This is a genomic window from Rhizobium sp. P1_E1, assembly GCF_056406015.1.
In genome coordinates this window covers 1-104,884 of sequence record NZ_JBFUAY010000009.1, presented here as the reverse complement: position 1 = coordinate 104,884, position 104,884 = coordinate 1, and the positions used below count along the sequence as shown (strand labels likewise).

General features: G+C 62.2%; 93 protein-coding genes. 56 read left to right on the top strand and 37 right to left on the bottom strand.

Translation table 11 applies throughout. The features are described 5' to 3' along the window. The first annotated feature begins 137 nt into the window (after positions 1–137). On the top strand, positions 138–1,187 hold the full coding sequence (locus AC1D1Z_RS06250) for an aldo/keto reductase (protein WP_065277835.1): 1,050 nt from the start codon (positions 138–140) through the stop codon (positions 1,185–1,187). A gap of 66 nt (positions 1,188–1,253) precedes the next feature. On the opposite strand, the gene copM is transcribed toward AC1D1Z_RS06250, so the two are convergent. The 3 genes from copM to AC1D1Z_RS06235 form a co-directional block, all read right to left on the bottom strand. After that, entirely contained in the window at positions 1,254–1,613 is a 360-nt protein-coding gene (gene copM / locus AC1D1Z_RS06245; protein ID WP_018244961.1) for a CopM family metallochaperone, read from the bottom strand. A 75-nt stretch (positions 1,614–1,688) separates the two neighbouring features. Next, a complete protein-coding gene (locus AC1D1Z_RS06240; protein ID WP_018449389.1) occupies positions 1,689–2,057 on the bottom strand; it encodes a hypothetical protein in 369 nt (122 codons plus the stop codon). A gap of 103 nt (positions 2,058–2,160) precedes the next feature. Beyond that, entirely contained in the window at positions 2,161–2,919 is a 759-nt protein-coding gene (locus AC1D1Z_RS06235; RefSeq protein ID WP_028734931.1) for a hypothetical protein, read from the bottom strand. A 130-nt stretch (positions 2,920–3,049) separates the two neighbouring features. On the opposite strand from AC1D1Z_RS06235, the gene hisS reads away from it, so the two are divergent. The 3 genes from hisS to hisG are packed head-to-tail and all read left to right on the top strand — an operon-like array spanning position 3,050 to position 6,429. Beyond that, the gene (gene hisS, locus AC1D1Z_RS06230) at positions 3,050–4,573 is read left to right on the top strand and encodes a histidine--tRNA ligase (RefSeq protein WP_047621931.1); all 1,524 of its coding nucleotides are present in this window, start codon (positions 3,050–3,052) and stop codon (positions 4,571–4,573) included. A 42-nt stretch (positions 4,574–4,615) separates the two neighbouring features. Then, complete coding sequence (locus tag AC1D1Z_RS06225) at positions 4,616–5,737, top strand: ATP phosphoribosyltransferase regulatory subunit (protein ID WP_018244965.1); 1,122 nt, start codon at positions 4,616–4,618, stop codon at positions 5,735–5,737. After that, positions 5,734–6,429, top strand: a complete 696-nt coding sequence (gene hisG, locus AC1D1Z_RS06220) for an ATP phosphoribosyltransferase (RefSeq protein WP_018244966.1) — start codon at positions 5,734–5,736, stop codon at positions 6,427–6,429. The genes AC1D1Z_RS06225 and hisG overlap by 4 nt, the downstream gene beginning before the upstream one ends. Positions 6,430–6,511: 82 nt before the next feature. On the opposite strand, the gene AC1D1Z_RS06215 is transcribed toward hisG, so the two are convergent. Beyond that, positions 6,512–6,925, bottom strand: coding sequence for a DoxX family protein (locus AC1D1Z_RS06215; protein ID WP_018449385.1), 414 nt, complete (start codon positions 6,923–6,925; stop codon positions 6,512–6,514). Between the two features lie 208 nt (positions 6,926–7,133). Here AC1D1Z_RS06215 and AC1D1Z_RS06210 point away from each other — a divergent pair, with 208 nt between their 5' ends. Further along, on the top strand, positions 7,134–7,844 hold the full coding sequence (locus AC1D1Z_RS06210) for a glutathione binding-like protein (protein WP_047621933.1): 711 nt from the start codon (positions 7,134–7,136) through the stop codon (positions 7,842–7,844). Between the two features lie 123 nt (positions 7,845–7,967). Here AC1D1Z_RS06210 and AC1D1Z_RS06205 read toward each other — a convergent pair whose 3' ends face one another. From AC1D1Z_RS06205 to groES, 3 genes are all read right to left on the bottom strand, one after another. Beyond that, positions 7,968–8,444, bottom strand: coding sequence for a hypothetical protein (locus AC1D1Z_RS06205; protein WP_047621934.1), 477 nt, complete (start codon positions 8,442–8,444; stop codon positions 7,968–7,970). Positions 8,445–9,176: 732 nt separating this feature from the next. Continuing rightward, positions 9,177–10,817, bottom strand: a complete 1,641-nt coding sequence (groL, locus tag AC1D1Z_RS06200) for a chaperonin GroEL (RefSeq protein ID WP_018244970.1) — start codon at positions 10,815–10,817, stop codon at positions 9,177–9,179. A gap of 72 nt (positions 10,818–10,889) precedes the next feature. Further along, a complete protein-coding gene (groES, locus tag AC1D1Z_RS06195) occupies positions 10,890–11,186 on the bottom strand; it encodes a co-chaperone GroES (RefSeq protein WP_003545797.1) in 297 nt (98 codons plus the stop codon). A gap of 364 nt (positions 11,187–11,550) precedes the next feature. Here groES and AC1D1Z_RS06190 point away from each other — a divergent pair, with 364 nt between their 5' ends. The 4 genes from AC1D1Z_RS06190 (at position 11,551) to AC1D1Z_RS06175 (ending at position 17,337) form a co-directional block, all read left to right on the top strand. Then, positions 11,551–12,399 (top strand): TIGR01459 family HAD-type hydrolase, encoded by an 849-nt coding sequence (locus AC1D1Z_RS06190; protein ID WP_047621936.1) that lies wholly within the window; start codon positions 11,551–11,553, stop codon positions 12,397–12,399. Positions 12,400–12,413: 14 nt separating this feature from the next. Continuing rightward, positions 12,414–13,397: a bifunctional riboflavin kinase/FAD synthetase gene (locus tag AC1D1Z_RS06185; RefSeq protein ID WP_026188634.1), complete on the top strand. Its 984-nt coding sequence runs from the start codon at positions 12,414–12,416 to the stop codon at positions 13,395–13,397. Positions 13,398–13,682: 285 nt separating this feature from the next. Then, positions 13,683–16,574 (top strand): isoleucine--tRNA ligase, encoded by a 2,892-nt coding sequence (ileS, locus tag AC1D1Z_RS06180; RefSeq protein WP_047622117.1) that lies wholly within the window; start codon positions 13,683–13,685, stop codon positions 16,572–16,574. Between the two features lie 133 nt (positions 16,575–16,707). Beyond that, entirely contained in the window at positions 16,708–17,337 is a 630-nt protein-coding gene (locus tag AC1D1Z_RS06175; protein ID WP_026231134.1) for a hypothetical protein, read from the top strand. Positions 17,338–17,386: 49 nt separating this feature from the next. On the opposite strand, the gene AC1D1Z_RS06170 is transcribed toward AC1D1Z_RS06175, so the two are convergent. Next, complete coding sequence (locus AC1D1Z_RS06170) at positions 17,387–17,824, bottom strand: nucleoside deaminase (RefSeq protein WP_047621938.1); 438 nt, start codon at positions 17,822–17,824, stop codon at positions 17,387–17,389. Between the two features lie 90 nt (positions 17,825–17,914). On the opposite strand from AC1D1Z_RS06170, the gene AC1D1Z_RS06165 reads away from it, so the two are divergent. From AC1D1Z_RS06165 to AC1D1Z_RS06155, 3 genes are read left to right on the top strand one after another with little or no spacing between them, the layout of a single operon-like run. Beyond that, positions 17,915–20,026 carry a pseudouridine synthase gene (locus tag AC1D1Z_RS06165; RefSeq protein ID WP_477849846.1) on the top strand — a complete coding sequence of 704 codons (2,112 nt, stop codon included), beginning with the start codon at positions 17,915–17,917 and terminating at the stop codon, positions 20,024–20,026. Next, entirely contained in the window at positions 20,007–20,567 is a 561-nt protein-coding gene (gene rsmD / locus AC1D1Z_RS06160) for a 16S rRNA (guanine(966)-N(2))-methyltransferase RsmD (protein ID WP_017959156.1), read from the top strand. Before AC1D1Z_RS06165 ends, rsmD begins: the two co-directional genes overlap by 20 nt. Positions 20,568–20,579: 12 nt before the next feature. Continuing rightward, on the top strand, positions 20,580–21,461 hold the full coding sequence (locus AC1D1Z_RS06155; RefSeq protein WP_477849843.1) for a patatin-like phospholipase family protein: 882 nt from the start codon (positions 20,580–20,582) through the stop codon (positions 21,459–21,461). Between the two features lie 140 nt (positions 21,462–21,601). On the opposite strand, the gene AC1D1Z_RS06150 is transcribed toward AC1D1Z_RS06155, so the two are convergent. The 3 genes from AC1D1Z_RS06150 to AC1D1Z_RS06140 all read right to left on the bottom strand — a co-directional run bounded on the left by AC1D1Z_RS06150 (position 21,602) and on the right by AC1D1Z_RS06140 (position 24,454). Continuing rightward, entirely contained in the window at positions 21,602–22,150 is a 549-nt protein-coding gene (locus AC1D1Z_RS06150; protein ID WP_477849841.1) for an EVE domain-containing protein, read from the bottom strand. 3 nt (positions 22,151–22,153) lie between these two features. Further along, complete coding sequence (locus AC1D1Z_RS06145; RefSeq protein WP_477849839.1) at positions 22,154–22,519, bottom strand: VOC family protein; 366 nt, start codon at positions 22,517–22,519, stop codon at positions 22,154–22,156. Positions 22,520–22,639: 120 nt separating this feature from the next. Further along, positions 22,640–24,454 (bottom strand): monovalent cation:proton antiporter-2 (CPA2) family protein, encoded by a 1,815-nt coding sequence (locus AC1D1Z_RS06140; protein ID WP_115157036.1) that lies wholly within the window; start codon positions 24,452–24,454, stop codon positions 22,640–22,642. 119 nt (positions 24,455–24,573) lie between these two features. Between AC1D1Z_RS06140 and AC1D1Z_RS06135 the strand changes: the two genes are divergently transcribed. From AC1D1Z_RS06135 to lpxK, 6 genes are all read left to right on the top strand, one after another. Beyond that, positions 24,574–25,920 (top strand): TldD/PmbA family protein, encoded by a 1,347-nt coding sequence (locus tag AC1D1Z_RS06135; RefSeq protein WP_018244982.1) that lies wholly within the window; start codon positions 24,574–24,576, stop codon positions 25,918–25,920. Positions 25,921–25,996: 76 nt separating this feature from the next. Next, the gene (locus AC1D1Z_RS06130; RefSeq protein ID WP_446965535.1) at positions 25,997–26,806 is read left to right on the top strand and encodes a 3'(2'),5'-bisphosphate nucleotidase CysQ; all 810 of its coding nucleotides are present in this window, start codon (positions 25,997–25,999) and stop codon (positions 26,804–26,806) included. Between the two features lie 61 nt (positions 26,807–26,867). Then, on the top strand, positions 26,868–27,116 hold the full coding sequence (locus AC1D1Z_RS06125; protein ID WP_018244984.1) for a DUF4170 domain-containing protein: 249 nt from the start codon (positions 26,868–26,870) through the stop codon (positions 27,114–27,116). 170 nt (positions 27,117–27,286) lie between these two features. Continuing rightward, positions 27,287–28,606, top strand: a complete 1,320-nt coding sequence (gene waaA / locus AC1D1Z_RS06120; protein WP_028734924.1) for a lipid IV(A) 3-deoxy-D-manno-octulosonic acid transferase — start codon at positions 27,287–27,289, stop codon at positions 28,604–28,606. A gap of 9 nt (positions 28,607–28,615) precedes the next feature. Then, entirely contained in the window at positions 28,616–29,338 is a 723-nt protein-coding gene (locus AC1D1Z_RS06115; protein WP_446947592.1) for an HAD family hydrolase, read from the top strand. Positions 29,339–29,620: 282 nt separating this feature from the next. Further along, positions 29,621–30,679, top strand: coding sequence for a tetraacyldisaccharide 4'-kinase (lpxK, locus tag AC1D1Z_RS06110; RefSeq protein ID WP_018449370.1), 1,059 nt, complete (start codon positions 29,621–29,623; stop codon positions 30,677–30,679). A 98-nt stretch (positions 30,680–30,777) separates the two neighbouring features. On the opposite strand, the gene AC1D1Z_RS06105 is transcribed toward lpxK, so the two are convergent. Both AC1D1Z_RS06105 and mutL read right to left on the bottom strand, forming a co-directional pair. Continuing rightward, positions 30,778–31,008 carry a DUF2093 domain-containing protein gene (locus tag AC1D1Z_RS06105; protein ID WP_003588271.1) on the bottom strand — a complete coding sequence of 77 codons (231 nt, stop codon included), beginning with the start codon at positions 31,006–31,008 and terminating at the stop codon, positions 30,778–30,780. A gap of 171 nt (positions 31,009–31,179) precedes the next feature. Then, positions 31,180–32,982, bottom strand: a complete 1,803-nt coding sequence (mutL, locus tag AC1D1Z_RS06100) for a DNA mismatch repair endonuclease MutL (protein ID WP_446994026.1) — start codon at positions 32,980–32,982, stop codon at positions 31,180–31,182. A gap of 183 nt (positions 32,983–33,165) precedes the next feature. Here mutL and AC1D1Z_RS06095 point away from each other — a divergent pair, with 183 nt between their 5' ends. After that, a complete protein-coding gene (locus AC1D1Z_RS06095) occupies positions 33,166–34,887 on the top strand; it encodes a response regulator (protein WP_112906032.1) in 1,722 nt (573 codons plus the stop codon). Between the two features lie 126 nt (positions 34,888–35,013). Then, positions 35,014–36,378 carry a putative bifunctional diguanylate cyclase/phosphodiesterase gene (locus tag AC1D1Z_RS06090; protein WP_018244994.1) on the top strand — a complete coding sequence of 455 codons (1,365 nt, stop codon included), beginning with the start codon at positions 35,014–35,016 and terminating at the stop codon, positions 36,376–36,378. A 53-nt stretch (positions 36,379–36,431) separates the two neighbouring features. Here the strand turns inward: AC1D1Z_RS06090 and AC1D1Z_RS06085 are convergent, their stop codons facing one another. From AC1D1Z_RS06085 to AC1D1Z_RS06065, 5 genes are all read right to left on the bottom strand, one after another. After that, positions 36,432–37,037 carry a PRC-barrel domain-containing protein gene (locus AC1D1Z_RS06085; RefSeq protein ID WP_018244995.1) on the bottom strand — a complete coding sequence of 202 codons (606 nt, stop codon included), beginning with the start codon at positions 37,035–37,037 and terminating at the stop codon, positions 36,432–36,434. 233 nt (positions 37,038–37,270) lie between these two features. Continuing rightward, on the bottom strand, positions 37,271–38,158 hold the full coding sequence (locus tag AC1D1Z_RS06080; RefSeq protein WP_130651799.1) for an SMP-30/gluconolactonase/LRE family protein: 888 nt from the start codon (positions 38,156–38,158) through the stop codon (positions 37,271–37,273). Beyond that, positions 38,155–38,796 (bottom strand): 2-dehydro-3-deoxy-6-phosphogalactonate aldolase, encoded by a 642-nt coding sequence (locus tag AC1D1Z_RS06075; RefSeq protein WP_018244997.1) that lies wholly within the window; start codon positions 38,794–38,796, stop codon positions 38,155–38,157. The genes AC1D1Z_RS06080 and AC1D1Z_RS06075 overlap by 4 nt, the downstream gene beginning before the upstream one ends. Positions 38,797–38,809: 13 nt before the next feature. Then, on the bottom strand, positions 38,810–39,727 hold the full coding sequence (locus tag AC1D1Z_RS06070; RefSeq protein WP_112906034.1) for a 2-dehydro-3-deoxygalactonokinase: 918 nt from the start codon (positions 39,725–39,727) through the stop codon (positions 38,810–38,812). After that, on the bottom strand, positions 39,727–40,494 hold the full coding sequence (locus tag AC1D1Z_RS06065; RefSeq protein WP_197729112.1) for an SDR family NAD(P)-dependent oxidoreductase: 768 nt from the start codon (positions 40,492–40,494) through the stop codon (positions 39,727–39,729). The genes AC1D1Z_RS06070 and AC1D1Z_RS06065 overlap by 1 nt, the downstream gene beginning before the upstream one ends. A gap of 108 nt (positions 40,495–40,602) precedes the next feature. Between AC1D1Z_RS06065 and AC1D1Z_RS06060 the strand changes: the two genes are divergently transcribed. The 11 genes from AC1D1Z_RS06060 (at position 40,603) to AC1D1Z_RS06010 (ending at position 51,698) form a co-directional block, all read left to right on the top strand. Further along, positions 40,603–41,400 carry an IclR family transcriptional regulator gene (locus tag AC1D1Z_RS06060; RefSeq protein WP_166480531.1) on the top strand — a complete coding sequence of 266 codons (798 nt, stop codon included), beginning with the start codon at positions 40,603–40,605 and terminating at the stop codon, positions 41,398–41,400. A 254-nt stretch (positions 41,401–41,654) separates the two neighbouring features. Continuing rightward, positions 41,655–42,389, top strand: a complete 735-nt coding sequence (locus tag AC1D1Z_RS06055; protein ID WP_018449364.1) for a LuxR family transcriptional regulator — start codon at positions 41,655–41,657, stop codon at positions 42,387–42,389. A gap of 636 nt (positions 42,390–43,025) precedes the next feature. Beyond that, positions 43,026–44,186: an Mrp/NBP35 family ATP-binding protein gene (locus AC1D1Z_RS06050; RefSeq protein ID WP_028734918.1), complete on the top strand. Its 1,161-nt coding sequence runs from the start codon at positions 43,026–43,028 to the stop codon at positions 44,184–44,186. A gap of 336 nt (positions 44,187–44,522) precedes the next feature. Next, positions 44,523–45,500: a magnesium transporter CorA family protein gene (locus AC1D1Z_RS06045; protein WP_018449361.1), complete on the top strand. Its 978-nt coding sequence runs from the start codon at positions 44,523–44,525 to the stop codon at positions 45,498–45,500. A gap of 18 nt (positions 45,501–45,518) precedes the next feature. Beyond that, the gene (locus AC1D1Z_RS06040) at positions 45,519–47,417 is read left to right on the top strand and encodes a potassium transporter Kup (RefSeq protein ID WP_018449360.1); all 1,899 of its coding nucleotides are present in this window, start codon (positions 45,519–45,521) and stop codon (positions 47,415–47,417) included. 153 nt (positions 47,418–47,570) lie between these two features. Further along, the gene (locus AC1D1Z_RS06035; protein WP_028734917.1) at positions 47,571–48,782 is read left to right on the top strand and encodes a cell wall hydrolase; all 1,212 of its coding nucleotides are present in this window, start codon (positions 47,571–47,573) and stop codon (positions 48,780–48,782) included. A 271-nt stretch (positions 48,783–49,053) separates the two neighbouring features. Beyond that, positions 49,054–49,392 carry an AtpZ/AtpI family protein gene (locus tag AC1D1Z_RS06030; RefSeq protein ID WP_012756239.1) on the top strand — a complete coding sequence of 113 codons (339 nt, stop codon included), beginning with the start codon at positions 49,054–49,056 and terminating at the stop codon, positions 49,390–49,392. A 62-nt stretch (positions 49,393–49,454) separates the two neighbouring features. Then, complete coding sequence (locus tag AC1D1Z_RS06025; protein ID WP_018245007.1) at positions 49,455–50,207, top strand: F0F1 ATP synthase subunit A; 753 nt, start codon at positions 49,455–49,457, stop codon at positions 50,205–50,207. A gap of 67 nt (positions 50,208–50,274) precedes the next feature. Then, entirely contained in the window at positions 50,275–50,502 is a 228-nt protein-coding gene (locus AC1D1Z_RS06020; protein WP_003545854.1) for a F0F1 ATP synthase subunit C, read from the top strand. A 77-nt stretch (positions 50,503–50,579) separates the two neighbouring features. Further along, positions 50,580–51,203 (top strand): F0F1 ATP synthase subunit B, encoded by a 624-nt coding sequence (locus AC1D1Z_RS06015; RefSeq protein ID WP_018245008.1) that lies wholly within the window; start codon positions 50,580–50,582, stop codon positions 51,201–51,203. Positions 51,204–51,206: 3 nt separating this feature from the next. Then, positions 51,207–51,698 carry a F0F1 ATP synthase subunit B gene (locus AC1D1Z_RS06010; RefSeq protein WP_018245009.1) on the top strand — a complete coding sequence of 164 codons (492 nt, stop codon included), beginning with the start codon at positions 51,207–51,209 and terminating at the stop codon, positions 51,696–51,698. 92 nt (positions 51,699–51,790) lie between these two features. Here AC1D1Z_RS06010 and AC1D1Z_RS06005 read toward each other — a convergent pair whose 3' ends face one another. Both AC1D1Z_RS06005 and AC1D1Z_RS06000 read right to left on the bottom strand, forming a co-directional pair. Continuing rightward, positions 51,791–52,480 carry a ribonuclease HII gene (locus AC1D1Z_RS06005; RefSeq protein WP_018449358.1) on the bottom strand — a complete coding sequence of 230 codons (690 nt, stop codon included), beginning with the start codon at positions 52,478–52,480 and terminating at the stop codon, positions 51,791–51,793. A gap of 277 nt (positions 52,481–52,757) precedes the next feature. Next, positions 52,758–53,915 (bottom strand): PA0069 family radical SAM protein, encoded by a 1,158-nt coding sequence (locus AC1D1Z_RS06000; RefSeq protein WP_477849826.1) that lies wholly within the window; start codon positions 53,913–53,915, stop codon positions 52,758–52,760. Between the two features lie 139 nt (positions 53,916–54,054). Here AC1D1Z_RS06000 and AC1D1Z_RS05995 point away from each other — a divergent pair, with 139 nt between their 5' ends. Beyond that, positions 54,055–54,573 (top strand): glycosyltransferase family 2 protein, encoded by a 519-nt coding sequence (locus AC1D1Z_RS05995; RefSeq protein ID WP_018245012.1) that lies wholly within the window; start codon positions 54,055–54,057, stop codon positions 54,571–54,573. A 182-nt stretch (positions 54,574–54,755) separates the two neighbouring features. Beyond that, positions 54,756–55,070: a hypothetical protein gene (locus AC1D1Z_RS05990; protein ID WP_026231129.1), complete on the top strand. Its 315-nt coding sequence runs from the start codon at positions 54,756–54,758 to the stop codon at positions 55,068–55,070. Positions 55,071–55,104: 34 nt separating this feature from the next. Here the strand turns inward: AC1D1Z_RS05990 and moaB are convergent, their stop codons facing one another. The 4 genes from moaB to AC1D1Z_RS05970 all read right to left on the bottom strand — a co-directional run bounded on the left by moaB (position 55,105) and on the right by AC1D1Z_RS05970 (position 59,599). Beyond that, positions 55,105–55,656 (bottom strand): molybdenum cofactor biosynthesis protein B, encoded by a 552-nt coding sequence (moaB, locus tag AC1D1Z_RS05985; protein WP_018516570.1) that lies wholly within the window; start codon positions 55,654–55,656, stop codon positions 55,105–55,107. Continuing rightward, positions 55,656–56,567, bottom strand: coding sequence for a 4-(cytidine 5'-diphospho)-2-C-methyl-D-erythritol kinase (locus AC1D1Z_RS05980; RefSeq protein ID WP_182563909.1), 912 nt, complete (start codon positions 56,565–56,567; stop codon positions 55,656–55,658). The genes moaB and AC1D1Z_RS05980 overlap by 1 nt, the downstream gene beginning before the upstream one ends. Before the next feature lie 49 nt (positions 56,568–56,616). Beyond that, on the bottom strand, positions 56,617–58,449 hold the full coding sequence (locus AC1D1Z_RS05975) for a tetratricopeptide repeat protein (protein WP_018245016.1): 1,833 nt from the start codon (positions 58,447–58,449) through the stop codon (positions 56,617–56,619). Between the two features lie 133 nt (positions 58,450–58,582). Beyond that, a complete protein-coding gene (locus tag AC1D1Z_RS05970) occupies positions 58,583–59,599 on the bottom strand; it encodes a polyprenyl synthetase family protein (protein ID WP_018245017.1) in 1,017 nt (338 codons plus the stop codon). A 108-nt stretch (positions 59,600–59,707) separates the two neighbouring features. Between AC1D1Z_RS05970 and AC1D1Z_RS05965 the strand changes: the two genes are divergently transcribed. Beyond that, on the top strand, positions 59,708–59,935 hold the full coding sequence (locus tag AC1D1Z_RS05965) for a putative signal transducing protein (protein WP_003545870.1): 228 nt from the start codon (positions 59,708–59,710) through the stop codon (positions 59,933–59,935). Positions 59,936–59,941: 6 nt separating this feature from the next. Continuing rightward, positions 59,942–60,718, top strand: a complete 777-nt coding sequence (locus AC1D1Z_RS05960) for a tRNA1(Val) (adenine(37)-N6)-methyltransferase (RefSeq protein WP_446945289.1) — start codon at positions 59,942–59,944, stop codon at positions 60,716–60,718. 17 nt (positions 60,719–60,735) lie between these two features. Here AC1D1Z_RS05960 and AC1D1Z_RS05955 read toward each other — a convergent pair whose 3' ends face one another. Continuing rightward, positions 60,736–62,076: an Nramp family divalent metal transporter gene (locus tag AC1D1Z_RS05955; protein ID WP_018245019.1), complete on the bottom strand. Its 1,341-nt coding sequence runs from the start codon at positions 62,074–62,076 to the stop codon at positions 60,736–60,738. A 184-nt stretch (positions 62,077–62,260) separates the two neighbouring features. Between AC1D1Z_RS05955 and AC1D1Z_RS05950 the strand changes: the two genes are divergently transcribed. The 9 genes from AC1D1Z_RS05950 (at position 62,261) to AC1D1Z_RS05910 (ending at position 72,598) form a co-directional block, all read left to right on the top strand. Next, positions 62,261–63,121 carry a S49 family peptidase gene (locus tag AC1D1Z_RS05950; RefSeq protein ID WP_477849820.1) on the top strand — a complete coding sequence of 287 codons (861 nt, stop codon included), beginning with the start codon at positions 62,261–62,263 and terminating at the stop codon, positions 63,119–63,121. 18 nt (positions 63,122–63,139) lie between these two features. Continuing rightward, entirely contained in the window at positions 63,140–63,331 is a 192-nt protein-coding gene (locus AC1D1Z_RS05945) for a hypothetical protein (protein ID WP_446947600.1), read from the top strand. Positions 63,332–63,500: 169 nt separating this feature from the next. Further along, positions 63,501–64,457 (top strand): glycine--tRNA ligase subunit alpha, encoded by a 957-nt coding sequence (locus AC1D1Z_RS05940; RefSeq protein ID WP_018245021.1) that lies wholly within the window; start codon positions 63,501–63,503, stop codon positions 64,455–64,457. A 140-nt stretch (positions 64,458–64,597) separates the two neighbouring features. Then, positions 64,598–65,149, top strand: a complete 552-nt coding sequence (locus tag AC1D1Z_RS05935; RefSeq protein WP_018245022.1) for a LemA family protein — start codon at positions 64,598–64,600, stop codon at positions 65,147–65,149. 108 nt (positions 65,150–65,257) lie between these two features. Next, positions 65,258–66,520: a 3-phosphoshikimate 1-carboxyvinyltransferase gene (locus AC1D1Z_RS05930; protein ID WP_446947601.1), complete on the top strand. Its 1,263-nt coding sequence runs from the start codon at positions 65,258–65,260 to the stop codon at positions 66,518–66,520. A gap of 37 nt (positions 66,521–66,557) precedes the next feature. Beyond that, positions 66,558–68,492 (top strand): DUF2207 domain-containing protein, encoded by a 1,935-nt coding sequence (locus AC1D1Z_RS05925; RefSeq protein ID WP_446947602.1) that lies wholly within the window; start codon positions 66,558–66,560, stop codon positions 68,490–68,492. 65 nt (positions 68,493–68,557) lie between these two features. Beyond that, positions 68,558–69,835, top strand: coding sequence for a phosphoribosylamine--glycine ligase (gene purD, locus AC1D1Z_RS05920; RefSeq protein WP_446947603.1), 1,278 nt, complete (start codon positions 68,558–68,560; stop codon positions 69,833–69,835). A 99-nt stretch (positions 69,836–69,934) separates the two neighbouring features. Further along, positions 69,935–70,396, top strand: coding sequence for a plant virulence effector HPE1-like domain-containing protein (locus tag AC1D1Z_RS05915; RefSeq protein WP_026188638.1), 462 nt, complete (start codon positions 69,935–69,937; stop codon positions 70,394–70,396). A 378-nt stretch (positions 70,397–70,774) separates the two neighbouring features. Next, positions 70,775–72,598: a methyl-accepting chemotaxis protein gene (locus AC1D1Z_RS05910; protein WP_130751039.1), complete on the top strand. Its 1,824-nt coding sequence runs from the start codon at positions 70,775–70,777 to the stop codon at positions 72,596–72,598. 78 nt (positions 72,599–72,676) lie between these two features. Here the strand turns inward: AC1D1Z_RS05910 and AC1D1Z_RS05905 are convergent, their stop codons facing one another. Together AC1D1Z_RS05905 and glyS are read right to left on the bottom strand one after the other, a co-directional pair. Further along, positions 72,677–73,165 carry a 2-thiouracil desulfurase family protein gene (locus AC1D1Z_RS05905; RefSeq protein ID WP_130715717.1) on the bottom strand — a complete coding sequence of 163 codons (489 nt, stop codon included), beginning with the start codon at positions 73,163–73,165 and terminating at the stop codon, positions 72,677–72,679. Between the two features lie 57 nt (positions 73,166–73,222). Then, a complete protein-coding gene (gene glyS / locus AC1D1Z_RS05900) occupies positions 73,223–75,337 on the bottom strand; it encodes a glycine--tRNA ligase subunit beta (protein WP_477849814.1) in 2,115 nt (704 codons plus the stop codon). 219 nt (positions 75,338–75,556) lie between these two features. Here glyS and AC1D1Z_RS05895 point away from each other — a divergent pair, with 219 nt between their 5' ends. From AC1D1Z_RS05895 to ubiA, 5 genes are all read left to right on the top strand, one after another. Further along, on the top strand, positions 75,557–77,866 hold the full coding sequence (locus AC1D1Z_RS05895) for a Tex family protein (RefSeq protein ID WP_477849812.1): 2,310 nt from the start codon (positions 75,557–75,559) through the stop codon (positions 77,864–77,866). Positions 77,867–77,999: 133 nt separating this feature from the next. Next, positions 78,000–79,259, top strand: a complete 1,260-nt coding sequence (locus tag AC1D1Z_RS05890; RefSeq protein ID WP_446984254.1) for a class I SAM-dependent methyltransferase — start codon at positions 78,000–78,002, stop codon at positions 79,257–79,259. Positions 79,260–79,327: 68 nt separating this feature from the next. Further along, a complete protein-coding gene (locus tag AC1D1Z_RS05885) occupies positions 79,328–79,909 on the top strand; it encodes a histidine phosphatase family protein (protein WP_446947606.1) in 582 nt (193 codons plus the stop codon). A gap of 111 nt (positions 79,910–80,020) precedes the next feature. Continuing rightward, positions 80,021–80,833, top strand: coding sequence for a MipA/OmpV family protein (locus tag AC1D1Z_RS05880; RefSeq protein ID WP_446947607.1), 813 nt, complete (start codon positions 80,021–80,023; stop codon positions 80,831–80,833). 161 nt (positions 80,834–80,994) lie between these two features. Next, complete coding sequence (gene ubiA, locus AC1D1Z_RS05875) at positions 80,995–81,954, top strand: 4-hydroxybenzoate octaprenyltransferase (protein WP_020493423.1); 960 nt, start codon at positions 80,995–80,997, stop codon at positions 81,952–81,954. A 95-nt stretch (positions 81,955–82,049) separates the two neighbouring features. Here the strand turns inward: ubiA and AC1D1Z_RS05870 are convergent, their stop codons facing one another. Beyond that, positions 82,050–82,616 carry a DUF6101 family protein gene (locus tag AC1D1Z_RS05870; RefSeq protein ID WP_017990459.1) on the bottom strand — a complete coding sequence of 189 codons (567 nt, stop codon included), beginning with the start codon at positions 82,614–82,616 and terminating at the stop codon, positions 82,050–82,052. Between the two features lie 300 nt (positions 82,617–82,916). Between AC1D1Z_RS05870 and AC1D1Z_RS05865 the strand changes: the two genes are divergently transcribed. Then, positions 82,917–86,252 (top strand): DUF1217 domain-containing protein, encoded by a 3,336-nt coding sequence (locus AC1D1Z_RS05865; protein ID WP_477849809.1) that lies wholly within the window; start codon positions 82,917–82,919, stop codon positions 86,250–86,252. Positions 86,253–86,302: 50 nt separating this feature from the next. Here the strand turns inward: AC1D1Z_RS05865 and AC1D1Z_RS05860 are convergent, their stop codons facing one another. From AC1D1Z_RS05860 to AC1D1Z_RS05850, 3 genes are all read right to left on the bottom strand, one after another. Continuing rightward, positions 86,303–87,739, bottom strand: a complete 1,437-nt coding sequence (locus AC1D1Z_RS05860; protein ID WP_446982204.1) for an FAD-binding oxidoreductase — start codon at positions 87,737–87,739, stop codon at positions 86,303–86,305. A 35-nt stretch (positions 87,740–87,774) separates the two neighbouring features. Then, positions 87,775–88,749, bottom strand: coding sequence for an L-threonylcarbamoyladenylate synthase (locus tag AC1D1Z_RS05855; protein ID WP_446982205.1), 975 nt, complete (start codon positions 88,747–88,749; stop codon positions 87,775–87,777). A 109-nt stretch (positions 88,750–88,858) separates the two neighbouring features. Then, on the bottom strand, positions 88,859–89,467 hold the full coding sequence (locus AC1D1Z_RS05850) for a DUF6656 family protein (protein ID WP_018245042.1): 609 nt from the start codon (positions 89,465–89,467) through the stop codon (positions 88,859–88,861). A gap of 418 nt (positions 89,468–89,885) precedes the next feature. Between AC1D1Z_RS05850 and AC1D1Z_RS05845 the strand changes: the two genes are divergently transcribed. Next, on the top strand, positions 89,886–91,130 hold the full coding sequence (locus AC1D1Z_RS05845) for an aromatic ring-hydroxylating oxygenase subunit alpha (RefSeq protein WP_047622120.1): 1,245 nt from the start codon (positions 89,886–89,888) through the stop codon (positions 91,128–91,130). 145 nt (positions 91,131–91,275) lie between these two features. After that, positions 91,276–91,761 carry a BA14K family protein gene (locus tag AC1D1Z_RS05840; protein WP_018245044.1) on the top strand — a complete coding sequence of 162 codons (486 nt, stop codon included), beginning with the start codon at positions 91,276–91,278 and terminating at the stop codon, positions 91,759–91,761. Positions 91,762–91,852: 91 nt separating this feature from the next. Here the strand turns inward: AC1D1Z_RS05840 and AC1D1Z_RS05835 are convergent, their stop codons facing one another. Beyond that, positions 91,853–92,848 carry a transporter gene (locus tag AC1D1Z_RS05835; protein ID WP_003556974.1) on the bottom strand — a complete coding sequence of 332 codons (996 nt, stop codon included), beginning with the start codon at positions 92,846–92,848 and terminating at the stop codon, positions 91,853–91,855. Positions 92,849–93,056: 208 nt separating this feature from the next. Between AC1D1Z_RS05835 and AC1D1Z_RS05830 the strand changes: the two genes are divergently transcribed. Both AC1D1Z_RS05830 and AC1D1Z_RS05825 read left to right on the top strand, forming a co-directional pair. Then, positions 93,057–94,835, top strand: coding sequence for an acyl-CoA dehydrogenase (locus AC1D1Z_RS05830; protein ID WP_477849804.1), 1,779 nt, complete (start codon positions 93,057–93,059; stop codon positions 94,833–94,835). A gap of 9 nt (positions 94,836–94,844) precedes the next feature. Continuing rightward, a complete protein-coding gene (locus AC1D1Z_RS05825) occupies positions 94,845–95,600 on the top strand; it encodes a crotonase/enoyl-CoA hydratase family protein (protein WP_446962885.1) in 756 nt (251 codons plus the stop codon). Between the two features lie 80 nt (positions 95,601–95,680). Here AC1D1Z_RS05825 and AC1D1Z_RS05820 read toward each other — a convergent pair whose 3' ends face one another. Genes AC1D1Z_RS05820 through AC1D1Z_RS05810 form a run of 3 tightly spaced genes read right to left on the bottom strand, consistent with a single transcriptional unit; the run spans position 95,681 to position 98,726 of the window. Next, positions 95,681–96,691 carry an MBL fold metallo-hydrolase gene (locus tag AC1D1Z_RS05820; RefSeq protein ID WP_477849802.1) on the bottom strand — a complete coding sequence of 337 codons (1,011 nt, stop codon included), beginning with the start codon at positions 96,689–96,691 and terminating at the stop codon, positions 95,681–95,683. 2 nt (positions 96,692–96,693) lie between these two features. Further along, positions 96,694–97,944, bottom strand: coding sequence for a class I SAM-dependent RNA methyltransferase (locus AC1D1Z_RS05815; protein WP_447013235.1), 1,251 nt, complete (start codon positions 97,942–97,944; stop codon positions 96,694–96,696). Then, on the bottom strand, positions 97,941–98,726 hold the full coding sequence (locus AC1D1Z_RS05810; protein ID WP_477849799.1) for a TlyA family RNA methyltransferase: 786 nt from the start codon (positions 98,724–98,726) through the stop codon (positions 97,941–97,943). Before AC1D1Z_RS05810 ends, AC1D1Z_RS05815 begins: the two co-directional genes overlap by 4 nt. Positions 98,727–98,819: 93 nt before the next feature. Here AC1D1Z_RS05810 and AC1D1Z_RS05805 point away from each other — a divergent pair, with 93 nt between their 5' ends. Then, the gene (locus AC1D1Z_RS05805; RefSeq protein ID WP_477849797.1) at positions 98,820–99,818 is read left to right on the top strand and encodes a DUF4424 domain-containing protein; all 999 of its coding nucleotides are present in this window, start codon (positions 98,820–98,822) and stop codon (positions 99,816–99,818) included. A gap of 219 nt (positions 99,819–100,037) precedes the next feature. Continuing rightward, positions 100,038–101,975, top strand: a complete 1,938-nt coding sequence (locus AC1D1Z_RS05800; protein ID WP_028734891.1) for a methyl-accepting chemotaxis protein — start codon at positions 100,038–100,040, stop codon at positions 101,973–101,975. A 121-nt stretch (positions 101,976–102,096) separates the two neighbouring features. On the opposite strand, the gene dxs is transcribed toward AC1D1Z_RS05800, so the two are convergent. Continuing rightward, positions 102,097–104,013 carry a 1-deoxy-D-xylulose-5-phosphate synthase gene (dxs, locus tag AC1D1Z_RS05795; RefSeq protein WP_477849795.1) on the bottom strand — a complete coding sequence of 639 codons (1,917 nt, stop codon included), beginning with the start codon at positions 104,011–104,013 and terminating at the stop codon, positions 102,097–102,099. A gap of 165 nt (positions 104,014–104,178) precedes the next feature. Next, the coding region (locus AC1D1Z_RS05790) for a pirin family protein (RefSeq protein WP_477849793.1) at positions 104,179–104,884 on the bottom strand (706 nt) is incomplete at its 5' end.

Here is a 104,884-nt window from a genome sequence, read left to right as displayed (position 1 = left end):
CCGCCGCACTACATGAAAATCGCCTCACCTTGCAGCCAGCCACGGCTGTGCCTGTCATATGCAGGCCAATAATCAAAAAATGAAGTTCAGCAGTTCGCAAGCCCCTCTTGCGGCAGACACAAAGGAATTTTTCGACCATGCGTTACAATCAACTCGGAAATACGGGACTTTTCGTCTCGGAAATCTGCCTGGGCACGATGACCTTCGGCGAAGCCAAACAAGGCAGTATGTGGGGCGCCATCGCCGACGTCGACCAGAATGCCGCCGACCGGATCGTCGAGCGCTCGCTTGCATCAGGCGTCAATTTCATCGACACGGCCGACGTCTATTCATCCGGCGAGTCCGAAAGGCTGCTCGGCCAGGCGCTGAAGAACCTCGACATCCCCCGCAAGGACGTCGTCATCGCCACCAAGGTCTACGGCGTCATGGGCGACAAGCCGAACGACCGCGGTGCCTCGCGCGGCCACATCATGGATTCCGTCGAGGCGAGCCTCAAGCGCCTGCAGACGGATCATATCGACCTCTATCAGATCCACGCGACCGATACGGTGACGCCGATCGAGGAGACGCTGCGCGCTCTTGACGATCTCGTTTCCCGCGGTCTCGTGCGCTATATCGGCGTCTCCAACTGGCAGGCCTGGCGCATTTCCAAAGCGCTCGGCCTGTCCGAACGCCGCGGCTTTGCCCGTTTTGAAACCGTGCAGGCCTATTACTCCATCGCCGGCCGCGATCTCGAACGCGACATCGTGCCGATGATGCAGGAGGAAAAGCTCGGCCTGATGGTCTGGTCGCCGCTCGCTGGCGGTCTGCTCTCCGGCAAATACGGTCCCGGCGCGCCCGGCAACGGCGAAGGCCGCCGCGCCAGTTTCGATTTCCCGCCCGTCGACAAGGACAAGGCCTGGGCCTGCGTCGCCGTCATGCGCGAAGTCGCCGAAAAGCACGGCGTCAGCGTCGCCACTGTGGCGCTCGCCTATATCCTCGCCAAGCCCTTCGTCACCACAGTCATCATCGGCGCCAAGCGGGTCGATCAGCTCGACCAGAACCTTGCCGCCGTCAAGCTGAAGCTCGATGGTGACGATATGAAGAAGCTCGACGAGGTGAGCGCGCTTGCTCCGGAATATCCGGGCTGGATGCTGGCGCGACAGGGCGCCGGCCGCCGCCCGGCCGATTTCGAGCCGAAGGACTGACCTCGCCAACATAAGTCCTGGGGAACGCCGGACATTTCCGGCGTTCCCCTTCTTCATAACGATCGATTATTTGCCGTGGGCTTTGAGCCAGGCGTTCATCTCGGCGATCTCGGCTTCCTGCGCCTTGATGACGGCTTCGGCGAGCTTGCGGATATCGGGATCTTTTCCATATTGCAGCTCGATCCTGGCCATATCGATCGCGCCCTGGTGGTGCGGGATCATGCCGCGGACGAAATCCGCATCAGCATCGCCGCTATACTCGATCATCATATCCTTGTGCATCTTGGCGTTGGCCTCGCTGAAGGCGTGGCTTGCCGCATCGTGGTTGCCCATCGGCTTGCTCATATCCATCGGTTTGTCTTCGGCAAGGACAGGAGCGGCAATGATGGCGAGCATTGCAGTGAGGGCGATGATTTTCAAAGACATGAGAGTTCCTTCCTCTGTCTGACAATAGGTTTGCCGGGCAGCTGGGCCACCCGATTGGCATGGATTGCTGTGGTGTCAGGACAGTCGGGGAGGCGGCGACTGCGGTGTCGGTTTGTTGTCATCGAGGGCGCGGGCAAGCGCCGGGACGGGATAGCCGAAGATGGACTTTCCGCTGGCCATGACCATCACCGCCGGTGGCAGCAGCAGACAGGCGGCGCAAAGCGGCATATGCGCGGAATTACCGGTGGCGCAAGGGTCTTTCAACGGATCGGCCTTATCAGCCGCCCCAGGCATATTCATGCCTGATATCTCATGGTGCATACTGCCGGTTTCGACGGCGACCGGTGCGTTCATCGACGCACATGTCGGACAGCCCGCCCATGCGGACATGGCGCTGTAGACCAGCCAGCCGAGAAACATCGTGATGAGGGCGAGCATGCGCATGCTGTTTTATAGGCGAAGGCCGGATGCAAGCCAAGCCGACCGGCGATCACATCCTGATCACTACAGCGCCGCGCGTCTTTTCAGACGCGCAAAGCACGATGCGCTAGGTGGCAATGACCTTGTGCTCGATCCGGTAATCCTTGCTCTCTTCGCCGAGCGGCGCCACCGGCCATGTCCAGCTAGCTTTTGCCGGTGGCGGCAAAACGCCATGCAGCAGGTCGACCTCCTCATGCGTCCTCTCGTTGCGATCGATAACGGCATAGGCGATATCGGTCACCAGGCAACTGCGGCAGGAAAGCCCGGAAAGCCCGGCCAGATGTGCCGCGATCAGTCTTTCCACCGTGTCTTCAGGCATTCGCCCGGCGTCAGCTTCATGGCGCCGTTTCACACCGCGACCGATCTGTGACAAGAGGTTGGCAGAAACCACGAGATCGAGATAGGGCACAGCGCGCAGGAAACCGAGCGGTTCGGGCTCGCGGCCGGCGGCAAGTTCATCGTAGCCGGAGAGATCGCGCTCGATCAGCCGGACATTGCGATAGCCCTTGGCCGACAGCCACAGGCGCACCGAGGCGAGATGAACGAGATCGACCAGCACGACGGTGTCGAAATCTCGCGCCAGCACCCCGATCGGTACATCGCGCAACAGGCCGGAACCGAGCACGACGGCGGTCCGCTTCTGCCTGAGATCGGCGGTCGCCGCCAGGATCGCCTTCCGGCTCATCTCCTCATGTTCGGCCCAATCCCCGGCGCAGCGCCCGGCGCGCGACCAGAGATTGACGGAATAGCGGATGAACTTTCGATGCGGCTTGCCGGTCAGCGGCAAGGTCGTGGCATAGAGAAGCGCCTCAGTGATCATGAGCATATCCGCATTTCTGATGGATGCCTCTTCGTTCAATCGATTCTCGCAGCCACATCAAGACCCTTCGCCCTTGCCGCTCCCCGCCCAATCCGCTAGGAAACCGCCACTGTCACAGTCAGTGGAATTCCCGGAAATGAACGACAAGCAGAAGAAACCACAAAAGCTCAAGGCCCGCCTGCCGCGCGGCTTCGTCGACCGGACGGCCGGTGATATCCGCGCCGTCAACGAGATGACGGCAAAGATCAGGGAAGTCTATGAGCATTATGGTTTCGATCCGCTCGAAACGCCGCTGTTCGAATATACCGATGCGCTCGGCAAGTTCCTGCCTGACAGCGACCGGCCGAACGAGGGCGTGTTCTCGCTGCAGGACGATGACGAACAATGGATGTCGCTGCGTTACGACCTGACGGCGCCGCTCGCCCGTCATGTCGCCGAGAATTTCAACGAGATCCAGCTGCCCTACCGCACCTATCGCGCCGGTTACGTCTTCCGCAACGAGAAGCCCGGCCCCGGCCGCTTCCGTCAGTTCATGCAGTTCGATGCCGATACCGTCGGCGCGCCCGGCGTCCAGGCCGATGCCGAAATGTGCATGATGATGGCCGATACGCTGGAAGCCCTCGGCATCAAGCGCGGCGACTATGTCATCCGCGTCAATAACCGCAAGGTTCTGGACGGCGTGCTCGAGGCGATCGGTCTCGGCGGCGACGACAAGGCCGGCCAGCGGCTGAACGTGCTGCGCGCCATCGACAAGCTCGACAAGTTCGGCCCGGAGGGCGTGGCGCTGCTGCTCGGCCCCGGCCGCAAGGATGAATCCGGCGACTTCACCAAGGGCGCCGGGCTTAACCAGGAGCAGATCGACAAGGTGCTGTTCTTTGTCGGCATCAAGGACTATGCCGAAAGCGCTGCCCGTCTCGCCGAGCTGGTCGCGGGAACCGCCAAGGGTGGGGAAGGCGTCGAGGAGCTGAATTTCATCGCGGCACTCGTCACCAGCGCCGGCTATGGCCCTGACCGCATCAAGATCGACCCCTCCGTTGTCCGCGGCCTCGAATATTATACCGGCCCGGTCTATGAGGCCGAACTGAGCTTCGACGTCACCAACGAAAAGGGCGAAAAGGTCGTCTTCGGTTCGGTCGGCGGCGGCGGTCGTTATGATGGCCTCGTCTCCCGCTTCATGGGTCAGCCGGTTCCGGCGACCGGCTTTTCGATCGGCGTCTCCAGGCTGATGACGGCGCTGAAGAACCTCGGCAAGCTCGGCGCGAGTGAGGTCATCGAGCCGGTGCTGGTGACCGTCATGGACGGCGATGTCGAGGCGATGGGCCGCTATCAGAAGATGACGCAGGAACTGCGCGCCGCCGGCATTCGCGCCGAGATGTTCCAGGGCAACTGGAAGAAGTTCGGCAACCAGCTGAAATATGCCGATCGCCGCGGCTGCCCTGTCGCCATCATCCAGGGCGGCGACGAGCGCGCCGAAGGCGTCGTGCAGATCAAGGATCTGATCGAAGGCAAGCGGCTCTCCGGCGAGATCGAAGACAATGCCAGCTGGCGCGAAGCGCGCGTGGCGCAGGAGACGGCGCCGGAAGCCGACCTCGTCGCCAAGGTGAAGGAGATCCTTGCTGCGCAGGCCGAGGATCGAAAGAGGGCGGGCGGCAATGTCTGAGGCATTTCCGACACGCTCTTTGCCTATCGTTCGGAGGCCCGCATGCCTCTGATCAACCTCCCCGAATTCTCCAACGACCTGCTTGCCGAATTTGTCGCGCGCAATGCCGAGCGCATCGATACGCCTGTCATTCAGCCGGCCGAACCTTTCCTTGATATCGCCGGCGAGGATCTGCGCCGCCGCATCTTCATGACCGAGAGCGAAACCGGCGCCAGCCTCTGCCTGCGTCCCGAATTCACCATCCCCGTCTGTCTGCGCCACATCGAGACGGCGACCGGCACGCCGAAGCGTTATGCCTATCTCGGCGAGGTTTTCCGCCAGCGCCGCGACGGCGCCAACGAATTCTATCAGGCCGGCATCGAGGATCTTGGCGATATCGACCTGTCAAACGCCGACGCCCGCGCCATCGGCGATGCCACCGGCATTCTCGCCCGCCTGCTGCCGGGCCGTCGCCTGGCGGTGACGCTGGGCGACCAGGCGGTGTTCGAGGCGGTCGTCCAGGCGCTCGGCCTGCCGCTCGGCTGGCAGAAGCGGCTGATCCACGCCTTCGGCAATATGACCCAGCTGGAAGCGCTGCTTGCCAGCCTCGTCAGCCCGCAATTCGTCACCGGGCTGGACGACGATATTGCCAGGCTTGTCGCATCGGGCGACGAGCAGGCGCTGGTCGCCCATCTCGAGCGGGAGATGCAGAAGACTGGCTATTCGACGAATGCCGGCCGTTCGGCCCTGGAGATTGCCCGACGGCTCAAGGAAAAGCTTATCCTGTCCGAAACGCGCCTCGACGACGCGGCCTTCCACGTGCTGGAAGAGTTCCTGTCGCTTGACGTGCCGCTCGTCAATGCGTCCGCGGCCCTTGCCGGTTTCGCCGATGCTGCCGGGCTGAAACTCGGCAATGCGCTCGCCCGCTTCAATGGCCGGGTCGCAGCACTTTCCAATGCCGGCGTCGATCTTTCCTGTCTCGACTATCGCGCCGCCTTCGGACGGCCGCTCGATTATTACACCGGCCTCGTCTTCGAGGTGACGGTGGAAGGCTCGACCGCGGTGCTCGCCGGCGGCGGCCGCTTCGATCGGCTCCTGACTTTCCTCGGCGCAACGGACCGCATTCCGGCCGTCGGCTTCTCCTTCTGGCTCGACCGTATCGAAACCGAAAGGGCAGCCGCATGACCATCACCATCGCGCTTCCCTCCAAGGGCCGGATGAAGGAGGACGCTTCGGCGATCTTCGAACGTGCCGGCATGACGATCTCGGCGGTTGGCAACGATCGCTCCTACCGCGGCCGCGTCGAAGGCTGGGATGATGTGGAGATCGCCTTCCTCTCGGCTTCCGAAATCTCCCGTGAAATCGGCAACGGCACCGTCGATTTCGGTGTCACCGGCGAGGATCTGATGCGGGAAGGTTTTGCCGAGGTCGATAAGCGCGTCGAATTCTGCGCCCGGCTCGGCTTCGGCCATGCCGATGTCGTCGTTGCCGTGCCGGAGATCTGGCTCGATGTCGACACCATGGCCGATCTCGTCGATGTCGCCGCCGATTTCCGCGCCCGCCACTCCAGGCGCCTTGCCATCGCCACCAAATACTGGCGGCTGACCCAGCAGTTCTTTTCGAGCCAGCACGGCATCCAGCTTTATCGCATCGTCGAAAGCCTGGGCGCCACCGAGGGTGCCCCCGCGTCCGGCTCGGCCGATATCATCGTCGATATCACCTCCACCGGCTCGACGCTGCGCGCCAACCATCTGAAGGTGCTCCAGGACGGCGTCATCCTGCATTCGCAGGCCTGCCTAGTACGCGCCCGCAAGGAAAGCCATGCCGGCGAACCGGCTGTGCAGGCAATCATCGAGGCAGTGCGCGACGCCCTCTAGCTAGTGCCATTCGAAAAGCATGCAAAAACCCGCCGTCGGATGACGGCGGGTTTTCGCATTTATGGGAGGATGTCTGCTGGTATCAGGCGGCTGCATAGGCGCCGCGGCGGGCGTCGAGCGAGTAGGCGCCGGCACCGACGGTGGCGAGTAGTATGTACGCGCCGGCCAGCGTGATATTCTTCATGACCATGATCTGGTTGAGAATGTTCACGAGTTCCGTACCACTCGCGTAGGGCAGGTGGAAGGCAATGCCCGTGAAGACACAGAAGGCGGCGAGCAGCCAGCCGGCAATGCGGACCTGGAAGCCTGTGAGAACCGCAAGGCCGGCCAGCAGTTCGAAAAGGCCTGCGACATAGGCCAGCAGGGTTGCTGCCGGTAGGCCGGCACCGGCGATCATGCCCGCAGTACCGGCAGGATCGGTGAGCTTCATGAAGCCGGAAAGAATGAACATGAAAGACAGAAGAATGCGGGCAATCAGGATGATGACGTTGGACATGGATGTTGTCTCCGTTTGAAGGACTCTGGAGATCTGGGTGCCCCGGCACCGGATGGACCTCGGATGTCACCTATGTCGCCTTTTTCTTGCTTTATGGAAAGATAAACGGAAGCGGACAGTTCGTTCAATAATATGGAACGATGATCGGCCATCGCTTGCCTTTGTGAAGCCTCGTCTCCTATGGTCGGCTGATAACATGGAGGCTCCGATGGCAGATCTTTCCGCATTTCCGATCACGACGCGCTGGCCGGCTAGAAATTCCGATATCATCCAGCTCTATTCCCTGCAGACGCCGAATGGGGTGAAGGTCTCCGTCGCCCTCGAAGAGCTCGCTCTCGCCTATGAGCCGCATTATATTTCCTTCGCCGCCAACGAGCAGAAGTCGCCGGAATTCGAATCTCTCAATCCGAACGGCCGCATTCCGGCGATCATCGATCCAAACGGTCCCGACGGGAAGCCGATCGGTCTTTTCGAATCCGGCGCCATCCTGCTTTATCTCGCGGAAAAAACCGGCAAGCTCATCCCTGCTGATGCTGCCGGTCGCTACGAAACCATCCAGTGGGTGTTTTTCCAGATGGCGGGTATCGGCCCGATGTTCGGCCAGTTCGGACATTTCCACAAATTCGCTGCCGACAAGGTCGCCAACAACTCCTACCCGGTGGAGCGCTATCGCGATGAATCCAAACGGTTGCTCGGCGTGCTGGAGGGCCGGCTGAAGGGTCGTCAGTGGATCATGGGCGATCAGTATACGATCGCCGACATCACCACCTTCACCTGGGTTCGCGGCGCCGATATCTTCTATGGCGGTTGCGAGGTGCTCGAATATGCGAAATTCCCCGCCGTCTCGGATTGGCTGGAGCGCTGCATCGCCCGTCCGGCAAGCGCCAGGGGCCTCAACATCCCGGTCAAGCCGGAGTAACCAACAGATCGCTGGAAAGTAGAAAGGCCGCCCTCGAAGACGTCGGGAGCGGCCGTTGATTTTGCTCTTCCGGCCTATCGCCAACTCCCGCACAACTCCTTAGATCGGAACAGATTTAAGGGGCTACACCGTCCTTTGCGCGTCTGAAAGGACGTGCGGCGCTGTCGTGATCTGGCTTGCCCCTTCCAGCTTGAAGCGTGGAAAGATGAAGACGCCGACCATGCTGCCGCTGTATTTCTGCTCAAGCCCGTTCGACTCGCCCATGCAGAACAGCGGCTGGCGGAAGCCGTTCGGCAGGATGATCGTCGTCGAAAAACAGAAGGAGGAGCAGAGCGTCGCCGCCTGCTCAAACAGCTCCAATATGTGGCTGCGCTCCTTGGCGTCGTAGCAGCGAATCAGGCTTAAGAGTCCGCATTCCTGTGCGGCAAGACCGTGCAGCATCGCGCTCCATTCGCCGAGACGGAGCATCCCGCTCGAAAAATCTCCGGTCCAGGCTTCGGAAACGGAAAACTGCGCCAACATCTCATGATTTTGATTGGCGTCATCAAGCGAGCCGGGCGTCAAGGGTGCGGCTGCATTGGCTCTGGCGATCTTAAACAAGGCGTTCCCCAGTTCGGATGCGGCTCTTCCGCCGCACGCTCGGCAAACACAAAGAAACAGGATCACGCAGCAGCGGGCATGATGCCCGCGCTTACCTCCGGCGATTATTGCCACGGCCATCGGGCCCCCGTAACCGGAGCCCTTCGAAACCGAACGTTCACGCATCGCCTTCCGCGCTCCGGTCTCGTCTATTGGCGAAAAATTATCGCCGGGCGCGCTTTAATTGCAGCGCGGATTTATAGGGGCTTTTGGACAAACGGCAACGGCTTTTTAAGGGGTATTCGGATTCGCATCCTTTCACGGGATGTCTGCATTTGCGCGCGATTTCGCGAGAAACAGCATCGGAAGATCATCCTTGAGGGTTTTGGAAGCGTTTTCACTCCGCGTCAGGCCGGAAATCTTGCCGCAACACTGTGTTCTCTCGCATGTTGGCAAGCTGAGAAAGACGCGGGCAGCGCAAGCCTGGCGCAAGCTTCGCGCCGCGGAGTCGGCAATAGGAGCCAGGCAAACGTTTCATCGCTATGCCAATTGGGCCGGGCGTCGAATCGCTTTGGACAAAAGAAAGGGCGACCCGAGGGCCGCCCTTCCTGTTCCGGATACCGGAATGGTGGTCAGTGATGGCTTTCGCCGATCACATCATGTCCATACCGCCAGTTCAGCGCGCTTGACGCGCTGAACCATCTTAGACGATGGGCGATTTCATGAACGATGCTGTGAAAGGCCGTTGGCCTATCACATCATGTCCATACCGCCCATGCCGCCCATGCCGCCCGGCATGCCAGCAGGGGCATCCTTCTTCGGCAGTTCGGCGATCATGGCTTCGGTGGTGATCAGCAGCGATGCGACAGAAGCAGCGTTCTGCAGCGCCGTGCGAACGACCTTGAGCGGGTCGACGATACCCATGGCGATCATGTCGCCATATTCGGATGTCTGGGCGTTGTAGCCGAAGTTGTCTTCGTTCTTGTCGAGGACCTTGCCGACAACGATCGAGGCTTCGTCGCCTGCGTTTTCAGCGATCTGACGAACGAGCGACTGCAGGGCGCGGCGAACGATGTTGATGCCGGCTTCCTGGTCGTCGTTTGCACCCTTGACGGTGATCTTCGTGGAGGAGCGGAGCAGAGCGATACCGCCGCCGGGGACGATGCCTTCCTGAACAGCAGCGCGGGTCGCGTTGAGCGCGTCGTCGATGCGGTCCTTCTTTTCCTTCACTTCAACTTCCGTCGAGCCGCCGACGCGGATGACGGCAACGCCGCCAGCGAGCTTGGCAAGGCGTTCCTGCAGCTTCTCGCGGTCGTAGTCGGAGGTGGTTTCTTCGATCTGAGCCTTGATCTGGGCAACACGGCCTTCGATGTCGGTCTTGGCGCCCGAACCGTCGACGATCGTGGTGTTTTCCTTGGAGATCGAAACCTTCTTGGCACGGCCGAGCATGTCGAGCGTGACGGATTCGAGCTTGATGCCGAGATCTTCAGAGATGACAGTGCCGCCCGTCAGGATGGCGATGTCTTCGAGCATGGCCTTGCGGCGGTCGCCGAAGCCAGGCGCCTTGACGGCAGCGATCTTGAGGCCACCGCGCAGCTTGTTGACGACGAGCGTTGCGAGGGCTTCGCCTTCGACGTCTTCAGCGACGATGAGGAGCGGCTTGCCGGTCTGGACGACAGCTTCGAGAACCGGGAGCATCGACTGCAGGTTCGAGAGCTTCTTCTCGTGAAGGAGAATGAAGACATCTTCGAGGTCTGCGATCATCTTTTCCGGGTTGGTCACGAAGTAGGGGCTGAGGTAGCCGCGGTCGAACTGCATGCCTTCGACGACTTCGAGTTCGGTTTCGGCGGTCTTGGCTTCTTCAACCGTGATGACGCCTTCGTTGCCGACCTTCTGCATGGCTTCAGCAATGTCGAGACCGACCTGCTTGTCGCCATTGGCCGAAATCGTGCCGACCTGTGCAACTTCTTCCGAGGTGGAGATCTTCTTGGCCTTGGCCTGGAGATCCTTCACGACGTCAGCAACAGCAAGATCGATGCCGCGCTTCAGGTCCATCGGGTTCATGCCGGCGGCAACGGCCTTGTTGCCTTCGCGAACGATTGCCTGGGCAAGAACGGTTGCAGTCGTGGTGCCGTCGCCGGCGATGTCGTTGGTCTTCGAAGCAACTTCGCGGACCATCTGGGCGCCCATGTTTTCGAACTTGTCTTCGAGTTCGATTTCCTTGGCGACCGAAACGCCGTCCTTGGTGATGCGCGGAGCGCCGAAGGACTTGTCGATGATGACGTTACGACCCTTCGGGCCGAGCGTGACCTTCACTGCATCGGCGAGAATGTCGACGCCGCGCAGCATCTTTTCGCGCGCGGTGCGGCCAAACTTGATTTCTTTAGATGCCATATTCTTAACTCCTGAATTCGAGTTGTTCGGGCAAAAGGCCCGTCAGCCATTTCGGGAAAGCAGGTCGGCCGATCAGCCGATGATGCCCATAATGTCGGCTTCCTTCATGATCAGAAGGTCTTCGCCGTCGATCTTGACTTCGGTGCCGGACCACTTGCCGAACAGGATGCGGTCGCCAGCCTTGACGTCGAGTGCGACAACCTTGCCGGACTCATCGCGCGCGCCGGAGCCGACGGCGACGATTTCGCCTTCCTGCGGCTTTTCCTTGGCGGTATCGGGAATGATGATGCCACCCTTGGTCTTGGCTTCGGACTCAACGCGGCGAACAACGACGCGGTCGTGAAGGGGGCGGAAGTTGGTGCTTGCCATTGTCTAATCCCTCGATCGAATGACATTCGCGGACCGGAGTGGCCCGCATGGATAGGTGTTAGCACTCCCTTGCGGTGAGTGCTAGCGACGAGCATTTAGGGATGGCTCCGAAAGGAGTCAATGAGAGCAATCACGAATTTTTGCGCCGGAATTGTGAAGAGGCCGGAGAATAGTCGGAGATTGCGGCCGAAACCCGGCGCAGCCGAACTCGTCCGCCTTGGGATGGGATCGTCAAGCTTTGCCCATCCACTCCCGCCGATCGCCGGTCGAAATCTTCCCATTGGCCGGCAGCAAAGAAAATGCCTTGCCATCGCCTTGCGCCTTTGCAATGTCACCGGTGACTGAAGCAAATCGGGAAATCGGAATGGCGAAGCGGATAGAAAACTTCTCGGAGATAACAAGTCACTATGATGTGGTGCTCTGTGATGTCTGGGGCGTCGTTCACAACGGCGTCGATCCGTTCCCGAAGGCGGCAGCCGCCCTTGAAGCGGCACGCGAGAGTGGCGTCGCCGTCGTCCTCATCACCAATTCGCCGCGTCTTTCCTGGCAGGTGGTCGAGCAGTTGCGCCAGATCGGCGTTCCCGACAGCGCCTATGACAAGATCGTCACCTCGGGCGACGTCACGCGCCGGCTCATCTCCGAAGGGCCGAAGACGGTCTTTCTGCTCGGCCCGGAGCGCGACAAGGCGCTTCTCGAAGGCATTGGCGTCGAGCGCCGGCCGGCGGGCGAAGCGCAATCGCTGGTCTGCACCGGCTTTTTCGACGACGAGACCGAGAAGCCGGAGGATTACACCGACATGCTTCTCGACTTCAAAGCCCGCGACGTGCCGATGATCTGCGCCAATCCCGACCTCATCGTCGAGCGCGGCCATCGCATCATCCCCTGCGCCGGCGCCATGGCCGCCTATTACGAACAGCTCGGTGGCAGCACCCGCATCGCCGGCAAGCCGCACCGGCCGATCTACGAGGCGACGCTGGCCGCTGCCCGCGAGCTTCGCGGTGATTTCCCCGTCGACCGAGTGCTGGCGATCGGCGACGGCATGCCGACCGATGTGCGCGGTGCCTTGAATTATGGCCTCGACCTTCTTTACATCAGCGGCGGTATCCACGCTAGGGAATACACCCTCAACGGCGAAACCGACGAGGCGATCCTCAACGCCTATCTCGAACGGGAAAAAGCCGCGCCGAAGTGGTGGATGCCACGCCTTGCATGAAGAGAAGCCAGCCGATGACCGTCTTCCACCGCAATGAAACCCGGGAACCCTTGCCCGCCCATCTGAAGGGCGGCGTCATTGCCATCGGTAATTTCGACGGCGTGCACCGCGGCCATCAATCGGTGCTGAGCCGCGCGCTCGAAATTTCCAAGGCGCGCGGTATCCCCGCTTTGGTGCTGACCTTCGAGCCGCATCCGCGCACGGTCTTTCGGCCACAGGCGCCGGTCTTCCGCCTGACGCCCGCGCCGCTGAAGGCCCGCATCCTTGAAACGCTGGGTTTCAGCGCCGTCATCGAGTATCCCTTCGACTACGAATTCTCGCAGCGCTCGGCCGATGATTTCATCCATTCGATCCTGAAGGATTGGCTCGGCGCCTCCGAAGTCGTCACCGGCTTCGATTTCCATTTCGGCCGCGGCCGCGAGGGCGGTCCCGCCTTCCTGATGAATGCCGGCCATAGCTACGGCTTCGGCGTCACGTTGATCGATGCCTTCCGCGACGAAAACGCCGATGTCGTCTCTTCAAGCCATATCCGCGCCCTCCTGAAGGAGGGCAGCGTCAGCGAAGTCGCCGGCATGCTGGGCTACCGCTACACGGTGGAAGCCGAGGTGATCGACGGCGAAAAGCTCGGCCGTCAGCTCGGTTTCCCGACGGCCAACATGCGCCTGCCGCCGGAGGTCGATCTTGCTGCCGGCATCTATGCCGTCCGCTTCCGCCGTCAGGACGGCACGCTCCACGATGCCGTCGCAAGCTACGGCCGCCGGCCGACGGTGACGGAAAACGGCGCACCGCTGCTCGAAACCTATCTTTTCGATTTCAGCGGCGATCTCTACGGCCAGCTCTGCTCAGTCTCCTTCTTCGGCTATATTAGACCTGAGCTGAAATTCGACGGCCTCGATCCGCTCGTCGCCCAGATCAAACGCGATGAGGAAGAGGCGAGGGCGCTGCTTGCGGGTGTTACGCCGCTCAGTGCGCTTGATGGGAAACTGTGCTTTTCCTAAGGTCGCCTTGAGTGCGGCTGTCGCTGGCATACCGTCAATTCCAGCCGTTGATGCCGATTGCTAGCCGCCAATTCTTCTCTTCCTTTTCCCGGCAAAAACGCCTATGAACCGGCGCGATGACGAAATTTCGGCTGGCAATGATGATGCGAATTATCGGCCCGGCCTTCCGCGCGCGCTAAGCGGCCGGAAGGTCCGGGTTTTCAGCGCTTGGAAACGAGCGCTTCCGCCACCAGCTATTTCACGCCCGTTGCGCCCTTTCCGGGCCGCCAGAAACGATTGCCAGACATGACCGACACAGCCGAAAAGATCGACTATTCGAAGACCCTCTATTTGCCCGAGACTGATTTCCCCATGCGCGCCGGCCTGCCGCAGAAGGAGCCGGAACTCGTCAAGCGCTGGCAGGAGATGGGTCTCTACAAGAGACTGCGCGCTTCCGCCGCCGGCCGCGAGAAATTCGTCCTTCACGACGGTCCGCCCTATGCCAACGGCAACATCCATATCGGCCACGCGCTGAACAAGATCCTCAAGGACGTCATCAACCGCTCGTTCCAGATGCGCGGCTACGACGCCAATTACGTGCCCGGCTGGGATTGCCACGGCCTGCCGATCGAATGGAAGATCGAAGAGAAGTACCGCGAGAAGGGCAAGAACAAGGACGAGGTCCCGGTCAACGAATTCCGCCGGGAATGCCGTGAATTTGCCGCCGGCTGGATCAAGGTCCAGGCGGAAGAGTTCAAGCGTCTCGGCATCGAGGGTGACTTCGACAATCCCTATACGACGATGAACTTCCACGCGGAGTCGCGCATCGCCGGCGAACTCTTGAAGATCGCCGCAAGCGGTCAGCTTTATCGCGGCTCCAAGCCGATCATGTGGTCGGTCGTCGAGCGTACCGCGCTGGCCGAGGCAGAAGTCGAATACCAGGACTATGAGAGCGATACGATCTGGGTGAAATTCCCCGTCGTCGAAGGTCCGGCTGCGCTCAAGGATGCATTCGTCGTCATCTGGACGACCACGCCCTGGACGATCCCCGGCAACCGCGCGGTCTCCTTTTCCGAGCGTGTTTCCTACGGCCTCTATGAGGTGACGGCCGCCGAGAACGATTTTGGCCCGCGCCCGGGCGAAAAGCTGATCTTTGCCGATAAGCTGGCCGAGGAATCCTTCGCCAAGTCCAAGCTGCAGTACAAGCGCTTGAGCGATGTCTCTTCGGCTGACTTCGCAGCGATGACCTGTGCGCATCCCTTCAAGGGTCTCGGCGGTGGCTATGAATTCCTCGTGCCGCTGCTCGATGGCGATCACGTCACCGACGATGCTGGCACCGGTTTCGTGCACACGGCGCCAAGCCACGGTCGCGAAGACTTTGATGCCTGGATGTCGGCTGTCCGCACGCTTGAGGCCCGCGGCGTCGAGACCAAGATCCCGTTCCCGGTCGACGACGGCGGCTTCTACACATCAGACGCCCCCGGCTTCGAAGGCGCCCGCGTCATCGACGACAACGGCAAGAAGGGCGATGCCAACGACCGCGTCATCAAGGAGCTGATCGCCCGCGGCGCGCTCTTTGCCCGCGGCCGGCTGAAGCACCAGTATCCGCATTCCTGGCGCTCGAAGAAGCCGGTCATCTTCCGCAACACGCCGCAATGGTTCGTCTATATGGACAAGACCCTTGCCGACGGCACGACGCTGCGTTCGCGCGCGCTCGGTGCAATCGACGACACGCGCTTCGTGCCCGTCGCCGGCCAGAACCGCCTGCGCGCCATGATCGAAGGTCGCCCGGACTGGGTGCTCTCGCGCCAGCGCGCCTGGGGCGTGCCGATCGCCGTCTTTGCCGACGAGCAGGGCGAGGTCCTGGTCGATGAAGCCGTCAACGCCCGCATCCTCGAAGCCTTCGAACATGAGGGCGCTGACGCCTGGTTTGCCGAAGGCGCCAAGGAGCGATTCCTCGGGAATGATCATGACCATTCCCGCTGGACGCAGGTCATGGATATTCTCGACGTCTGGTTCGACTCGGGCTCGACGCACACCTTCACGCTCGAAGACCGTCCGGATCTGAAGTGGCCGGCCGATCTTTATCTCGAAGGTTCCGACCAGCATCGAGGCTGGTTCCATTCGTCGCTGCTGGAATCGGCTGCCACCCGTGGCCGTGCGCCTTACGACGCCGTCCTCACCCATGGCTTCACCATGGACGAGAAGGGCGAAAAGATGTCCAAGTCGAAGGGCAACGTCACCGCGCCGCAGGAAGTGATGAAGGACGCCGGCGCCGATATCCTGCGCCTCTGGGTCATGACCTCGGATTATGCCGACGACCTGCGTGTCGGCAAGACGATCATCCAGACCAATGTCGACGCTTATCGCAAGCTGCGCAACACCATCCGCTGGATGCTCGGCACGCTCGCCCACGACAAGGGCGAGGAGATCGCGTTTTCCAATCTGCCAGAGCTGGAGCAGCTGATGCTGCACCGGCTTGCCGAGCTCGACGAGCTGGTGCGCGAGAACTACGATGCCTTCGACTTCAAGAAGATCGCCCGCGCACTGATCGATTTCGCCAATGTCGAGCTTTCGGCCTTCTATTTCGACGTCCGCAAGGATGCGCTCTATTGCGATGCGCCGTCGAGCCTGCGCCGGCGTGCCAGCCTGCACGTCATCCGCCAGATCTTCGATTGCATGGTGACCTGGCTCGCCCCGATGCTGCCCTTCACCACCGAGGAGGCCTGGCTGTCGCGCAACCCGTCCGCCGTGTCCGTGCATCTTGAGCAGTTTGCTCCGGTTGCAAAGGAATGGCGCAACGATGCCTTGGCCGAGAAGTGGAAGAAGATCCGCGCAGTGCGTTCGGTTGTGACCGGCGCTCTGGAAATCGAGCGCAAGGACAAGCGCATCGGCTCCTCGCTGGAAGCGGCTCCGCTTGTCCACATTGCCGATCCGGAGCTGTTAAAGGCGCTGGAAGGCCAGGACTTCACCGAGGTCTGCATCACCTCGGCAATCGAGATCAAGGCCGGCGAAGGACCGTCGGATGCTTTCCGCCTTGCCGAGGTGCCTGAGGTCAGCGTCGTGCCGAAGCTTGCCGAGGGTGAAAAATGCGCCCGCTCCTGGCGCATCACCAGGGATGTCGGCTCCGATCCCGAATATCCCGATGTTTCGGCCCGCGACGCTGCTGCCCTTCGCGAACTTGCCGCGCTCAAGTGAAGAATATTGCCGGATGAATTGCGCTTTCGCGGTTCATCCGGTAAAAGCTGCCTGAAAATGGCCGGATTTTTGCGTCAGGGGGACGGTTGTCCGGTTGGGCGAGGATTGCACCGGCAGGGCTGGAAGGGTTTTCATGTTAGCAACGCATTGGTTCCGTATGGGCGCCTGCCTGTCTGTTGTAGTGGCGGGATGCTCCCTGGTGTCCAGTTGCGCCAGCAGCCCGACCTACGGCACGGACAAGACCGCCATGGAACAGCTGACCGACGATCTCGGCCAGTCCGTGTCGTTGACCGGACCGGACCCGAAGAACAAAGGCGTCAAGTACACGCCGCGGCCGACGCTGGTGCTGCCGGCACAGGCGCAGAAAGAGACCCTCGTTGCGCCGCAGCAGACGGTCGCCAACAAGGACAATCCGCAATGGCTTGAATCGCCGGAGGAGACCCGCGCCCGTCTCGTTTCGGAAGCCGACGAGAATTCGGACAATCCGAATTACCGCTCGCCTCTGGCCAGCTCGGCAATCGAAGGCGGTCGGCGCACGACGGAAGCCCAGACCAAGGCCTATCGTGAAGCCCGTGCCCTGCAGAAGGGCTCCTATGTCGATCAGCGCCGTTATATATCAGATCCGCCGCCCGGCTACCGCACCGTCGACGATCCGGCAAAGCTCGATGATGTCGGCGAGCCCGAGCTCAAGAAGCAGAAGAAGCGTAAGAAGGAAGCAGCTGTCGCCAACACCGGCAAGCAGTGGTGGAACTTCCTGCAATAGCTTTTTCGGCGCCGACAAGGATGACGTCGGCGCGCACCGGCGCTGGGGATTACGGCGCCTCTCTCCTTTGCGAAAAGAACTTTCGCAGCATATCGGCCGATTGAACCTCGTTGAAGCCGGAATAGACTTCCGGGGCGTGGTGGCAGGTCGACTGCCCATAGAATCGCACGCCATTGTCGACTGCGCCGCCCTTCGGGTCCTCGGCGCCGTAATAGAGCCTGCGGATACGCGCAAACGAGATGGCTGCTGCGCACATGGTGCAAGGCTCCAGCGTCACGTAGAGATCGGCACCGACAAGGCGCTCTTGTCCAAGCGCTTCGCAGGCGAGCCGGATCGCGGCGATTTCGGCATGCGCGGTGACGTCTTTGAGCTCGCGCGTACGGTTTCCCGAGCGTGAAACGGCAATATCGTCGATAACGACGACGGCGCCGATCGGCACCTCACCGCGTTCTCCGGCCGCGCGCGCTTCTTCAAGCGCCATCTCCATGAAACGATTTGTCTTCACGATCGCAAGAATTTCCACTTAACCGCAGATGCGTGACCTGATAGACAGGCCCAAAAGGCAGGCAAACAACAAATGACACCCAAAGACAAGCCAAAACGCCCGGGCGCAAAGCCCCTTTCACGGGATATCAGGTCGAAAGCCGGCCCGAAGGCGGACGGCGAGAAGCCGGCAAAGCCTGCGGCCGCACGCGCGATCGCCGCCGAGACCGATGGCGAGGCCAAGGCCGAACGCATTTCCAAGGTGATGGCGCGCGCCGGCGTTGCCTCCCGCCGCGACATCGAACGCATGATCATGGAAGGCCGTGTGACGCTGAACGGCAGGGTGCTCGAAACCCCGGTCGTCAACGTCACACTCGCCGATCGGATCGAAGTCGACGGCGTGCCGATCCGCGGCATCGAGCGCACCAGGTTGTGGCTCTATCACAAGCCGGCCGGCCTCGTGACCACCAATGCCGATCCGGAAGGCCGCTCGACCGTGTTCGACAACCTGCCGGAAGAGCTGCCGCGCGTCATGTCGATTGGCCGCCTCGATATTAACACCGAAGGCCTGCTGCTGCTGACCAATGACGGTGGTCTCGCCCGGGCGCTCGAGCTGCCGGCGACCGGCTGGCTGCGGCGCTACCGCGTCCGCGCCCATGGCGAGATCGATCAGGACGCGCTCGACAAGCTGAAGGACGGCATCGCCGTCGACGGTGTGCTCTATGGCTCGATCGAGGCGACGCTCGACCGCACGCAAGGCTCGAACGTCTGGATCACCATGGGCCTTCGCGAAGGCAAGAACCGCGAAATCAAGAACGTGCTGGGCGCGCTCGGCCTCGACGTCAATCGCCTGATCCGCATTTCCTATGGCCCGTTCCAGCTCGGCGACCTGCCGGAAGGCCATGTGATCGAAGTGCGCGGCCGGACACTGCGCGACCAGCTCGGCCCGCGCCTCATCGAGGAAGCCAAGGCGAATTTCGACGCGCCGATCTACAATGCGCCGGCCGTCGCTGCCGAGGATGAGGCAGAGCCCGCAGCACCGGAAAAACGCGAGCGTCCGCGCCGCGACGAGGACAAGCGCGAACGGGCGCTGAGCCGCCTCGACACCAAGCGCGACGACCGCCACGGTGGCGCGCGCAAAGAGGACGACCGCCGCGATGGCGGGCGCCGGGACGATGAAAGGCCAAAGCGTCCGCAGCCGCTCGGTCAGCGCCGTAGCGCCAATGTCTGGATGGCGCCGGGCGCCCGGCCGCTCGGCGAAAAGGCTGCTGCGAAAGCCGCCAAGAATGCGCAGACCGCGCGCCGGCGTGGCGAGCCGGCGCCTGCCAAGAATGATCGCATCGAGGATCGCCCGCGCACACAGGTGAACCGCGTGCGCGAAGAGGATGGCGAATGGATCCGCTCGAGCGAGCAGCCCCGTCGCAAGGATGAGGGCGAGGGCTTCGGCCGCAAGCGTTCCTTCGGGGATCGCCCCGCCCGCGAAGACCGCGGTTTTGGCGACCGCCCGGCGCGCGGCGAACGGCCGTTCAGTGATCGTCCCTCGCGTGGGGATCGGCCCTTCGGCGACAAACCGCGCGGTGATCGCAAGCCGCGTGCGGAAGGTGACGAGCGTCCTCGTGCCGCCAGAACCTCCGCCGGCGAAGGCCGTTCGGAGCGTCCGCGCGGCGATCGGCCGTTCGGTGATCGCCCCTCGCGTGGGGATCGGCCCTTCGGCGACAAGCCGCGCGGTGATCGCAAGCCGCGTACGGACGGCGACGAGCGTCCCCGTGCCGCCAGAACCTCCGCCGGCGAAGGCCGTTCGGAGCGTCCACGCGGCGACCGGCCGTTCGGTGATCGCCCCTCGCGTGGAGACCGGCCCTTCGGCGACAAGCCGCGTGGCGATCGCAGGCCGCGCGAGGACGGTGATGAGCGCCCGCGGGCAGCCAGAAGCTTTGCCGGAGAGGGGCGCTCCGAGCGTCCGCGCGGTGAAAGACCGTTCGGGGACAAGCCCTCGGGTGACAGGCCTTCTGGTGACAGGCCGCGCGGCAAGGGCTTTGCGGCCAAGCCCGGTGGGGCCAAGCCTGGTGGGGCCAAGAGTTTTTCCGGCAAGCCGAAAGGCGCCAAGCCGAGCGGTGACAGGCCGGGCGGCGACAGGCCTGCAGGCGGGCCGTCCAGAGGTGGTGCTAAAGGAAAGGGAATGACGCGCGGTGCGGATCGTCGGCGGTGAGTTTCGCGGACGGCCTCTCGCCGTGCCAAAATCCAACGAGATCCGGCCGACTGCCGACCGGACGCGCGAGAGCCTGTTCAATATATTGAGYCATGCCTATCCGGAATGTGTCGATGGCACCCGGATTCTCGACCTTTTTGCCGGCACCGGCGCCGTCGGCCTCGAAGCGGTTTCACGCGGCTGTCGCCATGCGCTCTTCGTCGAAAACAGTGTCGAGGGCAGGGCGCTGCTCTGGGAGAACATCGATGCGCTCGGCCTGCACGGCCGCACGCGCATCCTGCGCCGGGATGCGACCGATCTCGGCAGCGTCGGCAATCTCGAACCCTTCGACGTGCTCTTTGCCGACCCGCCCTATGGCAAGGGTCTCGGTGAGAAGGCGATGGCGGCGGCGGCCGAGGGCGGCTGGCTACGGCCGGGCGCAATCGCCGTGCTCGAAGAACGCGCCGATATTGTCGTTTCCGTCCACCCTTCCTATGTTTTCCTCGAAAGCCGCATCTTTGGCGATACGAGGGTGCATTTCTTCCGATATCAGCCGCAATAAGCGGGGGCGGGCGTGCAGCAGGCAGAGATCATCAGCCCGAAATTGCCCGCGATCAGCGATCTGCCAACGGTTGCGGTCGCTTTCGGCGGCGGCGGCGCGCGCGGGCTTTCTCATATCCACATCATCGAGACGCTGGATGAACTCGGCATCCGCCCGGTGGCGGTATCGGGCTCGTCGATGGGCGCGATCATGGGCGCCGGCATGGCTGCCGGCATGTCCGGCGCCGAAATCCGCGAACATGCGCTGACGACCGTCGGCAACAAGACGGCGGTCGTCGCCCGCATTTGGGGCCTGAGACCGGCGACGGTGCGCGATGCGGTGGCCAAGGGTATCCGCATTGGCCAGTTCAATCTGGAGCGGATCCTGAAAGCCTTCCTGCCGTCCGAACTGCCGGCCCGCTTCGAGGACCTGCTGGTTCCGATGAAGGTGATCACCACCGATTATTACGGGCAGTGCGAAGTCATCATCGAGCAGGGCGAGCTCGTTCCCGCACTCGCCGCCTCGTCCGCCATCCCCGCCGTCTTCATGCCGGTGCGCCTGCGCGACCGCGTAATGATCGACGGCGGCATCAGCAATCCGGTGCCCTATGAATGCCTGATGGATCTTGCCGACATCGTCGTCGGCATCGATGTCGTCGGCGCGCCGGAAGGCGACGGCACCCATATTCCGAACCGCATGGAGAGCATCTTCGGTTCCGGCCAGCTGATGATGCAGACGGCGATCTCGCTGAAGCTCAAGCTTCGCCCGCCGCACATCTTCCTGCGCCCGACGGTCGGCCGCACCGGCGTCATGGATTTCCTCAAGGCCCGCGAAGTCCTCGCCATGTCCGTCGGCGTCAAGGACGATTTGAAATTCGCCCTTGACCGGGAAATCGAGGCGCGGCTGAAACGCTAGAGCAATTCCAGGAAAAGTGCGAAGCGGTTTTCCGCCCGGAATTGCTTAAGAACAAAAAGTTAGAGCGGCTCTGCGCTTCAATGAAAAGCTGAACCGCTCTGTCGCTCGGATTGGCCGTTGGTCCACGGATGAAGGCTTGGTCAGCCGATGTTCGGTGCGATGGGCCGTGCAGACCCGCGCGAAGATGGACGGGTCAAGGAAGCGGAGGCTGGGGCCCGTGCGGTTTTTCGCGAGGTTCCAAACCGGTCGGGCAGCCCAAATTCCGCGGGAGTTTCACCGAGCATCGCTTCGGCTATCAGCTCGGCATCGTCATTGTCGATCTCGAAGAGGCCAAAGCGCAGTTGATAGCCCCAGTTTGCCCAACCGCTTGTGAAGGATAGTCGGTCGAGCAGTGGCCGGATAGGCGTTTCCATGGCCGGCCACCAGGCGACATCCCGCCTCCAGGGGCGGAAGTCGGGATGAACTTCCACCTGATATGCGTCAGTTTCCTTAACCATGCCAATTGCAGTCAACGCTTGCAGCCGATCCCTGCCGCCAAATGTTTCGGTCGGCGAATAGTAGATCACGCGGTCACCAGGCGCGCTCCGCCTAAGCGGAGCGGCCTTTCCGTGACAAACCTGCATGAAACCCGCTTCCCGCCCGATGCGTACATGGTTTGCCGATGCCACTGCGATCCAGTTGCGGGACATGTTTCAGCCTTCCGCCACGTTATAGACGCGCAGGCGATGCCCGTCGGGATCCGCCGCGACAAAGCTACGGCCGAAATCGAGGTCGGTCGGCGGCAAAAGGATGGTCGCGCCCTTGCCTTGCCATTCGGTGTGAAGCGTATCGACCAGGTCTGCTGTCGCGACTTTGAAACCGAGGTCGCAGCCGCCGCCCGTGGGCGCCGGCTCAACGCCCGTCTTGCCCCAGAGTCCAAGTGCCAGACCCGAAGGCAGGATGAACATCGCGAAGGTCGGGCTGGCCTCAACGGCGTTCAGCCCGAGCAGTCGGGTATAGAAGCTGGCGCTCTTTGGCGCGTCGGCGACGAAGAGTAGAATGCTGTTGCTGTCGATCACGGTAAGCTCCTGTTTGTCAGTCAGGAGGACATTTACAGAAACATGCTGACAGATTCTGGCAGTAGCGAGTCCCCGGCGGCGAGTTCGCCACGCTCAAGCTTCGCACGTCCTGGAGTTGATCTAAGCGTCCGCCGTCGCATCCGCCGTTCCGGCCAGCGGATCGTCCTCGAAGGGATCGGCAGCACGCTTCGGCTTGACCAGCGGTTCGGGGCGGACGGGGTGGGAAAACAGCATGTCGCGCCCGGCCTGCAGCCCTTCGGACACCTGCAGCACCAGACGCGCCTCGTCGCGCTTGCGGATATCCTCGCCGATTTCATAGGCGTCGACCTCGGAAACGCCAAGCGCCTCCAGTGTTCGCCGCCCGAAGAGCAGGCCCGATTCCAGCGTTTCACGCAGCTCGTAGTCGACACCCTTGTTGCGCAGTTCGATCGAATGGATGCGGTCGTAGGAGCGCACGTAGAGCCGCGTCTGCGGATAGTCGGCCTGCACCAGCTCCACCACCTTGTCGGTGATTTCCTTCTTCTGCGTGCAGACGAGCACGATCTTCGCCCGGTCGATGCCGGCCGAGCGCAGCACGTCCTTGCGGGCGCCGTCGCCGAAATAGATGCGGAAGCCGAAGGAGGAGGCCTGGCGGATGCGGTCGGCCGAAAAATCGATGACGGTGACGCTGCGCCCTCCGGCAAGCAGGATCTGGGCGGCGATCTGGCCGAAACGCGAGAAGCCGACCATCAGTACGTCGGCGCTGGCGCCCTCGAAATCCTCGTCCAGCTCCTCCTGCTCGTCGCCGCGCAGCAGCCGCTTCGAAAGGGCCGATCCGATCGGCGTCAGCGCCATGGACAGCGTGACGACCGCGACCAGCAGCGAGGCCGTGCTCGTCGACATCAGCCCGACCGTACCCGCCGTGGTGAACAGCACGAAGCCGAATTCGCCGCCCTGCGGCAGCAGGAAGGCAATGCGGATCGCATCGTCGTGCGGGGAGCCCGAGATCCGGCAAAGCCCATAGATGACGATCGCCTTGACGGCCATGACGATCGGCACGGCGACGATGACGAAGAGCGCGTTGTCGGCGAGAACGTCGAGTTCCAGCGACAGGCCGACGGCGATGAAGAAGATAGCGAGCAACACGCCGCGGAAAGGCTCGATATCCGCCTCCAGCTCGTGCCGGTAGGAGGATTCGGCAAGCATCACTCCGGATAAGAAGGCGCCCATCGCCATCGAAAGCCCGGCAAGTTGCATCAGGCTCGCCGATCCCATGACGACGAACAGGGCGGCCGCGATCATTGCCTCGCGCGCGCCGGTCCGGGCGATGATCTGGAAAAGCGGCGTTAGCAGGTAGCGTCCCATGACGATCATCGCCGCAACCGCACCGACGGCCACAGCGAAATCCAACAGCGGTGCGTTGTTGCCCTTGTCGCCGCCATCGAGGATGGTGATCAGCGCCAGCAGCGGCACGATTGCCAGGTCCTGGAACAGCAGCATCGAAAAGGAACGTTGCCCGTATCTGGTGTTGACGTCGCCGTCGCCCTCGAGGATCTGCATGGCAAAGGCGGTCGAAGACAGCGCCAGGCCAAATCCGGCAACGATGCTGCCGCGCCAGTCGAGAACTTGGGAAAACCAGGCAAGTGCGGTCAGCGCCAGCCCCGTCACCACCACCTGCGCCGTGCCGAGGCCGAAGATGTCGCGCCGCATCTGCCAGAGACGGGTGGGCTTCAGCTCCAGTCCGATGATGAAGAGCAGGAAGACGACGCCGAGTTCGGCGACGGCGAGGATCTGTTCGCCATCGGTGATGCCGTGGAAGACCGGGCCGATGACGATGCCGGCGGCGAGGTAGCCGAGCACCGTGCCGAGCCCGAGCTTCTTGAAGATCGGAGCGGCGACCACCGCGCCGCCAAGCAGCAGGATCGTTTCGGAAAAAAGGGCATTGGGCGCTGACATGCTGACAATTTCTTTCAACGGCAGGGAGCACGCAGGCAGCCCCGATAAAGAATCGGCGGCGGCGGCCTTGATGCTTGGGAGAGTGCACAATAAATGGAAGCCGAAGGAAAGGCCAAATCATGTCCTCTGAAATTGATTCCTCGACACTTCTTTCCCGCGCAACTCAATTGATCGATCTGGCAAGGAAGGCAGGGGCTGATGCCGCCGATGCCGTCGTCGTCCGGTCGCGCTCGCAATCGGTCAGCGTGCGCCTCGGCAAGGTCGAGGGCACGGAATCCTCCGAAAGCGACGATTTTTCCCTGCGCGTCTTCATCGGCAAGCGCGTCGCCAGCGTTTCGGCCAATCCGGGCTTCGATCTTCAGGCGCTTGCCGAACGCGCCGTTGCCATGGCCAAGGTTTCCCCGGAAGACCCCTTCGCCTGCCTGGCGGATGAGGCGAGCCTTTCGAGATCCTATCCCGACCTGCAATTGCTCGATACCACGGAGGTCTCCTCCGAGATGCTGCGCGAGGCGGGTCTTGCGGCTGAGGCGGCCGCGCTTGCGGTCAAGGGTGTCACCAATTCCTCCGGCGCCGGCGCCTCAGCCGGCATGGGCGGCCTCGTTCTTGCCACCTCGCACGGATTCGAAGGCAGTTACATGGCCTCGCGTTTCGGCCATTCCGTCAGCGTCATCGCCGGTGAAGGCACCGGCATGGAGCGCGATTATGATTTCGACAGCCGTCTCTATTATGCCGAGCTCGACGACCCCGCTGAAATTGGCCGTCGCGCCGGCGAACGGGTGATCAAGCGCGTCAATCCGCGCCAGGTGCCGACCGGCAAGGACGTCACGGTGATCTTCGACCCGCGTGTCGCCCGCGGCTTCGTCGGCCATATCGCCGGTGCGATCAATGGTGCTTCCGTCGCCCGGAAGTCCAGTTTCCTGCGCGACAGAATGGGTCAGCAGGTGCTGAAGTCGGGCCTGTCGATCACCGACGATCCGCTGATCGTGCGTGGGCCCTCCTCGCGGCCCTTCGATGGCGAGGGTGTGTCCGGCGAGCGGCTTGTCATGATCGAGGATGGTGTTTTGAAGCACTGGTTCCTCTCGACCTCGACCGCGCGCGAGCTCGGCCTCGAGACCAACGGCCGCGGCGTACGCGGCGGCACTGCCGTCTCGCCTTCCTCCACCAACCTTGCGTTGGAACCCGGCGACATTTCGCCGGAGGATTTGATCCGCAGCGTCGGCAACGGTTTTTATGTCACCGAATTGATCGGCCACGGCGTCAACATGATCACCGGCGAATACAGCCGCGGCGCCACCGGCTTCTGGATCGAGAACGGCGAACTCACCTTCCCGGTCTCCGAGGTGACGATCGCCTCGAACCTCAAGGAGATGTTCATGCGCCTGACGCCGGCAAACGACATCGATCGCAAGTTCGGCGTCGCGGCCCCCACCTTCGCCATCGAAGGCATGACGCTTGCCGGACGCTAGAGCATGATGCCGAAAAGTGTGCGCGGTTTTCGGACGACATCATGCTCCAACTGTAGTTCAGAAATGGATTGATCTGATGAGCGACATGGAGAAAGCCCGGTGGCAGAGCGATCTCACGCTGATCGCCGATGCTGCGAGAGAGGCGGGCGCCGTCGCTTTCGGCTTCTTCAACCAGTCTCCCGAGGTCTGGTGGAAGAACGAGGACCGGTCTCCTGTCAGCGCTGCCGATTTCGCTGCAAACAAGACGCTCGAGACCATCCTGCGCAAGGCCCGGCCGGATTATGGCTGGCTGTCGGAGGAAACCGACGACGATGCCGACCGTCTCTCACGCGAGACGCTGTTCATCGTCGATCCGATCGACGGCACGCGCGCCTTCCTCGGCGGGCAGAAGGTCTGGTGCGTTAGCGTTGCGGTGGTTCATCGCGGCCGGCCGGTGGCCGGCGTGCTCTATGCCCCGGCGCTAGAGGAGCTCTATGAGGCGGTTGAGGGCGGCGTGGCGCTGAAGAATGGCGTGCCCTTCACCGTCTCGGCCGCCGGACCGGAAGAGATGAGCCGCCTTGCGATCGGCGATGACCTGCTGAAGACCTTTCCGACGGCGTTCCGCGACCGGGTGACGCGCGAGAAATATATTCCCTCGCTCGCCTATCGCATCGCCATGGTGGCGGATGGTCGTCTCGAAGGCACCTTCGTCAAGGGCAATTCCCATGATTGGGACCTTGCAGCCGCCGATCTGATCCTTGTCTGCGCCGGCGGCGGCCTCGTCGACATCGAAGGCCAGCCGATCGTCTACAACCGTGCCGAAGTCACCCACAAGGTCCTCTGCGCGGCCCCAACGCCCCGCCTCGGCGAATTCCTCGCGGCCTTTGCGGGGCGACGAGACAGTTGACGTTTCCGTCAAAATCCCGCAGATGGGTGGCGGAGGAGAATAGGCAGAAAGAGAACAAAAAATGACTGAATCCGGTGACAAGAAGCAACTTCTGCATCTCGTTTTTGGCGGCGAACTGGAAAGCCTCGATGACGTCCAGTTCCGTGATCTGCAGGGTCTCGATATCGTCGGCATTTTCCCGGATTATGCCACGGCGCTGACGGCCTGGAAGGCGAAGGCGCAGCAGACGGTCGACAATGCGCATATGCGCTACTTCATCGTCCACATGCATCGTTTGCTTGATCCGCAGGAAAAGGCCAGGGGCAACTGACCTTGGCAAGTGCTGCCGGCCGGCCGCTCGTCGAGCGGGGCTTTGGTGCATCGGGCGCCGTCGATCCGGATTGTTGGACGCATTCTGAACAAATTAATCGGCCATTGCGGCCGCAACGATAATTAGGGAATGGGTTTGATGTCGATCGGGTTTGATCGGAGGCTGGCGCAATGAGCTCCCGGATGGCGCGCTTCGGTCTGAACGCATACCGTCTGGCGGGAACCGTGGCCTCTCCTGTGGTCGGCCTCTATATCACCTACCGCACGGCCAAGGGCAAGGAAGACCGGGCCCGCCGCCTGGAACGTTTTGGCTATCCGAGCGCCAACCGGCCGCAAGGCCCGCTCGTCTGGTTTCATGCTGCAAGCGTCGGTGAAACCAACGCCGTCATCCCGCTGATCCGTGAAATCCGCCGCCGCGACATTCATGTCATCCTGACGACCGGCACCATCACCTCCGCCAAGCTCGCCGCCGAGCGCCTCGGCCAGGAAGCGATCCATCAATATGTGCCGCTCGACCTGAAGCCCTCCGTCAGCCGCTTCCTCGATTATTGGCAGCCCGATTGCGCCATCATCGCCGAATCCGAGATCTGGCCGGCAACGGTGCTGGAACTCGGCCACCGCCGCATTCCGCAGATTCTGATCAATGCCCGTATGTCGGACCGCTCCTTTGCCCGCTGGCGCCGGCGCCCGGCGATCGCCGAAGCCTTGTTCGAGAATCTTGCCCTCGTCATCGCCCAGTCGGATGTCGATGCCGAACGTTTCCGCGATCTCGGCGCTGTCCCCGTCATCACCTCGGGCAATCTGAAGGTCGATACCGACGCACCACCTTATGACAGCGCTGTCCTCGCCCGCTATAAGAAGCAGATCGGCGAGCGCAAGACCTGGGCGGCGATCTCGACCTTCGACGGCGAGGAGAATGCCGCCGCCATCGTTCACCGGGCGCTGAGGGAGCGCGATCGTCAATTGACGATCATCGTGCCGCGCCATCCCGAGCGCAGCGACGAGATCGAAGCGGCCCTGGTCAAGCAGGGGCTGAAGGTCGCCCGCCGCACCCGCGACGATGTCTTGTCCGCCGATGTCGATATCTTCCTTGGCGATACGATCGGCGAAATGGGCCTCTATTTGAGACTGACGGAAATCGCTTTCGTCGGCCGCTCGCTCTTTGCCGAAGGCGGCCAGAATCCGCTGGAGCCTGCCATGCTCGGCTGCGCCATTCTCTCCGGCGGCCATGTGCAGAATTTCCGCGATGCCTATCAGAAGCTTGCCCGCAGCGGCAGCGCCCGCATGGTGCGCGATACCGAAATGCTGGCCAAGGGCGTGCATTACCTGCTGATCAACGACGAAGCCCGCCGCAATATGATCGAGGCCGGTATCACCGCCGTGCACGAGATGCGCGGCGCGCTGACGGCGACAGTGAAGGGGCTGGAACCCTATATCAATCCGCTGACGGTGAAGGCGCGGCTGTTGCCCAAGGCCGTGGCCCAGGTCTAAGGAGATATGATGTCGGTAGCGTCCCCTATCAAAGGCATTCTCTTCGACAAGGACGGCACGCTGCTCGACTATGATGAGAGCTGGCTGCCGGTCAACCGCGAGCTTGCCCGCATCGCAGCCCAGGGGGATGAGCTTCTCGCCGACCGGCTGCTTTCGGCTTGCGGCATGGATCCGGTGACCGGCCATATCGTTCCCGACAGCCTGCTTGCCGCCGGCAATACCCGCCAGATCGCTGAGGGTCTCGTTGCCGCGGGCTCGATGGTCGATGTCGGCGAACTGACGGTCCGCCTTGACGAGCTCTTTTCCAGCGCTGCCGAATTTTCCGTGCCGGTGACCGATCTTGCCGGTTTCTTCGCCCGGCTGCATCGGCGCGGCTTCAAGCTCGGCGTTGCCTCCAGCGACAATGAACGATCGATCCGCCAGACGGCGGAACGTTTCGGTTTTGCCCACTACATCGACTACATCGCCGGCTACGACAGCGGCTTCGGCGTCAAGCCGGAGCCGGGCATGGTGCTCGGCTTCTGCGCCGCGACCGGCCTTTCGCCTGAAGAGGTTGCCATGGTCGGCGACAACAACCACGATCTGCATATGGGTCTGAATGCCGGGACGGGGCTGCGGATCGCGGTGCTCACCGGCACCGGTTCGCGGGAGACGCTTGCCGCTGCAGCCGATCACGTGCTTGACGATATCACCGCCATCGAGACCCTGTTGCCCGATCTGCAGCCCGCCTGACCGCCGGCACTTAACCCCGAAAATCGGAATAGATTTTCTGGGTTAAGTGCCGGTTCAAAATCGTAGAGCGTCCTTGACCTATCCTGTCGGAGGCGCAGTGCTGTAAGGGCTTGCATTTTTTCAGGTTTTGGCTTCTCAATCCGGCCGGTCGAAAAGCAAGGGGCTGGCTGTGGCTAAAACAATTCCAGCAAAAGTGCACAGCGGTTTTGCCAGGAAAAGCGCGCAGCGACTTTCCCAAGGGATTGCGTGAGAACAAGCCGGGCAGGGGAGCGGGACGGCAAGATGATATCCGAAGCGCCACCGTTCTGGTGGAGGAAAGCCGATTGGCGGGCCTGGCTGCTGCTGCCGCTTTCTTTTCTCTATGGCCGTATCGCCGGCCACCGCATGGCCCATGCGCGCCGCGCCTCCGTTCCGGTTCCCGTCATCTGCGTTGGCAATTTCACCGTCGGCGGCGCCGGCAAGACGCCGACGGCGCTGACGATCGCCCGCGCCGCCAAGGCGAAGGGGCTGAAACCCGGCTTTCTCAGCAGGGGTTACGGCGGTTCGCTCGATGTGACGACCGTCGTCGACCCCGATCATCATCGGGCGGGCGCCGTTGGCGACGAGCCGTTGCTGCTTGCCCAGGAAGCGCTGACGGTGATTTCCCGCCGGCGCGTCGAAGGGGCTGCGCGTCTGGTGGCGGAGGGCGCCGATCTCATCATCATGGATGATGGGTTCCAGAGCGCCCGGCTGGCGATCGACTATGCCCTGCTCGTTATCGACGCGACCCGCGGCCTCGGCAACGGCCATATCGTGCCGGGCGGTCCGGTCCGCGCGCCGATCCGCCAGCAGCTGCGTTCTGCGACGGCGCTGCTCAAGGTCGGCGGCGGCAATGCCGCCGACAGGATCGTCCGGATGGCGGCGCGGGCGGCAAAACCCTATTTCACCGCATCGCTGAAAGTGCGCGGCGACAATACGCTGGCCGGCACGAAGGTACTTGCCTTCGCCGGCATCGCCGATCCCGCGAAATTCTTCCGCACGGTCGAATCCCGCGGCGCCGAAATCACGGTCGCCAAGTCCTTCGGTGACCACGAGCACCTGACTGAGGAGGAGATCGACGACATTCTGACGACTGCCGAGCGTCAAGGTCTCTTGATCGTCACCACCTCCAAGGATTTCGTCCGCCTCTCCGGCCATCCCGGCAAGGCGGCGCAGCTCGCCGAAAAGAGCCGGGTGATTGAGGTCGACATGGTATTCGAGGATCACCTCGCCCCAAGCCTCATCATCGACCGGGCGATCGTCGCCTGCCGCGAACGGCGCCTGCGGGAGATCAAAACTGCGGCCAAGGCAGTTCCAGGATAAGTGTGACGCGGTTTTCCCAGGCAAAGCGCGAAGCGGTCTTGCCGGGAATTGCGTAAAAAGCTGGAGCAGTTCTGTAATTCCAGGGAAGCTGAGAGGCTCTAGCGCCGCTGGTTCGGCAGCACGCCGGCGCGTTTGTCGGCCTCGATCGCCGAGATCACGTCGGCATAGGGCTCCTGCCGGGCAACACTCCAGTAGCGCAATTCATCGAGCGGGATCTGTTTTCCCGTCATCGCGCAGACGACATAGGAGCCGGGCGAGAGAATCTGGAAATCGCCATCGAGATACCGGATCTTCGCTTCGCGGTTTCCGTGTCCTTCGAACAAATTCATGCGCTCCGTTCCCTGCAGTCTGTCATTAAAGCATGTTGCGCAAAAGTGTGCCGCGGTTTTGCGATCACGACATGCGGAACACCAAAGACCCAAAGCGTGGCAAGCGAATCTGAAAGATCGCGACACGCTTTAGTCTGCCATACTCCCGAAAGGGTTGCTTTTCCAGCTTTTTTAGCTTCTACCGAAAAGCCGCTCGATATCGCTGAGCTTCAATTCGATATAGGTCGGCCGGCCGTGATTGCACTGGCCGGAGCCGGGCGTCACTTCCATTTCCCGCAGCAACGCGTTCATTTCCTCCGGTCGCAGCCGCCGTCCGGAGCGCACCGAGCCGTGGCAGGCCATGGTCGCCGCCACATATTCGAGCTTGGCCGATAGGCCCGACGCCGTGTCCCATTCGGCAATCTCGTCGGCAAGCTGGCGGATCAGCCCATGCGCATCGACCTCGCCGAGCATTGCCGGCGTCTCGCGCACGGCAATCGCGCCTGGGCCGAAGCGCTCGATCGCAAGGCCGAGTTCGGAAAGCTCGGCCGCATGCTGCATCAACCGGTCGCAATCCTCTTCCGGAATGTCGATGATTTCGGGGATGAGCAGCACCTGAGAGGCCAGCCGCTTGGAGTGCAGCGCCTTGCGCATTGCTTCGAAGACCAGCCGCTCATGCGCAGCATGCTGGTCGACGATGACGAGCCCGTCCTCGGTCTGGGCAACGATATAGTTGGCGTGGATCTGCGCCCGCGCCGCGCCGAGCGGATACCGTGCGTTTGGTTCGGGGGCTGCCGGCTGCGGCGAAAGCTGCGGTTCGGCCCGCGCCGTCGGCATCGAAAGTCCGTCGAAGGACGCCTGTGGCCGCTCGCCGAAACCCGTTGTCGGCTGAAAGGGCCGGGAGGGCGATGTCTCGGCCGACCATCCGCCCTGCGACCGCTGGGTATTCGGCTGGAAGCCGGGGCGGAAGGAACGCAGCATGTCGCTCGCCCCGGTCGTTGCCGCCCGGCTGCCGTCGCGCGCCAAGGCCTCGCGGATGGCGCCGACGATCAGACCGCGCACCAGGCCAGGATCGCGGAACCGCACGTCGGATTTTGCCGGATGCACGTTGACGTCGACGAGAGCGGGATCGAGCGTGATCGACARCACCGCCACCGGATAGCGTCCGGATGGGATCGTCTCGGCATAGGCGCCGCGGATCGCCGAGAGGATCAGCTTGTCCTGCACCGGCCGGCCGTTGACGAAGGCATATTGATGAGCGGAGTTGCCACGGTTGAAGGTCGGCACGCCGGCAAAGCCGGTCAGCGAGATCTCTTCGCGCACGGCGTCGAGCGCAATCGCATTGTCCCGGAATTCCCTGCCGAGCACCTGCGCCATGCGCGCCAGATGATCGTCGCCAGTCGCCGGAAATTCCAGTGTCGTGCGGTCCGAGCCCGACAGCACGAAACGCACCGCCGGAAAGGCGATCGCCATGCGCTTGACGATCTCGGTAATGGCGCCGGCCTCGGCTTTCTCCGTCTTCAGGAATTTGAGCCGGGCCGGTGTGGCAAAGAACAGGTCGCGCACTTCGACGATCGTCCCGGGATTGGCGGCAGCCGGGCGCATATGCGCGATTTTGCCGCCGGTCACGGCGATCTCGTGGCCGCCTGTGCTGTCGCGCTTGCGGCTTGCAATGCTGAGCCTCGCGACCGAGCCGATCGAGGGCAGCGCCTCGCCGCGGAAGCCGAGCGTACGGATATCTTCGAGCGTCTCCGATATCTTCGAGGTGCAGTGGCGCCTGACCGCCAGTTCCAGATCGGCCGCGTCCATGCCCGAGCCGTTGTCGCTGACGCGCAGCAGCGCCTTGCCGCCGCCAGCCGTGGCGATTTCGATACGCGTCGCGCCCGCGTCGAGCGCGTTTTCGATCAGTTCCTTGGCAGCGCTCGCCGGCCGTTCGATGACTTCGCCGGCGGCGATCTGGTTGATGAGCGTTTCGGAAAGCTGTCTGATGGCCATGGGCTATTTTCGGGGATTCGCGGGCCGGAGGGAAGGGCTTTCGATGCGCTTTCCCAAAGCGTGATCACCGCCGTCTCCGAATTTGGGGGTGGCTAGTGTTAAGCCGGTTTTAACATAAAAATGGCATTTCTAATCACATACTTCCGGAAGCTGTGAAATCGAACAGATGTGGGACGCAATGGAATGAGTGCCGGCTTCGAAAAGGCGGACACATCATCAGAAATCGATGGGTCTCCCGCCGAGGCCGATCTGCAGACGGCGCTTTTCGATGTGGTGTGCGACAGCCTTTCCGCAGCTTTCATCATCTACGACAAGAACGATCACCTGATCTTCGCAAGCCGCCAGACCCTCGAATTCTTTCCGCTGCCCGCCGAAATGCTGAAGCCGGGCACGCGGCTTCGCGATTTCCTCGGTGCGATGTACGACACCGGCATTCGCCAGCAGTACGATGTCAGGCAGGGCGGCTCGCTGAGCCGCGAGGACTGGCTGTCGCAGAAAATCGCCTCGCATTGGCGTGAGCGCTTCGACGCCGTCGAGCGCCACGGCGCCGACAGCTGGGTCCGTTTCGTCAAGCGCAGGCTGCCGGGTGGTTACGGCGTCACCATCATCTCCGACATTTCCGAGAACAAGAAGCGCGAAGAGCAATGGCGCTCCGATCTGGAGCGCGTGCAGCTCACCGAGGACATTCTCGACAATCTGCCGTTTCCGCTTTTCGTCAAGGACCGCAACCTCACCTATGTCGCGGTCAATCTCGCCTTCTGCGAGAAATATCAGACGAGCGCCGACGAGGTGCTCGGGCGCAAGAGCGGTGATCTTTTTTCAGAGGAGATCGCCAAGCGTTTCGAGGAGAGCGATCGCCACGTACTGGAGACTGGCGAGATGTCCGTCTCTCGCCAGCGTCAGATCTCCCGCGACGGCATCGAACGCGACATCGTCAGCCGCAAGCACCGCATCGGCAAACCCGGCCGCTATTTCCTGGTATCGACCATGCAGGACCTGCCGCGCGACGGCGCCGATCTCGACGAGTTCGGCCAAGCGTCCGCGATCACCGCCTCCAGCAATCAAAGCTACCGCCGGGCCTATGTGCCGGTACCAACCGGCGTCGAGCGGCGCGAACCGGCGGCGATGGAAGCGATCGTTCCGGAGAATTTCTCCGGCCGCAAGGTCCTCGTCGTCACTGCCGACCTCGCAGCCGAGACCGCCGCGCTGCGGACGCTGACGAAATACGGCTTCGAATCCTGCTCGGTCCGCGGCGAGGACGAAGAGGAGCGGTTCCTGGAAATCGCCACCTCCTCCGGCATCTCGCTCGATCTCTTGATCATCGACAACCAGATGGGTATGCGCTGCCTCGAGCTCGCCGAGCAATACGGCATCCCGGCGCTCGTCATGGACGGTTTCCAGATCGCCAACGAGCTCACATTCCAGATCGCCCGCCATTTCAATCGCAACAGCCGCAGCGCTGCCGGTTCGGATACGGATTGGGAAATCAGCATTTCCGACGATGTGGTCGGCCTGCAGGTTCTCGTGGCCGAAGACAACGATATCAACCAGATCGTCTTCTCGCAGATCCTCGAAGGCCTCGGCTACCGCCATATGCTGGCAGCGACCGGCGACGAGGCCGTGCGCCTCTGGGCCGAGCACCGGCCACAGATCGTGCTGATGGATATTTCCCTGCCCGGTTTCAACGGCTTCGAGGCCGCGCGCCTCATCCGGCAGATGGAGGAAACCGGCGGCGGCACCCGCACTCCGATCATCGGCGTGCTCACCCAGGCCTTCGAGCGCGACCGCGCCGAATGCGTCAAATCAGGCATGGACGACGTCATCATGAAACCCGTCAGCCCCGATATGCTTGAGACGGTGTTTCAGAAGTACCTGATGGACGAACCTATGCGGGCGCGAAACTAGAAGGCGATACCCGTCAACTCCCTAGAATTTGGGCGTTTCAGGCGGCAGAGGCGGCTGATTTCCTATCGAATTGTTAAGACATGCCGGTCATTCTTTTGCATGGCTGCGGGAGAAGCTCGGGTTTGCATGATGAAATCGGCGGAAATAGCTTTCTTGACCGTGGGTCAGAATGAGCTTCAGGCGATGGCCTATACCGATCCGCTGACCGGATTGGGAAACCGCAATCGCATGCGGGAGAAGGTCCTGCAGATATCTTCCGAGCGCGCCAGCGATCCGGCCCCCTTCACCATCGGCATCGTCAACCTCGACAGTTTCAAGCCGATCAACGATCTGTTCGGCTCGACAGCCGGCGATGAAATCCTCTGCCAGGTCGCCCATCGTCTCAGGGCCTGTATTCCTGATGGCGCGCTTGTGACCCGCCATGACGGCGACGAATTCGCCTTCGTGCTGCCGTTGATCTTCGAGCGGGCGAGCGCCGAGAAATTCGGCCAGATGATCCGCGAGGTGCTATCGGCCCCTTACGACCTCGGCGACCGCAACGTCCGTCTCTCCGCTTCCCTCGGCTTCTCCATCTATCCGTTCGCCGGAGAGGATTGCGAGGAACTGCTGAAGAGCGCCGAGACCGCCCTTTACCGTTCCAAGCGCCGCGGTCGCGGCCAGATCACCGTCTATTCGCGCGAGATCGCGCAGGAAATGAAGCGCGCCACGCAGCTGGAGCAGGCGCTCAGAAACGCCATCATCTCGGATGCGATCGACGTGCATTTCCAGCCGATCGTCTCGCTGTCCAACAATCAGGTCGTCGGCTTCGAGGCGCTTGCCCGCTGGAACGATCCCGATCTCGGCTTCGTGTCGCCCGGCGTCTTCGTGCCGCTCGCCGAAGAGCGCGGCTTCATCGACGCGCTATCGGAGGCGTTGCTGCGTAAAGCTGCCGAAGCAGCACTTTCCTGGCCGCGCGAACTCTTTCTGTCGTTCAATCTTTCCTCGGCCCAAATGATGGATCCGGGCACGAGCAGCAGCGTCCTGTCGATCCTTGGGCGCGTCGGCTTCGATCCGCATCGCCTGGAGCTGGAGATCACCGAGACAGCGGTGATGAGTTCGGCCGATACCGCTCATCGCATCATCGCTGATCTGCGCGCCGCCGGTGTGCGCATCTCGCTCGACGACTTCGGCACCGGTCAGTCGAGCCTCGGGCGCCTGCGCGACTTCATCTTCGACAAGATCAAGATCGACCGTGCCTTCGTCTCGCGCATCAATTCCGATCGCGCCTCCGAACACATCATCAAGGCGATCCTTACCATGTGCGAGGGCCTGGAGCTGGAAGTCGTGGCGGAAGGTATCGAGGATTATGCCGAGGCAGTGAAGTTGCGCACGCTCGGCTGCGGCATGGGCCAGGGCTATCATTTCGGCCGTCCGGCGGACGGTATCGCGACGCTGCGCTTCCTGCACGAGAATTATTATGATCCGACCGTGATGGAGCGTGTCAGCGCATAAAACGATGGCGCCCCTGGGAGCGCCATCGCCTACGCTATACTACCACGCACGGATTACTTAGGCGTGGTCGAGCCGGTTGCCGTGGTGTCGGTACCGGTCGCAGCCGGAGCCTTTTCGGCCGCCAGCATTGCCAGCGTCTTGAACTCAGGTGCGGCCTTCAGCGATTCAGACGTTTCGCTGGTCGTCAGCTTGACGCTGCCGTCCTGGGTGTTCTGCGCGACGGTGATCTTTTCCATCGGCACGGCGACGTTCTTTTCGCCGATGCCGAGGAAGCCGCCGACACCAACGATTGCAGCAACAAACCCGCCGTCCTTCTTCAGGATCAGGTCGTTGACGCTGCCGATGCTTTCATTGTTGCCGTTATAGACCGACTGGCCGATATAGGTGTTGGCGCTGACCTGGTCCGGAGACTGTTCCGTCAGATAGCCGGCCTGAGCCGTGTCTGCCGTCGGTGCTGCGGCCGGAGCCTGTGCAGCATCGCCTGCGGGCTTGGTGACGTCAGGCGTCATCGGCTTCGGTGCTGCCGGATCGGCGGGGGCCGCCTGGGTCGGAGCAGCGGGATCCGCAGGCTGCGGGGCTGTCTGCGAGAATGCCGCCGGTACGAAAGCCGTGGCAAACAGTGCGCCAGCGGCAACGGTCGTCAGAAGTTTGCGTGTCATTTCGAACCTACCTTTGTTTTTCCCTAGAGTGTTCGCTGGCGCGGCAACCCCTGTTTCTCAGGTCTCGTTGCCGCGCCGGTTCGAAGGGAAAATGACTGGTAGAGCGATTGGTTCCGGTTGAAAACTCGGAAAATTTCTCGATTTTCACGGAACATTTATCGAAGAACCGCCGCTAAAACGAGAAAAGGCGCCCCGATCGGGAGCGCCTCTGATGGCCTCTGATCACCCGGTGATCAGATCACGTAGACGGGATCGAACACGCCTTTGACCTCGATGCCGAGTTCCAACAGCGCGCCGGCACTGGGCTGCGCCGAACGGGCATCCTCATCCAGCCCTTCCCAGGCGGTCGTTACCGCCAGGCGGTCGGCATTGACGCCGATGAAGGCAGGGCAGGAGGGTTGGACGGCAGGAACCTTGTAGCGCGAGATGCGCAGGCCGTCCGGACTGTAGCGGTCGACGACGCCGGCGCCCCAGCGCGCATTCCACAAATAGCCGTCGGCATCGACCACCGAGCCGTCAATGTCGCCGGGGTCGTCCATGCTGTCGACAAGCACGATCGGCTCGCCCGAAGGCAGGCCGGTCAACGGATCGACCATGACGCGCATCAGCCGGTTGATGCGGGAATCCGTATAATAGCCGATCGTGCCGTCAGGCGAGAAGCAGATCGAATTCGGGATGCTGATGCCGTTGAAGATCTTCGTCACCTTGCCGCTAGCGACGTGATAGATGGCGCCGGCCTGGTTTTCCGCCCGCTTGCTCATCGTGCCGATCCAGAGTGCACCGGAAGGATGGGTGCGGCCGTCGTTCGAACGGTTTTCCGGCCTGTCGTTTTCGAGTGCTGCGTAGAAGGTGAGGTTGCCGCTTGCGACGTCGCGCACGAAAAGCCCTTCTTCCGTCGCGATCAGCTGCCGCCCGGCGTCGATGCGGGCAAGCACGCTCGCCATGACAGGCAGCGGATGCACCTTTTTCGTGCCCGTCGAAAGATTGAGTTCGTGCAGTTCCTTGCCGAGGATGTTGAACCACCAGACGGTATTGCTGTCCGGATCATAGGTCGGGCCTTCACCGAGAACGGAATTGGTATTGCAAAGGGTTTTGCCCTCGAACTCATAAATATCGGTCATACGTTCACGCTCCCAATGGCTGCATCATAGGCGTAAATGGTCGCCTTGGCGCGCTCGGCAACCTCTGATGCGGTCATTCCTGGCTTGTAGATGCTGGTGCCGAGGCCGAAGGCGAAGATGCCGGCCTTGGTATAATCGCCGAAATTCTTATCCGACACACCACCGACGGCGGCAATCATCAGCTCCGGCGGCAGGATTGCCCGGATCGCCGTGATGCCGGAAGGACCGAGCACGCTGGCCGGAAAGAATTTGAGACCGGTGGCCCCGGCGCGCGCTGCTGCCAGCGCCTCGGTCGGCGTAAAGACGCCCGGCATCGTCACCATGCCGTAGTCGCGCGCCCGGATGATCACCTCGGGCTCGACATTCGGGGTGACGAGCAGCTTGCCGCCGGCCGCATGCAGGCTGTCGACCGCCTCGACAGTCAGCACCGTGCCGGCGCCGATCAGCACGTCGGCCGGTGCCATCTTCGCGGCGATCTCGATGGATTTGAACGGCTCCGGCGAGTTGAGCGGGATCTCGATCGCCGTCAGGCCATTTTCGATCAGAGCACCGACGACGCTTTCGGTCTCGTCAGGCCGGATACCGCGAAGGATGGCGATCAGCGGGCGCTTCATGTCAGGGAAGGGGATACGGTTCATCGTGTCAGCTTTCTCAATTCGGCCAGATGGCTTCGGCGGCAGCCGAAAGCCCGCGGCGCACGGCGGCGTCGGCGTCGATGGCGGTGAAGGCAAGGGAGAGGGTTTTGAAGGCCTGCTCGTAGAGCGCCTGCAGGCGCCCTGAGGCGACGAGGGTGATGTCGGTGCCGTTTGCCGCATCTTGCAGCGCGCCGGCGATTTCGAGGCCGATCAGCGTGCCGGAAAGCCGGGCTTGCGCGGCAGCGGCAGAAATCCCGTGCAGGAGCTGGCCGGAGCGGGCGGTAAACAGCAGGTTGGAGGCAAGGGCCGGGCGCGCGAAAGCGGCCGAGACCGCGGCCTCGAAGGCTGCCGCATCCGCCGGCTGCTCTGCCGCACCGGCAACGGCATGCGAAAGGATCGTGTGTTTGCTGATGACGTCGAACAGCTCGCCGGTCATGAAGGTCGAAAAGCCGGTCACCTTGCTGTCCGTCACATGCACCCATTTCGAATGCGTGCCGGGCATGCAGACCGCCTGCGCTCCGGAGCTTGCGCGGCCGAGCGCGCCGAGAAGCTGGGTTTCTTCGCCGCGCATGACGTCGGGCGTCGCCATGTCCCGCTGGGCAAGGCCCGGCAGGATGCGGATGTCGCGGCTTTCGCCCGGTACGGAGACCGCCCCGGTCAGGATCGAGGCAAGCGGCGTCGGCACGTCGATATAACCGGCCTCGACCCAGCCCTGCCGTGCGCCGGCCATGCCGCAGATGATCACCGGCAGGTTTTCCGGCGCCTCGATGGCTGAGAGATGGCCGGTAAGCACCGCGGAAAAGCCGGTCTTTGCCGCGCTCGTCATGCCTTCGCCGCTGCGGCGTTCGGCAAGGACGGTGCCGTCCCTACCCATCAGCCACAAGCGGAAGCTGCTGGTGCCCCAGTCCACCGCGACATAAGCGGGATTTGCCATTACAGAACGCCTCCATCGACAATCAGGGACTGGGCGGTCATTCCAGCCGCACAGTCGGATGCAAGAAACAGGCAGGGACCGACGATCGCATCGGGTTTGAGCGCGACCTTCAGGCACTGGTCCTCGACCGAGCGAGCAATGCTCTCCTCGCTGAGCCAGTGCTGCATCTGCCGCTCGGTGACGACCATGCCGGGCAGAATGCAGTTGACCCGGATGTTCTCCGGCCCGAGCCTGCCCGCCAGGCTCTTCGTCAGCCCGACGACCGCCGCCTTGGCTGCCGCATAGGCGGGAAAGCCGCCCATGTTCAGCTTGAAGGCGATCGACGACATATTGATGATCGCCCCGCCGCCGGCCACCCGCATCGACGGCACGACTGCCTGCGAGGTGAAGAACACATGCTTGAGGTTGACCGCCTGGTTGTTGTCCCAATAGGCCTCGGTCACCGCGTCGAATTCATGGCGGTCGTCCCAGGCGGCATTGTTGACCAGCACGCGGATCGGCCCTGAGCTGGCAATGACGCTATCGACCGTGCGCCGGATCGCCTCGATGTCGCGCAGATCGGCATGGTGAAAGGAGACCGGATGCGTGGTCTCTCGCGACAGCCTTTCGGCGAGTTCGCGGCCGGCAGCCTCGGCGATATCGATGAACGAGACCTTGGCGCCTTGGCGCGCGAAACCCTCGACGATCGCAGCACCGATGCCCGATCCGCCGCCGGTCACGAGCACGGCTCGGTCTTTGAACTCGGGAAATTGTGCTGCTGGCATCATGGTCACCGTCGCCTCCCGACCTTATCGTTGTTCCATTATTTGGAACTTAATTTGACTATATGGAATTATCGAATTACAGTGGCCTTTCTGTCAAGGGTGGATGAGGCAATGGATTCAAACGGCGGCGGCGCAGCACAGGCACGTGAGACCGGCACGCTCGGCAAACTGATGGTTCTGCTCGATCTCGTCACCCATGCGGATGCGCCGCTGCGTTTTACTGATGTTCTGGCTCTCGCCGGCCAGCCGCGCGGCACGCTGCATCGCCAGCTCAGCCATCTGGTCGAGGAAGGGCTGCTCGAGCTCGATGGCGACGGCCGTTATGCGCCCGGCCTGCGCCTGCTCGATTTCGCCGCGCGCAGCTGGGCGCGCAACGAATTCCGCATGATCGCCGAGCCGCACCTTGCCGATCTGCAGCGGGCAACCGGCGAGACGGTGCATCTCGGCGTTCTGAGAGGCCAGTCGATCATCTATCTCGACAAGGTCGAAGGCCGACAGCCGGTGCGCATGTATTCTCAGATCGGCAATGCCTCGCCTTGCTATTGCACCGGCGTCGGCAAGGCCGCCCTTTCGCTGCTTCCGGCCGAAAGCCTCGTCGATCTCGTCGCCGGCCTGAGCTTTACCAGCTTTACCGCCTCGACCCATGTCTCGGCCGAAACGCTGCTTGCTGAAATCCGCGAGATTGCCGATCAGGGCTATGCTTTCGACCGCGAGGAGCATGAGGCCGGCATCCGCTGCGTCGCCGCACCGGTCTGGTCGGAGGATCGGACCTTTATGGGGGGTATTTCGATTACCGGCCCGGCCTATCGGTTGTCGATGGAACTTCTGCACCAATGGGCCGTTCCGGTTCAACTGGCGGCTGCGAGGATCATGGAAGGCATGCGCCTCCGTCTCGGTCCGCGCCGCTGAGAGAAAAATTGCTATCAGCCCGCTGCTGGACGCAATCGCAGAGCATGCTTATGATGAGCGCGATATTGAGATTTGCCGACGAATCACCACAACTAGAACGGTCCGCGAAATCTACAACCAGTCACCGGCCGAACGCTCAACGCTGAAGCCGATTCCAACCAGCGATCGTCGTTCCCCGATGCAATCGAAACACCCATAGCGGGCAGGTTTCGCAAACGGTTTGCCGGCCGCTGTGCCGAAGATGAAGAAATGTGATGGCACCCTTGTCGCAAACATCCACGGAAGAAGACGATTATATCAAGGAAATAGCGGGCCTGAAGACCCAGTTCGATATTTTCCGTTTCATGAAACGGGTGACGGAAGCCTATCGCAGCCGTGCCTTCATGGTCCTCAACCTGCCGCCGATCACTTCCTTCGATCTTCAGGGCAGCACTGTCATCACCAGCTGGCCGGCCGAGCTTCTGGCTCTCTACGACCAGGAAGGCCTGATGGTGAACAGCCCGGTCCTCAGACGCCTCAGAACATCTGCGCGGCCCTTCTTCTACGACATGTCAAGACAGAACTGGTCGCGGGACGACGGCAAGTCCATCCTCGTCGCCTCCCTGTTCGAGCGCTTCAAGATGATGCGCGGCGCCTATTTTCCGACGCACGAGCCCTCCGGACTGCGCGGCGCCGTCTCTTTCGCCGGCGACCGCGAACCCTTCAGCCCGGCCGAGATGCGCGAACTCTGCTATATCGCCATCCATGTGTTCGACAGGCTTGCCGAGATCCGCAACCTCGATACGCGCATCACCGACACGCTGACCGACCGCGAGATCGATTGCCTCAACTGGACGGCGGCCGGCAAGACCAGTGCCGAAATCGCCGAAATCCTCACCCTGTCCGAGCACACGGTCAATCACTACCTCAACCGCGCCACCAAGAAGCTCGACACGGTGAACCGCACCCAGGCCGTCGCCAAGGCGCTGCGCATTGGCTTGATCAAATAAGTTGCAAAAAACAACCGAATGCTTTCGAAGCCGCCCAGCGCATAGGCAAGTCCTTCCCGTTGGCGGGCTGTCCCAAGCGCTTTTGCGCTGATTTTTCATCTGGCACGCTTTCTGCATCTCTTTTGCGAGAGGTCCAGAGGGGACTTTGAGACCAGCGCCAGGAAATGGCGCGGCCGACACACCGCTGCCCGACGCCGATGCCGCTTTCTCCCGGCCCTTCGGTGTCGGCGGCGGTTGTTGCGTTTTGGCACCGCTTCTTTCGCAGCTGTTTGCGATTTCCTCTTCCCGGTTCACTTTTCACTGGCCTTTTGCTCGGCTTGCTCTAGTTCGCCCCGGATTGCGCCGGTTCTCGGGGAGACCGTTGCGGCCATCAGGGCGAAAGCCCGGCGGACTTGATGGCCGCAACGGATTGCCAATTCCCCGGCGCTCTTTTGGCACGCCGTCAAATCGATTTTCTTCCCGATGATTTTGTTTGGCGAAGGCTTCCGTCTCCACTATCTCTACTGCATGATTTCAGCCTTGATCGATTTCGATCAAGGCTGAAATCATGCAGCAATTCAAAGTGCTACAGCGTCCTTTGCGCGTCTTGAAAGACGCGCGGCGCTGTAGTCTGCAAGAAAAAGCAGTGAGGGTGGAATGACCGACGTCACCAAGGAACAGGTTCTCGAAACGCTGAAGACCGTGCGTGGACCGGATCTCGAGCACGATATCGTCGAGCTCGGCATGGTCTCCGACGTCTTCATCTCCGACGGAAAGGTTTATTTCTCGATCACCGTTCCGGCCGACCGCGCCAAGGAGCTTGAGCCGATGCGGCTCGCTGCCGAGCGCGTCATCAAAGAAATGCCGGGCGTCAAGGGCGCCCTCGTCACACTGACCGCGGACAAGAAGGCGGCCGCCGCCGCTCCGGCTGCCCGCCCTGCGCCGAACCCGCCGCACGGTCATCCCGGCCACGATCACGGGGCCCACGCCCCTCAACAGCCGCCGCGCGCCGGCAAGATCGGTGTGCCTGGCATCGGCGCCATCATTGCCGTCGCCTCGGGCAAGGGTGGGGTTGGCAAGTCGACCACCGCCGTCAATCTCGCGCTCGGGCTGCTCGCCAACGGTCTTCGCGTCGGCATTCTCGATGCCGATATCTATGGTCCCTCGATGCCGCGACTGCTGAAGATATCCGGCCGCCCGACGCAGATCGACGGCCGCATCATCAATCCGATGGAGAATTATGGCCTCAAGGTCATGTCGATGGGCTTCCTTGTCGATGAGGAGACGGCGATGATCTGGCGCGGGCCGATGGTCCAGTCGGCGCTGTTGCAGATGCTGCGCGAAGTCGCCTGGGGCGAACTCGATGTCCTCGTCGTCGACATGCCGCCCGGCACTGGCGACGCGCAATTGACCATGGCCCAGCAGGTGCCGCTTGCCGGCGCCGTCATCGTCTCGACGCCGCAGGATCTCGCTCTGATCGATGCCCGCAAGGGCCTCAACATGTTCCGCAAGGTCGAGGTGCCGGTGCTCGGCATCGTCGAGAATATGAGCTATTTCATCGCTCCTGATACCGGCACCCGCTACGACATCTTCGGCCATGGCGGCGCCCGCAGGGAGGCCGAGCGCATCGGCGTGCCCTTCCTCGGCGAAGTGCCGCTGACGATGAACATTCGCGAAACCTCCGACGCCGGCACGCCGCTCGTCGCCTCCGAGCCGAACGGCGTCGTCGCCGGCATCTATCGCGGCATCGCCGCCAAGGTCTGGGAGCAGATCGCCGGCCAGTCCCAGCGCCCGGCGCCGACGATCGTCTTCGAATAATGCATGTCGCCCGGAAGTGTGCAGCGGTTCCGGGATAACGTCGGTGCTTGAGCGAGCCGAATCACCGCGGCGGATACCCCAAATTGTGGGGGAAACGTGGTGAAAAGCCGCGCTTCACGGAAGATGTCTTGATTATTTCACGGCTTTGCTTCATATGCCGCGGCGCCATGATGGCGTTTGCTGCAGATGCTCAATGACGGTCGTCTTCGTTTCGAAGAGGCGGCCCGCCTGCAAGTTCGGAGTTGTCTTGTCGATCGAAGGATTGGGAACTGCGATGCGGTTGAGCACAATGCGCATGCCGGCCTTTGAGGTTGGATGCAGCCGGAGAGACTACCGGTGATTACCGCTTACTGTTCGAATTGCAAGTCGGTCGAGATCCGCGATCTGTCGCATGCCGCCTCCTTTCCCGAGGACGTCGTCTGGATCGACATGATCGAGCCGACCCGCGACGAGGAGCTCTATGTCGAAAAAATTCTCGGCATCGAGGTTCCGACCCGCGACGATCTCAAGGATATCGAGCCTTCTGCCCGTCTCTATGTCGAAAACGACGCCGTCTTCATGACCGCCTCGCTGCTCTGGAAGGCTGACACCGACGTACCGACCCTGACCGATGTCGCCTTCATCCTGGCCGGAAACCGCCTGGTCACCATTCGCTACGCTCATCCCAAATCCTTTGCGCTGTTCATCGCCGCGCTCCATCGGCTGCCGGAAAACTGGCGCAGTGGTGCCGCCCTTCTCGCCAAGCTCTTGGAGACGATCGTCGACCGCACCGCCGAGATCCTCGAAATCTCTGTCTCGCGCCTCGACATCTTGTCGACACATGTCTTCGGCGACCGGGCAAGGAAGGTGCGCAAGCCCTCGAACTACCTCGAGGAGAAGCTGCGCGATATTGCCGGCCATCACCGGATGATCAGCAAGGTGCGCGACAGTCTCGGTTCGCTTGCCCGCCTGCTGACGTTCTTTCACACGATCCCGGCGATCCAGCAGGACCGCGAGGCGAAGGAGCTCTGCCGCACCGTCTCGCGCGATATCCAGTCGCTGTCGGAGCATGCTTCCTTCGTCGCCGCCAACATCACCTTCCTGCTCGACGCTTCGCTCGGTCTCATCAACATCGAGCAGAACTCGATCATCAAGATTTTCTCGATTGCCTCGGTGGTGTTCTTGCCGCCGACATTGGTCGCCTCCATCTATGGTATGAACTTTCAGATCATGCCGGAGCTGACCTGGGTCGCGGGTTATCCCTACTCGCTGGCCCTGATGGTGATATCCGCCGTCATCCCCTTTTTCTTTTTCCGCTGGAAAGGCTGGCTCTAAGGAGCCTGTTGCAACTTCATGTCCGAAGAGAGCCATCCGAACGAACGCCATATGACGCCGCGAAAGCTGTTCTATCTCGGGCTGGGTTCCGTCGGTGTCGTCTACGGCGATATCGGTACCAGCCCGCTCTATGCCTTTCGCGAGGCGTTGAAGCCGGTGGCCCATGACGGCGTCACCCGTTTTGAAGTCATCAGCCTGATCTCGCTGATGATCTGGGCACTGACGATCATCGTCACCATCAAATATGTGCTCTTCCTGCTGCGCGCCGACAACGACGGCGAGGGCGGCACGCTGTCGCTGCTTGCACTGCTGATGAAGACCGCCAACGGCCATACCGCCATCCTGATGCTGCTCGGCCTGATGGGTGCCGCTCTCTTCCTCGGCGATGCGATGATCACGCCGGCGCTTTCAGTGCTGTCGGCCGTCGAGGGTCTGAAGCTCGTCACACCCAGCCTCGCGGAATATATCGTGCCGATCTCGGTGGTGATCCTGGCGCTGCTCTTCGTCGTGCAATCGCGCGGCACCGGCGCCGTCGCGAAGTTCTTCGGCCCGATCACCGCCGTCTGGTTCCTCGTCATGGCTGCCGCCGGCATTTCCCATATCTCGGACGATTACGGCATCCTGGCCGCCTTCAATCCCTATTATGCCGTCAGCTTCCTGTTGCATGAGGGCTTTTACGGCGTCGTCGTGCTTGGCGCCGTCTTCCTGACGGTGACGGGTGCCGAGGCGCTCTATGCCGATCTCGGCCATTTCGGCCGCCGCCCGATCCAGTGGGCCTGGTTCCTGCTGGTTTTCCCGGCGCTGACGCTGAACTATCTCGGGCAGGGGGCGCTCGTTCTCGGCAATCCGATGACGATGTCCGATCCCTTCTATCTGATGTATCCGAAATGGGCGCTGCTGCCGGTCGTTATCCTGGCGACCGCTGCGACGATCATCGCCAGCCAGGCCGTCATCACCGGCGCCTTCTCGATGGTGCGTCAGGGCATCAACCTCGGCTTTCTGCCGCGGATGGAAATCCTCTTCACTTCGGAAACCAATACCGGGCAGATCTTCGTGCCGTCGGTCAATGCCGTGCTGTTCATCGGCGTCATCTTCCTGGTGCTGAGTTTCAAGACTTCGGACGCGCTGGCGACCGCCTATGGCATCTCCGTCACCGGCGCCATGGTCGTCACCTCGATCATGGCCTTCGAATTCGTCCGCGCCCGCTGGAACTGGTCGCTTCCCGTCGCGGTGATCGCGCTTGCGCCGCTCGTCGTGCTCGAAATGATCTTCCTCGGCGCCAACCTTTTGAAGATCCACGACGGCGGCTATATCCCGATCATGATCGCCACCGCCTTTACCGTCGTCATGTGGACCTGGCGTCGCGGCACGGCGATCCTGATGGAGAAGACCCGCCATACCGATATTCCGCTCGCCTCCTTCGTCAGCTCGATCGAGCGCAAGAGCGAACATTCGCCGGCCCAGGTCCCGGGTACGGCGATCTTCCTGACCAGCGATCCTGAATCCGCCCCCGCCGCCTTACTGCACAATCTCAAGCACAACCATGTGCTCCACGATCGCAACGTCATCTTGACGATCCGCACGATCAACAAGCCGCGCGTGCCAAGCCACGACCGCTACAAGGTCGAGCAGATTTCCGAGCGTTTCTCCCGCGTCGAGCTGCTGTTCGGCTTCATGGAATCGCAGAACGTCTCGCAGGCCTTGGCGACATTGCGCAAGACGGGGCTGAAGTTCGACATCATGTCGACCTCCTTCTATCTCGGCCGCCGCAAACTGGTGCCGGACGCCAAGTCGGGCATGCCCTATTGGCAGGACCGGCTCTACATCGCCCTCGCCAACGCCGCTGCCAATCCCTCGGACTACTTCCGTCTGCCGGCCAACCGTGTGGTGGAACTGGGCTCGCACGTTATTATTTGATTGCGCTTCGCCGCCGGCCTTTTTCCCCGTGTCGACGGGGAGAAGTCGCGGGTATTGCGACAGCACGCATCCCTTCGGGTTGTGCTGAGCTGCCCATAGGCACATTCCGGCACGGCCTGTTAACCGGACGTCAAGGTTAATGCGAGATTTTCAATGGAATGTTCCCGCGTTCCATGCCCGGAGTCCGTGTTGCGTCGAAAGAGCCCTTCCCGTAGCAAGCTGCGTCTCATTCCCGAGAATTGGGTGTCGCCCGTAATCTTCGGTCTTGCCGGCTGGCTGATTTTCCCGAGCGTCGCATCTCATGCCGATCTGGCCGCCATGCTCGCCGGCCTCGATCATGAGGGGGAGAACTGGCGCATGGTGCTGACCAATTCGCCGGCCGGCTCCATCCACCAGGCCGAACTCGCCTTCGCCGAGCCGATGGTGACGGGTTCGATCTCCGCCGGTGCCGGCATGGTGCTGCCCGATGGCCGCAAGGTCGCTTTTACCGCCAAGGACAAGGGCCACGAGGACACGCCGGACGAGGATCGGGTCAATCGCAGCACCAAGAAGGGCCGCGTCGTCGCCGTCGAGAAGATGCAGCCGCCGAAGGACTTTTCCGCCGGCTCGATCCTCGAGCGCACCAAGATGCTCTTCACCCCGAGCTTCGATCTCAAGGACAGGTCGGCCTTCGTCAAGCCGAAGATCCAGGGCAAGGAAATCCAGATCGCCACATCTTTCTATAAGACGCAGCCTGTTGTGACCGATAATGGCGTGCCGGCAATGCTCGCAAGCCTCGTCACCAGCAACAAGGCCGATGTGCTGGCCACAGCCTATGCGCCGGCAACACCTGACTATGCCCGCCAATCGCCCTTCGATTCCATCCTGGCCGAGCCGGACAGCGGCCGCTTCGTTCCGGAGATCGGCCCGCGCGATCATGCCTGGGCCGCAAGCGTGCTGGCGCCGAGCGTCTTCTCCGCCCGCGAACAGCAGTGCCTCGCCTCCGGCATCTATTTCGAGGCACGGGGAGAATCGGTGAAGGGCCAGGCGGCCGTCGCCCAGGTCATCCTCAACCGTGTCCGCAACCCTTCCTATCCGAAGACCATCTGCGGCGTCGTCTACCAGAACGAGGATTGGCGCAACCGCTGCCAGTTTTCCTTCGCCTGCGACAGCATCAAGGACAGGGTGAACTCCGAATATCACTGGCGAGTCGCCCGCGATGTGGCGATGGCGGTGACATCAGGCAAGATCTGGCTGCCGCAGGTGGGCTCGGCGACGCACTATCATGCCGTCTATGTCAGACCGAAATGGGCAAAGACCATGGAAAAGGTCGGTCGCATCGGTCTTCACGTCTTCTATCGCACCTATGGCGGCGGCTGGAGTTGAGATAAATCGCTTGGGCAAGCAGATTTCCGGCCCGGAAAAGCGGATTCTTTCCGTCGAATTTGCGCGATCGATCCGGAGTCGATTTATCTCTTTGATTTGATAGAATTATTTTCTCGCTGGACAGAAGCTGTCTACGCCTTGACTATGCTAATCCCTAAAACTATGTTGCGCGCGACTTCAGAACGGGCCGGAAGGGTCTCAACCTTCGTGTCCGGGGTCCGAATGACCGGGGTAGCGGGAGTGCGGGCGACGGGCAGACGAGGAGAGATCCATGGCGGACGACCGCGAGGAAAGTCTTGAAAAGCGCCGTGCGCAATTGGGAGCGAAACTCGCGACCAAGGGCGTCGAGACGGGAGAAGACGAGGCTAGGGAAGCCCGCGCCGAGGTAAGCCGCAAAGGTTATGCCCAGGCGATGAAGCTTTCCAGCGAGTTCATTTCCGCAATCGTCGTCGGTGCTCTGCTTGGCTATCTCCTCGACCGTTTTGTTGGCACGGCGCCTTGGGGTTTGATTGTTCTTCTGCTTCTCGGATTTTGTGCCGGCGTTCTGAACGTGCTGCGTTCTGCGGGGGTGGTGGCCCATCCCCTGGACGACAAGGACGACAAGAAATAAGGACCGGTTCCGGTCCAGTGCAATGACCCCGCGTCCTGCGGGCCAACGAGAGAGAACAAGCGGTGTCTAACGATCCGACTCATCAGTTCCTGATCCAGAAGATTGTGCCGATCGAAATCGGCGGAATTGATTTTTCGTTCACCAATGCATCGCTCTTCATGGCCGCTTCGGCTGCCGTTGCCGTAGGCTTCCTCTATTTCGCGACCTCGAACCGCGCCATCGTGCCGGGCCGTTCGCAGTCGGTCGCGGAAATGTCCTATGAGTTTATCGCCAACATGCTGAAGGAAGGCGCGGGCAAGCAGGGAATGAAGTTCTTCCCGCTGGTCTTTTCGCTCTTCACCTTCGTTCTGACGGCGAACCTGCTCGGCATGTTCCCGTATTTCTTCACGGTCACCAGCCAGATCATCGTCACCTTCGCGCTGGCGCTCTTGGTTATCGGTACGGTTCTCGTCTACGGTTTCTATAAGCACGGCTTCCACTTCCTGAATGTCTTCGTGCCCTCGGGCGTRCCGGGCGTTCTGCTGCCGCTGGTCGTCACGATCGAAATCATCTCCTTCCTGTCCCGTCCGATTTCACTCTCTGTTCGTCTTTTTGCGAACATGCTCGCCGGTCACATCACGCTGAAAGTGTTCGCAGGCTTCGTCGCCTCGCTCGGAGCCCTTGGTGCTGTCGGTGTCGGCGGCGCCGTTCTTCCCCTCATCATGACCGTCGCCCTGACCGGTCTCGAGTTCCTCGTCGCCTTCCTTCAGGCTTACGTCTTTGCGGTGCTGACTTGCATGTACCTCAACGACGCAATCCATCCGGGCGGGCACTAAGGATAACGACATCGACGTCAAAGGGCGTCAGTCATTCGCCGCAACAACCATTTCAAAGGAGTTCAACATGGAAGCGGAAGCAGCAAAGTACATCGGTGCAGGCCTGGCTTGCTTTGGTATGGCCGGTACGGCTCTCGGCCTCGGCAATATTTTCGGCAGCTACCTCTCCGGCGCTCTGCGCAATCCGTCTGCCGCTGACAGCCAGTTCGGCCGTCTGGTATTCGGCTTCGCCGTTACGGAAGCTCTGGGCATCTTCTCGCTGCTCGTCGCTCTCCTCCTCCTCTTCGCCGTCTGATATCGGCGAATAGATGGATCACGGCCTGCGACCGCAAGCCGTGATCCTTTGCATTTGCAGTCCACCTGGAGGTGAGCATGTTTTTTGTGACCCCGGCTTACGCTGAGGAAGCACCGGCGGCAGCGACGGGTACGGACGCGCACGCCGCTCCGGCCGCAGGCGAGGTCCATACCGAGACTGGTGTTGCCGAAGGCGAACACGCCCGCGGCCCTTTCCCGCCTTTCGATTCGACGACCTTCGCGTCCCAGCTGCTCTGGCTGGTGATCACGTTCGGCGTCTTCTATTTGCTCATGCAAAAGGTCATCGCGCCGCGCATCGGGGCCATCCTTGATCAGCGTCACACGCGTATTTCCCAGGATCTGGAAGAGGCAGCCCGCCTGAAGGCGGAAGCCGACGCCGCCGTCCGGACCTATGAAGGTGAACTGGCCGCTGCCCGCGCCAAATCCAACGCGATCGGCGCCGCCGCCCGCGACGCCGCCAAGGCCAAGGCCGAAGAGGATCGTCGCGCTGTCGAGGCGAGCCTGTCGGAAAAGATCAAGGCTGCCGAGCTCCGCATCGGCGAGATCAAGGCCAAGGCCTTCGCCGACGTCGGCACCATTGCCGAGGAAACGGCGGCTGCCGTTGTCGATCAGTTGATCGGCGGCACCGTTGCCAAGGCCGATGTCGCTGCCGCCGTCGCGGCTGCCAAGAAGGAGGCTTGATCGATGGAATTTGCCTTTGACGCGACTTTCTTCGCCTTTGTCGGCCTCGTCCTCTTCCTGGCGCTGGTCGTTTACCTGAAGGTTCCGGGTATGATGGCACGGTCGCTCGACGACCGCGCCGACCAGATCCGCAACGAATTGGCCGAAGCCAAGCGTCTGCGCGAAGAGGCCCAGCACCTGCTCGCCGAATACCAGCGCAAGCGCAAGGAAGCGGAAGCCGAGGCGGCCCATATCGTTGCCGCCGCCGAGCGCGAAGCCCAAATGCTGACTGCTGAAGCGAAGAAGAAGACGGAAGAATTCGTCACCAATCGCACGGCGCTCTCCGAGCAGAAGATCAAGCAGGCCGAGGCCGAAGCGATGAAGGCGGTACGTTCCGCTGCTGTCGATCTGGCGATCGCCGCCGCAGAAACCGTGCTTGCCAAGCAGGCCGATGCCAAGGTTCAGTCCGAGCTCTTCGGCAATGCCGTCGGCCAGGTCAAGACGCGGCTCAACTGAGCGCTTCGAAAAAGATTGAGAGGAAAGGCCGGGCATGTCCCGGCCTTTTCGTTTGAGCGGTTTTTTCCTCTGCTTGGCTTTTTTTGAATGGCCTATTCGGAAAGCAGCTCGTCCGTCTCAGGACCGTCCTCGACCTTTCGCAACGGCCTGAAGCTCATCCGGTGCAGGGAACAGGGGCCGTGCCTCTCGATGCCGGCGCGGTGCTGCGCCGTGCCGTAGCCAACATGCGCGGCAAAACCGTAATCCGGAAATACATTATGCGCTCGTGCCATCATCCGGTCGCGCGTCACCTTGGCGACGATCGAGGCGGCGGCGATCGAGACCGAGCGGGCATCACCCTTGACCACGGCCTGCCCGGGGCAATCAAGGCCGGGCGGCACATCCAGCCCGTCGGTCAGCACGTAGCTTGCCGGAATGGCGAGGCTGCAGATGGCCCGGCGCATGGCGTCGAGGCTTGCCTTGCGGATATCCGTCTCGTCGATGCGCGTCGAGCTGGAGGAGGCGATGGAGACGGTCGCCGTCGCCAGGATCTGTACGAACAGTTCCTCGCGCCGTTGCGCCGAAAGCTGCTTGGAATCGTTCAGACCCTCAGGGATGCGCCGGGGATCAAGGATGACCGCAGCAGCAACGACCGGTCCCGCCAGCGGCCCGCGGCCTGCCTCGTCGGCACCGGCAACCGGCCAGTGGCCGGCCTTGCGGGCTTTGAGTTCCAGCCGGAAATCCGGCACGAGCGGAACCGTGTCGAAAAGCAGGGGAGAATCGGGTGACGTGCGAGGTTTCATGCGGCTGAACCTCGCACGCCAACCCGATTGCCCGCAAGTCCCCGGATCAGGGCGGCGGCCGGGGACGCTCCGGCGGATGGTGGCGGTCAGGGCCATCCGCGGGAATTGCGCTCGGGCTCGAAAACAGGCGGTTTTCTCGAGAGCCGATGCGCAAGCTCGAAGCAATTCCAGGAAAAGTGCCGCGCGGTTTTCCGTCCGGAATTGCGTAAAAGGTTAGAGGCAATTCCAGGAAAAGTGCCGCGCGGTTTTCCGTCCGGAATTGCGTAAAAACAAAAGGTTAGAGCAGCGACAGTTGCACGCCGCTGCCATCGGGCGGCACGAACAGATCGTCGCGCAGCGGCACGCTGCGGCGTGTCAGGCCGAAACGTCGGGCTGCCATTTCAAAACGCCGGGCGATCTGCCAGGCATAGGGGCCGGCGCCCTTCATGCGCTTGCCGAATTCGGCATCATAATCCTTGCCGCCGCGCATCGAGCGCACCAGCGACATCACATGCCGGTAACGATCAGGGTAATGCTGCAGCAACCAGTCGCGAAACAGCGGGCTGACCTCGAGCGGCAGCCTGAGGATGACATAGCTCGCCTCTGCGGCGCCGGCAGCCTTTGCCGATTCGAGGATGCGCTCAAGTTCGTGGTCGTTCAGCGCCGGGATGAGCGGGGCGGCCATGACAGCCGTCTGCACGCCTGCTTCGGCAAGGGTGCGGATCGTCTCCAGCCGCCGCGGCGGCGTGGCGGCACGCGGCTCCATCGTCCGGGCAAGCTTGCGATCCAGCGTGGTCACCGAGATGCCGACGCGCACCAGGTTCTTAGCTGCCATCTCCTGCAGAATGTCGAGATCACGCAGGATCATCGCCGACTTGGTGACGATCGATACCGGATGGTTCGCCTTGTTCAACACCTCGAGAATACCGCGCATGATCCGCCATTCCTTCTCGATCGGCTGATAGGGATCGGTATTGGTGCCGATCGCGATCACTCGCACCTTGTAGCCGGGCTTGGCGAGTTCCCGCTCCAGGAGTTTTGCCGCATCGGGCTTGGCAAAGAGCTTCGTCTCGAAATCGAGCCCTGCAGAAAGCCCCATATAGGCGTGTGTCGGCCGGGCGAAACAATAGATGCAGCCGTGCTCGCAGCCGCGATAGGGATTGATCGAGCGGTCGAAGGGAATGTCCGGCGATTCGTTGCKGGTGATTGCCGTGCGCGGCTTCTCGACCTGCACTTCTGTCTTGAAGGGCGGCAGCTCTTCCCACGTCTGCCAGCCATCGTCGACGGTCTCCCGCTGCAGCGCCTCGAACCGACCTGTCGGGTTCAGCCCCGCCCCACGTCCACGCCGCCGATCGACCTCGACTCTCAGACCGGAGGAAACGATCATCGCATCGGCAATATCTGCCGTATTGGCAGGCGCGAATGCGGCCTGCCCTGCCAGGGACTGCTCTCTCATCGGATTCTCCCGTGGCGGAAAGCCATCGCCTCCGCCCGTTCTGCTGATTAAATTCCTATCTGTAAAACAAGAACAATGCAAGAACAAAATGAGGAAAACGGTGCTGGCAAAAATTTGTGCGGCGCATTATAAATGGTCAATGTTGACGGTTGTTCTCGAATGTCAGGATCAGGAATCTGAGCTGGCGCAGACCTTATCGGTATTGGTGGCAGGCGCGGTGGAGGGGCTGGTGAGCGATGTGGTCGTGCTCGATCACGGCTCGCGCGACGGCACCTCGCGGGTGGCCGACGCCGCCGGTTGCCGCTTCCATTCGCAATGGGATATCAAGGACATCGTCCGCTCCGCCCGCGGCGAATGGCTGCTCTTCGTCGAGCCAGGCGCGAGACCTCAGGCCGGCTGGATCGATGAGATCGCCGAATATGTCGCATTGAACAAGCTGCCGGCGCGCTTCACCGCCTCGCGTGGTTACAGGCGCCCGTTCTTCCAGCGTGTCGGCCGTGCCGTGCCGCCGCTGGAACTCGGCTTTCTCCTGCCGAAGAAGCAGGCGCTCGCCATCGCCAAAAGCGGGATGCGGCTTACCGAATTCGTCAAGGGCCAGAAGCCGCGCAAACTCGCGAGCGAACTGATTCCGTCCTGGGTTGCCCGCGCTGCACGGTAAGTGCCGCAAACCTCTCCATGAGCAAAAGATGGCGCCCAATAGGATTTCGCGCTATAATTCGAACATGGCGCCGTCGAAGCGCCTCGCTTCGCAACGGAATGGCCATGGAATGCCGGTGATCGGCAGAACAGGTCAGCGAAAATCTCCTCTTCTGCCGGGTTTCCGGCGAAAGGAGGTGCGTCATGGTACGCAGTATGATCTACGGCCTCATAGCCGTCATATTGCCGACATTGGTGATCGCGCATCCGCATTCGGCAGCATCGCAGATGATGCGCAGTTGCGCAGGCCGACCCGAAATCGTCAATTTCCTGGACAAAAACTTCGCCGAAAAGCTCACGGCAGTCGGACTGATCAACGAGAACGCCATTCTTGAGGTCTATGCCGCCGAAAGCGGCACCTGGACCCTCATCGTCACGGATGTTCACGGCATAAGCTGCGTTCTGCTGTCGGGTGATAGCTGGGACACCATGCCCGTCTTGCCGGGCCTGGCCACATAGTGAATGCCCCTGGTTCGCCAGGGGCAACCATGCCCTACTTCGTCGCGCCGCGTTTCAGGTGTTCGTCCAGACGCGGCATGATCTCGACGAAATTGCACGGCGCGCTGCGGTAGTCGAGCTGTCCTTTCAGAATGCCGTCCCAGGCATCCCGGCAGGCACCGGGCGAGCCCGGCAGCACGAAGATGAACGTGGAGTTGGCAACACCTGCCGTGGCGCGCGACTGGATCGTCGCCGTGCCGATCTTCTCGTAGGAGATCCGGTGGAAGATGGCGGAAAAACCGTCCATCCGCTTTTCAAACAAAGGCTCCAGCGCCTCGGGTGTCACGTCGCGGCCGGTAAAGCCGGTGCCGCCGGTGGTGATGACCACGTCTATGTCTTCTCTGTCAGTCCAGGCCTTCACCCGCGCGGCAATCTCCGCGCGATCATCAGGCACGATCCCCCGGTCGACCAACCTATGGCCCGCCTCTGTAATCCGCGCCGCCAGCGTGTCGCCTGACTTGTCTGTCTCCGGCGTGCGGGTATCCGAGATCGTCAGAACCGCAATGCCGACCGCGATGAAGGGCCGCTTTTCGTCCAGACCTGCCATCATGCGCCTCCCGAAACCGTTTCCGTCGCCTGGAAATACCAGTCAGGCCGCTCGTCGTGAAGAGCTGCCGCCGCATCTTCGGCAGCAGCCATGGTCGCAAAGATGCCGAAACAGGTGGCGCCGGAACCGGACATGCGGGTCAAAAGCGCGCCGTGAGCCTGCAGCATCGCCGAGATCGCCGCAATCTCCGGCACGAGTTCGCGCGCCGGCGGCTCCAGGTCGTTGCGGGCAGCGGCAATCGCCGCGAGCCAGTCGGCAGCCTGAGGCCGGCTCGGTGGCAGGCCCAGGGCCGGATTGTTCTTTGTCGCCAGCCGGCGGAAAACCTCGGGCGTCGAGACGCCCTTCAGCGGATTGGCGAGCAGCATGGCAAGGACGGGCAGCTCCGGCACGGGTTCGATCTTTTCGCCGATGCCGCGGGCAATCAGCGGCCGGCTCGCAAGGCACATCGGCACGTCGGCGCCGAGTTTCAGGGCCAGAGCTGCGAGCGCCTCCTCGGGCAAGCTCGTGCCCCAGAGCCGCATCAGCCCACGCAGCGTCGCGGCCGCATCGGCCGAGCCGCCGCCGATGCCGGAGGCAACCGGCAGATTCTTTTCGAGCTGGATACGGACGGGAAAGGCGAGGGGACCGATCGCCTCGCGCAGGAGATCGCGCGCCTTCAGCACCAGGTTGGTGCCGCCGTCGCCGGCAAGTGTTTCGCCGAAACGGCCAGACAGGGTAAATTCGTCGGTCGGCGACGGCATGAAGTCCAGCCGGTCGCCATGATCTGCGAAGGTCACCAGCATATCGAGCAGATGATAGCCATCCGGCCGCTGGCCCGTCACATGCAGGGCCAGGTTGATTTTCGCGCGAGCTTCCTCGGAGATGCTGGAGCATGATGCCGAAAAGTCTGAGCGGTTTTCGGACGACATCATGCTCTACTTCTTTGATCTCGAAGCGGCCAAGCCCTCTTCAAGGCCCTCTTCAGGATTTCTTGTCGACCGGCGGCGGGATGACGGGTGCCGGATCCGGCTGCTTCTTGTCGGCCGCCTTGGCATCGTCGCTGGCGGGAGGCAGGCCGTTGGCGACCTTGTCCTTGATCTTCGGAATTTCGGCGGCTTCAGGCTCCGAGCTGAGCGCCCGGTTCCACTGGTAGACAGCCTCGAGCTTGCGCCCGACGCGCCAGTAGGCATCGCCGAGATGGTCGTTGATCGTCGCGTCGCCGGCCTTGATCTGTGCGGCCCGTTCCAGCTCGTCGACGGCATCGTCGAAGCGGTTGAGGCGGAAATAGGCCCAGCCGAGCGAATCGATGATGTAACCATCGTCAGGGCGAAGATCGACGGCCTTCTTGATCATGCCGAGACCTTCGTCGAGGTTCCGGTTCATGTCGATCCAGGAATAACCGAGATAGTTCAGCACCTGCGGCTGGTCGGGATTGAGCTCCAGCGCCTTGCGGAAGTTCGGTTCCGCCTGGTCCCACTTCTTCAGCCGCTCATAGGCGATGCCGCGTTGGAAGAAGACGCTCCAGTTGGCGCGGCCGGGGATGGGGCCGATCGCATCGACGGCCTTGTCGTAATTGGTGGCCATCGCCTGGTAGTCCTTGGCGTCGGAAAGGACGCTGCCATAGGCGAGGTAACTGCGGATGTCCTTCGGGTCGGAGGCGATCAGCGCCTGCAGGTGCTTGCGCGCCTCATCCACCTTGCCGCCCTGGGCAAGGGCAAGGCCGAGCTGCAGCTCGGAGATGCGCCGCATCGGTGAATTCTCCGGTACCTTCTTGTAGAGCGCGATGGCGCGGTCCATCTGGTTCTGCTTCTCGGCAATGCCGCCGAGCAGCACCAGCGTATCGGCGCTGTTCGGATCGAGCGCATTGGCCGTCTGCAGGTAAAGCGAGACGATATCCTCGGCGCCGTCGCGGTTCAGCGCGCCACCGACGGAGAAGAGCACGCCGGCAGCCCCTTCTTCGGCCGTCTTGACCTGCTGTTCCTGCTTCTCGTTCTTTTCGACGCTGTCGCGCAGCGCATTCAGCGGCGCATAGTTCGGCAGCAGGTTGTCGCCGACGGAAACGGCGTCGAGCGCCTTCTGCTTGTTGCCTTGTGTTGCTTCGAGGCGGGCAAGAGCCATAACCGCGCGCATGAAGGTATCGGGCGCCGTCGCTCCGCCTTCCTTGTCGAGCACGGCATCGTTCAGATGCTGGCGGGCGGATTTCACGTCGCCGATGGCGATGGCGATCGCGCCGGCATTGTAATTCTGGAAGATGCGGAACCAGTCCGGCCCCTTCATCTTCTCGACCATGGCGAGCGCTTCCTTGCCGCGGCCGGCGCCGACACGCGCCCAGGCGAGCAGCAGGTCGTTCATCATCCGGTCGAGATCGTTCGGCCCCTTATATTTCAGGATGGACTCGGCGGTCTTGTAGTCGTCGCGGCGCACGGCATCCATGCCGCGCACAATCGTGGTGATGCGCTCGACGGAAGGATCGCCCTTCAGGTCGTTGGCGTATTTGACGCCCTCCTTGATGTCGCCATTGAGCAGCAGCGAGATCATCAGCCGCTGGCGAATCTCGGGATTGCCGGGCTCGATCTGCAGCGCCTTCTTGTAGAGCTCGATCGCCGTTTCGTAGTCATGATCGACATCGGCCGTGCGCGCGGCAAGGAAGGCGCCTGAGAAGCTGGTAACGCTATCGGCATCAAAGTGAGCGGCCGTGCCGGCATCGTCTGCCTTGGCCGCATCCTCGGCGTTCACGCCGCCGACACTGCCCAGCGAAAGGACAGCTGCAAGCGCTGCGCTCGTAAGAAGACGGATGGCAAGTCTCTGCCGCATTAGGAAACCTTTCTTCGACAGCGTCCCGACAATGGTGCCGGCCGCAAAACAAGTTGCGATCACTGATTCATAACAGGATGGCTTTTTTGAAGCGGCGCCGCAAGAAAATCAGCCTGCGATCAAGGACGTTTGATCAATTGACGCGCTCGATGCAGAAGTCGATCACTTCCATCAGGGCGGATTTCCACACCGTATCCGGAAGCGGCGCAAGCGCGTCTCGCGCGATCGTGCCATAATGGATCGCGCGGCCGATCGTGTCGCTGAGCGTGCCATATTTGGTGATCAGCCCCAGCGCTTTTTCGAGGTTGGCGTCGGTGCTGTTGCCGGCTTCAATCGCATCGCGCCAGAATGCGCGCTCGTCCTCGGTGCCGCGGCGATAGGCGAGAATAACAGGGAGGGTGATCTTGCCCTCGCGGAAATCGTCGCCGACATTCTTGCCGAGATCGGCAGCCTTGCCGCCGTAGTCGAGCGCGTCGTCGACGAGCTGGAAGGCGAGCCCCAGATTCATACCGTAGGATTTCAGCGCATTGCGGCCGGAGCGGCCGGCCTCTGCGACGATCGGCCCGACTTCGGCGGCGGCAGCAAAGAGGGCGGCCGTCTTGGCGCGAATGACGGAGAGATAATCGTCTTCGGTCGTCTCCATGTTCTTGGCGACCGAAAGCTGCAGCACTTCGCCTTCGGCAATCACGCAGGCGGCGGAAGACAAGACGTCGAGCGCATCGAGCGAGCCGACATCGACCATCATGCGGAAGGCCTGGCCGAGCAGGAAGTCACCGACCAGCACGCTTGCCTGGTTGCCCCAGATCATCCGCGCCGTCGGCTTGCTGCGGCGCAGATCGCTTTCGTCGACGACGTCGTCATGCAGCAGCGTCGCCGTGTGCATGAACTCGACCGATGTGGCGAGCTTGACGTGGTTTTCGCCCCTGTAGTCGAACAGCGAGGCGGAAGCCAGCGTCAGCATCGGCCGCAGCCGCTTGCCGCCGGACGAGATCAGATGGTTTGCCACTTCGGGGATCATCTGCACGTCGGAGCCGGCCTTGGACAGAATGAGCTGGTTCACTCGCTCCATGTCCGCCCTGGTGAGATCGACCAATGGCTTGATGGATGCCAGTTTGTTTTTGCTTTCTTCAAGCGGTATGACCACGCCCAACGACCCGGACTCCTGTTCATTCTTTGCACCTGACAATAGAAAGGGGCGATGGACGCGGCAAGGGGTGAATTGTCGCGCTGAGCGAAATTGGAAGGAAAACGACGGCAAATGCATGAGCTTATCCGCGCCAACGACCCCGTTCTGCTCTCTTATGCCGAGAGTTTGATGAAGGATGCCGGAATTCACTGCTTCATCGCCGACCAGGGCATGAGCGTGCTGGAAGGCTCGCTCGGCATGCTGTCGCGTCGCCTGCTGGTGGATGAGGAGATGGCCGATCAGGCGCGCCGCATCCTCACCGATGCCGGTCTCGGCGGCGAGTTGCGCGAGCGGAAGTGAGCTCCGATGACCGGGGAAACCGCTGACACCATCGATGCCTTTCATCGCGGCGCCTTTCAGGTGGTGCAGCCGAAGGGCAGGGGCCATCGCTCCGGCATGGATGCGATGCTGCTTGCGGCTCTGGTCGCCGACGATCGCCCGGTCAGGGTTGCCGATCTCGGCGCCGGCGCCGGTGCTGCCGGCCTTGCCGTCGCCTCGCGGCTTGCCGATACGCAAGTGGTGCTCTTCGAGCGCTCAGCCGAGATGGCCGATTATGCCCGCCGCAGCATTCTCTTGCCCGACAATGCCCATGTCGCCGGCCGCGTCAGCGTCGTCGAGGCCGATGTGACGCTGACCGCCAAGGCGCGCAACGATGCCGGACTCACCGATGAGAGCTTCCACCACGTCATCATGAACCCGCCCTTCAACGACGCCGGCGACCGGCGCACGCCGGATGCGCTGAAGGCCGAAGCCCATGCGATGACCGACGGCCTGTTCGAAAGCTGGATCCGCACGGCTGGCGCGATCATGATCCCAGGCGGGCAATTGTCGCTGATCGCCAGGCCTCAGTCGATCGCCGAGATCGTTGCCGCCTGCGGCCGGCGCTTCGGCGGCATCGAGATCACCGCTATCCACCCGCGTCCGGGCGAAAACGCCGTCCGTATCCTGGTGACTGGTATCAAGGGATCGCGGGCGCGGCTGTCGCTGCGCGCCCCTCTGATCATGCACGAAGAGGGGAGCCACAAGTTCTCCCCTCTCGTCGATGTTTTCAACAATGGCCGGGCGGCCTACGCCAGGCTTTAGAGTGGTAAGTTCACGCTTTAGCCGGTGACAAAGTCGAAGAGCAGCTTGACGTTCAGCCCGGCGATGACGACCGCGATCAGATAGGCGATGCCGCTCAGCCAGCGGGGCGCCACCAGTTCGCCCATCTTCGCCTTGCTGGCGGTGAACATGACAAGCGGGAAGACGGCGAAAGAAAGCTGCAGGCTGAGCACCACCTGGGTGAGGATCAAAAGCTGCGCCGTGCCCTGGTCGCCGTACCAGATGGTGACGATCGCCGCCGGCACGATGGCGATGGCGCGGGTGATCAGCCGGCGTATCCAGGGCTTCAGCCGGATCTTCAGGAAGCCTTCCATGACGATCTGGCCGGCAAGCGTTGCCGTCACCGTCGAGTTGAGGCCGCAGCAGAGAAGCGCGATGCCGAAGAGCGTCGGCGCGATAGCGAGGCCGAGCAGCGGCGACAGCAGTGAATGGGCCTCGCCGAGTTCGACGACGTCGGTCTTGCCGTGCGCATTGAAGGCGGCCGCCGCAAGGATGAGGATCGAGGCGTTGATCAGAAGCGCGAAACAYAGCGCGACCGTCGAGTCGATCGTCGCAAAGGTCAGCGCCTCCTTCTTTTCGGGAACAGTATGGCCGTAGGCCCGCGTCTGCACGATGCCGGAGTGAAGGTAGAGATTGTGCGGCATGACGGTCGCGCCGAGAATGCCGAGCGCCAGATAGAGCATCTCCGGATTGGTGACGATGTCGGTGGTCGGGAAGAAGCCGGTGAGGACGGCGCCCCACTGTGGGTCGGCAAGCAGGATCTGCACGCCGAAGCAGACCGCGATGACGCCGAGCATCGCGATGATGAAGGCCTCCACCCAGCGGAAGCCGAGCTTTTGCAGGAAGAGGATCACGAAGACGTCGAGCGCGGTGATCAGCACGCCGAGTTCCAGTGGGATGCCCATCAACAGATTGAGGCCGATCGCCGTGCCGATCACCTCGGCGATATCGGTGGCAATGATGGCGATTTCCGCAAGGGCCCAGAGCGGTACCGAGACATATCTCGGAAAAGCGTCGCGGCAAGCCTGCGCAAGATCGCGCCCGGAAGCGATCGCCAGGCGGGCGCAGAGCGCTTGCAGCACGATCGCCATCAGGTTGGAAAGCAGTGCGACGGTGAGCAGTGCGTATCCGAATTTCGAGCCGCCGGCGAGCGAGGTCGCCCAGTTGCCCGGGTCCATGTAACCGACGGCGACCATGTAGCCCGGCCCGGCGAAGGCTGCTGCCCTGCGCCACCTCGAGCTGTGACGCCCGGTTCCGACGGTGCGGTAGACATCGGAGAGCGATCCCTCTCCGCGTTCGTGCCGCCAGCCGCTCTTTGCATTCGGATTGAGGACGTCCATGCGATTTCCACCTGTTTTATCGTCAGGGCACTATGACGAATTAGAATGATAATGCAAGTCATTCGCAACAACAAAAATCAAACCTGCTATTTTCAGGAACGCGGCCATTGCGTTTGCCGTTCCAGCGCATACATGGATGCCGATCGTAAACTGCGATCGTGCGACCCGAAGCGAAGGATGGGAAATGGCCGGATTCTTGAGAAAACTGCTGCCGAAACGGTTCCGCAAGGACGGCATCACCATCCCGGTCGTCCGGCTGCAGGGGGCGATCATCAGCGGCGGCGGCCAGTTCAGGCCGACCCTCAATCTCGCCAATGTCTCTCCGGTTCTGGAAAAAGCCTTCGCCATGAAGGACGCGCCGGCGGTCGCCATCTCCATCAATTCGCCGGGCGGCTCGCCCGTCCAGTCGCGCCTGATCTTCACCCGCATTCGCGAGCTCGCTCGCGAGAAGCAGAAGAAGGTKCTGGTCTTCGTYGAGGATGTCGCCGCCTCSGGCGGTTACATGATCGCSCTKGCCGGCGACGAGATCATYGCCGAYGCYACCTCCATCGTCGGCTCGATCGGCGTCGTCTCCGGCGGYTTCGGYTTTCCCGAACTSCTGAAGAARATCGGCGTCGAACGCCGCGTCTATACGGCGGGCGAAAACAAGGTGATCCTCGATCCTTTCCAGCCGGAAAAGGAAAAGGAYATCGAGTAYCTGAAGAGCCTGCAGCTCGAAATCCATCAGGTCTTCATCTCMATGGTGCGCGAACGTCGCGCCGGCAAGCTGAGGGAYGATGCGGCGGTGTTTTCCGGCCTGTTCTGGAGCGGCACGCGCGGCCTSGARCTCGGCCTSATCGAYGGCCTCGGCGACATGCGCCAGGARCTGAAAAGGCGCTACGGCCAGAAGACCAAGCTGGAGCTCGTCACCGCCGGCCGCGGCCTGTTCGGYCGCCGGATTCCMGGYGTRTCGCCGGTCTCRYTCGAAGGYGCTGCATCCGGTCTCGCRACGGGGCTTGTCGAAGCGGCGGAAGAGAGAGCATTGTGGAGTCGTTTCGGGCTTTGAAGGGAGCAAGAGAGGGGCATGCCGCAACTAATTACCATCCTGATTCTGGTTTTCTCAGCCTGGTGGCTCTACCGACGCTTCGTCTCCGATGCCCGTAAGCTCGCCGAAAAGTCGCGCCGCGCTGAAAAGGAGCGCCAGACCGGCGCAATCGGCACGCTGGTCAAGGACCCGACAACGGGAGAATACCGGCTGAAGCGCGAGGGCGAATAAGAGGCGTCGCCACGCACTGCCGCTCACCCGGTTGGTGAGGGGGAGGGGCAGCGGATTTCCTCTTCCCCATCGGCATTCGACGCCTCTTCATCGCTGCAAAAGTCTTGACCCCCGCCGCCCTCCATGGCACCTGTCGCGCCGATAATTCCCCAGCAATCGGTGCCGTTCGATGTCAGCTATTCCAGACCATATGAACCCGAAGCGCTCTTTCCAGGCGCTGATCCTGACCCTGCATAGCTATTGGGCGGACAAGGGTTGCGCGGTGCTGCAGCCCTACGACATGGAAGTCGGCGCCGGCACCTTCCACCCGGCCACCACGCTGCGCGCCCTCGGCCCCAAGCCATGGAAGGCGGCTTACGTTCAGCCGTCCCGCCGCCCGTCCGACGGCCGCTATGGCGAAAACCCGAACCGGCTGCAGCATTACTACCAATATCAGGTCATCCTGAAGCCGAACCCTGCAAATCTGCAGGAGCTTTATCTCGGCTCGCTGGCGGCGATCGGCCTCGATCCGCTGCTGCATGACATCCGTTTCGTCGAGGACGACTGGGAAAGCCCGACGCTCGGCGCCTGGGGCCTCGGCTGGGAATGCTGGTGCGACGGCATGGAAGTCTCGCAGTTCACCTATTTCCAGCAGGTCTGCGGCATCGAATGCTCGCCCGTCGCCGGCGAACTCACCTATGGTCTCGAACGCCTCGCCATGTATGTCCAGGGCGTCGACAATGTCTACGATCTGAACTTCAACGGCCGCGACGGCGACGAGAAGATCAGCTATGGCGACGTCTTCCTGCAGGCCGAGCAGGAATATTCGCGTCATAATTTCGAGTTCGCCAATACCGAGATGCTGCATCGCCATTTCGTCGATGCCGAAAAGGAATGCCGGGCGCTGCTCGATGCCGGCGCGCCGGGCGACAACGCCAACCAGCGCCTGCACAAATGCGTCTTCCCGGCCTATGACCAGTGCATCAAGGCAAGCCATGTCTTCAACCTGCTCGATGCCCGCGGCGTCATTTCGGTCACCGAGCGCCAGAGCTATATCCTGCGCGTTCGCACGCTCGCAAAGGCCTGTGGTGAAGCCTTCCTGCTGACCGATGCCGGCGGCGTCAACCTGGGCAAAGAGGCGGCGTAACGCAACAGCCTGCCAGCCGTATCGTCGATATCGACGGCTGGTCGGGCACCCCGAATCGTCGCGGATATCGGCGTTTGACGGCAGCCGGCAAACCCGCGTAGTCTCCGCGCGGACATTACTTCGCTGCGGGGGAATTCGCGATGTTTATTGCGCTTGGCGTCATCGTTCTGGTCGCGCTCTATCTCATCTTCATCTACAACGGCCTGGTTCGCGCGCGGCAGATGGCGGAAGAGGCTTGGTCGGGCATCGACGTCCAGCTCAAGCGCCGCGCCGATCTGATCCCGAACCTGATCGAGACGGTCAAGGGCTATGCCGCCCATGAAAAGTCGACGCTCGAAGAGGTGGTTGAGCTCCGCAACAAGGCGCAGGCCGTTCCATCAGGCGATGTCGCCGGCAGGGCGCAGGCGGAAGGCCTGCTCGGCCAGGCGCTCGGTCGTGTCATCGCGCTCGCCGAGGCCTATCCCGATCTCAAGGCCAACCAGAATTTTGCCGAGCTCCAGGCTTCGCTGGAAACCATGGAAGGCGAGTTGCAGATGGCGCGGCGTTACTACAACGGTGCCGCCCGCGACCTGAACGTCAAGGTCGAAAGCTTCCCGTCCAATCTCGTCGCCGGCCAGTTCGGATTTTCGAAACGGGAATATTTCGAAATCACCAACGAGGCCGATCGCGCCGTCCCCACCGTGAAATTCTGACGATCCGGCATTTTGCCTTTGCCGGAAAGCGATTAAGAGCAAGGGCAGATTTGCGGCCGGCTAGAGCATTTCGCGCTTTAAGGTCGCCCCATGGACGGAAGAAACAGCATGACACGCACAGCCAAACTCACGATCATCCCGCCTGGCAAGCCGCTTTCCGGCCGCGCCATGCCGCCGGGCTCCAAGTCGATCACCAATCGCGCCCTGCTGCTCGCCGGCCTTGCGAAGGGCACCAGCCGGCTGACCGGGGCTCTGAAGAGCGATGATACGCGGTATATGGCCGAAGCGCTGCGTGCCATGGGTGTCGCGATCGACGAGCCTGACGATACCAGCTTCGTCGTCACCGGCAGCGGCAGGCTGCTGCCGCCGAAGGCGCCGGTCTTCCTCGGCAATGCCGGCACGGCGACACGCTTCCTGACAGCGGCCGCGGCTCTGGTCGACGGCACCGTCATCGTCGATGGCGACGAACATATGCGCAAGCGCCCGATCGGCCCACTGGTCGAGGCGATGCGCACGCTCGGCATCGATGCGACCGCCGAGACCGGCTGCCCGCCGGTCACCGTCAAGGGCACCGGCCGCTTCCAGGCCGACCGCATCCGAATCGATGGCGGCCTGTCCAGCCAGTATGTCTCCGCGCTGCTGATGATGGCGGCCGGCGGCGACCGGCCGGTCGATATCGAGCTCGTCGGCGAGGACATCGGCGCGCTTGGCTATATCGATCTGACCACGGCGGCGATGAAGGCCTTCGGCGCCAAGGTCGAGAAGACCAGCCCGGTCACCTGGCGTGTCGAGCCGACCGGCTACCGCGCTGCCGATTTCATCGTCGAGCCCGATGCCTCGGCCGCGACCTATCTCTGGGCGGCCGAGGTTCTCACCGGCGGCGCGATCGATCTCGGTGTTCCCTCCGATACCTTCTCGCAGCCCGATGCGCGCGCCTATGACATCATCGCCAAATTCCCGCATCTGCCGGCAGAGATCGACGGCTCGCAGATGCAGGATGCCGTTCCGACGCTTGCCGTGCTTGCCGCCTTCAACGAGACGCCGGTTCGCTTCGTCGGCATCGCCAATCTGCGCGTCAAGGAATGCGACCGCATCCGGGCGCTCTCGACCGGCCTCAACCGCATTGTTTCAGGGCTCGCCCGCGAAGACGGCGACGATCTGATCGTGCAGTCGGATCCCGCACTTGCCGGCAAGCGTCTGCCGGCGGATATCGACAGCTTCGCCGATCATCGCATCGCCATGAGTTTTGCGCTCGCCGGGCTGAAGATCGACGGCATCACCATTCTCGATCCCGATTGCGTCGGCAAGACCTTCCCCGCCTATTGGCGGACGCTGGCGGCACTCGGCGTGACCTATCAGGACAACGATTGACGAAACGCGCAGCCGAGGCTGCCGGCGGGAGACAGGGATGGGGCGTCGGTTTTTCGGATTTTGCTTTGCACTGCTGTTGATGCTCGCCGCCCCGGCGGCCTTTGCCGCCGAGGTGATCGACAGTTTTGCCTCCGACATCGCGCTCGAAAAAAGTGGCGCGATGACGGTGACGGAAACGATCACCGTCATCGCGGAAGGCAATCAGATCAACCACGGCATCTTCCGTGATTTCCCGCTCTATTTCACCGATGCCGCGGGCCGCCGTCGCAGCGTCGATTTCGATATGGTGTCGGTCCAGCGCGATGGCGATAACGAGCCCTGGCACACCGAATCGATATCAGGCGGCATCCGCATCTATGCCGGTTCTGCCGACGTGACCGTGACGCCGGGCCGTCATCGATACGTCTTCACCTACAGGACCAATCGCCAGATCCGCTATTTCGACGATCACGACGAACTCTATTGGAACGTCACCGGCAATGGCTGGATCTTCCCGATCCGCTTGGCCACCGCGACGGTGAAGCTGCCGCCCGGCGTCGGCGCGACGGAGACGGCCTTCTTCACCGGCCCCCAAGGTGCGACGGAAAAGAATGCCCGCGTCAGCGAAACCGGCGCTGGCCTGGCCTTTTCCACCACCGCGCCGCTTGATGCCCACGAAGGCCTGACCTTCGCGATCCGCTTGCCGAAGGGTTCGATCGATCCGCCGAGCGCGGATATGGAAAGCACCTGGTGGTTGAAGGACAACCGCAATTATTTCATCGGCTTCGGCGGCCTGATCCTCGTTTTCGCCTATTACACGCGCTCCTGGCTGAAGGTCGGCCGCGATCCCGCCCGTGGCGTCGTCGTGCCGCGCTGGGACGCGCCTGATGGTATCTCGCCGGCGCTGGTCAACTATATCGACAATAAGGGCTTCTCCGGCGAGGGCTGGACGGCGCTGTCCGCCACCGCGCTCAATCTTGCCGTCCGCGGCTACGTCAAGCTCGAAGACCTGAAGAATTCGATCGTCATCCAAGGCACCGGCAAACCGCTCGGCAAGGAGAAATTCCAGGCCGGCGAAATCGAACTGCTGAAGGTTGCCGGCGGTGCCGGTTCGACGCTGACGATCGACAAGGCGAATGGCGAGCGGGTGAAATCGGTCGGCCAGGCCTTCCGCTCGGCGATCGAGAAGGAGCATCGTGGCAAATATTACAATTCCAACCTGGCTTATACCGCAGGCGGCATCGCGCTCAGCGCCGCGGCCCTGGTGATCCTGTTCGTCTTCGGTTCGCTGGCGCCCGACACCATCGCGCTGATGCTGATCCCGAGCGCCGTCTCGGTCTTCGTCGCGGTGTTCGCCGCCGGCCTCGTCAGGTCGTTGCATCGCGGCAAATCACTGTTCGGCAAGATCATCGCCATCATCGTCGCCGCCGTCGGCGTTTTCGTCGGCATCAGCATTCTGGCGACCATGGTTCTGGCGCTTGCCTCCTCGCTGGTGGAACTGCACGAAACGCCGATGCTCTTTGCCGTCGGCGGCATCGTGCTGTTGAACATCCTCTATTTCTTCATCATGGGCGCGCCGACCCCCCTCGGCGCCAAGATGATGGACGGCATAGACGGCCTGCGCCAGTATCTGACGCTTGCCGAGAAGGACCGGATGAACACGGCAGGCGCCCCGGAAATGTCGCCGCGGCATTTCGAGACGCTGCTGCCCTATGCGGTGGCGCTCGGCGTCGAAAAGCCCTGGTCGCGCACTTTCGAAACCTGGCTTGCGGCGGCCGCTGCCGGCGCGGCTGCTGCCTATGCGCCCACCTGGTATTCCGGCAATTTCAACAGCGGCAGCTTTTCCGATCGCATCGGCGGCTTTTCCTCGTCCATGGCCTCGACCATCGCGTCGACGATTCCCGCGCCGCCGCCATCGAGTTCCTCCTCCGGTTTTTCCGGCGGCGGCTCGTCGGGAGGCGGCGGCGGAGGCGGTGGAGGCGGGGGCTGGTAAGCTTTCCCGCTTGACCTTTTAGCCCTTGGCCCTTAACCGCCAGACAGAAAAGGAAAGGGTCGCGCATGAAGGTTCTGTTGATCGGATCGGGCGGACGCGAGCATGCGCTCGCCTGGAAGTTGGCGCAATCGCCGTTGATGACGGAATTCTACGCCGCACCCGGCAATCCCGGCATTGCCGAACACGCCGTCCTCGTGCCGGTTGACATCGAGGATCACGAAGCGGTCGCGGCCTTCTGCAAGGACAAGGCGATCGATTTCGTCGTTGTCGGCCCGGAGGCGCCGCTGGTTGCCGGCCTCGCCGACCGGTTGCGCGCCGATGGCCTTGTGGTTTTCGGTCCCTCAGCTGCCGCAGCCCAGCTCGAGGGCTCCAAAGGCTTCACCAAGGATATCTGCGCCCGCTACGGCATTCCGACAGGCGCCTACCAGCGTTTCAACAATGGACCGAAGGCCAAAGCCTATATCCGCGCAGAGGGCGCGCCGATCGTCGTCAAGGCCGATGGTCTTGCCGCCGGCAAGGGCGTGACGGTTGCGATGACGCTGGACGAGGCGCTGGCGGCGGTCGACGACTGTTTCGAGGGCGCCTTTGGCGCTGCCGGCGCCGAAGTCGTCGTCGAAGCCTATCTCGATGGCGAGGAAGCGAGCTTCTTCTGCCTCTGCGATGGCAAACATGCGCTGCCGCTTGCAACCGCCCAGGATCACAAGCGGGTGGGCGAGGGCGATACCGGCGTCAATACCGGCGGCATGGGCGCCTATTCGCCGGCGCCTGTCATGACCGCCGAAATGGTTGAGCGGACCATGAAGGAGATCATCGAGCCGACGATGCGTGGCATGGCCGAGAGCGGTCATCCCTTCTCCGGCGTCTTTTTCGCCGGGCTGATGATCACCAAGAAGGGGCCGGAGCTGATCGAATACAATGTCCGCTTCGGCGATCCCGAATGCCAGGTGATGATGATGCGGTTGAAGAGCGATCTCCTGCCGCTGCTGCTCGCCACCGCCAATGGCACGCTCGATCAGGTCAAGGCCGAATGGAACGACGATCCGGCACTGACGGTGGTCATGGCCTCCAAGGGTTATCCCGGCGCCTACGAGAAGAACACGCCGATTCTTTCCGTGCCTGACGCAGGCGAGGGCGAGAAGGTGTTTCATGCCGGCACGGGTCTGAAAGACGGTGCACTGGTTGCGACCGGCGGCCGCGTGCTGAACGTCACCGCGTCAGGCGGCACGGTCGCCGAGGCCAAGAACCGCGCCTACGCGCTGCTCGACAGGGTGAGATGGGAAAACGGCTTCTGCCGGCGCGACATCGGCTGGCGGGCGATCGAACGCGAAACGGGCTCGGAGTGAGTATAAACCGGCCCGTTCTTTAAATTTTTACCCTTTCCCCTGACGGGATGGAAACAAAGCTGCGCTATACCGCTCCCAAGATGAGACGGAGTGGCATTGATGCGTCAGATTTTCCTCGGTGCGGCAATCCTGCTGATGGCAGGCCCTGTGATGGCGTCCTCGATAGAAGTGGTCGGCAAGATTGCGCCGCGCGCTGAAGGCAGCATCGTCACCGAAAGCTGTGCCGATTGCCCGCCGCTCCAGGCCGAACTGACCAAGAAAGACTATACGGTGCCGGAGCTGAAGCCCGGCGCTTTCCAGGCAAGTGAAGTCCGCGACGTCGGCGGCGAAAAGAAGGTCTATCGCACCGAAGGCTGGATGGGCGGCTCGCCCGTCGTCTTCGTCAGCAAGGCGACGCCTGAATCCATGATTGCGGCCGCGCCGCCAGCGGCGCCGGTAGACGGCATCGACATGAATGCAACCACCGCGGCCGTCATTGGCGGCGACGCCAGGCCCGTTGCGGCAGGTATGGCGGAACAACCAGCAGCGATTAACGTTTCCGAGTTTAAGCTGCGTTTCTAAAAAAGTTCCCTGCCCCTACCTGATCAAGGTTTCGATCGCTTGGGGTTCCACCACCGGTGGACGAATGCACCCTCGATGAGCAGCGGGGGTGCATTCCTGTTTTGATGCGCCGGGCAAGCTGAGAGTTCGACATGATATTAGGCCGGCGGATGAAAATCCGGCGGTGTGCCTTGTAACTCTACCCCTTGATTTTGAGGGAAGTTCGCATCGCATTCAATAAAGTTAAAGCTTTTTTATAGGGTGGGCATCAATTGTTACTTACCCGGTCGCAGCATGTTTATTTTAGCAGCGGTAGACGCGTCGTCTTGTTTGGCGCGCTCGCACAGGCGGTAGAAAACCGCACCGGAATGCAGCTATCCATTCCCGTTGCGAGGCGTCATGAAAAATTTGAAGATATCGAAGCAGCTCATATTGCTGGTCGTCGGCCTGATGATCGCCTTTGCGATCGCCACCTCCCTGCAGATCCGATCCTCGGTCGATGCGATCTACAAGGAGCGTTATGACATGCTCCGCGCCGAGGTTCAGTCGGCGGTCTCGGTTCTCAAGCTTTACCAGGCCAAGGTAACCGCGGGCGAAATGACGCTCGAGGATGCCCAGAAGCAGGCCTACGCCACCGTCAACGGGATGAAATACGATCCGGACGGCTATTTCTTCGGTTATAGCTACGACGTCCAGATGGTATTCCACTACGACGCCTCGAAAGTCGGGCAGATCAACAAGGGCCAGCCGGACAGCAAAGGCAAGCTCTATCGCGATGAGCTGGTCAAGCTCGGGCAGCAGGGCGGCGGTCTCGTCGAATATTATTCCACGGTCAAACCTGGCCAGCCGGCCGGCGATTACCGCAAGACGGCCTATGGCCAAGCCTTCGATCCCTGGAAGGTCGTCGTCGTCACCGGCGTCTACATGGACGATCTCGATGCTCAGATAAACAGCACGATCCTCACCGCGCTCTCCGGCAGCATCGTTCTGTTCTTCCTTGCCATGACGGCCGCCTACATCGTCATCCGCGGCATATCGGGACCTCTCAACAACGTCCATGCCGCCCTGAAGGCTGTCGCCGAAGAGGATGTTTCGATCGCCATCCCGCACACCGGCATGAATAACGAAGTCGGCATGATGGCGAAGGCGACGCAGTCACTGCAGGAAAAGATCAGGGAACGTCATGCGATGTCCGATCGCGAGGCGGCCCAGCAGCTGGCACTGGAAAACGAGCGCGAAACCAATCTGCGCCAGCAGCAGGATGAAGCCACGCTCCAGGCGCGGGTGGTGACGACGATCGGCCAGGCGCTGGAAATGATCGCCCGCGGCGATCTCACCGTCCGCTGCGCCGATCTCGGCCAGAAATACGCCGCCCTTCGCGACAACTTCAACGATGCGCTGTCGCATCTCGAAGCCGCCATGGCCAAGGTCAGCGCCAAGGGCACCGACATCGGCACCAGCAAGGAAGAGATCCGCCGCGCTTCCAACGAGCTGTCGCAGCGCACCGAGCGTCAGGCCGCCAGCCTCGAGGAAACCTCGGCCGCGCTCGATGAACTCACCGTCGCCGTCCGCCAGACAGCCGATGGTGCGCATGAGGCCAGCAAGCGTGTCCACGCGGTCAGCACCGAAGCCACCCACAGCGATGCGATCGTCACCCAGGCGATCGAAGCGATGAGCGGCATCGAGAAGTCGTCGTCGGAAATTACCAAGATCATCGGCGTCATCGACGAGATCGCCTTCCAGACCAATCTGCTGGCGCTGAATGCCGGCGTCGAGGCGGCCCGCGCCGGCGAATCCGGCAAGGGTTTTGCGGTCGTTGCCCAGGAAGTCCGCGAACTTGCCCAGCGTTCCGCCGCGGCCGCCAAGGAGATCAAGGATCAGATCGCCCGCTCCTCCAGCCAGGTCGATCACGGCGTCCGTCTGGTCGGCGAGGCAGGCGAGGCACTGAAGCGCATCTCCGATCAGATCAAGGCCGCCAACGAGATCGTCGCCAAGATCGCCCATAGCGCCTCAGAACAGGATACGACGCTGCGCTCGATCTCCTCGTCGATGAACCAGCTCGACGCCGCCACCCAGCAGAACGCCGCCATGGCCGAGGAGACCACGGCATCGGCCGAAACGCTGGCCAGCGATACTGACGAGTTGATCGACCTCATCCGCGGCTTCCGGGTCAGTGGCGAAAGCGCCGCTCCGGCCATGCATCAAGGTCGCCGCGCCGCTTAAACGGCGCGGGGACAAAAGCGTTTTTATCACCAAATTTTTAGCGGCCGTCGGTTCTCCGGCGGCCGTGCCTTTTGAGGCTCATTGCGCGATACGGTCGATCAGTTCCTCGATCTGGTGATCGGAAAACACCTCGACGCCATCAGCTTTCAGCGCCGCCGCCGTCACGCCGTGGCCGGCCTGCTTGCGGCCGGAAAAGGTGCCGTCATAAATGAAAGCCGAACCGCAGGACGGGCTGCCGTCGATGAGCAGCGCATAGCGGCAGCCTGCCTGTCGTGCGAGCGCCACGGCATTTTCCGCCGCCCGCAGGAATTCTTCCGTCACGTCGGCGCCCGTCAGCTCGACAACCCGCGCCGTGCCGGCCAGCACCTCTTCGCCGGTTGCGGCATTTGCGATCTCGGCCGGCGGCCGCGGCACCTTCATGCCTGCCGACATCTCCGGACAGATCGTCACCAGCCGGCCTTCGGCCTGCCATGTCTCGATCACAGGATGAAGCAACGGCTTCGCCCGGCCGTCATAGCGGACGGCCTGGCCCATAAGACAGGCGCTGACAAGAATCTTGCTCTGCATGTCTCTTGAATAACGCCACGACGGCGGCAATGCCAGACCGCCGATGGCGGCCGAATATCACCCCGAGATCTTCGAGAAATCCGCAACCGTTCCCGTCGCTTCGCGGATCAGCCGCAGCAGGGCGAGACGGTTGGCACGGATGGCGGCGTCCTCGTCGTTGACGAGCACGTCTTCGAAGAAGCGGTCGACCGGGCCGCGCAGCTTGGAAAGCGCTTCCATTGCCGAGCGGAAGTCTTCCCTGGCGACCGCGTCCGAGGCATCCTTCGAGGCGCTGGAGATTGCGGCGAACAGTTCCTTCTCAGCATCGAGCTTCAGAAGCGCTTCCGAAACGCCATCGGCGATCACGGTGCCCTTCTTTTCCTCGGCAGCGAGCAGCTGCGTCGCGCGCTTGGTGCCGGCGAGCAGGTTCTTGCCGTCCTCCGAGGTGATGAAGGCCGTCAGCGCTTCGACGCGGCGCGCCACCATCAACAGGTCGTCGGCATCTGAAGTCAGCACGGCGTCGATGAGATCGTGGCGGGCGCCCTGGTCGCGCAGATAGACCTTGAGACGGTCGTGGAAGAAGGAGAGCAGGTCGCCATCCCTTGTCGTTGCCAACAGCGGCAGGCGGATCTTTCGCTCGAGCAGGATCCTGACGACACCGAGTGCTGCCCGCCGCAGCGCAAACGGATCCTTCGATCCCGTCGGCTTTTCATCGATCGCCCAGAAGCCGATCAGCGTATCGAGCTTGTCGGCAAGGGCGATCGTGATCGCCACTCTGTCCTCCGGCACGCGGTCCGACGGACCCTGCGGCTTGTAGTGGTCCTCGATCGCGGCGGCAACGGAGGCATCCTCGCCCTGCAGCGCCGCATATTTGCGGCCCATCAATCCCTGCAGTTCCGGGAATTCGCCGACGGCTTCGGTGCGCAGATCGGCCTTGGCAAGCACGGCGGCGCGATCGACCAGAGCCGCGTCGGCACCGGTGATCTTTGCCAGCTCCTTGGCCAGCGCCTGGATGCGGGCGACGCGCGCGCCCTGTGTGCCGAGCTTGGCATGGAAGGTCACGTCAAGCGCATCGAGCTTGGCCATGCGCTGGTCGAGCGGCTTCTTGATGTCGAGGCCGAACTTTGCCGCCGACGCGGTCAGCGTCTCGAGATCCGGCAGATTGCCCTGGTCGCGTTTCCAGAAATGCAGCGCATCCGAAAGCCGGGCCCGCACCACCTTGCCGTTGCCGTGGACGATTTCCTTGCCGCCGTCGCTTGCTTGGATGTTGGAGACGAGGATGAACTTGTTCGAAAGCGTCTCTTCACCCTGTTTGCGGGTGACAAAACACTTCTGGTTGGTCTTGATCGTCAACCGGATGATCTCGGAGGGGATCGAGAGATAATCCTCCTCGAAACTGCCCATCAGCACCTGCGGCCATTCGACGAGGCCGGAGACTTCCTCCAGCAGGCCTTCGTCTTCCACCAGCTCCAGCCCGTTGGCAAAGGCGATGTCGCGGGCGTCGTGCAGGATGATGTCCTTGCGCCGCTCGGCGTCGAGGATGACCTTCGCCTTTTCCAGGTTCGCCGCATAATCGTCGAAGCGCCTCACGGTGATCGCCTCGGGCGCATGGAAGCGATGGCCGTAGGTGGTGTTGGAAGCGGTGATGCCGTCGATCTCGAAGGGGATGACGGTGGTCTCTTCATGCTCCGGGCCGAAGGTGCAGACGATCGACTGCAGCGGCCGCACCCAGCGCAGCGCACCGGGCTTCGACGAGGCCTTGCCCCAGCGCATCGATTTCGGCCAGGGAAAATCGCGGATGATGCCGGGCATGACATCGGTGACGATCTCTTCCGTCGCGCGGCCGGGCTTGGAGATGACCGCGACGTAGAAATCGCCCTTCTTCGGATCGCTCACCACCTGCGCCTCGGAGACCGACGAAAGGCCGGCGCCGCGCAGAAAACCCTCGATCGCCTTCTCGTTGGCGTCGGTGCGCGGCCCCTTGCGTTCCTCGCGCACATCGGCGGAGCGGGCCGTCAGGCCGTGAATGTCGAGCGCAAGCCGCCGCGGCGTCCAGTATTCGCGCGCCCCCTCGTAGGACAGACCCGCTTCGACAAGCGCATCGGTGACGAGCTTCTTGAGGTCGCCGGCAGCCTTGCGCTGCATGCGGGCCGGAATCTCTTCGGAGCGGAGTTCGAGAAGAAGGTTTGGCATGTCGAATTTCCTTGCCTCCCGCGACAGGGGAGGGATGGCATGGGCGCCGGGTCAAAACGTTGCTTCTGCTAGCAAAGAATGGCGCATCTGCACAACCGCAAAATCGCCGCCTTTCCGGCATGCTTATCCTGTGGATCGGCGCTTAGCCGTAAACTCCAACATTGCCTTGCCGCTTTTCGCCGCTATGGTCCCGCCACCTCTGACGAAACAGGAAATCCCATGGCCGCAGACCTCCGTTTTCTCGCAGCCCGCATCTCCGCCGAAATCAACGCCCGGCCCGAACAGGCCAAAGCCGCCATCGAGTTGCTCGACGAGGGTGCCACCGTGCCCTTCATCGCCCGCTACCGCAAGGAAGTGACGGGCGGGCTTGATGATACGCAGCTGCGCAATCTCGCCGAGCGGCTGGTCTATCTGCGCGAGCTCGAAGCCCGGCGCGACGCGATCGTCGAATCGATCACCGGCCAGGGCAAGATGACCGACGAGCTGATGACCAAGGTCACTGGGGCCGAAACCAAGGCCGAGCTCGAGGATCTCTATCTGCCCTATAAGCCGAAGCGCCGCACGCGGGCCGAAATCGCCCGTGAACGCGGCCTCGGCCCGCTCGCCGAGACGATCCTCGCCGACCGTGCCAAAGAACCGGCGGTCTTGGCCGAAGGCTTCGTCACAGCTGATGTGCCCGATGTGAAGACGGCGCTCGAAGGCGCGCGCGATATCATCGCCGAAGGCATTGCCGAAAATGCCGACCTGCTCGGCAGATTGCGCGCCCATATGCGCCAAGCCTCGTTGCTGAAGGCGAAAGTCGTCGACGGCAAGCAGGCGACCGGCGAGAAGTTTTCCGACTATTTCGACCATTCCGAACGCTGGGCGACCGCGCCGGGCCACCGCGCGCTCGCCATGTTGCGCGGCTGGAACGAGGAGGTGCTGACGCTGACGATCGAGGCCGACGCCGAGACGACCTCTCCGAACAAGCCGGTCGAACGCATGATCGTGGCGGCCTACGAGATCGGTACGAGCCGTCCCGGCGACCGCTGGCTGATGGAGGTCGCAAGCTGGACCTGGCGCGTCAAGCTTTCCATGTCGCTCTCGCTCGATCTGATGCGGGAACTGCGCGAAAGGGCCGAGGAAGAGGCGATCCATGTCTTCGCCCGCAATCTCAAGGACCTGCTTTTGGCAGCGCCCGCCGGCTCGCGCGCGACGATGGGCCTCGATCCCGGCATCCGCACCGGCGTCAAGGTCGCCGTCGTCGACGGCACCGGCAAGGTGGTGGCGACATCGACCGTCTATCCCTTCCAGCCGAGGAACGACGTGCGTGGCGCCCAGGTCGAGCTCGCATCGCTGATCCGCAAGCATAATGTCGAGCTGATCTCGATCGGCAATGGCACCGGCAGCCGCGAAACCGAAAAGCTGGTGGCCGACATGCTGGCCGAGTTGCCGGCGCCGAAGCCGACCAAGGTCATCGTGTCGGAAGCCGGCGCCTCGGTCTATTCCGCCTCGGCAACCGCAGCGGCAGAATTTCCCGATCTCGACGTGTCGCTGCGCGGCGCCGTCTCCATCGCGCGGCGCCTGCAGGATCCGCTGGCCGAACTCGTCAAGATCGAGCCGAAGTCGATCGGCGTCGGCCAGTATCAGCACGACGTCGACCAGCAGAAGCTGTCGCGTTCGCTCGATGCGGTGGTGGAAGACGCGGTGAATGCCGTCGGTGTCGATCTCAACACCGCGTCTGCGCCGCTGCTGTCGCGCGTCTCCGGCCTCGGCCCGTCGATCGCCGACGCCATCGTCCGCCACCGCGACAGCGAAGGCCGTTTCGAGACGCGAAAGGATCTCCTGAAGGTCGCCCGCCTCGGCGGCCGCACCTTCGAGCAATGCGCCGGCTTCCTGCGCATTCCCAACGGCAAGGAGCCGCTCGATTCCTCCTCGGTGCACCCGGAGGCCTACGGTGTCGCCAAGAAGATCGTCGCCGCCTGTGGCCGCGATCTACGCGCGCTGATGGGCGATAGCGCGGTGTTGAAATCGGTTGATCCGCGCCAGTTCATCGACGAGAAATTCGGTCTGCCGACGGTCAAAGACATCATCGCGGAGCTGGAAAAGCCCGGCCGCGACCCGCGTCCGAGCTTCAAGACCGCGACCTTCGCCGAGGGCGTCAACGAAATTTCCGACCTCCAGCCCGGCATGGTGCTGGAAGGCACGGTCACCAATGTCGCCGCCTTCGGCGCCTTCGTCGATATCGGCGTGCACCAGGATGGTCTGGTGCATGTGTCCCAGCTTGCCGACCGCTTCGTCAAGGACCCCCACGAGGTCGTCAAGGCGGGTGATGTCGTCAAGGTGCGGGTTGTCGAAGTCGATGCCAAGCGCAAGCGCATCGGTCTTTCCATGCGACGCGATGACGGCTCATCAGCGCCGCCGCCGCGTGGTGATTCTCGCCCAAGCCAAGGGTCGCGGCCGCAGAACGAGCGCCGGCCCGCGGCTCAGAAACCGGAGAGCCAGGGCGCATTCGGCGCGGCACTTGCCGAAGCCATGAAGCGAAAATAAGGGTTTAACCGGCATTTCGGCAAAAATGCAACAGTTTGGCAGCGTTCTGAACGGAGTGCTAAATCCGGCGCTTGTAAGGCGAAAGAGAGCTACTAAGTTGATGTGACCATCCTGTCACATTTGCGAGGCGTGCATGGCGTCGGCATTCTTATCGATCGTCCAGCAAATCGTCCGCAAGGGTTCATTGAAACTTACCCTTGCCAATGGCGAAACCCATACTATCGGCGACGGCACGGGTGAAACCGTTGTCGCCCGCCTTGCCGATCAGGAGGCCGAGGACGCCATCCGGCGCGACCCGACCATGAAGCTCGGCGAAATGTATATGCAGGGCCGGTTCATTCTCGAACAGGGCAACATTTACGATTTCCTGTCGCTGGTGAAACAGAACACCACCAACGAAATCTTCGATTTCAAGATGGCGGCTCTGCTCCTCGGCCGCATTGCCTGGCAGCAGGTGAAGAGCCGCGTGCCGGTCAATCGCAACAAGCACAATGTCGCCCATCATTACGACCTGTCGGCCAAGCTCTTCGATCTTTTCCTCGACGAGGACTGGCAATATTCCTGCGCCTATTTCGAGCCGCCGGGCATTGGTCTCGACGAGGCGCAGCTCGCCAAGAAGCGCCATATCGCTGCCAAGCTTCTGCTCGAGCCGAACCAGCGCATCTTGGAGATCGGCTCCGGCTGGGGCGGCATGGGCATGTATCTGACGGAAGCGACCGACGGTGCCGATTTCACCGGCATCACGCTGAGCGAGGAACAGCTCAAGGTCTCGCGTTTGCGCGCCGAAAAGCGCGGCCTTGCCGACCGTGTGCGATTCGAGCTGCAGGACTACCGCACCATGACGGGCCGGAAGTTCGACCGCATCGTCTCGGTCGGCATGTTCGAACATGTCGGTATCGGCAATTACGGCAATTTCTTCCGCAAGGTATCGGATCTGCTCGATGACAACGGCGTCATGGTGCTGCATTCGATTGGCCGTCCGAAGCCAAGCTTCGGCACCAATGCCTTCATCGAGAAGTACATCTTCCCCGGCGGCTACATCCCCTCCGTCGGCGAGGTCGTGCCGCCGCTCGAAAAAGCCGGGCTGCTGGTCAAGGATATCGAAATCCTGCCGATGCATTATGCCTATACGCTGCGCCATTGGCGCGAGCGTTTCGTGGCGCGCAAGGCCGAAGCGGTGGCGCTCTACGACGAGCAGTTCTTCCGCATGTGGGAATTCTATCTGGCGGGTTCCGAGATGGGCTTCCGCTGGGACGAGCTCTTCATCCTGCAGATCCAGGTCGCCAAGAACCAGTTTGCCGTTCCCGACAATCGCAATTACATCGCTCGCAACGAAGCCAAGCTGAAGGAGTTCGAGGCGAGGCGCGCACCGTTGGAAAAGGTGACGTTCTGATCCCCGCGGAAGGGCCGCTTCCGCTGGCGGTTTTGCCGAGGGACCGCTTCCAATGAAAGGACGTGCCGATGAGCAGTGCGTTTCCCGAGATCTACCTGGTCCGCCACGGTGAAACCGAATGGAGCCTGTCCGGGCGCCATACCGGACGCAGCGATATTCCCCTGACGGCGAACGGCGAGGAGGCCGCCCGCAAACTCGCCGACCGGCTGGCGGGCCCTACCTTCTCCGCCGTCTGGTCGAGCCCGTCCGCGCGGGCCCGCAAGACCTGCACGCTCGCCGGATTCGGATCGGGCGCGGTGATCAAGGACGATCTCGCCGAATGGGACTACGGCGCTTATGAAGGTATCACCACCAAGGCGATCCTTGCCGACCGCCCCGGCTGGCAGCTCTTTCGCGACGGCTGCCCGAATGGCGAGTTCGCCGCCGATGTCGGTGCCCGCGCAGACGGCGTCATCCATGCGCTTCGCGAAACGGCCGGCACCATTTTGATCTTTTCGAGCTCGCATTTCCTGCGCGTCCTCGCCGCCCGCTGGCTCGGCCTGCCGCCGGAAGATGGCTCCCGTTTCGTGCTCGATACGGCCAGCATCAGCGTGCTCGGCTACGAACACGATCTCACCGAACCGGTCATCCGCCGCTGGAACCAGCGTTAGCTACAATCGTCTCCCTCACCGCCGTGGTTAACATTGGGGTAACGAGATCGGGATAAATGTAGCGGCCGCCGCCCTCCGCGGCTTTGTTTTTGCGTTTTCTGGAGTGCGGACGTGTCTCATCGATCAGTCGTATCGATCTCTTTGGCTATTGCCTTTTTATCTGCCAGTTCGGCCGCCGCCCAGGAAAGCGGCCAGCACTTCTGGTCCGGCGACTGGTATCTGAGCGTCGGCGTCGCCGGCTTTTCCGCCCCGAAATTCGAGGGCTCGTCGCATAATGAATTCAAGTTCAGCCCGCTGATCTCGGTCGGCCGCCAAGGCGCCGGCCCGCGTTTTTCGTCGCGCAATGACAATCCGTCCTTCGCCCTCATCGACAAGGGCGCCTTCCGTGCCGGCATCGTCGGCAGGTTCGTGCCGTCGCGCGATGACGGCGACGGCAGCGAGCTGAAGGGCTTGAAGAAGGTCAAATGGGGGGCGGAAGTCGGCGGTTTTGTCGAAGTTTACCCGACCGATTTCCTTCGCGCCCGCGCCGAAGTCCGCCAGGGCATCCGCTCGCATGACGGTATCGTTGCCGATCTCGCGGTCGATGCCTTCACCGATATCGCGCCCGACCTGCAACTATCGGGCGGCCCGCGTGCGACCTTCGCCACCAGCGGCTATTACGACGCCTATTACGGCGTCAACGCCAAGCAGGCGGCGGCAAGCGGCCTTGATCCCTATAAGCCCTCGTCAGGCATCCAGTCCTATGGCGCCGGCGCGGCGCTCACCTGGAAGGCGACGGAAAACCTCTCGGCCAGTTCCTTCCTCGAATATAAGCGGCTGGCAGGTCCTGCCGCCGACAGCAGCCTCGTGCGCGAGCGCGGCTCGAAGAACCAGGTCCTGATCGGCGTCTCGGCGACCTACAAGTTCAATTTCTCACTGCAGTGATTGACGGCGCGCCGCGGGTCCTTTCAGACTCGCGTCGCCGTAACACTTTGAATTTACGTATAATTTCATCCTTAAATCGATTTCGATCGAAGGAATGATGCAACTGGCAATACAATGATCGCTTCTTGACCGGATCGGCGGCCCGCCGCTAGATGAGCGGCATGCACGATACTGGCGACTTCAACGATCGCGTCTCCGACGCACCTTCCGATAACTGGGTCTACCGGATCCTGCCGCCATGGCTTTGGCCCTATGCGCAGCTCGCGCGCTGGGATCGCCCGATCGGCTGGCAGCTCTTGATGTGGCCGTGCTTCTGGTCTGCGACCCTTGCCGCCAATGCGGCGATCGGCGAGGGGATCTATTCCGGCAGCCTGCTGGTATCTCACCTGTTCCTCTATTTCATCGGCGCGGTCGCCATGCGCGGCGCCGGCTGCACCTACAATGATCTCGTCGACCACGAGATCGATATGGAAGTGGCGCGCACGCGGTCACGTCCGCTCCCCTCCGGCCGCGTCACCCGCCGTCGGGCGAAGATCTTCATCGGCTTGCAGGCGTTGGTCGGCCTCTTCGTGCTGCTGCAGTTCAACTGGCTCAACGTCTTCCTCGGCGTGCTCTCGCTCGGGATCGTGGCGTTTTATCCTTTTGCCAAGCGCTTCACCGACTGGCCGCAATTCTACCTGGGGCTTGCCTTTTCCTGGGGTGCGCTGATGGGGTGGGCCGGCATTTTCGGTGGCCTCTCCTTTGCAGCCATCCTGCTCTACGCCGCCTCCGTCGCCTGGACGATCGGTTACGACACGATCTATGCGCATCAGGACAAGGAGGATGACGAGCTGATCGGCGTCCGGTCCACTGCGCGCCTGTTCGGCGACAGGACGCGGCAATGGCTGATCGGCCTTTATGGACTGACGCTGGTGCTGATGTTCATCGCTTTCGCTCTGGCCGGCGCCAATCTCATCGCGTTTCTGGGTCTGCTCGGTGCGGCGGGCATGTTCGCCTGGCAGATCGTCCGGCTCGATATCGATGATGCCGACCAGTGCCTGGCGCTCTTCAAGTCAAACAACCGCGTCGGCCTGATCATCTTCTTCGGCCTCTTCATCTCGCTGCTGTTTGCCATTCCCTGATTGGGACGACGAATGAAACGATAAACCCGGCGCGGGCGCCGGGTTTCAAAATGGTTCCGAAGCGACGTCGCCAAATGGAACTGTCGCGTTTTTGTTCAGTTGCGGGCGATGATTTCCTTGCCTTCGATCTTCATCGCGACGCCCAGCCGGCCGGTTGTACGGCGCACGAGGAAGCGCGGACGGCGATTGGCGAAGTAGGAATGACGGCGGCGAGGCTTGAGGTCGCTGGTGCGCAAGGCACCGATATGGTCTTCAAGCGGCCGGGCGACGCCGTCGGCCTCGACCATCAGCATCGGAATGCGGAAGGCTTCGGACCAGCTGCGCCAGTCGGCGGCGATGTCGCTGAGATCATGGGCGACGAGCAGCGGAATGCAGAGCTCCGGATCGGCGTGGTGGAGTTCCAGGGTTACGGTGACATCGCCGTCGCCATGGTCGATGGCGCGGGCGGCGACGCCCTTGAAAACGCGCTTCGGCAGCGCAATCGAGAGCGGCAGGCCGCTGGAGGGGAGGACCTTGCGCAGGACCGCACCGCGTTCATCTATCGTGATATTGACGTCATCCGAACAATCGTGGATGGCGTAGCTGACCTGCTGGGGAAAGCGGGACGGATCGAGGCGCAACGTCGTGCCAGCCCAAGCGGGCTTCATAACGGGATTGTTCATTTCATTCTACCCTTGTCTTACCTGAGAGCCGATTTCCGGTCTTCTCCTTGGGACTTTTCGTCCTCTATGGCCGACAATAGGCAGCCGCCCTTCCGTACAGCTTAAAAATTGCGGTTAAGAAAACTTTGCCTCCTCTGATGGTTATCAAAACCGAATCCGGCAGGGTTTCCGGAAGGTGAACGGCGTGGTGTCCTGAAATGATGCATCCAGAGGTAAGCCTCAGGTAAGTTTTCCATGGCAAAATGTGCTCACCAGCAGTTCGTCGTTCTTTTAGAGATTTTGCCGAAAAGGGCGCTTTTTATGATCACGGCTTCCCTCGCTTACACGATCCTGTCGCGAGATATGACGTCCAGCCTCAACAAGGTTGCGTCGCAAGCGACGGTCAAGAAGGATGCCCAGTATTACGCTGACCATATCAACAAGGTCACGTCAGTCGACGACTTCCTTGGCGACTACAAGCTCTACAGCTATGCGATGAAGGCCTATGGTCTCGAGGACATGACCTACGCCAAGGCCTTCATGAAGAAGGTGCTCGAGAGCGATCTCACCGATCCCAACAGCTACGCCAACAAGCTTTCCGATACGCGCTACCGCGAGTTCGCCGCCGCCTTCAATTTCAACGAGCCGGCCAAGGACGTGCAGACGGACGCGCAGGAGGACGACCTCATCGGCCTCTACAAGCAGTCCTTCATCGATGCCGACAAGGCCGCGACCGCCGAGAGCACCTATTACAGCAACAATATCGATAGCGTGCAGACCGTCGACGACCTGGTCAACAACACCCGGCTGCGCACCTATGTGCTGAAGACCTTCAAGATCGATCCGACCTATGCGTCGAAGGATTTTCTGCGGCAGGTGCTGACGAGCGATCTCAGCGACCCCACGAGCGTCGTCAACACGCAAGGCGGCGACAAGTACAAGGCGCTTGCCGCCCAGTTCAGCTTCAATGCGGATGGCACCGTCAACGGCACGGCGCAGACCGCCGCGCAGAAGGCCTCGGTCATCGAGTCCTACACCCTGAATTCCCAGTCCCTCATCATCGACAATTCGGTCGGTTCGGATGTCTACTACGTCGGCCAGACGGCGGCGGACTACAACAAGGCCTATTACACCGCGAAGATCGGCACGATCACCAATGTCGACGATCTGGTCGCCGACAAGCGGCTGACCTCCTACATCACGACGGCCTATAGCATGGGCGCCGACTTCACCGCGGCAGCGCTGCGCGCGGTGCTGACCGATCCCGGTTATGCCCAGCTGATGGGCTTTACCAATGTTTACAATGCTTTCAACTTCAAGGCTGACGGGTCGACCTCCAGCACGGCGCGCGTCCAGTCGGTCGACCAGGCAAACAGCCTGAAGGCGGCGGCATCGAGCACCAACAACTATTATACCGTCACCTCGCAGTCGACCGGCATCACCAATGTCGACGACCTGCTCGCCGACAGTGTGCTGGCCCGCTACATCAAGGATGCCTATGGTCTCGGCACGAGTTTCAGCAATGCCGACCTGAAGAACATCCTGACCGATTCCGCCTATGCAGCGGCCCAGGGCCATGCCGATCTCAATGCCGACTTCAACTTCCAGGCAGACGGCTCGATCAACGGTTCCGTGATCCAGACTGCGGCGCAGCGGAAGTCGACCACCGACAAGTCGGCGGCGAATGCAGCGCATTTCAACAGCATGATCGGCAACGTCACCAATGTCGATGACATCATGTCGGATGCTGTTGCGGTCAGCTATATCAGAAACAGCATGCAGATCGCCGACAGCGTCTCCGATGCGACGTTGAGGACTTTCCTCGTCGACCGCACGGCTGCCAGCGCCCAGGGCTACAGCGACGTTCACGACCTCTTCAATTTCAAAGCGGACGGTTCGGTCGCGACCCTTTACGCGTCGCAGACGGCAACCCAAAGTGCCAGCACTGCCAGCAAGGCCGACAATGCGGCAGTCTACTACCAGTCGACCATTGCGGGCATCTCAAACGTCGATCAGTTGCTGACGGACCAGAAGCTGAACAATTTTGTGCGCAACGCCTACGGCATCCCGTCGACGATCAGCGACGTCGCTCTTCGCAGTATCCTGACCGATCAGAGCGGCACCGGCACCTATGCCGACGTTGCCGCCGCCTTCAACTTCAAGGCGGACGGCACGCTTGAGGACGGTATGGCGGCGCAGACGGCCACCCAGATCAGCAGCACGAAATTTACTGCCTCAGCGCGGACGGACGACTATTCCGCCCGGATGGCGACGATCGGCAATGTCGATGATCTCATCGCCGATGGCACGATCACCAATTTCCTGAAGAGCACCTACAATCTGCCGTTCGATATCTCGGACGCCGATCTGAAGAGCATCCTGACCGATGCGACGGCGGCTGCCGCAGCCGGCCACGCCGATCTCAACGCCGACTTCAACTTCGCCGCCGACGGATCGCTTCCTGTCGTCAGTTCGGTCCAGACGGCCGACCAGGCGCAGACCACCAACGACAATTACGCGGCGCGTTATGACGACGAACGCGACGAGGCGATCGACGAGGTCGCATCCAACTACCAGAAGCTTATGGCCGACAGCAGCAGCCTGCTGAACTTCTCCGACGTCAAGACCGTCAATGATTTCCTGCGCAGCAATTCGTCCGCCGATTTCAGCAAGGGCAATGACAATCTGCCGGATCTCTACCATGTGGCGCTGCAGGCTTTCGGTCTGACCGACCAGGACGTCCCGCGCTCGATGATGCGCAAGATCTTGACGAGCGATGCCTATGATCCGGATGGCTATATCGCCTCGCTCAAGGATGAACGCATCACCAACCTTGCCCGCGCCTTCAACTTCGGCCCCGACGGCAAGGCGGCATCGCCCTTCCAGGCGCTTCCCGACGCGACCATGGCCAAATACGCCACCGACTATAAATCGCATATCACCATGCTGATGAAGGACGGTCCGGTGAAGGACAAGGCCTCGAAAGATGCGACGGCCGAAGTCGACTATTTCGCCAAGGGCATGGCGAAGGTGAAGTCGCTCGACGATTTCCTGGATGATAGCCGCCTGACCGACCTGGTGCTGAAGGCGAACAGCCTTGACCCGAAGGATTACGACAAGGCCACGCTGAAGAAGATCTTCACCTCGGATCCCGACGACAAGAAGAGCTACCTCAACACCAAGGCCGATGCGCGTTTCCAGGATATCGTCGCCGCCTTCAACTTCGACAAGGACGGCAATCTGACCCGCGCCAAGATCGGCACGATTCAGAACAAGGCGGCCGAGGACCACACCCAGGAACTTTACGTCCAGCAGACGATGGAAGCCCAGCAAGGCGAAACCAACGACGGCGTGCGCCTGGCGCTCTATTTCAGCCGCAAGGCCTCGAGCATCACTTCGATCTATTCGATCCTCGGCGACAAGGCGCTTTATCAGGTCATCACCACAGCCTACAGCCTGCCATCGCAGATCTCGGGCATGGATGTCGCCAAGCAGGCCGATCTGATCAACCGCTTCGTCAAGCTCGAGGATCTCCAGGATCCGAAGAAGGTCGACAAGCTGCTGCGCCGGTTTACCGCCATGTACGATGTCCAGAACGCTGCCCAGCAGTCGCCGGCGCTGATGATCCTGACCGGCGGCGGCACGCAGCAAAGCTGATCGCCCCGACCTGCTGCACGCAGCAGGCCTGATCGCTCTGACCGTCGGCCTCAAGGATCGAGGCTGACAACCTTTTCCGGGTTCATGATATTGGCGGGATCGAAGGCGCGCTTGATACGGCGCATCAGCTCGATTTCGATCGCCGGCCGAATCGTCGCCAACTCGTCGCGCTTCAGCTGGCCGATGCCGTGCTCGGCCGAGATCGAACCGCCATGCGCCAGCACCAGCCCATGCACGATATGGTTCATTTCGCGCCAGCGGGCGATGAAGGCGGTCTTGTCGGCGCCAACCGGCTGGGAAATATTATAATGAATATTGCCGTCGCCCATATGGCCGAAGGCGCAGATTCGGGCGCCCGGCATCGCCGCCATCACAGCTTCTTCAGCCTCGGCCATGAAATGCGGGATGTTCGATACCGGCACGGAAACATCGTGCTTGATCGACCCGCCTTCCGGCTTCTGAGCATCCGACATGCTCTCGCGCATGTGCCAGATCGCTTTCTGCTGGGCCACGGATGCGGCGATCGCGGCATCCAGCACCAGCCCGGCCTCGAAGCCCTGTTCCAGCACGCCATTCATCATCCGCTCCGCCGTCTCGGCCGAATCCGAGGTCGAAATGTCGATCAGCACGTACCAGGGATAGGCCGCGTCCAGCGGATCGCGCACGCCGTCGATGTGGCGGGTGGTGATCTCGACACCGAAACGCGGCATCAGCTCGAAACCGGTGAGCGAGGCGCCGCAGAGGCTGGAGGCCAGGTTGAACAGAGCAAGCGCATCCACCACCGAATTCAGGCCGGCGAAGGCCACCTGATGGCCGAGCGGCTTAGGAAAGAGCTTCAGCACCGCGCCGGTGATGATGCCAAGCGTGCCCTCGGCGCCGATGAAGAGATCGCGCAGATCATAGCCGGTATTGTCCTTCTTCAGGCGGCGTAAGCCGTCCCAGATCTCGCCGGTCGGCAGCACCACTTCGAGGCCGAGGCAGAGCTGGCGCATATTGCCATAGGCAAGCACGGCGGTGCCGCCGGCATTGGTGGAAAGATTGCCGCCGATGCGGCAGGAACCCTCCGAGCCGAGCGACAGCGGAAACAACCGCCCATGCGCCTCGGCTGCCTTCTGCACCTCGGCCAGGATGGCGCCGCCATCGGCCACCAGCACGTTGGCCACCGGATCGACATCACGGATCTTGTTCATGCGCTCGAGCGACAGGATGATATCGGACTTGCCCTGACGCGGCGTCTGGCCGCCGACGAGACCGGTATTGCCGGTCTGCGGCACGATCGCCGTTCCGGTCTCCGTCGCAAGCTTCATGATATCAGAGACTTCCTCGACCGAGCCGGGTTTCAAGAGGAGAGGGGAGGAGCCGTGATAGAGCCCGCGGTTTTCGATCAGATGCGGCGCAAGATCGGCTTCGCTGCGAAGCGCGTATTTTTCGCCGACGATTGCGGCGAAGCGGTTGAGGAGTTCGGTGGAAATGCTGGAATTGCTCATTCGGGCTCGGTCCTCCATCGTCATGCGCAGTCTTTTCAGTCGCGGGGTGCCGCCGCCCGCTGCAGCCGGTCGTTGATCGCTTCGCCCAGCCCCTCTTCGGGAATCGGCGAAAAGGCGATGCTCTGAGCGCCGCTGGCATCGGCCCGCTTCATGTAGTCGAAGAGATTGGCCGCCGCCTCTGCCAGGTCGCCGCGCGGGCTGAGATCAAGCACGATCCGTGCACTGTTTGCGCCGGAGACCGCAGCGCTGCCGAAGGCAATCAGTGCCTCGCCGGGTTCCACCGCCGTCGCATTGAGGCGCACGGAAGCGCCCGGCGCGTAATGCGAGGCGAGCATGCCTGGCGCCTCGATTGCCGCCGATGCCGTTTTCGCCCGCAGCAGCGGTTGGCCTGCGACGCGCTCGATCTCGCGCGCCGCCAGTCCACCCGGCCGAAGCAGCCTCAGGCGGCCGCTCTCTGCCTTGACGATCGTCGATTCGACGCCGACAGCGCTTGGACCCGCATCGAGGATCAATGGGATCCTGGCCCCGAGATCGGCTTCGACATGGGTGGCACTCGTGGCGCTTACCCCGCCCGAGGTGTTGGCGCTGGGGGCTGCGAGCGGCCGTCCGAAGGCGCCGATCAACGCGCCTGCGAAACCCTTCGGCACACGGATGCCGACGCTGTCGAGCCCGGCGGTCGCCAGCGAATGGATCGAGCTCTGAGGCTTCAGCGGCAGCACGAGGGTCAGCGGGCCGGGCCAGAAGGCTCTGGCGAGCGCCCGTGAGACCGGGTCGAATTCGGCATGCTCTTCGGCCATGGCGAGGTCGGCCATATGGCAGATCAGCGGGTTGAAGCGCGGCCGCCCCTTTGTCTCGTAGATACGGGTGATGGCTGCGGGATTGGTGGCGTCGGCTGCCAGGCCGTAGACGGTCTCAGTCGGGATAGCGATGGCAAAGCCGTCGGCAAGAGCGGCTGAGGCCGCCTCGAGCGCTGCTTGCCTGTCGGTCCTTATGTCGATCGTGCGTGCCATGTTCTGCCCAGCAATCCAAAGTGCCACAGCGTCCTTTGCGCGTCTGGAAAGACGCACGGCGCTGTAGGTCGGCAGTCATTAGGCTTTCCGCCGCCGGCGATCAATCGCTTTAGAGCTGCCGGATGATTTCGCGCAGCTGTTCGTTGCGGGCGCCGAGCAAGAGGATGTTGCGGATCGCAGCCTGCGGATCATGGGTGCGGAAGAGCAGGCCGTTGCCGCGCACCGACCGGTCGATGGTCATCTTTTCGGCGGAATTCTCGCCGGGTTTGATCGCGACGGCGAAATACATGCGGGAATAACCGACATCGATGCGCTCGAAGAAATTATCGTTCTCGCCGATGTCGGAATAGAAATTGGAGATGTAGAAGGCCCAGCTGACCTCTTCGTAATGGGCAAATTTCGTCCGCGCGGCGGTGACGTGGCAATAACCGAGATGCGGGCTGTCCTCCAGCGTCCGGTGGAAGATCATCTTCGGAAACTGGATCGAGTGGTGAAAGCCGTTGATGTGCTGATGCGTCTTCTCGCCGGCGACCTGCAGCTTGCGGCCGGTCTTTGCCGCGACCTCATCATGGGTGAAATAGCGTTTTTCCTCGGCCAGCCAGTGCCGCCGCTCGCGGGGGATGCGACCAGTGCGCAAGAATTCGGAATGCGCGGCAATCAGCTGCGGCTCTTGCAGTTTACTTGCTTCTTTCGCGTCGAAATAACGGAGTTTGGCCATGGTTCGCGTTCTTCGGTCGGTCTGAATCAGCAGCAGGATAGGACGGTATGCTTAAGGCGATGTTAAAAAATCGCCATGCCAGCCGGCTAGCTGAAAGGCAAATGCCGGGAGATGTCGCAAACGCGACTGACATCGATACCAGGCAGCCGACCTCTTTGCGCAACGGGTCTTTACGCCATGTCGCAATTGACGATAATTGCCGGGAGAGTCGGGCAATGTCATCGACCGGGATGGGCAGCTTGTGGCTTGCCGCATCCTGTCGTCAATGTCGAAGCCGATGTCGCATTACAACCAAGCGGCAGCCATGCTCGGTGATTAAATGGCGCCATGAACAATTCTCCCGAAGGAGAAGGAAGCGGGCGCGCTTCCGCCGGCCTTCCCACGCGAGGGTGGCAACCGGGTGCACGAGGACATGAAGATGGATATTCGCAGCAACGTTTTGCGTCAGCTCAAGAGCCGCCGTGAGGGCTTCAGCCTCGAACAGCCGTTCTATATCGACGAGGATTATTTCCAGCTCGACATGGAGATGATCTATTATCGCGACTGGCTGTTCATCGGCCATGATTGCGAGCTGCCGAAGCCGGGCGCCTATTTCACCGTCCAGATCGGCAACTATCCCGTCGTCATCGTCCGCGGCCGCGACAATATCATCCGCGCCTTCCACAACAGCTGTCGCCATCGCGGCTCACGCGTCTGCACCAAGGAGCACGGCTCCTCCGTGCGTCTTGTCTGCCCCTACCATCAGTGGACCTATGATCTCGAAGGCAAGCTCGCCTTTGCCCGCCACATGGGCGATGATTTCGACAAGACCGGCTTCAACCTGAAACCCGTCCATTGCGAAACCGTCGCAGGCTATGTCTTCATCTGCCTTGCCAACACCGCCCCGGATTTCCAGCCGGTGCGCGACAAGATCGAACCCTATGTCGCGCCGCACCGGATCAGTGAGAGCAAGGTCGCCTTCCAGAGCACGATCATCGAGAAGGGCAACTGGAAGCTTGTCTGGGAAAACAACCGCGAGTGTTATCACTGCGCCGCCAATCACCCCGAACTCTGCCGCACCTATCCCGAAGCGCCGAGTGTCACCGGCACGGATGGCGGCGCTGACGATCCTGAGATCGCCGGCCATTGGGCGCGCTGCGAGGCTGCCGGCCTGCCGAGCAAGTTTCAGATTTCGCCGGACGGTCAGTTCCGCACTGCCCGCATGCCGCTGATCGAAGATGCCGAGAGCTACACCATGTCGGGCAAGCGCGCCGTCCAGCGTCAGCTCTCCGAAGATATCTCGATCAGCCATATCGGCACCATGTTGCTCTTCCACTACCCGACGACGTGGAACCATCTGCTCGGTGACCACGCCATCTCCTTCCGCGTGCTGCCGCTCAGCGCCAACGAGACGGCGGTGACGACCAAGTGGCTCGTCCACAAGGATGCCGTCGAAGGCGTGGATTACAATCTCGAGGAACTGACCCACGTCTGGACCGAGACCAACGATCAGGATCGCCGCATCGTCGAGGAAAACGCCTTCGGCATTCACTCACCCGCCTATGAGCCCGGCCCCTATTCCGCCTTGCACGAGGGCGGCGTCATGCAGTTCCTCGAATGGTATTCGAACTTCATGGTGAACCGCCTGCAGGGTGACCAGGCGAAGTTCTCCGTCGTTGCCTGATAGCGCTTTGCCGCACCGGTTAATGTCCGGTTCAGTTCAGCTGATCTAAAAGGGAGAGTAGCCGGCCCCGGCTGCTTCTGGAACCATTCAGGCGAAAAGGCGTTGCTAGGCAGGCGGTGATCGCTGTTGTATGGGAGTTGAAGCAATGATCGGGCTGAGAAACAAGATCGCGACCGCAGTTCTGGCTGCCGCCGTGGTCCTGACGGGCTTTGCGCCGTCGCAGGCAATCCAGATGCCCACCGCCCCGCAGGTGGAAAAATCCTCCGCAGTCGAGAATGTCCAGTACCGCCGCTATTATCGCCCCGGCTATCGTCCGGGCGCCTATTACCGGCCTGGCTATCGTCCCGGCGCCTACTACCGGCCCGGCTATTATGGCGGCTATCGCGGATATTCCTATTACCGCCCGGGATATCGCCATTATAACGGCTACTGGTATCCGCTTGCCGCCTTCGGCGCCGGCGCAGTGATCGGCGGCGCGATTGTCGCGCAGCCGCGTTACGTCGACCCGGCGCCCCGCATGGGTTCGAGCCACGTCGCCTGGTGCGCAAACCGCTACCGGTCTTATCGCGCCTACGACAACACCTTCCAGCCCTATAACGGCCCGCGTCAGCAGTGCTATTCGCCCTACTAACATCACCCCAAACCGCGTAGCGGTTGGCATGTCGTGATATCGAGCTAAGATGAGAGCCAGACGCCCGGCAGTCATGCCGGGCGTTTCGCGTTCAAAGAATATCCACACGTCTCAGCAGCCACCAGGCAAAGGCGATGGAGGCGACGATGAGGGCAACGGCGTATTCGGTGCCGTAGTCGCCGACGGCGAAGGGCAGGTTTGCAGTGTTCATGCCGAAGAAACCCGTCACCAGCGTCGGCGGCAGCAGGAAGGCCGTCATGATCGACAGCAGATAGAGGTGGCGGTTGGTTTCGGAGGATTGTTTCGAATCGATTTCTTCGTGCAGCAGGCGTGCCCTGTCCTGCAGCGCATAGATATCGTGGTCGACCGTTTCCAGCCGGCTCGTCAGCCGCCGCGCCACATCGTCGAAGCCGAAGGGCATCTCGTCGTCGTCGGCCGCCGCCGCCCGGCGCATCAGCGCCAGCACGGTGCGCAGGTGCCGATGCAGCCTGACCACGGTTCGCCGGACCGGCGCCAGGCGCCGGCGCTCGTCGCGCTGCGCACTGTCGTAGACGATATCCTCGATCTGGTTCAGCTCTTCGGTGAGTTCGATGACGATTGCGATCAGCGTGCGCTGGAACTCGATCACCAGCAGTTCGAAGAGATCGACCGGCCGGGAGAATTTGCCCGGGTTTTTCTCGATCAGCGCCCGCGCCCGTTCGACGCTGCGCAGCGGCTGTAGCCGCGTGGTGATGAGGAAGCGGTCGGACATGGCGAAATGCAGCCAGCCGAGATTGTTGGTATCCTGGGCAAAATCGCGCTGGCAATCGACGAGCGTCCCATAGAGCATCTGCTCGTCGACGGTGATGGCTGCATGCGTATCACGCGTCGTCAGCGCCGATTTCGCGTCCTCTGTCAGTCCGTCCAGCGTATCGAGCAAGGCCGGCACGCGGGCGTCGACAAGGTTGAGGTGCAGCCAGTAGAAACAGTTGTCGGCGGTCAGTTCCGCCACCGTCGCACTATTGTTCAGTCGCACCGCGGTCTTTTCTTCGGGCGAAAAGCGATAGGCCCAGACGAAACCGGGTATGTTGACGGGCAATGTATCCATTGTTCGCCGGTCCTTTGCGAAGGCGATGTCTTCCCTTAGAGATTGTTCATGACGTCCATTTGTCCAAAGGTGCAAGAGCAAAGCGCCATGTCAGGTGATTTATCGCATGGCGGCTGAGGAAATCGAAATTGACGTTTACGTAAAAATCAATTAGCCCTTGCCTCGGAGGGGCTTGCCCAAGTGCAGGCCGGTCTGTGGAGGAAAAACCATGTACAAGGCGCCCGTCGAGGAAATCGCGTTCACGTTGAAGCACGTAGCGGGCATGGGCGAGGCGATGTCAAAAGGGCTGCTCGGCGATCTCGGCGAAGATCTGGTCGACGCCATACTGGCCGAGGCGGGACGCTTTGCCACAGAGGAAGTGGCGCCTCTCGCCGAAATCGGCGACCGCCAGGGCGCCCGTCTGATCGATGGCGAGGTCAGGCTGCCGGATGGTTGGCGCGATCTCTATCGCCACTGGATCGCCGGCGGCTGGAACGGCCTGACGGCGCCGGAGGCCTTCGGCGGCCAGGCTTTGCCGCATATGCTGAATGTCGCGGCGCTTGAAATGTGGAATTCCGGTTCCATGGCCTTCGCGCTTGCCCCGACGCTGACGATGGGCGCCATCGAGGCCGTCAGCGCCCATGGCAGTGCCGCGCTGAAGCACAAATATCTGGAAAAAATGGTCTCCGGCGAATGGACCGGCACCATGAACCTGACCGAACCGCATGCCGGCTCCGATCTCGGCGCTCTGAAGGCCCGCGCCGAGCGGAGCGACGACGGCAACTACCGCCTCTTCGGCCAGAAGATCTTCATCACCTGGGGCGAGCATGACGCGGCCGACAATATCATCCATCTGGTGCTGGCCCGCCTGCCGGATGCGCCGGCCGGCACCCGCGGCATCTCGCTCTTCCTGGTGCCGAAATTCCTGGTGAATGACGACGGTTCGCTTGGGCCCCGCAACGATCTGTTCTGCCACTCGCTGGAGCACAAGCTCGGCATCCATGGTTCGCCGACCTGCACGATGATCTACGGTGACGGAAAATTCGGCGGTGAAAAAGGCGCTGTCGGCTGGCTGGTCGGCGAGGAGAACAAGGGGCTGGCCTGCATGTTCACGATGATGAACAATGCCCGCCTCGCCGTCGGCATGCAGGGCGTGGCGATCGCGGAGGCCGCCACCCAGAAGGCGCTCGCCTATGCCAGGGAACGCACCCAGGGCAGGGCGCCGGGCGCAAGCGGCGCCGGCATGAGCCCGATCGTCGAACATCCCGATGTCGCCCGCATGCTCCTCACCATGAAGGCGCTGACCCAAGGGGCGCGCGCCATCTCCTATGCCTGCGCCCATGCGATCGACATGTCGCACCGGGCAGGTGACGCCAGCCGCCAATGGCAGGAGCGCGCCGCTTTGCTGACGCCGATCGCCAAATCCTTTTCGACCGATGCCGGCGTCGACGTCGCCTCGCTCGGCATTCAGGTGCATGGCGGCATGGGCTTCATCGAGGAGACGGGTGCGGCGCGTTATCTCCGCGATGCCCGTATCGCCCCGATCTATGAGGGCACCAATGGTATCCAGGCGATCGACCTCGTCACCCGCAAGCTGCCGCTCTCCGGCGGCGATCAGGTGAAGGGCTTCATCGCCGAGCTCAGCGAGATCGCCGATGGCGTCCGCCGCTCCAATCTCGACGGTTTCGGCGAAACCGCTGCGAGGCTCGATGCTGCGATCGCCGATCTCGAGCAGGCGACCGCCTGGCTGATGAAGACGCTTGCCGAGAACAGCACCGCCGAGGCGCTCTCGGGTGCCACGCCCTATCAGCGGCTGTTCGGCCTCGTGCTCACCGGCTGTTACCTCGCCAAGGGCGGGCTTGCCGAAAGTGCCGATGGCGCGGCCGAAAACCGTATCGCGCTCTGCCGCTTCGCCGCCGAAAACCTGCTCGCCGAAACCGCAGCCCTTCGCGACCGGGTCGTCAATGGTGCGGCAAGCCTTGCCGCCGCCCGCATCCTGCTTGCCTGAGGAGACCTTATGACCGATTACATCATCGTCGAGCAGCCTTCCGCCTATCCCGGCGTCCAGTCCATCCGCTTCAATCGGCCGGAAAAGAAGAACGCCATCACCCGCGCCATGTATCGCATAATGGCCGATGCTCTGAATGCGGCCAACACAAGCCCCGACATCCGTGCCACCGCTTTGCTCGGCACCGAAGGCTGCTTCTCGGCCGGCAACGACCTGAACGATTTTCTGGCTGCCGCAATGGGCGGCCGCGGTCTGGAGCAGGAGATCCTCGATTTCCTCTATGCGCTGGTGAATGCCGAAAAACCCGTCGTCTCCGGCGTCGACGGTCTGGCGGTCGGCATCGGCACGACGATCCATCTCCATTGCGATCTGACCATCGCCTCCAGCCGCAGCCAGTTCCGCACCCCCTTCGTCGATCTGGCGCTGGTGCCGGAGGCAGGTTCCAGCCTCGTCGCGCCGCGCCTGATGGGACATCAGCGCGCCTTCGCCATGCTTGCCGCCGGCGAAGCATTCTCGGCTGCAGAAGCGAAGGAAGCCGGCCTGGTCTGGAAGGTCGTTGAAAGTGGAGAGGTCGATTCACTGACGCTTGGCCTCGCCGCAAAGCTCGCCGCCAAGCCGCCGGAGGCGCTACGCATCGCCCGCGACCTCATTCGCGGCGACCGCGGCGAGATCATCGCCCGCATCGACGAGGAGGCCCGCCATTTCTCCGCGCGGCTGAAAAGCGCCGAGGCCCGGGCTGCCTTCGAAGCTTTCATGCGCCGCTGAACGGCGATCTCGGTCGTTTCCGAAGTATCGATGGCAAGCAGGCCGACACCAACACCAGTCCGGGAGCACACGGATACCGATTAGACCGCCGGCACATTGAATACCTCGCCGGCCCTGAGCGGCCGGAACCGTTCCGGGGGAATATCATGCTCGCTCATTGCGTCTTTCAACGCTCTTGCCGGCGCGTCGACCGCCTCATTCGTCAGTTGGAACGTGGCGAAGTGATGCCCGGCCACATAGGCCGCATTTGCCAACTTCATCCCGATCACCGCTTCCTGCGGATTCTGGTGCTGCCCTTTCATGAACCAGCGCGGCTCATATGCGCCGAAGGGTAAAATGGCCAAACGAAAGCCGCCATGCTTCTGCTGTGCCGCTTTGTAATTGATGCCGTTGTGAAAGCCCGTATCTCCGACGTGATAAATTTTTCCGGCTGGAGTCGACAAAACGAACGACGCCCAGAGTGCCATCCGGCGATCGGCGGCTCCGCGCGCGGACCAATGGTGTGCAGGCTCCGCATCAATGCTTATTCCGGCGTGCGAAATGCGCTCGCCCCAGTCCATCGATGTCGTCTGTATATCGGGCACGGCACGGCGAATGATCGTGTCATTGCCGAGTGGCGTCACGACACGCGGCTGATGCTTCGCGCCCAACCGCCTGAGCGTCGCGATATCGAGATGATCATAATGATTGTGCGATACCAGCACGAGATCAATTGGCGGCAAATCATCGAACGCGATGCCCGGTTGGACGACGCGCTTGGGTCCGGCAAAAGCGAAGGGACTTACGCGCTCCGACCACACCGGGTCGGTGAGGATATTGAGCCCAGCGACCTGCACGAGCATTGTTGCATGACCAACCATGGTCACCCTTAGATCCTCGCCGTCGACGCATGGATCCGGCTTGGCCGCCGGGTATGGACTTGGGACCGACTGCGGCCAGCGCTCACGGCCACCGCCGAATTGCCACCGCAGCAGATCGCGGAAACCAAGGGGCTCGATACCGTCGGGATTGAAGAAATGTGTGCCGTCGAAGTGATCGGACACCGGGCCGTGATAGTAGGGGTTGCGTCTTTTGGCCTTTCCGACAGGCACGCCTATTTCTCCAGCGTCGCCACCACCTCGACATGCGAGGTCCAGAGGAACTGGTCGATCGGCGTCACTTGCGTGATCCGGTAGCCGCCCTCGACGAGGATCGCGAGATCCCGCGCCAGCGTCAGCGGATTGCAGCTGACGGCCACGATCTTCTTCACCGCCGAACGGGCAAGCTCCTGGCACTGGAACTCGGCACCCGCCCTCGGCGGATCGAAGACGACGGCGTCATAGGGCTTGAACTCCTGCGTCATCAAAGGACGGCGAAAGAGATCGCGCTTTTCGACGGTGACCGGCTTCAGTCCTTGCGTGTTGCGGGCGGCATGATCGAGTGCTGCGAGCGCCTTTGCTTCGGCTTCGACGGCGTGCACGCGGCCGATCCGCGCCAGCCGCAGTGAAAACGTGCCGGAGCCGGCAAAGAGATCGGCGATCCGCTTCGCCTTGCCGGCATGGGCAATGACCAGCTCCGCCATCGCCTCTTCCGCCGGCTTGGTCGCCTGGGTAAAACTGCCCGGCGGCGGTGAAACCTGGACGCCGCCGAATTCGACCATCGGCTTCGACGGCTCGACGAGGATTTCGCCGTTTAGCGAAACACGGGCGATGCCGCGCAGGCCAAGCGCGGTCTCGATTGCCTTGCGCCGCTGCGGGTCGGAGAGTTTCTTCACCTCGTCGACGGAGATGTCGAGGCCGGAAAGCGTTTCGAGCACCGCGACGCGGAAGGGTTCGGCGCTGGTCGCCAGCGAAGCTGCAATCGCCCTGATCGCCGGCAGCCGGGCGATAATCCCTGCCGACGAGATCGGACATTCCTCGATGGCGACGATATGGTGGCTTTCGGCCTGGTTGAATCCAACAAGCATGTCCTTCTCGGTCTTGCGCGCCGCAAACACCACGCGCCGCCGCTCGCCCGGCCGGGCCGGAACGATCTCGCCGACCTCGGGTGTCAGCCCCTTCGATTTCAGCGCGTCGATGACCAGCTGGCGCTTGAAGGCGCGGTAGGGCGCGTCTGCCATATGCTGCAGCGTGCAGCCGCCGCAGGTGCCGTTGACGCCATCCGGGCCGAAATGCCGGCAGGGCGGCTCCTGCCGGTCGGGCGAGGGCGTTGTGATCGACATGATCGTGCCCTGGCTCTTGACCCGGGCAATCGCCACCGTTTCCCCGGGCAGGGAAAAGGGCACATAAACAGGTCCGCTGGCGCTACTGGCGATGCCGTCGCCCTGGGCGCCGAGCTTCTCGATCGTGACGGTTTCGGTGCTCACGGTTTCAATCCTGCCAGAAGGAATTCCTGATTGCCGTCACCGCCGGAAATCGGGGAGGGGATGAGGCCGAGGCTTTTCCAGCCCATGTCCTCGATGAACCACCGCTCCAGTTCCGCAGCGACGGCGGGAGCAGACGAGGGGTCCTTCAGCATCCCGCCCTTGCCGATCGCCTCGCGCCCGGCCTCGAACTGCGGCTTGACCAGCAAGATGGCGACACCGCCCGGTTCGGCGATCTCAAGAGCTGGCGCGAGCGCCAGCTTCAGTGTGATGAAGGAGACGTCGGAAACGATGAAGGTTGCGGGATGGCCGATATCCTCTGCCGTCAGGTTTCGGGCGTTGAGGCCTTCCCTGTTCGTCACCCGCGGATCGCCCGATATGCGCGGATGCATCTGCCCATGGCCGACATCGATCGCGGTAACATGCTGGGCACCCCGCAGCAGCAGCACCTCGGTGAAGCCGCCGGTGGAGGCACCGACATCGAGACAGTAATGGCCGGCAGGATCGAGCCGGAAATGGTCGAGGGCTGCGGCAAGCTTCAGTGCGGCGCGAGAGACATAATCCTGCGCCGGATCGTCGATCTCGATTGCCGCGTCGGCGCTGAACAGCGCGCCGGCCTTGGTGACCACCTGGCCGCCGATCCTGACGGTGCCGCGCTGCACGGCGTCGCGGGCGCGTGAACGGCTGGCAAAGAGGCCGAGAGAGACGAGAAGCTGGTCGAGGCGTTGGGTGTTTTGATCTGACATCGGCTGTGCATGACCGGCAAAGCCGCCGGTTGCAAGCATTTTGTTCCCAAGACCGTCATTGACCCTCAAAAGCTTTCGGCGATAATCCTGCCGCGGCGATCGCGGGGCAGGCCGCAGACACGGGGGTGTTCCATGCTGAAGCTCTTCACTCTGATTGTCGCGGCAGTGATCGCATCGCCCGCGCTCGCGAACGACACCATGGCCGAGGTCAAGACCGGCGGGCTGATCTTTGCCCAATCCGATGATGTCAGCATGGCGCAAGAGGATCTCTTCATCTCCGCTTCGGAAGTGCGTGTCGACTATATCTTCGAGAATAGCTCCGACAAGGATGTCGAAAGCCTGGTCGCCTTTCCGATGCCGGACATATCAGGCCAGGTCGACAACAATTCCGCCATCTCCGATTATGACAGCAACAATTTCCTGCATTTTTCCACCGTGCAGGATGGCAAGCCAATCACCGCCAAGCTGCAGCAACGCGTCGTTTCGCTCGGCATCGACGTGACCGACGAGTTCGCCAAGCTGGGCATTCCCGTCCTGCCCTATAGCCAGAAGACGACCGTGGCGCTTGCCAAGCTTCCCGAAACCGTCCGCAAGGACTGGATCTCCCGTGGCCTCGTCTATCCCATGGGCGCAGGCGATGCCGCTGGGGTCGACCTCGTGCCGCTCTGGACGCTGCGCTCGACCTATTGGTGGCGCACCACCTTCCCGGCAAAGAAAAAGGTCAGCGTCGAGCATCGCTACAAGCCGGCCGTCGGCGGCACCGTCGCCATCAGCTTTCTCGAAGGTGGCGAGCCGAAGGGTGATCGTTTCGAGGAATATTCGCGCAAATATTGCCTCGACGGAGATTTCGTCCGGGTTGCCCAGCAGCGTGCTCGGGAAGCCGAGGCGGGAGGCGCAAACTATACCGAAAGCTGGATCTCCTATGTGCTGTCGACGGGCGCCAACTGGGCGGGGCCGATCAAGCGCTTTCAGCTGACGATCGACAAGGGCAAGCCCGGCAGCCTCATCAGCTTCTGCGGCAGCAACGTTCAGAAGATCGGCCCGACGACCTTCCGGATGACATCAGAGGATTTCGATCCCACTAGGGATTTCGACATCCTGATCCTCAATCCTCCCGAAACGGCACAATAATCCGCAGGCTCTGCCGCTGTTGCGGTGCACAAATTTAAACAAATTTAAAGCCTGCCCATATAGGTTCGGCCTGATTGCAGCGGTTCATCTGAACTGCTCGGCGCCATGAAGGCGCAAGCGTTTCGACGCCGATCATGTTCTCAGGTTCAAACATCCCGGCGGTTGCGTCTCGCGCGACCTGCCTCTCGCCGCGTCGACTGTCGTCAGGAGAAATCACCGATGTCCGCCAAAAACATATCCTTGAACGGTAAACTTGCGGCCACGTTCGCAGCCCTCATTCTCATTTTCGTCGCCATATCAGCTTTCGTTTATTCCAAGGCGACGGCGTCCGCGGCCGCTTCTGCCGAGCAGGAAAAGTCCGAGCTGCTCGTCAACCAGATCGATGATGCGCTGCAGGCGATGCTCGAGCAGGCGGTCAACCTGCGTGGCTTCATCCTCTTCCGCAGTGACAGCACCTATGGCGATGTCTTCGCCAACCGCGAGCGCATGCTGAAGGCGATTGCGGCCGCCAAGCAGACGGCGACGGGCGAGCCGCAGCTGGTCGAGATGATCGACGGCATGCAGAAAGCCGCCGACCTCTATTTCCATGAACTTGCCGAGCCGCAGACCAAGGCGCGCAAGGAAACCGACATGCCGATCGAAGAGGTCGTCAAGATCGGCGTCAACGCCACCAAGGGCCAGCTCGACGGGTTCCGCCAGGCCTCGGCCAAGATCAAGGCCACCGCGCGTGAAAAGTCGAACGCGCTTGCCGCCATCCGGGCCGATGCCAACAGCGATCTGAAGACGACGCTGCTTGCCGGCGGCATCCTCGCCTCGCTTGCGGCTGCCGTTCTCGCCTGGCTGATGTCGCGCACCATCGTCCGGCCGGTGGTCGGCATGACTGCGGCCATGGATCGCCTTGCCGGCGGTCAGAACGACATCGAAGTCCCGGCTGTCGAGCGCGGCGACGAAATCGGCCGCATGGCCCAGTCGGTCCTGGTCTTCAAGCAGGCGGCGATCGAGAAGCTGCGCCTTGCCGGCGAGACCGACCGCATGCGCGACGACGCCGAGCGCCAGCGCCGGGCAGGCGACGAGCAGAAGGCGCGCGAGGAAGGCGAGATCCGCTATGCCATCGACGCCTTGGCGGGCGGCCTTGCCGAGCTTGCCAATGGCGATATGGCCGGTCGTATCCAGACGCCGTTCGCCTCGCAATATGACAGCCTGCGCAATGACTTCAACCATGCCGTCGAAAAGCTGCAGGCGGCGCTGCAATCGGTCGGCCGCAACGCTTCGGCGATCAATGCCGGCGCCGGCGAAATCCGCTCGGCCGCCGACGATCTTGCCCACCGCACCGAGCAGCAGGCTGCCGCCGTCGAACAGACCGCCGCAGCCCTCGAAGAAGTGACGACGACCGTCCGCGACAGCGCCAAGCGCGCCGAGGATGTCGGCAATCTCGTCGAGCGCACCCGCCTCGGCGCCGAGAAATCAGGCGAGGTCGTCCGCAAGGCGGTCTCTGCCATGCAGCAGATCGAGAAGTCCTCGGGCGAAATCTCCAACATCATCGGCGTCATCGATGACATCGCCTTCCAGACCAACCTGCTGGCGCTGAACGCAGGCGTCGAAGCGGCGCGTGCCGGCGATGCCGGCAAGGGCTTTGCCGTCGTCGCCCAGGAAGTGCGCGAGCTCGCCCAGCGCTCGGCCAAGGCGGCCAAGGAGATCAAGGCGCTGATCACCACATCGGGCGAACAGGTCGTTGCCGGTGTCGGCCTCGTCGGCGAGACCGGCAAGGCGCTGGAGGTCATCGTCTCCGAGGTGCAGGAGATCAACCACCACGTCAACGCCATCGTCACCGCCACCCGCGAACAGTCGATCGGCCTGCAGGAGATCAACACCGCCGTCAACAACATGGACCAGGGTACGCAGCAGAACGCGGCCATGGTCGAGGAGCAGACCGCGGCCAGCCATGCGCTCGCCCAGGAGGCAAACGCCCTCGACGAGCTGCTGCGCCAGTTCAAGCTCGGCCAGGCGGCCCCGGCGCCGCGCGCTGCCGTCGCTGGCACGAGCTCGCGGCCGGTCGCCTCACCGGCCCACGCCCTGACCCGCACCGTCGCCAAGGCTTTCGGCGGAAGACAGGCAGCTGCTACGGCTACCGTTCAGGAGGAATGGACGGAGTTCTGAGAGGGCCCTTCGCAGGGACGTTAAATGAAGAGGGCGGTGCAGTGATGCGCCGCCCTTTTTTATTGAGCGGCCGTGCTTGGCGGCGGATGAGGGGGGCCACACGGCACGCCCTCACATAATCTTATCCCGCAACCCCCACCGCAACACCGCGTCCCAGCGCCCTGAACACCGTCGAGACGATGCCGGCGCGGTCGAGGCCGGCGTGGGCGTTCATGGCTTCGGGCTTGGCCTGTTCCATCCAGATGTCGGGCATGACGAGCGAGCGCAGCTTCAGGCCGTTGTCGAGCAGGCCTTCGGTGGCAAGGAAATGCATCACATGGCTGCCGAAACCGCCGATCGAGCCTTCCTCGACGGTGATCACCATCTCGTGGTGGCGGGCAAGCTGGCGGATCAGGTCGTGGTCGAGCGGCTTGGCGAAACGTGCATCGGCGACCGTCGTCGAAAGCCCCGCAGCATCGAGATCCTCGGCGGCCAGCAGACAATCGGCAAGCCGGGTGCCGAAGGAGAGCAGCGCCACCTTGGTGCCTTCCTTGACGATGCGGCCCTTGCCGATCTGCAGGATTTCGCCGCGCGCCGGCATGTCGACGCCGACACCTTCGCCGCGCGGATAGCGGAACGAGATCGGCCCGCCATCATAGGCGACAGCCGTGCGCACCATATGCTTGAGTTCGGCCTCGTCGGCCGCTGCCATCACCACGAAGCCAGGCAGGGTGGTGAGGAAGGCGGTGTCGAAGGAGCCGGCATGGGTCGGTCCGTCGGCGCCGACGAAGCCGGCACGGTCGATCGGGAAACGCACCGGCAGTCCCTGGATCGCCACGTCGTGCACGACCTGGTCGTAGGCGCGCTGCAGGAACGTGGAATAGAGGGCGGCGAAGGGCTTGTAGCCTTCCGCCGCAAGGCCGGCGGCGAAAGTGACGGCATGCTGTTCGGCAATACCGACGTCGAAACAGCGCGACGGAAAGGCCTCGGCGAGCTTGTCGAGGCCGGTACCATTAGGCATGGCGGCGGTGATGCCGACGATCTTGTCGTCAAGGGCGGCTTCCTGCACCAGCGCTTCGGCAAAGACGCTGGTATAGCTCGGCGCATTCGGCTTGACCCTTGCCTGGGCGCCGGTGATGACGTCGAACTTGTTGACACCGTGATATTTGTCGGCCGCGGCTTCCGCCGGCGGATAGCCCTTGCCCTTCTGGGTGACGACGTGGATCAGCACTGGCCCACGCCCATTGTCGCGCACATTGCGCAACACAGGCAGCAAGTGGTCGAAGGAATGCCCGTCGATCGGGCCGATATGGTAGAAGCCCATCTCCTCGAACATCGTGCCGCCGGTGACGTAGCCGCGCGCATGCTCGACGGCGCGGGTGATCGCCCGGTCGATGTTCTTGCCGAGATAGGCCGTCAGCTTCTTGCCGAAGTCACGGAAGCCCATATAGGTGCGCCCCGAGGCGAGGCGGGCGAGATAGGCGCTCATTGCGCCCGTCGGCGGCGCGATCGACATATCGTTGTCGTTGAGGATGACGATGAGGCGGGCGTCGAGGGCGCCGGCATTGTTCAGCGCCTCATAGGCCATGCCGGCCGACATCGCTCCGTCGCCGATGACGGCGATGACGCGGCGGTCTGAATTGTCGAGGTCGGCGGCAATCGCCATGCCGAGGCCGGCCGAGATCGAGGTCGAGGAATGCGCGGCGCCGAAGGGATCGTATTCGCTCTCCGCCCGGCGGGTGAAGCCGGACAGCCCGTCTTCCTGGCGCAGCGTTCGGATGCGGTCACGCCGGCCGGTGAGTATCTTGTGCGGATAACATTGATGGCCGACATCGAAGATCAGCCGATCATCAGGTGTGTCGAAGACGCTGTGGATGGCGATCGTCAATTCGACGACGCCGAGACCGGCGCCCAGATGGCCGCCGGTGCGCGACACCGCATCGATCATTTCGTCCCGGACTTCGCGGGCAAGCTGCGGCAGGTCGCGATCCTCGAGCTTGCGCAGGTCGGCGGGATAGATGACCTGGTCGAGCAGGGGGGTCTTCGGCAGTTGTGTCACGGGCGGGCGCTCTTTCTTGCTTTTCCTTGTTCCGCTTTATTCGATTAGATTGCGGCAAAACAAGTGCATTTCAGGAACCGAAGCTTTTCACCTTAGAGCATGGTGCCGGAAAGTGTGAGCGGTTTTAGGCGGATATCCTGGTCTATTTCGTTCATTTCGTGTCGTTCAGCCTTCCGGCAAAGGCACGAATTCCTCTTCGTCACCGGGAACGATATCGAACCGGCCGGTGCGCCATTCCTCCTTGGCCTGTTCGATCCGCTCCTTCGAGGAGGACACGAAATTCCACCAGATATAACGTTTCGAATTGAGCGCTGCCCCTCCGAAGAGCATCAGGTGACAGCCATCGCGGCCGGCTTCCAGCGTGATCGCATCGCCCGGCCGGAAGACCAGCAGCTGGTCGGCAGCGAAACGGTCGCCTGATATGACGACCTCGCCCGACAGCACATAGACGGCGCGCTCCTCGTGGCCCGCGCCGAAGGGAAATTTGGCGCCCGGCTGCAGGTCGAGATCGACATAGAGCGTGTCGGAGAAAACGCCGACGGGCGATGTCATGCCTTCGAACGAGCCGATGACCACGCGCCCGCGCACGCCTGCTGTCTCGATCAGCGGCATGGCGGACTTTTCCGTGTGGGCGAAGGAAGGATCGATCTCCTCCTTGTCGTCGGGCAGCGCCAGCCAGGTCTGCAGCCCCGACATCAGCAGCGGATGGCCGCGCAGATTGTCCGGGGTGCGCTCGGAATGCACGATGCCGCGGCCGGCCGTCATCAGGTTGATATCGCCGGGACGGATGACCTTTTCGGTGCCGAGGCTGTCGCGATGGCGGATCTCGCCGTCGAACAGATAGGTGACCGTCGACAGCCCGATATGCGGA

Coding starts and splice junctions, on each gene's coding strand:
- AC1D1Z_RS05800 (WP_028734891.1), top strand. CDS start 100,038: ATGTCCGCCAAAAACATATCCTTGAACGGTAAACTTGCGGCCACGTTC.
- AC1D1Z_RS05835 (WP_003556974.1), bottom strand. CDS start 92,848: ATGGATACATTGCCCGTCAACATACCCGGTTTCGTCTGGGCCTATCGC.
- AC1D1Z_RS06210 (WP_047621933.1), top strand. CDS start 7,134: ATGGCAGATCTTTCCGCATTTCCGATCACGACGCGCTGGCCGGCTAGA.
- AC1D1Z_RS05865 (WP_477849809.1), top strand. CDS start 82,917: ATGATCACGGCTTCCCTCGCTTACACGATCCTGTCGCGAGATATGACG.
- AC1D1Z_RS06240 (WP_018449389.1), bottom strand. CDS start 2,057: ATGCGCATGCTCGCCCTCATCACGATGTTTCTCGGCTGGCTGGTCTAC.
- AC1D1Z_RS05930 (WP_446947601.1), top strand. CDS start 65,258: ATGACACGCACAGCCAAACTCACGATCATCCCGCCTGGCAAGCCGCTT.
- AC1D1Z_RS05895 (WP_477849812.1), top strand. CDS start 75,557: ATGGCCGCAGACCTCCGTTTTCTCGCAGCCCGCATCTCCGCCGAAATC.
- lpxK (WP_018449370.1), top strand. CDS start 29,621: ATGATATCCGAAGCGCCACCGTTCTGGTGGAGGAAAGCCGATTGGCGG.
- AC1D1Z_RS06090 (WP_018244994.1), top strand. CDS start 35,014: ATGATGAAATCGGCGGAAATAGCTTTCTTGACCGTGGGTCAGAATGAG.
- AC1D1Z_RS06140 (WP_115157036.1), bottom strand. CDS start 24,454: ATGTCAGCGCCCAATGCCCTTTTTTCCGAAACGATCCTGCTGCTTGGC.
- AC1D1Z_RS06070 (WP_112906034.1), bottom strand. CDS start 39,727: ATGGCAAATCCCGCTTATGTCGCGGTGGACTGGGGCACCAGCAGCTTC.
- AC1D1Z_RS06020 (WP_003545854.1), top strand. CDS start 50,275: ATGGAAGCGGAAGCAGCAAAGTACATCGGTGCAGGCCTGGCTTGCTTT.
- AC1D1Z_RS06010 (WP_018245009.1), top strand. CDS start 51,207: ATGGAATTTGCCTTTGACGCGACTTTCTTCGCCTTTGTCGGCCTCGTC.
- waaA (WP_028734924.1), top strand. CDS start 27,287: ATGAGCTCCCGGATGGCGCGCTTCGGTCTGAACGCATACCGTCTGGCG.
- AC1D1Z_RS06130 (WP_446965535.1), top strand. CDS start 25,997: ATGAGCGACATGGAGAAAGCCCGGTGGCAGAGCGATCTCACGCTGATC.
- AC1D1Z_RS05935 (WP_018245022.1), top strand. CDS start 64,598: ATGTTTATTGCGCTTGGCGTCATCGTTCTGGTCGCGCTCTATCTCATC.
- AC1D1Z_RS06035 (WP_028734917.1), top strand. CDS start 47,571: ATGGAATGTTCCCGCGTTCCATGCCCGGAGTCCGTGTTGCGTCGAAAG.
- AC1D1Z_RS06150 (WP_477849841.1), bottom strand. CDS start 22,150: ATGTCCCGCAACTGGATCGCAGTGGCATCGGCAAACCATGTACGCATC.
- purD (WP_446947603.1), top strand. CDS start 68,558: ATGAAGGTTCTGTTGATCGGATCGGGCGGACGCGAGCATGCGCTCGCC.
- AC1D1Z_RS05845 (WP_047622120.1), top strand. CDS start 89,886: ATGGATATTCGCAGCAACGTTTTGCGTCAGCTCAAGAGCCGCCGTGAG.
- AC1D1Z_RS05980 (WP_182563909.1), bottom strand. CDS start 56,567: ATGATGTCGTCCGAAAACCGCTCAGACTTTTCGGCATCATGCTCCAGC.
- AC1D1Z_RS06175 (WP_026231134.1), top strand. CDS start 16,708: ATGTTAGCAACGCATTGGTTCCGTATGGGCGCCTGCCTGTCTGTTGTA.
- AC1D1Z_RS06060 (WP_166480531.1), top strand. CDS start 40,603: ATGGATTCAAACGGCGGCGGCGCAGCACAGGCACGTGAGACCGGCACG.
- AC1D1Z_RS06105 (WP_003588271.1), bottom strand. CDS start 31,008: ATGAATTTGTTCGAAGGACACGGAAACCGCGAAGCGAAGATCCGGTAT.
- AC1D1Z_RS06190 (WP_047621936.1), top strand. CDS start 11,551: ATGGCGAAGCGGATAGAAAACTTCTCGGAGATAACAAGTCACTATGAT.
- AC1D1Z_RS05905 (WP_130715717.1), bottom strand. CDS start 73,165: ATGCAGAGCAAGATTCTTGTCAGCGCCTGTCTTATGGGCCAGGCCGTC.
- AC1D1Z_RS06165 (WP_477849846.1), top strand. CDS start 17,915: ATGACACCCAAAGACAAGCCAAAACGCCCGGGCGCAAAGCCCCTTTCA.
- AC1D1Z_RS05975 (WP_018245016.1), bottom strand. CDS start 58,449: ATGCGGCAGAGACTTGCCATCCGTCTTCTTACGAGCGCAGCGCTTGCA.
- AC1D1Z_RS06030 (WP_012756239.1), top strand. CDS start 49,054: ATGGCGGACGACCGCGAGGAAAGTCTTGAAAAGCGCCGTGCGCAATTG.
- AC1D1Z_RS06235 (WP_028734931.1), bottom strand. CDS start 2,919: ATGCTCATGATCACTGAGGCGCTTCTCTATGCCACGACCTTGCCGCTG.
- ubiA (WP_020493423.1), top strand. CDS start 80,995: ATGCACGATACTGGCGACTTCAACGATCGCGTCTCCGACGCACCTTCC.
- hisS (WP_047621931.1), top strand. CDS start 3,050: ATGAACGACAAGCAGAAGAAACCACAAAAGCTCAAGGCCCGCCTGCCG.
- AC1D1Z_RS05960 (WP_446945289.1), top strand. CDS start 59,942: ATGACCGGGGAAACCGCTGACACCATCGATGCCTTTCATCGCGGCGCC.
- AC1D1Z_RS05855 (WP_446982205.1), bottom strand. CDS start 88,749: ATGGCACGCACGATCGACATAAGGACCGACAGGCAAGCAGCGCTCGAG.
- AC1D1Z_RS06075 (WP_018244997.1), bottom strand. CDS start 38,796: ATGAACCGTATCCCCTTCCCTGACATGAAGCGCCCGCTGATCGCCATC.
- AC1D1Z_RS06065 (WP_197729112.1), bottom strand. CDS start 40,494: ATGATGCCAGCAGCACAATTTCCCGAGTTCAAAGACCGAGCCGTGCTC.
- AC1D1Z_RS06050 (WP_028734918.1), top strand. CDS start 43,026: ATGACCGACGTCACCAAGGAACAGGTTCTCGAAACGCTGAAGACCGTG.
- AC1D1Z_RS05830 (WP_477849804.1), top strand. CDS start 93,057: ATGTACAAGGCGCCCGTCGAGGAAATCGCGTTCACGTTGAAGCACGTA.
- AC1D1Z_RS06085 (WP_018244995.1), bottom strand. CDS start 37,037: ATGACACGCAAACTTCTGACGACCGTTGCCGCTGGCGCACTGTTTGCC.
- AC1D1Z_RS06115 (WP_446947592.1), top strand. CDS start 28,616: ATGTCGGTAGCGTCCCCTATCAAAGGCATTCTCTTCGACAAGGACGGC.
- AC1D1Z_RS06095 (WP_112906032.1), top strand. CDS start 33,166: ATGAGTGCCGGCTTCGAAAAGGCGGACACATCATCAGAAATCGATGGG.
- AC1D1Z_RS06170 (WP_047621938.1), bottom strand. CDS start 17,824: ATGGAGATGGCGCTTGAAGAAGCGCGCGCGGCCGGAGAACGCGGTGAG.
- AC1D1Z_RS05840 (WP_018245044.1), top strand. CDS start 91,276: ATGATCGGGCTGAGAAACAAGATCGCGACCGCAGTTCTGGCTGCCGCC.
- AC1D1Z_RS06005 (WP_018449358.1), bottom strand. CDS start 52,480: ATGAAACCTCGCACGTCACCCGATTCTCCCCTGCTTTTCGACACGGTT.
- groL (WP_018244970.1), bottom strand. CDS start 10,817: ATGGCATCTAAAGAAATCAAGTTTGGCCGCACCGCGCGCGAAAAGATG.
- AC1D1Z_RS06015 (WP_018245008.1), top strand. CDS start 50,580: ATGTTTTTTGTGACCCCGGCTTACGCTGAGGAAGCACCGGCGGCAGCG.
- AC1D1Z_RS05945 (WP_446947600.1), top strand. CDS start 63,140: ATGCCGCAACTAATTACCATCCTGATTCTGGTTTTCTCAGCCTGGTGG.
- AC1D1Z_RS05940 (WP_018245021.1), top strand. CDS start 63,501: ATGTCAGCTATTCCAGACCATATGAACCCGAAGCGCTCTTTCCAGGCG.
- AC1D1Z_RS05870 (WP_017990459.1), bottom strand. CDS start 82,616: ATGAACAATCCCGTTATGAAGCCCGCTTGGGCTGGCACGACGTTGCGC.
- glyS (WP_477849814.1), bottom strand. CDS start 75,337: ATGCCAAACCTTCTTCTCGAACTCCGCTCCGAAGAGATTCCGGCCCGC.
- hisG (WP_018244966.1), top strand. CDS start 5,734: ATGACCATCACCATCGCGCTTCCCTCCAAGGGCCGGATGAAGGAGGAC.
- AC1D1Z_RS06040 (WP_018449360.1), top strand. CDS start 45,519: ATGTCCGAAGAGAGCCATCCGAACGAACGCCATATGACGCCGCGAAAG.
- AC1D1Z_RS05995 (WP_018245012.1), top strand. CDS start 54,055: ATGTTGACGGTTGTTCTCGAATGTCAGGATCAGGAATCTGAGCTGGCG.
- AC1D1Z_RS05890 (WP_446984254.1), top strand. CDS start 78,000: ATGGCGTCGGCATTCTTATCGATCGTCCAGCAAATCGTCCGCAAGGGT.
- AC1D1Z_RS06250 (WP_065277835.1), top strand. CDS start 138: ATGCGTTACAATCAACTCGGAAATACGGGACTTTTCGTCTCGGAAATC.
- AC1D1Z_RS06185 (WP_026188634.1), top strand. CDS start 12,414: ATGACCGTCTTCCACCGCAATGAAACCCGGGAACCCTTGCCCGCCCAT.
- AC1D1Z_RS05915 (WP_026188638.1), top strand. CDS start 69,935: ATGCGTCAGATTTTCCTCGGTGCGGCAATCCTGCTGATGGCAGGCCCT.
- AC1D1Z_RS05825 (WP_446962885.1), top strand. CDS start 94,845: ATGACCGATTACATCATCGTCGAGCAGCCTTCCGCCTATCCCGGCGTC.
- AC1D1Z_RS05805 (WP_477849797.1), top strand. CDS start 98,820: ATGCTGAAGCTCTTCACTCTGATTGTCGCGGCAGTGATCGCATCGCCC.
- AC1D1Z_RS05885 (WP_446947606.1), top strand. CDS start 79,328: ATGAGCAGTGCGTTTCCCGAGATCTACCTGGTCCGCCACGGTGAAACC.
- AC1D1Z_RS05860 (WP_446982204.1), bottom strand. CDS start 87,739: ATGAGCAATTCCAGCATTTCCACCGAACTCCTCAACCGCTTCGCCGCA.
- AC1D1Z_RS05990 (WP_026231129.1), top strand. CDS start 54,756: ATGGTACGCAGTATGATCTACGGCCTCATAGCCGTCATATTGCCGACA.
- AC1D1Z_RS06080 (WP_130651799.1), bottom strand. CDS start 38,158: ATGACCGATATTTATGAGTTCGAGGGCAAAACCCTTTGCAATACCAAT.
- AC1D1Z_RS06135 (WP_018244982.1), top strand. CDS start 24,574: ATGTCCTCTGAAATTGATTCCTCGACACTTCTTTCCCGCGCAACTCAA.
- copM (WP_018244961.1), bottom strand. CDS start 1,613: ATGTCTTTGAAAATCATCGCCCTCACTGCAATGCTCGCCATCATTGCC.
- AC1D1Z_RS05810 (WP_477849799.1), bottom strand. CDS start 98,726: ATGCTTGCAACCGGCGGCTTTGCCGGTCATGCACAGCCGATGTCAGAT.
- moaB (WP_018516570.1), bottom strand. CDS start 55,656: ATGGCAGGTCTGGACGAAAAGCGGCCCTTCATCGCGGTCGGCATTGCG.
- AC1D1Z_RS05925 (WP_446947602.1), top strand. CDS start 66,558: ATGGGGCGTCGGTTTTTCGGATTTTGCTTTGCACTGCTGTTGATGCTC.
- AC1D1Z_RS06125 (WP_018244984.1), top strand. CDS start 26,868: ATGACTGAATCCGGTGACAAGAAGCAACTTCTGCATCTCGTTTTTGGC.
- AC1D1Z_RS05850 (WP_018245042.1), bottom strand. CDS start 89,467: ATGGCCAAACTCCGTTATTTCGACGCGAAAGAAGCAAGTAAACTGCAA.
- AC1D1Z_RS05965 (WP_003545870.1), top strand. CDS start 59,708: ATGCATGAGCTTATCCGCGCCAACGACCCCGTTCTGCTCTCTTATGCC.
- AC1D1Z_RS05910 (WP_130751039.1), top strand. CDS start 70,775: ATGAAAAATTTGAAGATATCGAAGCAGCTCATATTGCTGGTCGTCGGC.
- ileS (WP_047622117.1), top strand. CDS start 13,683: ATGACCGACACAGCCGAAAAGATCGACTATTCGAAGACCCTCTATTTG.
- AC1D1Z_RS06055 (WP_018449364.1), top strand. CDS start 41,655: ATGGCACCCTTGTCGCAAACATCCACGGAAGAAGACGATTATATCAAG.
- groES (WP_003545797.1), bottom strand. CDS start 11,186: ATGGCAAGCACCAACTTCCGCCCCCTTCACGACCGCGTCGTTGTTCGC.
- AC1D1Z_RS06225 (WP_018244965.1), top strand. CDS start 4,616: ATGCCTCTGATCAACCTCCCCGAATTCTCCAACGACCTGCTTGCCGAA.
- AC1D1Z_RS06215 (WP_018449385.1), bottom strand. CDS start 6,925: ATGTCCAACGTCATCATCCTGATTGCCCGCATTCTTCTGTCTTTCATG.